Source organism: Pseudomonas sp. PGPPP1 (assembly GCF_002255865.1).
GTDB classification, from domain to species: Bacteria; Pseudomonadota; Gammaproteobacteria; order Pseudomonadales; family Pseudomonadaceae; genus Aquipseudomonas; species Aquipseudomonas cremoris.
In genome coordinates, this window is record NZ_NKIG01000014.1 from 57,498 (window position 1) to 163,038 (window position 105,541).

Annotated in this window: 109 protein-coding genes and 1 pseudogene (1 of these 110 running past the window's edge); 63 read left to right on the top strand and 47 right to left on the bottom strand. The window is 60.8% G+C overall.

The features are described 5' to 3' along the window. Together CFE47_RS16650 and CFE47_RS16655 are read right to left on the bottom strand one after the other, a co-directional pair. Positions 1-614, bottom strand: the 5' end (the start) of a protein-coding gene (locus CFE47_RS16650) for an ABC transporter permease (RefSeq protein WP_286838611.1). The gene continues 1,897 nt to the left of window position 1, outside the view; 614 of the gene's 2,511 nt are visible here — the first part of the coding sequence; the start codon lies at positions 612-614; its stop codon lies off the left edge, out of view. Then, complete coding sequence (locus tag CFE47_RS16655; RefSeq protein ID WP_286838613.1) at positions 614-1,297, bottom strand: ABC transporter ATP-binding protein; 684 nt, start codon at positions 1,295-1,297, stop codon at positions 614-616. The genes CFE47_RS16650 and CFE47_RS16655 overlap by 1 nt, the downstream gene beginning before the upstream one ends. Positions 1,298-1,307: 10 nt before the next feature. On the opposite strand from CFE47_RS16655, the gene CFE47_RS16660 reads away from it, so the two are divergent. From CFE47_RS16660 to CFE47_RS16670, 3 genes are all read left to right on the top strand, one after another. Then, a complete protein-coding gene (locus CFE47_RS16660; protein ID WP_286838615.1) occupies positions 1,308-1,913 on the top strand; it encodes an arylesterase in 606 nt (201 codons plus the stop codon). A gap of 58 nt (positions 1,914-1,971) precedes the next feature. Beyond that, complete coding sequence (locus CFE47_RS16665) at positions 1,972-2,265, top strand: hypothetical protein (protein WP_010211879.1); 294 nt, start codon at positions 1,972-1,974, stop codon at positions 2,263-2,265. A gap of 86 nt (positions 2,266-2,351) precedes the next feature. Beyond that, positions 2,352-3,320: a L,D-transpeptidase family protein gene (locus CFE47_RS16670; RefSeq protein ID WP_286838616.1), complete on the top strand. Its 969-nt coding sequence runs from the start codon at positions 2,352-2,354 to the stop codon at positions 3,318-3,320. A 135-nt stretch (positions 3,321-3,455) separates the two neighbouring features. Here CFE47_RS16670 and oprI read toward each other — a convergent pair whose 3' ends face one another. Further along, positions 3,456-3,707, bottom strand: a complete 252-nt coding sequence (oprI, locus tag CFE47_RS16675) for an outer membrane lipoprotei OprI (RefSeq protein WP_003172710.1) — start codon at positions 3,705-3,707, stop codon at positions 3,456-3,458. Between the two features lie 610 nt (positions 3,708-4,317). On the opposite strand from oprI, the gene CFE47_RS16680 reads away from it, so the two are divergent. Beyond that, positions 4,318-4,599, top strand: coding sequence for a GNAT family N-acetyltransferase (locus CFE47_RS16680; protein ID WP_003189869.1), 282 nt, complete (start codon positions 4,318-4,320; stop codon positions 4,597-4,599). A 68-nt stretch (positions 4,600-4,667) separates the two neighbouring features. Here CFE47_RS16680 and CFE47_RS16685 read toward each other — a convergent pair whose 3' ends face one another. Further along, positions 4,668-5,744 carry a 3-deoxy-7-phosphoheptulonate synthase gene (locus CFE47_RS16685; RefSeq protein WP_185708788.1) on the bottom strand — a complete coding sequence of 359 codons (1,077 nt, stop codon included), beginning with the start codon at positions 5,742-5,744 and terminating at the stop codon, positions 4,668-4,670. Positions 5,745-5,876: 132 nt separating this feature from the next. Then, positions 5,877-6,311, bottom strand: a complete 435-nt coding sequence (locus CFE47_RS16690; protein ID WP_185708789.1) for a PilZ domain-containing protein — start codon at positions 6,309-6,311, stop codon at positions 5,877-5,879. On the opposite strand from CFE47_RS16690, the gene CFE47_RS16695 reads away from it, so the two are divergent. The 5 genes from CFE47_RS16695 (at position 6,310) to cysB (ending at position 10,221) form a co-directional block, all read left to right on the top strand. After that, positions 6,310-6,696 carry a YbbN family protein gene (locus CFE47_RS16695; protein ID WP_286838619.1) on the top strand — a complete coding sequence of 129 codons (387 nt, stop codon included), beginning with the start codon at positions 6,310-6,312 and terminating at the stop codon, positions 6,694-6,696. The two genes, CFE47_RS16690 and CFE47_RS16695, sit on opposite strands and share 2 nt — an antisense overlap. After that, entirely contained in the window at positions 6,693-7,655 is a 963-nt protein-coding gene (locus CFE47_RS16700) for a putative 2-dehydropantoate 2-reductase (protein ID WP_286838621.1), read from the top strand. Before CFE47_RS16695 ends, CFE47_RS16700 begins: the two co-directional genes overlap by 4 nt. A 16-nt stretch (positions 7,656-7,671) precedes the next feature. Then, positions 7,672-8,589: a 5'-nucleotidase gene (locus CFE47_RS16705; RefSeq protein WP_286838623.1), complete on the top strand. Its 918-nt coding sequence runs from the start codon at positions 7,672-7,674 to the stop codon at positions 8,587-8,589. A 52-nt stretch (positions 8,590-8,641) separates the two neighbouring features. Next, entirely contained in the window at positions 8,642-9,142 is a 501-nt protein-coding gene (locus CFE47_RS16710; protein ID WP_185708793.1) for a universal stress protein, read from the top strand. A 104-nt stretch (positions 9,143-9,246) separates the two neighbouring features. Next, positions 9,247-10,221, top strand: coding sequence for an HTH-type transcriptional regulator CysB (cysB, locus tag CFE47_RS16715; RefSeq protein ID WP_003189876.1), 975 nt, complete (start codon positions 9,247-9,249; stop codon positions 10,219-10,221). Between the two features lie 159 nt (positions 10,222-10,380). Here the strand turns inward: cysB and CFE47_RS16720 are convergent, their stop codons facing one another. Then, positions 10,381-10,863 carry a GreA/GreB family elongation factor gene (locus tag CFE47_RS16720; protein ID WP_185708794.1) on the bottom strand — a complete coding sequence of 161 codons (483 nt, stop codon included), beginning with the start codon at positions 10,861-10,863 and terminating at the stop codon, positions 10,381-10,383. Positions 10,864-10,868: 5 nt separating this feature from the next. Then, positions 10,869-11,237, bottom strand: a complete 369-nt coding sequence (locus CFE47_RS16725; protein ID WP_286838626.1) for an alpha-amylase family protein — start codon at positions 11,235-11,237, stop codon at positions 10,869-10,871. Positions 11,238-11,369: 132 nt separating this feature from the next. On the opposite strand from CFE47_RS16725, the gene earP reads away from it, so the two are divergent. Next, entirely contained in the window at positions 11,370-12,503 is a 1,134-nt protein-coding gene (earP, locus tag CFE47_RS16730; RefSeq protein ID WP_286838628.1) for an elongation factor P maturation arginine rhamnosyltransferase EarP, read from the top strand. A gap of 49 nt (positions 12,504-12,552) precedes the next feature. After that, positions 12,553-13,125, top strand: a complete 573-nt coding sequence (locus CFE47_RS16735; RefSeq protein WP_122485907.1) for an elongation factor P — start codon at positions 12,553-12,555, stop codon at positions 13,123-13,125. A 66-nt stretch (positions 13,126-13,191) separates the two neighbouring features. Here CFE47_RS16735 and CFE47_RS16740 read toward each other — a convergent pair whose 3' ends face one another. The 3 genes from CFE47_RS16740 to CFE47_RS16750 all read right to left on the bottom strand — a co-directional run bounded on the left by CFE47_RS16740 (position 13,192) and on the right by CFE47_RS16750 (position 15,360). Beyond that, positions 13,192-13,611 carry an organic hydroperoxide resistance protein gene (locus CFE47_RS16740; protein ID WP_286838631.1) on the bottom strand — a complete coding sequence of 140 codons (420 nt, stop codon included), beginning with the start codon at positions 13,609-13,611 and terminating at the stop codon, positions 13,192-13,194. 265 nt (positions 13,612-13,876) lie between these two features. Continuing rightward, the gene (locus CFE47_RS16745; RefSeq protein WP_286838633.1) at positions 13,877-14,329 is read right to left on the bottom strand and encodes a MarR family winged helix-turn-helix transcriptional regulator; all 453 of its coding nucleotides are present in this window, start codon (positions 14,327-14,329) and stop codon (positions 13,877-13,879) included. Positions 14,330-14,409: 80 nt separating this feature from the next. Then, positions 14,410-15,360, bottom strand: coding sequence for a LysR family transcriptional regulator (locus CFE47_RS16750; RefSeq protein WP_286838635.1), 951 nt, complete (start codon positions 15,358-15,360; stop codon positions 14,410-14,412). Positions 15,361-15,467: 107 nt separating this feature from the next. On the opposite strand from CFE47_RS16750, the gene CFE47_RS16755 reads away from it, so the two are divergent. Then, the gene (locus CFE47_RS16755; RefSeq protein WP_286838637.1) at positions 15,468-16,217 is read left to right on the top strand and encodes a sulfite exporter TauE/SafE family protein; all 750 of its coding nucleotides are present in this window, start codon (positions 15,468-15,470) and stop codon (positions 16,215-16,217) included. On the opposite strand, the gene CFE47_RS16760 is transcribed toward CFE47_RS16755, so the two are convergent. Next, positions 16,207-17,088, bottom strand: coding sequence for a LysR family transcriptional regulator (locus CFE47_RS16760; RefSeq protein ID WP_185708800.1), 882 nt, complete (start codon positions 17,086-17,088; stop codon positions 16,207-16,209). The two genes, CFE47_RS16755 and CFE47_RS16760, sit on opposite strands and share 11 nt — an antisense overlap. Positions 17,089-17,158: 70 nt before the next feature. Here CFE47_RS16760 and CFE47_RS16765 point away from each other — a divergent pair, with 70 nt between their 5' ends. Further along, positions 17,159-17,353 carry a DUF1127 domain-containing protein gene (locus tag CFE47_RS16765; protein ID WP_286838640.1) on the top strand — a complete coding sequence of 65 codons (195 nt, stop codon included), beginning with the start codon at positions 17,159-17,161 and terminating at the stop codon, positions 17,351-17,353. Between the two features lie 44 nt (positions 17,354-17,397). Further along, positions 17,398-18,627: a winged helix-turn-helix domain-containing protein gene (locus tag CFE47_RS16770; protein ID WP_286838642.1), complete on the top strand. Its 1,230-nt coding sequence runs from the start codon at positions 17,398-17,400 to the stop codon at positions 18,625-18,627. A 133-nt stretch (positions 18,628-18,760) separates the two neighbouring features. Here CFE47_RS16770 and CFE47_RS16775 read toward each other — a convergent pair whose 3' ends face one another. Continuing rightward, on the bottom strand, positions 18,761-20,107 hold the full coding sequence (locus CFE47_RS16775; protein WP_286838643.1) for a class II 3-deoxy-7-phosphoheptulonate synthase: 1,347 nt from the start codon (positions 20,105-20,107) through the stop codon (positions 18,761-18,763). A gap of 124 nt (positions 20,108-20,231) precedes the next feature. On the opposite strand from CFE47_RS16775, the gene CFE47_RS16780 reads away from it, so the two are divergent. Further along, positions 20,232-20,987: a spermidine synthase gene (locus CFE47_RS16780; protein WP_286838645.1), complete on the top strand. Its 756-nt coding sequence runs from the start codon at positions 20,232-20,234 to the stop codon at positions 20,985-20,987. A gap of 117 nt (positions 20,988-21,104) precedes the next feature. On the opposite strand, the gene CFE47_RS16785 is transcribed toward CFE47_RS16780, so the two are convergent. Then, entirely contained in the window at positions 21,105-21,896 is a 792-nt protein-coding gene (locus CFE47_RS16785; RefSeq protein WP_286838647.1) for a crotonase/enoyl-CoA hydratase family protein, read from the bottom strand. Between the two features lie 422 nt (positions 21,897-22,318). On the opposite strand from CFE47_RS16785, the gene CFE47_RS16790 reads away from it, so the two are divergent. Then, positions 22,319-23,992 (top strand): DEAD/DEAH box helicase, encoded by a 1,674-nt coding sequence (locus CFE47_RS16790; protein ID WP_010211841.1) that lies wholly within the window; start codon positions 22,319-22,321, stop codon positions 23,990-23,992. A gap of 86 nt (positions 23,993-24,078) precedes the next feature. On the opposite strand, the gene CFE47_RS16795 is transcribed toward CFE47_RS16790, so the two are convergent. After that, positions 24,079-24,846, bottom strand: a complete 768-nt coding sequence (locus CFE47_RS16795) for a DODA-type extradiol aromatic ring-opening family dioxygenase (RefSeq protein WP_286838652.1) — start codon at positions 24,844-24,846, stop codon at positions 24,079-24,081. A gap of 104 nt (positions 24,847-24,950) precedes the next feature. On the opposite strand from CFE47_RS16795, the pseudogene CFE47_RS16800 reads away from it, so the two are divergent. Then, a pseudogene (locus CFE47_RS16800) lies at positions 24,951-25,607 on the top strand (thiopurine S-methyltransferase). A gap of 190 nt (positions 25,608-25,797) precedes the next feature. Here CFE47_RS16800 and htpX read toward each other — a convergent pair. Next, positions 25,798-26,685, bottom strand: coding sequence for a protease HtpX (htpX, locus tag CFE47_RS16805; RefSeq protein WP_185708808.1), 888 nt, complete (start codon positions 26,683-26,685; stop codon positions 25,798-25,800). Positions 26,686-26,989: 304 nt separating this feature from the next. Beyond that, positions 26,990-28,201 (bottom strand): pyridoxal phosphate-dependent aminotransferase, encoded by a 1,212-nt coding sequence (locus CFE47_RS16810; protein ID WP_017734399.1) that lies wholly within the window; start codon positions 28,199-28,201, stop codon positions 26,990-26,992. 202 nt (positions 28,202-28,403) lie between these two features. Here CFE47_RS16810 and msrB point away from each other — a divergent pair, with 202 nt between their 5' ends. The 3 genes from msrB to CFE47_RS16825 all read left to right on the top strand — a co-directional run bounded on the left by msrB (position 28,404) and on the right by CFE47_RS16825 (position 29,984). Next, positions 28,404-28,796, top strand: coding sequence for a peptide-methionine (R)-S-oxide reductase MsrB (gene msrB, locus CFE47_RS16815; RefSeq protein ID WP_185708809.1), 393 nt, complete (start codon positions 28,404-28,406; stop codon positions 28,794-28,796). A gap of 214 nt (positions 28,797-29,010) precedes the next feature. Then, a complete protein-coding gene (locus CFE47_RS16820) occupies positions 29,011-29,496 on the top strand; it encodes a glutathione peroxidase (RefSeq protein ID WP_286838656.1) in 486 nt (161 codons plus the stop codon). Further along, positions 29,493-29,984 (top strand): MarR family winged helix-turn-helix transcriptional regulator, encoded by a 492-nt coding sequence (locus CFE47_RS16825; protein WP_286838658.1) that lies wholly within the window; start codon positions 29,493-29,495, stop codon positions 29,982-29,984. The genes CFE47_RS16820 and CFE47_RS16825 overlap by 4 nt, the downstream gene beginning before the upstream one ends. Here CFE47_RS16825 and CFE47_RS16830 read toward each other — a convergent pair. After that, the gene (locus tag CFE47_RS16830; protein WP_286838784.1) at positions 29,938-32,247 is read right to left on the bottom strand and encodes a hybrid sensor histidine kinase/response regulator; all 2,310 of its coding nucleotides are present in this window, start codon (positions 32,245-32,247) and stop codon (positions 29,938-29,940) included. The two genes, CFE47_RS16825 and CFE47_RS16830, sit on opposite strands and share 47 nt — an antisense overlap. A 164-nt stretch (positions 32,248-32,411) precedes the next feature. Between CFE47_RS16830 and CFE47_RS16835 the strand changes: the two genes are divergently transcribed. Together CFE47_RS16835 and msrC are read left to right on the top strand one after the other, a co-directional pair. Further along, positions 32,412-33,302 (top strand): ATP-binding protein, encoded by an 891-nt coding sequence (locus CFE47_RS16835; protein WP_286838660.1) that lies wholly within the window; start codon positions 32,412-32,414, stop codon positions 33,300-33,302. Continuing rightward, entirely contained in the window at positions 33,299-33,781 is a 483-nt protein-coding gene (msrC, locus tag CFE47_RS16840) for a free L-methionine (R)-S-oxide reductase MsrC (protein ID WP_286838661.1), read from the top strand. Before CFE47_RS16835 ends, msrC begins: the two co-directional genes overlap by 4 nt. A 5-nt stretch (positions 33,782-33,786) precedes the next feature. On the opposite strand, the gene CFE47_RS16845 is transcribed toward msrC, so the two are convergent. The 8 genes from CFE47_RS16845 to CFE47_RS16880 all read right to left on the bottom strand — a co-directional run bounded on the left by CFE47_RS16845 (position 33,787) and on the right by CFE47_RS16880 (position 42,593). Beyond that, positions 33,787-37,443, bottom strand: coding sequence for a transporter substrate-binding domain-containing protein (locus CFE47_RS16845; RefSeq protein ID WP_286838663.1), 3,657 nt, complete (start codon positions 37,441-37,443; stop codon positions 33,787-33,789). Positions 37,444-37,451: 8 nt separating this feature from the next. Further along, positions 37,452-38,078: a response regulator transcription factor gene (locus CFE47_RS16850; protein ID WP_286838665.1), complete on the bottom strand. Its 627-nt coding sequence runs from the start codon at positions 38,076-38,078 to the stop codon at positions 37,452-37,454. 255 nt (positions 38,079-38,333) lie between these two features. Further along, positions 38,334-38,729: a response regulator gene (locus CFE47_RS16855; RefSeq protein ID WP_286838667.1), complete on the bottom strand. Its 396-nt coding sequence runs from the start codon at positions 38,727-38,729 to the stop codon at positions 38,334-38,336. Between the two features lie 165 nt (positions 38,730-38,894). Then, entirely contained in the window at positions 38,895-40,226 is a 1,332-nt protein-coding gene (locus CFE47_RS16860) for a deoxyguanosinetriphosphate triphosphohydrolase (RefSeq protein ID WP_286838669.1), read from the bottom strand. A gap of 71 nt (positions 40,227-40,297) precedes the next feature. Then, positions 40,298-41,461 (bottom strand): EAL domain-containing protein, encoded by a 1,164-nt coding sequence (locus CFE47_RS16865; protein WP_286838671.1) that lies wholly within the window; start codon positions 41,459-41,461, stop codon positions 40,298-40,300. Positions 41,462-41,552: 91 nt separating this feature from the next. Beyond that, a complete protein-coding gene (locus CFE47_RS16870) occupies positions 41,553-41,894 on the bottom strand; it encodes a hypothetical protein (protein ID WP_286838672.1) in 342 nt (113 codons plus the stop codon). Then, the gene (locus tag CFE47_RS16875; RefSeq protein ID WP_033901397.1) at positions 41,891-42,274 is read right to left on the bottom strand and encodes a phage holin family protein; all 384 of its coding nucleotides are present in this window, start codon (positions 42,272-42,274) and stop codon (positions 41,891-41,893) included. The genes CFE47_RS16870 and CFE47_RS16875 overlap by 4 nt, the downstream gene beginning before the upstream one ends. Positions 42,275-42,278: 4 nt before the next feature. Then, on the bottom strand, positions 42,279-42,593 hold the full coding sequence (locus tag CFE47_RS16880) for an ElaB/YgaM/YqjD family protein (RefSeq protein WP_185708820.1): 315 nt from the start codon (positions 42,591-42,593) through the stop codon (positions 42,279-42,281). Between the two features lie 346 nt (positions 42,594-42,939). On the opposite strand from CFE47_RS16880, the gene CFE47_RS16885 reads away from it, so the two are divergent. Further along, positions 42,940-44,148 (top strand): ammonium transporter, encoded by a 1,209-nt coding sequence (locus CFE47_RS16885; RefSeq protein ID WP_286838675.1) that lies wholly within the window; start codon positions 42,940-42,942, stop codon positions 44,146-44,148. On the opposite strand, the gene CFE47_RS16890 is transcribed toward CFE47_RS16885, so the two are convergent. After that, positions 44,135-45,859, bottom strand: a complete 1,725-nt coding sequence (locus tag CFE47_RS16890) for a cation:proton antiporter (protein ID WP_286838677.1) — start codon at positions 45,857-45,859, stop codon at positions 44,135-44,137. The two genes, CFE47_RS16885 and CFE47_RS16890, sit on opposite strands and share 14 nt — an antisense overlap. Positions 45,860-46,046: 187 nt before the next feature. Here CFE47_RS16890 and CFE47_RS16895 point away from each other — a divergent pair, with 187 nt between their 5' ends. The 3 genes from CFE47_RS16895 (at position 46,047) to CFE47_RS16905 (ending at position 47,627) form a co-directional block, all read left to right on the top strand. After that, the gene (locus CFE47_RS16895) at positions 46,047-46,283 is read left to right on the top strand and encodes a glutaredoxin family protein (protein WP_286838679.1); all 237 of its coding nucleotides are present in this window, start codon (positions 46,047-46,049) and stop codon (positions 46,281-46,283) included. A 74-nt stretch (positions 46,284-46,357) separates the two neighbouring features. After that, positions 46,358-46,693 (top strand): hypothetical protein, encoded by a 336-nt coding sequence (locus CFE47_RS16900; protein ID WP_003189932.1) that lies wholly within the window; start codon positions 46,358-46,360, stop codon positions 46,691-46,693. A gap of 43 nt (positions 46,694-46,736) precedes the next feature. Next, complete coding sequence (locus CFE47_RS16905; RefSeq protein WP_286838682.1) at positions 46,737-47,627, top strand: pseudouridine synthase; 891 nt, start codon at positions 46,737-46,739, stop codon at positions 47,625-47,627. Between the two features lie 55 nt (positions 47,628-47,682). Here CFE47_RS16905 and CFE47_RS16910 read toward each other — a convergent pair whose 3' ends face one another. Next, positions 47,683-47,904, bottom strand: a complete 222-nt coding sequence (locus tag CFE47_RS16910; RefSeq protein ID WP_016978480.1) for a YgdI/YgdR family lipoprotein — start codon at positions 47,902-47,904, stop codon at positions 47,683-47,685. 79 nt (positions 47,905-47,983) lie between these two features. After that, positions 47,984-48,586 (bottom strand): molybdenum cofactor guanylyltransferase MobA, encoded by a 603-nt coding sequence (mobA, locus tag CFE47_RS16915; protein ID WP_286838685.1) that lies wholly within the window; start codon positions 48,584-48,586, stop codon positions 47,984-47,986. A 76-nt stretch (positions 48,587-48,662) separates the two neighbouring features. Between mobA and moaB the strand changes: the two genes are divergently transcribed. After that, entirely contained in the window at positions 48,663-49,202 is a 540-nt protein-coding gene (moaB, locus tag CFE47_RS16920; RefSeq protein ID WP_286838688.1) for a molybdenum cofactor biosynthesis protein B, read from the top strand. Beyond that, positions 49,186-50,412 carry a molybdopterin molybdotransferase MoeA gene (locus CFE47_RS16925; protein WP_286838691.1) on the top strand — a complete coding sequence of 409 codons (1,227 nt, stop codon included), beginning with the start codon at positions 49,186-49,188 and terminating at the stop codon, positions 50,410-50,412. The genes moaB and CFE47_RS16925 overlap by 17 nt, the downstream gene beginning before the upstream one ends. Positions 50,413-50,540: 128 nt before the next feature. On the opposite strand, the gene CFE47_RS16930 is transcribed toward CFE47_RS16925, so the two are convergent. Beyond that, on the bottom strand, positions 50,541-50,870 hold the full coding sequence (locus tag CFE47_RS16930; RefSeq protein ID WP_185708828.1) for an EscU/YscU/HrcU family type III secretion system export apparatus switch protein: 330 nt from the start codon (positions 50,868-50,870) through the stop codon (positions 50,541-50,543). Then, positions 50,867-52,444, bottom strand: coding sequence for a flagellar hook-length control protein FliK (fliK, locus tag CFE47_RS16935; RefSeq protein ID WP_286838695.1), 1,578 nt, complete (start codon positions 52,442-52,444; stop codon positions 50,867-50,869). Before fliK ends, CFE47_RS16930 begins: the two co-directional genes overlap by 4 nt. Positions 52,445-52,644: 200 nt before the next feature. On the opposite strand from fliK, the gene ccmA reads away from it, so the two are divergent. The 10 genes from ccmA to CFE47_RS16985 all read left to right on the top strand — a co-directional run bounded on the left by ccmA (position 52,645) and on the right by CFE47_RS16985 (position 59,997). Beyond that, positions 52,645-53,280, top strand: coding sequence for a cytochrome c biogenesis heme-transporting ATPase CcmA (gene ccmA, locus CFE47_RS16940; protein WP_286838697.1), 636 nt, complete (start codon positions 52,645-52,647; stop codon positions 53,278-53,280). Continuing rightward, positions 53,277-53,945 (top strand): heme exporter protein CcmB, encoded by a 669-nt coding sequence (gene ccmB, locus CFE47_RS16945; RefSeq protein WP_017734375.1) that lies wholly within the window; start codon positions 53,277-53,279, stop codon positions 53,943-53,945. The genes ccmA and ccmB overlap by 4 nt, the downstream gene beginning before the upstream one ends. A gap of 81 nt (positions 53,946-54,026) precedes the next feature. Beyond that, positions 54,027-54,782 carry a heme ABC transporter permease gene (locus CFE47_RS16950; protein WP_286838699.1) on the top strand — a complete coding sequence of 252 codons (756 nt, stop codon included), beginning with the start codon at positions 54,027-54,029 and terminating at the stop codon, positions 54,780-54,782. Then, on the top strand, positions 54,779-54,955 hold the full coding sequence (gene ccmD / locus CFE47_RS16955; protein WP_003172771.1) for a heme exporter protein CcmD: 177 nt from the start codon (positions 54,779-54,781) through the stop codon (positions 54,953-54,955). The genes CFE47_RS16950 and ccmD overlap by 4 nt, the downstream gene beginning before the upstream one ends. Next, positions 54,952-55,407 carry a cytochrome c maturation protein CcmE gene (ccmE, locus tag CFE47_RS16960; RefSeq protein WP_105698539.1) on the top strand — a complete coding sequence of 152 codons (456 nt, stop codon included), beginning with the start codon at positions 54,952-54,954 and terminating at the stop codon, positions 55,405-55,407. Before ccmD ends, ccmE begins: the two co-directional genes overlap by 4 nt. 3 nt (positions 55,408-55,410) lie before the next feature. Continuing rightward, entirely contained in the window at positions 55,411-57,399 is a 1,989-nt protein-coding gene (locus tag CFE47_RS16965) for a heme lyase CcmF/NrfE family subunit (protein ID WP_286838702.1), read from the top strand. Then, entirely contained in the window at positions 57,396-57,932 is a 537-nt protein-coding gene (locus CFE47_RS16970) for a DsbE family thiol:disulfide interchange protein (RefSeq protein ID WP_010211784.1), read from the top strand. Before CFE47_RS16965 ends, CFE47_RS16970 begins: the two co-directional genes overlap by 4 nt. After that, positions 57,929-58,402 carry a cytochrome c-type biogenesis protein gene (locus CFE47_RS16975; RefSeq protein ID WP_185708833.1) on the top strand — a complete coding sequence of 158 codons (474 nt, stop codon included), beginning with the start codon at positions 57,929-57,931 and terminating at the stop codon, positions 58,400-58,402. Before CFE47_RS16970 ends, CFE47_RS16975 begins: the two co-directional genes overlap by 4 nt. Further along, positions 58,395-59,585: a c-type cytochrome biogenesis protein CcmI gene (gene ccmI / locus CFE47_RS16980; protein WP_286838705.1), complete on the top strand. Its 1,191-nt coding sequence runs from the start codon at positions 58,395-58,397 to the stop codon at positions 59,583-59,585. The genes CFE47_RS16975 and ccmI overlap by 8 nt, the downstream gene beginning before the upstream one ends. 16 nt (positions 59,586-59,601) lie before the next feature. Next, positions 59,602-59,997: a hypothetical protein gene (locus tag CFE47_RS16985; protein WP_286838707.1), complete on the top strand. Its 396-nt coding sequence runs from the start codon at positions 59,602-59,604 to the stop codon at positions 59,995-59,997. A gap of 29 nt (positions 59,998-60,026) precedes the next feature. Here CFE47_RS16985 and CFE47_RS16990 read toward each other — a convergent pair whose 3' ends face one another. Continuing rightward, positions 60,027-61,010, bottom strand: coding sequence for a hypothetical protein (locus CFE47_RS16990; protein WP_286838709.1), 984 nt, complete (start codon positions 61,008-61,010; stop codon positions 60,027-60,029). 380 nt (positions 61,011-61,390) lie between these two features. Between CFE47_RS16990 and phnC the strand changes: the two genes are divergently transcribed. From phnC to phnP, 13 genes are all read left to right on the top strand, one after another. Then, a complete protein-coding gene (gene phnC / locus CFE47_RS16995) occupies positions 61,391-62,224 on the top strand; it encodes a phosphonate ABC transporter ATP-binding protein (protein WP_185708837.1) in 834 nt (277 codons plus the stop codon). Between the two features lie 32 nt (positions 62,225-62,256). Then, positions 62,257-63,258: a phosphonate ABC transporter substrate-binding protein gene (phnD, locus tag CFE47_RS17000; RefSeq protein WP_286838711.1), complete on the top strand. Its 1,002-nt coding sequence runs from the start codon at positions 62,257-62,259 to the stop codon at positions 63,256-63,258. Between the two features lie 111 nt (positions 63,259-63,369). Next, the gene (gene phnE / locus CFE47_RS17005; RefSeq protein ID WP_286838713.1) at positions 63,370-64,152 is read left to right on the top strand and encodes a phosphonate ABC transporter, permease protein PhnE; all 783 of its coding nucleotides are present in this window, start codon (positions 63,370-63,372) and stop codon (positions 64,150-64,152) included. A gap of 36 nt (positions 64,153-64,188) precedes the next feature. After that, on the top strand, positions 64,189-64,893 hold the full coding sequence (gene phnF, locus CFE47_RS17010) for a phosphonate metabolism transcriptional regulator PhnF (RefSeq protein WP_185708839.1): 705 nt from the start codon (positions 64,189-64,191) through the stop codon (positions 64,891-64,893). Between the two features lie 12 nt (positions 64,894-64,905). Further along, on the top strand, positions 64,906-65,343 hold the full coding sequence (gene phnG, locus CFE47_RS17015; protein WP_185708840.1) for a phosphonate C-P lyase system protein PhnG: 438 nt from the start codon (positions 64,906-64,908) through the stop codon (positions 65,341-65,343). Next, positions 65,343-65,933 carry a phosphonate C-P lyase system protein PhnH gene (gene phnH / locus CFE47_RS17020; RefSeq protein ID WP_286838716.1) on the top strand — a complete coding sequence of 197 codons (591 nt, stop codon included), beginning with the start codon at positions 65,343-65,345 and terminating at the stop codon, positions 65,931-65,933. The genes phnG and phnH overlap by 1 nt, the downstream gene beginning before the upstream one ends. Then, on the top strand, positions 65,933-67,009 hold the full coding sequence (locus CFE47_RS17025) for a carbon-phosphorus lyase complex subunit (protein ID WP_286838717.1): 1,077 nt from the start codon (positions 65,933-65,935) through the stop codon (positions 67,007-67,009). Before phnH ends, CFE47_RS17025 begins: the two co-directional genes overlap by 1 nt. Beyond that, complete coding sequence (locus tag CFE47_RS17030; RefSeq protein WP_286838719.1) at positions 67,002-67,844, top strand: alpha-D-ribose 1-methylphosphonate 5-phosphate C-P-lyase PhnJ; 843 nt, start codon at positions 67,002-67,004, stop codon at positions 67,842-67,844. Before CFE47_RS17025 ends, CFE47_RS17030 begins: the two co-directional genes overlap by 8 nt. Further along, positions 67,805-68,614 (top strand): phosphonate C-P lyase system protein PhnK, encoded by an 810-nt coding sequence (gene phnK, locus CFE47_RS17035; RefSeq protein WP_286838786.1) that lies wholly within the window; start codon positions 67,805-67,807, stop codon positions 68,612-68,614. The genes CFE47_RS17030 and phnK overlap by 40 nt, the downstream gene beginning before the upstream one ends. Beyond that, a complete protein-coding gene (phnL, locus tag CFE47_RS17040; protein ID WP_286838720.1) occupies positions 68,611-69,333 on the top strand; it encodes a phosphonate C-P lyase system protein PhnL in 723 nt (240 codons plus the stop codon). Before phnK ends, phnL begins: the two co-directional genes overlap by 4 nt. Further along, positions 69,323-70,468 (top strand): alpha-D-ribose 1-methylphosphonate 5-triphosphate diphosphatase, encoded by a 1,146-nt coding sequence (locus tag CFE47_RS17045; protein ID WP_286838723.1) that lies wholly within the window; start codon positions 69,323-69,325, stop codon positions 70,466-70,468. The genes phnL and CFE47_RS17045 overlap by 11 nt, the downstream gene beginning before the upstream one ends. Then, positions 70,468-71,040, top strand: a complete 573-nt coding sequence (gene phnN, locus CFE47_RS17050; protein ID WP_286838725.1) for a phosphonate metabolism protein/1,5-bisphosphokinase (PRPP-forming) PhnN — start codon at positions 70,468-70,470, stop codon at positions 71,038-71,040. The genes CFE47_RS17045 and phnN overlap by 1 nt, the downstream gene beginning before the upstream one ends. Continuing rightward, positions 71,031-71,780 (top strand): phosphonate metabolism protein PhnP, encoded by a 750-nt coding sequence (gene phnP, locus CFE47_RS17055; RefSeq protein ID WP_286838727.1) that lies wholly within the window; start codon positions 71,031-71,033, stop codon positions 71,778-71,780. The genes phnN and phnP overlap by 10 nt, the downstream gene beginning before the upstream one ends. A 33-nt stretch (positions 71,781-71,813) precedes the next feature. Here the strand turns inward: phnP and CFE47_RS17060 are convergent, their stop codons facing one another. Beyond that, positions 71,814-72,713, bottom strand: a complete 900-nt coding sequence (locus CFE47_RS17060) for a LysR family transcriptional regulator (RefSeq protein WP_286838729.1) — start codon at positions 72,711-72,713, stop codon at positions 71,814-71,816. A 191-nt stretch (positions 72,714-72,904) separates the two neighbouring features. On the opposite strand from CFE47_RS17060, the gene CFE47_RS17065 reads away from it, so the two are divergent. Further along, positions 72,905-73,093: a type II toxin-antitoxin system HicA family toxin gene (locus CFE47_RS17065; protein WP_286838731.1), complete on the top strand. Its 189-nt coding sequence runs from the start codon at positions 72,905-72,907 to the stop codon at positions 73,091-73,093. Between the two features lie 11 nt (positions 73,094-73,104). After that, complete coding sequence (locus tag CFE47_RS17070; protein ID WP_185708850.1) at positions 73,105-73,509, top strand: type II toxin-antitoxin system HicB family antitoxin; 405 nt, start codon at positions 73,105-73,107, stop codon at positions 73,507-73,509. A gap of 28 nt (positions 73,510-73,537) precedes the next feature. Here CFE47_RS17070 and CFE47_RS17075 read toward each other — a convergent pair whose 3' ends face one another. Further along, the gene (locus tag CFE47_RS17075) at positions 73,538-74,734 is read right to left on the bottom strand and encodes an MFS transporter (RefSeq protein WP_286838735.1); all 1,197 of its coding nucleotides are present in this window, start codon (positions 74,732-74,734) and stop codon (positions 73,538-73,540) included. Positions 74,735-74,912: 178 nt separating this feature from the next. On the opposite strand from CFE47_RS17075, the gene CFE47_RS17080 reads away from it, so the two are divergent. Further along, positions 74,913-75,527: a DUF5666 domain-containing protein gene (locus CFE47_RS17080; RefSeq protein ID WP_185708852.1), complete on the top strand. Its 615-nt coding sequence runs from the start codon at positions 74,913-74,915 to the stop codon at positions 75,525-75,527. 136 nt (positions 75,528-75,663) lie between these two features. On the opposite strand, the gene CFE47_RS17085 is transcribed toward CFE47_RS17080, so the two are convergent. The 8 genes from CFE47_RS17085 to gcl all read right to left on the bottom strand — a co-directional run bounded on the left by CFE47_RS17085 (position 75,664) and on the right by gcl (position 85,059). After that, the gene (locus CFE47_RS17085) at positions 75,664-76,668 is read right to left on the bottom strand and encodes a sulfate ABC transporter substrate-binding protein (protein ID WP_286838737.1); all 1,005 of its coding nucleotides are present in this window, start codon (positions 76,666-76,668) and stop codon (positions 75,664-75,666) included. A 105-nt stretch (positions 76,669-76,773) separates the two neighbouring features. After that, positions 76,774-77,595: an ion transporter gene (locus tag CFE47_RS17090; protein ID WP_286838747.1), complete on the bottom strand. Its 822-nt coding sequence runs from the start codon at positions 77,593-77,595 to the stop codon at positions 76,774-76,776. A 31-nt stretch (positions 77,596-77,626) separates the two neighbouring features. Continuing rightward, positions 77,627-78,502, bottom strand: coding sequence for an urea transporter (locus tag CFE47_RS17095; RefSeq protein ID WP_286838749.1), 876 nt, complete (start codon positions 78,500-78,502; stop codon positions 77,627-77,629). 119 nt (positions 78,503-78,621) lie between these two features. Continuing rightward, entirely contained in the window at positions 78,622-80,037 is a 1,416-nt protein-coding gene (pyk, locus tag CFE47_RS17100) for a pyruvate kinase (protein ID WP_286838751.1), read from the bottom strand. Then, complete coding sequence (locus CFE47_RS17105; protein WP_286838753.1) at positions 80,027-81,307, bottom strand: glycerate kinase type-2 family protein; 1,281 nt, start codon at positions 81,305-81,307, stop codon at positions 80,027-80,029. The genes pyk and CFE47_RS17105 overlap by 11 nt, the downstream gene beginning before the upstream one ends. Before the next feature lie 168 nt (positions 81,308-81,475). Then, on the bottom strand, positions 81,476-82,366 hold the full coding sequence (locus tag CFE47_RS17110) for a 2-hydroxy-3-oxopropionate reductase (protein WP_286838755.1): 891 nt from the start codon (positions 82,364-82,366) through the stop codon (positions 81,476-81,478). 124 nt (positions 82,367-82,490) lie between these two features. Then, positions 82,491-83,273 (bottom strand): hydroxypyruvate isomerase, encoded by a 783-nt coding sequence (gene hyi, locus CFE47_RS17115; protein ID WP_286838757.1) that lies wholly within the window; start codon positions 83,271-83,273, stop codon positions 82,491-82,493. A gap of 10 nt (positions 83,274-83,283) precedes the next feature. Beyond that, entirely contained in the window at positions 83,284-85,059 is a 1,776-nt protein-coding gene (gene gcl, locus CFE47_RS17120) for a glyoxylate carboligase (RefSeq protein WP_185708861.1), read from the bottom strand. Between the two features lie 256 nt (positions 85,060-85,315). Here gcl and CFE47_RS17125 point away from each other — a divergent pair, with 256 nt between their 5' ends. Next, positions 85,316-85,756 (top strand): GlcG/HbpS family heme-binding protein, encoded by a 441-nt coding sequence (locus CFE47_RS17125; protein WP_286838759.1) that lies wholly within the window; start codon positions 85,316-85,318, stop codon positions 85,754-85,756. Between the two features lie 110 nt (positions 85,757-85,866). On the opposite strand, the gene CFE47_RS17130 is transcribed toward CFE47_RS17125, so the two are convergent. Then, positions 85,867-86,325 carry an REP-associated tyrosine transposase gene (locus CFE47_RS17130; protein ID WP_286838761.1) on the bottom strand — a complete coding sequence of 153 codons (459 nt, stop codon included), beginning with the start codon at positions 86,323-86,325 and terminating at the stop codon, positions 85,867-85,869. A gap of 205 nt (positions 86,326-86,530) precedes the next feature. Continuing rightward, positions 86,531-87,136 carry a TetR/AcrR family transcriptional regulator gene (locus CFE47_RS17135; RefSeq protein ID WP_286838763.1) on the bottom strand — a complete coding sequence of 202 codons (606 nt, stop codon included), beginning with the start codon at positions 87,134-87,136 and terminating at the stop codon, positions 86,531-86,533. A 212-nt stretch (positions 87,137-87,348) separates the two neighbouring features. On the opposite strand from CFE47_RS17135, the gene CFE47_RS17140 reads away from it, so the two are divergent. Genes CFE47_RS17140 through CFE47_RS17155 form a run of 4 tightly spaced genes read left to right on the top strand, consistent with a single transcriptional unit; the run spans position 87,349 to position 96,094 of the window. Continuing rightward, positions 87,349-88,473, top strand: coding sequence for an efflux RND transporter periplasmic adaptor subunit (locus CFE47_RS17140; protein WP_185708865.1), 1,125 nt, complete (start codon positions 87,349-87,351; stop codon positions 88,471-88,473). Positions 88,474-88,486: 13 nt separating this feature from the next. Then, positions 88,487-91,549, top strand: coding sequence for an efflux RND transporter permease subunit (locus CFE47_RS17145; protein ID WP_286838765.1), 3,063 nt, complete (start codon positions 88,487-88,489; stop codon positions 91,547-91,549). 4 nt (positions 91,550-91,553) lie between these two features. Further along, positions 91,554-94,679, top strand: a complete 3,126-nt coding sequence (locus tag CFE47_RS17150; protein ID WP_286838768.1) for an efflux RND transporter permease subunit — start codon at positions 91,554-91,556, stop codon at positions 94,677-94,679. Continuing rightward, the gene (locus CFE47_RS17155; protein ID WP_286838771.1) at positions 94,676-96,094 is read left to right on the top strand and encodes an efflux transporter outer membrane subunit; all 1,419 of its coding nucleotides are present in this window, start codon (positions 94,676-94,678) and stop codon (positions 96,092-96,094) included. Before CFE47_RS17150 ends, CFE47_RS17155 begins: the two co-directional genes overlap by 4 nt. A 148-nt stretch (positions 96,095-96,242) precedes the next feature. On the opposite strand, the gene CFE47_RS17160 is transcribed toward CFE47_RS17155, so the two are convergent. Together CFE47_RS17160 and mlaY are read right to left on the bottom strand one after the other, a co-directional pair. Further along, a complete protein-coding gene (locus CFE47_RS17160) occupies positions 96,243-97,031 on the bottom strand; it encodes an MlaA family lipoprotein (protein ID WP_185708869.1) in 789 nt (262 codons plus the stop codon). Then, complete coding sequence (mlaY, locus tag CFE47_RS17165; RefSeq protein ID WP_185708870.1) at positions 97,024-98,322, bottom strand: lipid asymmetry maintenance lipase MlaY; 1,299 nt, start codon at positions 98,320-98,322, stop codon at positions 97,024-97,026. The genes CFE47_RS17160 and mlaY overlap by 8 nt, the downstream gene beginning before the upstream one ends. 236 nt (positions 98,323-98,558) lie before the next feature. Between mlaY and CFE47_RS17170 the strand changes: the two genes are divergently transcribed. Next, positions 98,559-98,927, top strand: a complete 369-nt coding sequence (locus tag CFE47_RS17170; protein WP_286838773.1) for a hypothetical protein — start codon at positions 98,559-98,561, stop codon at positions 98,925-98,927. A gap of 89 nt (positions 98,928-99,016) precedes the next feature. Here the strand turns inward: CFE47_RS17170 and CFE47_RS17175 are convergent, their stop codons facing one another. Then, positions 99,017-100,570, bottom strand: a complete 1,554-nt coding sequence (locus CFE47_RS17175) for a glycoside hydrolase family 17 protein (RefSeq protein WP_286838775.1) — start codon at positions 100,568-100,570, stop codon at positions 99,017-99,019. Positions 100,571-100,902: 332 nt separating this feature from the next. Here CFE47_RS17175 and CFE47_RS17180 point away from each other — a divergent pair, with 332 nt between their 5' ends. The 3 genes from CFE47_RS17180 (at position 100,903) to CFE47_RS17190 (ending at position 103,975) form a co-directional block, all read left to right on the top strand. Beyond that, positions 100,903-101,754, top strand: a complete 852-nt coding sequence (locus CFE47_RS17180) for a glycine betaine ABC transporter substrate-binding protein (protein WP_155583238.1) — start codon at positions 100,903-100,905, stop codon at positions 101,752-101,754. A 254-nt stretch (positions 101,755-102,008) separates the two neighbouring features. Further along, a complete protein-coding gene (locus CFE47_RS17185) occupies positions 102,009-102,320 on the top strand; it encodes a DUF485 domain-containing protein (protein WP_185708874.1) in 312 nt (103 codons plus the stop codon). Then, positions 102,317-103,975 carry a cation acetate symporter gene (locus CFE47_RS17190; protein ID WP_286838778.1) on the top strand — a complete coding sequence of 553 codons (1,659 nt, stop codon included), beginning with the start codon at positions 102,317-102,319 and terminating at the stop codon, positions 103,973-103,975. Before CFE47_RS17185 ends, CFE47_RS17190 begins: the two co-directional genes overlap by 4 nt. 274 nt (positions 103,976-104,249) lie before the next feature. On the opposite strand, the gene gltA is transcribed toward CFE47_RS17190, so the two are convergent. After that, the gene (gene gltA, locus CFE47_RS17195; RefSeq protein ID WP_016979565.1) at positions 104,250-105,539 is read right to left on the bottom strand and encodes a citrate synthase; all 1,290 of its coding nucleotides are present in this window, start codon (positions 105,537-105,539) and stop codon (positions 104,250-104,252) included. Positions 105,540-105,541: the final 2 nt, after the last annotated feature.

Sequence of the window (105,541 nt, forward strand, 5' to 3'; positions counted from 1 at the left end):
ACGACGCCCGTAGCGTCCAGGTCCGCCAGGTTGATCATCACCCGGGGCGTAAGGCTGTAAAAGTTGCCCGCGCGGTCCGGCTCATAAGTGAGGATGCGGGCCAGGCGCAGGGTTTTCATGCCCACGTCGATGCTGTCGCCTACCTTGAGATCCAGTGCCGTCAGCAGCCGTGCCTCTACCCAGGCTTCGCCGGGTTTTGGCCCGCCCCCTGGCGTTTCATCTCCAAAAGGTGCGGCGGAGCTTTTCAGCTCGCCGCGCAGCGGGTACTGCTCGTTGACCGCCTTGATGCTGGAGAGCTGGATGCCGTTATCGGTGGCAATGACGCTGGAGAACTCCACCACGCGGGCGTGATCCAGGCCCAGTTCGGTGCCGGATTTGATTTGCTCGGGCCGGGCAGGCGAGCTGCCTTCGAGCACCAGGTCGGCGGCTAGGAACTCGGTGGCGCGCAACAACATGGCACCGTTGAGGCGTGCCCCGAAGTACCCAATGGCGGTGCTGGCGGCCACCGCCACCAGCAGGGCGAAGAACAGCACGCGCAATTCACCGGCGCGGGCATCGCGCAGCAATTGGCGCATGGCAAGACTGAACAGGCGCAACAGCGGCAAACGTGCCATCAAGGCTCCAGGGGCGCGACCATCAGGCCGGCTTCAAGGCGGATCAGGCGTCGGCAACGATGGGCCAGGCGCTCGTCGTGGGTGACCAGTACCAGGGTCGTGCCGCTCTCTTTATTGAGTTCGAACAGCAGATCGCTGATGCGCTCGCCGGTGTGGCTGTCCAGGTTGCCGGTAGGTTCATCGGCAAATAGCACGTCCGGCTCGGCAGCGAAGGCGCGGGCAATGGCCACCCGTTGTTGTTCGCCACCCGACAGTTGGCGTGGTGAGTGGGTGAGGCGTTTGCCCAGGCCCACGCGTTCCAGCAGGTGCCGGGCGCGTTCGCGGGCGTCTTTGCGACCGTCCAGTTCCAGGGGCAGCATGACGTTTTCCAATGCATTGAGGCTGTCGAGCAGTTGGAATGATTGGAACACGAAGCCTACGTGCTCGGCCCGGATGCGAGCGCGCTGGTCTTCGTCGAGGCTGCTCAAGGCTTGCCCGGCGAGGGTGACTTCGCCGCTGCTGGGCAGATCGAGGCCGGCCAGCAGGCCGAGGAGGGTGGATTTGCCGGAACCGGAGCTGCCGACGATAGCCAGGCTATCGCCCTTGTTCAGTTCCAGGCTCAGTTCGTGCAGGATAGTCAGTTCACCTTCCGCGCTGGGAACCACTTTGCTAAGGTTCCGCGCGGTGAGAATGCTTGCGCCCATGGAGAATCCGATGCGAATGTGGTTTTTGAGTGCTGGCCTGGCCTTGATGTGCATGGCCCAGAACGCAGCGGCGGGTACAGTCCTGATCGTTGGCGATAGTATCAGTGCCGGTTTCGGCCTGGATACCAGCAAAGGATGGGTCGCGCTGCTGGAGCAACGGCTCAAGAGCGAAGGTTTCGACGATAAAGTGGTCAATGCATCCATCAGTGGCGACACCAGTGCCGGAGGCCTGGCGCGGCTACCTGCGGCGCTTGCAGAGCATAAGCCGCAGTTGGTGATCATCGAGCTGGGCGGCAACGATGGCCTGCGTGGACAACCACCGGCGCAATTGCAACAAAATCTTGCTTCGATGATTGATCGCTCCAAGGCGATTGGCGCCAAGGTGCTGTTGCTGGGTATGCAATTGCCGCCCAACTACGGTCCGCGCTATACCAACGCATTTGCCGCGGTCTATGGCTCGCTGGCAGAGGAGAAACAAGTGCCGCTGGTGCCGTTTTTCCTCGAGGGTATTGGCGGTCATCCCGAACTGATGCAAGCGGATGGGCTGCACCCGGCGGTCGGCGCCCAGGGCAAGTTGCTGGAAAATGTCTGGCCGACGCTAAAACCGCTGCTATGACGCTTTTCTACCGGCAGGCTTTCGGCTAAGGTGGCGCCCCCCCGATTTGGAGCCCCTGATGTCGCGTCCTGCCTGGTCCCTGTTTAACTACCAACTGATCGAGCCGGACGAGCAGCTGGATCTGTTCGCCTGCCAGGAAGTGCGGGTGCATCTGGTGGCGCGTCAGTTGGAACTGGGCGGCTCCATCGATCGCACCTTGTGCGGCACCTTATTGCCTGCACAACCGCGGTGGTCGAGGGTCGACCGTTCGATTTTCCAGGACCAGCGCCTGTGCCCCTTGTGCCGGGCGATTCTCGAATCCCAGAAGCGTGGCACCCCGCCGATATGGCCAGAGCTGCGGTTCGAGCTGTAGTGCCCGCTACAAGCTTGCAGCTAGAAGCTTGCTTGACGTATACAATCGTTTTTTACCTACCCGTCGTTCTGCGAAGGATTTTCCGGATGTTGTCGCGCCTTTCCGTCGTCACCTGCTGCCTGTCTCTCGCTGCACTCTGTGCGGCCGGTACTGCATCAGCCTTGCAGTTGCCCTTGCCACCACCAGGTGAAGACATCGTCGGTCAGGTCCAGGTGATCAAGGCCAAGTACGAAGATACCTTTGCCGACCTGGGTACCACCTATGACCTGGGTTACTCCGAGATGGTCGCGGCCAACCCGGGTGTCGATGCCTGGTTGCCGGGGGCGGGTACTGAAATCGTGTTGCCGACGCGGTTTATCCTGCCGCCAGGCCCGCGGGAAGGCATTGTGATCAACCTTGCGGAATACCGGCTCTACTATTACCCCAAGGGCCAGAATGTGGTTTACACCTTCCCGCTGGGGATTGGTCGCGAAGGCTGGGGTTCGCCCATCGCGCATACCAGCATCATCGCGAAGACGCCGAACCCGACCTGGACTCCGCCCGCCTCGATCAAGGCCGAGCACGCCGCCAACGGCGATCCGCTGCCCAACGTGGTGCCCGCAGGCCCGGACAACCCCTTGGGACCGTTCAAGTTCACCCTGGGCACGCCGGGTTACTTGATCCACGGCTCCAACATGAAGTTCGGCATCGGTACGCGCACCAGTCACGGTTGCTTCCGCATGTTCAACAACAACGTGCTGGAAATGGCCAGCATGGTGCCGGTGGGTACGTCGGTGCGCATCATCAACGATGCCTACAAGTTCGGCAGCAGTGGCGGCAAGGTCTACCTTGAAGCGCATACGCCATTGAATGACGATGGCACGCCGTCTGTGGTCGACAAGCACACAGCGGTGATCAACGCTTTGCTCAAGCGTGAAGACCTGGCCAATAACCTGCGAGTGAACTGGGACCAGGTGCGTGATGTAGTGGCGGCGGAGGATGGCTTGCCGACCGAAATCGGCGTGCCCGGCGGTGCTCCTGTCGCCAGCAGTACGCCGATCGATCTGCAGCAGTAAGCCTGCCTCGATCAATAGCCTGTCTCAGCTCTGCGCTGCGGCGGGCTTTTTATTGCCTGGGGGATGGCAGCGAATCGCGGGCAAAAAAAAGCCGACCCATAAATGGATCGGCTTGATAACAATCCCGAGGGATTATTACTTGCGGCTAGCTTTTTCAAGCATACGCAGAGCGCGTTCGTTAGCTTCATCAGCAGTCTGTTGTGCTTTTTGAGCAGCAGCCAGAGCTTCATCAGCTTTACGGTAGGCTTCGTCTGCACGAGCCTGGGAGCGAGCTGCTGCGTCTTCAGTTGCAGTCAGACGAGCTTCGGTTTCTTTGGAGACGCTGCTGCAACCGGTAGCCAGAACTGCGGCCAGAGCCAGAGCAGAGAATTTCAGAACGTTGTTCATCGTGTTCCCCTTCAAGGACTTTCTATTAAATGGCTACTTTCTCAGAGTGAGCTGATAGCCGGCGTACATACTACTCATTACTTGTAGTAAGTAAACTGACGTAGCGCAAGAAGCAAAAAAAATTCTCGTGCCGTATCTATTTTGGCTAGTCTTCTGAAGGTTTGTATAAAAACTGTCCAATTTTTTTCAATCAGGCGAAAAATGGATAGAGGCTGAAAGGGCCAGCCTGCATGTGTCGAGCCCTGCAAGTAGATGAAAAATTATATATCCACGCTGACACTTATGCTCAGCTTGGGTTTGCCACACCCTGCATCTTTTGCGCATGTAGAGGTGACTTTAAGAGCGCCTGTTCGTCTCAAGCTTCAACTGCCGGCAATGTTCAGGCTTTCGATCATCGGTTGATCGAGGCCCTTTCTATATCTACCTGCGGCGGGGATGACGAGCGCGCCTTGAGCAATTGCAGGATTGGTGCCTACTATTCCGTACGTGCAGGTATGAGCGCTAAAGGTTTTCTCGTGGTCGAAACCGGCACGGGGTGGCGTAGATGTTCCTTCGCCGGAAAAACATCGGTAAGGTAGGGGTCAGAAACCAAGACCCGCGAGGAGTAGTGATGAGCGAGGCGTTGTCCATCCACCATGACCAGGCTGGTCATCAGTTCGAGACCAATGTGGACGGTCATCGTGCCTATCTGACCTATATGGACCTCGGTAAACAGACCCTGGATATCTATCGGACTTTCGTGCCAAACGCACTGCGGGGTCGTGGTATTGCGGCGGCATTGACCGAGGAAGCCTTGAAGTTTGCCGAAGAGGCGGGCTACACGGTGATTCCGTCCTGCTCCTATGTCGAACGCTACATGGAGCGCCATCAGCGCCATGCGGCGAAGTTGTAACGCGTCAAACCGCACCATGAAAAACGCCGGGCTTAGCCCGGCGTTTTTGTGTGCGCAATATGGCAGGCTCAGCTGCGTTTGCGCTTGGGCAACACGTCCTTGAGCTTGGCATGCATGCTGCGCAACGTATTTTCGGTTGCAGACCAATCGATGCAGGCATCGGTGATCGACACGCCGTACTGCAAGTCAGCCAAGTCTTTAGGAATCGCCTGGCAACCCCAGTTCAAATGACTCTCGACCATCAAGCCGATGATCGACTGGTTGCCTTCCAGAATCTGGTTAGCGACGTTTTCCATCACCAGCGGTTGCAGGGCCGGGTCCTTGTTGGAGTTGGCGTGGCTGCAGTCCACCATGATGTTCGGCTTGATCTTGGCCTTGGTCAGCGCCTGCTCGCACAGCGCAACGCTGACCGAATCGTAGTTGGGCTTGCCGTTGCCGCCACGCAGCACCACATGGCCGTAGGCATTGCCCTTGGTGGTGACGATGGAGACGCCACCTTCCTGGTTGATACCCAGGAAGCGGTGCGGGCTGGAGACCGATTGCAGCGCATTGATCGCTACGGTCAGGCCGCCGTCGGTGCCGTTCTTAAAGCCCACGGCCGACGACAGGCCGGATGCCATTTCGCGGTGAGTCTGGGATTCGGTGGTACGCGCGCCGATGGCCGACCAACTGATCAGGTCTTGCAGGTATTGCGGGGAGATCGGGTCCAGTGCTTCGGTGGCGGTGGGCAAGCCCATTTCAGCCAGGTCCAGCAGCAGTTGGCGACCGATGTGCAAGCCGTCCTGGATCTTGAACGAGTCGTCCAGGTACGGGTCGTTGATCAAGCCTTTCCAGCCGACGGTGGTGCGCGGTTTTTCGAAATACACGCGCATTACCAGGTACAGGGTGTCCGACACTTCTGCCGCCAGCACCTTGAGGCGCTCGGCATATTCGTGGGCAGCCTTGAGGTCGTGGATCGAGCAAGGCCCGATAACGACGAAGAGGCGGTGATCGGTGCCGTCGAGAATGTCACGGATGACTTCGCGGCCTTTGGTGACGGTCTGCAGGGCAGCGTCGCTCAAAGGGATTTCGCGCTTGAGCTGATCGGGCGTGATCAGGGTCTCGTTGGATTCGACGTTTAGGTCATTGATCGGTAAATCAGCCATCGTGTTACTCGTCAGGGTCACGGGTGCCGGCCGCCAGCGATCCCCGTGCGGCGGAGCACAGCATGATTTGAATGCCGGGGGGGAGGAACCTTAGCGCGTAACACGGGCCCGCGACAATGGGCAAAGCCCGCTTTAATCCAGTGCTGGCGCCACAAAGGCCTCATGGGAGAACTCGACCGCATGGCGCGACACCCACTCGCGGGCCAGGGCTTCGAATTGCTCGGGTGTCGGCTCAGCGTCTTCGTGCTGGCGGCAATAGCGCTCTATCCGGCATGCTTGCTCACCCATTCGCGCGCCGAACAGTGCATGTTCGTCGGTAAACGAGACGCCAATTCGGTAGCCGTGTTCCACCTTGCGGCACCAGGCCACATAACCCGGATAACGGGCGCTGGCACCCAGCGAGGGAATGTTCAGGTCAACCGCCGTACCCTGGCGCCAGGCGCGCGGCCAATGGCAGGCGATACCGCCCAGGCCGACAGTGAGCAGGCGTTGGCGGGGGATGGCAGGGGCGGGACGTTGGATTAACTCGACAGCGACATCATCAGGGTGAGGTAAAAAACGACCCATGTACACGGACTCCGAGCACCGTCCTGTTGACGGCGGTGGCAGCAGTATAGTGAAGGAACTGGAATTGACCGACCTGGATATTGACCAGCAATTGCTGGGATTGCCAGGTATTTCGCTGGTGGTGTTCACCAGTGTCGGCTGTTCCAGTTGCCGCTGGGCACGCCAACAGGTACCCGGCTGGACATTGCCGGTGGACCGAGTGTGCTGGGTGGATGCCGGGCACAATGGCGGCGCGGTCGAACGCTACCAGATCTTTCATTTGCCGGCGTTGTTCGTGGTGTGCGAGGGTCAATTCCTTGGGCAATTACAGACGCGCCTTACACCTGCCGACCTTGCCGAGGCCGTGAAACACGCACTCGCCCGTACACGAGAGGAATTGCCATGACCGCAGTTGCACCCCAGTCGCCACGCATTGGCATCATCGGCACCGGTGCCATCGGTGGTTTCTATGGCTTGATGCTGGCGCGTGCCGGCTTCGACGTACATTTCCTGTTGCGCAGCGAGTACGCAGCGGTCAGCGAGCACGGCTTGCGAGTAAATAGCACGGTGTTCGGGCCCCTGCACCTGCACCCGGTGCAAGCCTATGCCCGCGCTGCCGATATGCCACCGTGCGATTGGTTGCTGGTGGGCACCAAGTCCACGGGCAACCTGGAGCTGGCCCCAACCCTTGCCCAAGTCGCCGCGCCGGACGCCAAAGTGGTGTTGCTGCAAAACGGTCTGGACGTGGAAGACAGCCTGCGTGAACACCTGCCGCCATCGCTGCACCTGCTCGGCGGCCTGTGCTACATCGGCGTGCACCGCTCGGGGCCTGGCGTGGTCGAGCATCAGGCCCTGGGCCGGGTCAACCTGGGGTACCACAGCGGCACGGCGGCCAATGATGAAGACCGACAGAGGGCGATTGTTGAGGCGGGCGCGGCGCTGTTTCATGAGGCCGGTATCGAGTCCCAGGCCATGGCCAACGTGCATCAGGCGCGCTGGCACAAATTGGTGTGGAACGTGCCCTACAATGGCCTTTCCGTGCTATTGGGCACCGGCACCACGGCGATGATGGCGGATGAGTCCAGCCGTGAATTGATCCAGGCGTTGATGGCCGAAGTGGTGCAGGGCGCTCACGCCTGTGGCCATGAAATTCCCGCCAGCTACGCCGAACAGATGTTCGCCATGACCGAAACCATGGACGACTATCTGCCTAGCATGTACCACGATCATATTCACAAACGTCCGCTGGAACTGGCGGCGATTTACGCGCGGCCTTTAGCTGCCGCCAGAGCTGCCGGTTGTGAATTACCGCGAATACAGGCGTTGTACCAGGCCTTGAGTTTTATTGATCGGCATAACCGCTGAGTCGGGGGAGTACACCATGGCAAAGGGATTGGGCGACAAGCTGGTGCTGGCGATTTCTTCGCGCGCGCTGTTCGACCTGAGCGACAGCCACAAGGTTTATCTGGCTCAAGGCGTCGAGGCCTATCGCAAATATCAGATCGAGCATGAGGAAGAATTCCTTGAGCCCGGCGATGCTTTCCCGTTGGTCAAGAAGCTGCTGAGCCTTAACGCCAGCCTTGGTCGGGCGCGGGTCGAAGTGGTGTTGGTGTCTCGCAACAGCGCTGACACGGGCCTGCGGGTGTTCAATTCGATCCAGCATTACGGCCTGGATATTTCCCGCGCCGCTTTTGTTGGGGGGCGTAGTCCCTATCCTTATTTGGCGGCCTTTGGTTGTCATCTGTTTCTTTCGACTCATGCCGAGGATGTACGCAGTGCCCTCGATGCCGGCTTTGCTGCTGCGACGATTTTGTCGGGCGGCGCACGGCGGGCTTCCAGCGAGGAACTGCGGATTGCCTTTGACGGTGACGCGGTGTTGTTTTCCGATGAATCGGAGCGTGTGTATCAGGCGGGTGGGTTGGAAGCGTTCCAGGCCAGCGAGCGCGAGTCGGCACGCCAACCTTTGCACGGCGGTCCTTTCAAGGGGTTCCTGGCGGCGCTCAACTTGCTGCAACGCGAGTTTCCGGACGAGGCCTGCCCGATCCGCACCGCACTGGTCACCGCCCGTTCGGCGCCGTCCCACGAGCGGGTGATTCGCACGTTGCGCGAGTGGGATATTCGCCTGGATGAGTCGTTGTTCCTCGGCGGCCTGGAGAAGTCCGCGTTCCTCGAAGCCTTCGCCGCCGATGTGTTTTTCGATGACCAGGCCGGTCATTGTGAGAAAGCCAGGGAGGTGGTGGCCACCGGGCATGTGCCCCATGGCATCAGTAATGAGGTGAGGGTCAGGTCCGAGAGCTAAGTCGCTGCTAAGCTCATTTCATCTCCGCCATCCTGGCAGTCCAGGAGGTTCTATGATTCGTTCGATGTTGTACGCCACGGATCTCGGTCTGTATGCGCCTTATGTGATGCAGCACGCATTGGCGCTGGCGCGAACGTTCAAGGCGGACTTGTATGTGATCCACGTGGTCGAGCCCATCGGGCTGTTCGCCGAATCGGTGTTACAGAGCTACCTTGATGAGAAGGCGTTAAGTGAATGGCAAACCCAGGGCCTGACTACGGTCATGGCGACGATCGAGCAACGGGTGCTGGACAGCTTTCGTGAGGAATTGGAGGACGGGGAGCAAGACCTGAAATTGATTCGCTCGGTACGGGTGATCCAGGGGGACCCGTGCGAGGTGATACTCGACCAATTGCGCAAACTTTCCGTAGATCTGTTGATCGTAGGCAGTCATAGCCATGCAACGTCGGCGGCTACACCGCTGGGTCGCACCGCTGCGCGGGTGTTGCAGCTGTCTACGGTGCCGGTTTACCTGGTGCCCTCGCTACAGCGCCGACGCAGTGATGACGTGTGATGGATAAAAAACGATAAAAAGTTCTAGATTTATCCGTCGAACCTTTAATATAGTTATATACCGTCGCTGATACCCGTGGCGTCTATCTGCTTTGAGGGACACATATGAAGCTTCAACAACTGCGCTACATCTGGGAAGTGGCGCACCACGACCTCAACGTTTCCGCTACCGCTCAAAGCCTTTACACCTCGCAACCCGGTATCAGCAAGCAGATCCGCCTGCTCGAAGACGAGCTGGGTGTTGAAGTGTTCGCGCGCAGCGGCAAGCACCTGACCCGTGTGACCCCGGCTGGTGAGCGCATCATCACCACCGCTGGCGAGATCCTGCGCAAAGTCGAAAGCATCAAGCAGATCGCCCAGGAATTCTCCAACGAGAAGAAGGGCACCCTGTCGATCGCCACGACCCACACCCAGGCCCGTTATGCATTGCCTCCGGTGATCCGCGATTTCATCAAGCAATACCCGGACGTGGCGCTGCACATGCATCAGGGTTCGCCGATGCAGATCGCCGAGATGGCCGCAGACGGCACCGTGGATTTCGCCATTGCCACCGAGGCCCTGGAGTTGTTCGGCGACCTGGTGATGATGCCGTGCTACCGCTGGAACCGTTGCGTGGTTGTGCCGCAAGGTCACCCATTAGCCAAGCTGCCGAAGCTGACCCTGGAAGCCCTGGCCGAATACCCGATCGTGACTTACGTGTTTGGTTTTACTGGCCGTTCCAAGCTCGACGAAGCGTTCAGCCATCGAGGCCTGACACCGAAAGTGGTGTTTACCGCAGCCGACGCCGACGTGATCAAGACTTACGTGCGCCTGGGCCTTGGCGTGGGGATCGTCGCCAAGATGGCGGTGGACACCAACCTTGATAAAGACCTGGTGGTACTCGACGCCAGCGAGCTGTTCGAGTCCAGCGTGACCAAGATCGGTTTCCGTCGCGGCACGTTCCTGCGTGGCTTCATGTGCGACTTCATCGAGAAATTCGCGCCGCACCTGACCCGTGAAGTCATGGCCAAAGCGATCCAGTGCCACAACAAACAGGAACTGGAAGAACTGTTCGACGGCGTAGAATTGCCTGTCCACTAAGGCTCGTGTAGTGAGCGGGCTTGCCCCGCGCTGGGGGGCGAAGCCGCCCTAAATCCAGGCACCGCGGTGTTTTAGGATTACCGAAGTTATTTGGACTCGGGGCGGCTTCGCCCCCCAGCGCGGGACAAGCCCGCTCACTACAAGTGCGTCAGCAGTGGCTTACTTGGCCTCGGTAACCGTAAATAGTTGCCGAGCGCCTGCCACCAGAATCTCCACCTCATCCCCTTCGAACTTGCCCAGCAAGCCTTTGCCCAAAGGTGAGCGCGGGGTGATGACGGTCACTGGCTGCCCGACCACATCCACTTTCAAACCCGCCGCATCCGGTGCCAGGAACAGCCACTGCTGGCGACCGTTTTCATCCTCCAGGCCCAGTAGCGCGCCGACCTCTATCCCTCGCTGATCATCGTATGCACGCAGTTGCAGGTTCTGGCACAGCGCTAGCGCTTGCTTGATTTCCTCGACGCGCTTGGCTTGGCCGGCGGCGAGGTACGAAGCCTCCAGCCCCAGGGTGTCGTATTTGTTTTCCGCGATGTTTTCTTCGTGGGTCGCGGTTTCGTAGGCGGTCTGCGCGGCGCGTTGGGCGATGTCGAGGTCGACGGTGAGCTTTTCCAGAATCAACTGGTGGACGGCGTGTTTATTCATGGTCATCAATCGCAGAATTGCAGGACATTGGCCCGGGTCTTTTCGTTGGGGGCGTTCTGGTCCTGTTGCAGCCAGAACTGGCACTTTGGGTTGGACTGGTTGCGCGCGTTGCTGCGGGCCTGGTCCAGGGTTTGCTGCTGTTCCTGTTTACGCAGCTTCTCTTGGTATTGCTCGAACAAGCGGTTGGGTGGTTCAGGCGCAACCACCGCAGGCGTGCCCAGTTGCTCAACCGCTTGGGCCACCGGTGCCAGGCTTTGCGGGAACAGATAGCGCGACGCCAGCCAAGTGGTCAGCGCGATGGCGATAAACCCCAGCCACACGCCCAGCGCGATGGCGATACAGAGCTTGAGCAGCGACAACGGACGATCAGACATGGCGGCCTCCTGGCAGGCATTTGCGGCGTGGCGGCGATTGTCGCACAGCCACCGTGCAGAATAATCGCGATCAAGCCTTCTGCATCGGCGCATTTATGCGGACAATCGAGCCTTTGAGTGATGGAGCCCGGAATGAAAGCCCGCTGGGATATTTTTTGCAGCGTCGTCGACAATTACGGCGACATCGGCGTGACCTGGCGTTTGGCTCGCCAATTGGTGGCGGAGCATGGATGTGAAGTGCACTTGTGGGTCGATGACCTGCGCGCCTTCGAGCGTATGTGCCCCGAAATCGATGTGCAGGTGCATCTGCAATGGCAGGAAGGTGTCGAAGTGCGGCACTGGCCGGCCGACTGGGTAAGCGCGCCGGCGGCGGATGTGGTGATCGCCGCCTTCGCGTGCCAGCTGCCGCCCGATTATATGGAAGCCATGGCCGACCGCGAACGCGTGCCGCTGTGGATGAACCTGGATTACCTGAGTGCCGAAGACTGGGTGGTGGGCTGCCACCGCCTGCCATCGGTGAAGTTCAAGGGCGTGCAGAAGTACTTCTTCTTTCCCGGTTTCCGGCCCGGCACGGGCGGCCTGTTGCGGGAGGCGGGGTTGTTGGAACAGCGCAGGGCGTTTCAACAGGATGGGGCTGCGCAGCGACAGTTCCTGCAAACCCTGGGCGTGTTTCCTGACGACGGCGCGCGCTTGATCTCGCTGTTTGCCTACGAAAATGCCGGGCTCGCCGGTTGGTTGGACGTGTTATCGACGGACGGGCGTGCCACTCATCTATTGGTGCCGGAGGGGCGCATCCTCGGTGATGTGGAGCGTTGGCTCGGTGTCGAGGGGTTGATGGCGGGGGACGTCCATCAGCGCGACGCCCTGACTGTGCAGGTGCTGCCATTTGTGCGCCAGGAACAATATGACCGCGTGTTGTGGTGCTGCGACTTCAACGCGGTGCGCGGCGAAGACTCGTTCGTGCGTGCCCAATGGGCTGGGCGGCCGCTGTTGTGGCACATCTATCGCCAGGACGAGGATATCCACCTCGACAAGCTCGATGCATTCCTTGAGTTGTATACGGCGGCCTTGTCGCCAGCCGCCAGAGCAGCGCTGGTCGCGCTTTGGCAAGCCTGGAATACGGACGGCGATATGGCACAAGGGTGGAAAATGCTCCTGGAACACTGGCCAGAGGTGAGCCAGCACGCTGAAAACTGGTGTCTGGAACAGGCCTTGCAGGCCGATCTTGCGACGGCGCTGGTACAGTTTTATGAAAGTTGGATATGATACGCCACCTTGATTTTTGTAAATCCCATCCAAATTTCGGATATATGCAATGAAAACTGGTAAAGAACTGAAACCCGGTACAGTGATCCGTCTCGAAAACGACCCTTGGCTGGTTCAGAAAGCTGAGTTCACCAAGTCTGGTCGTAACAGCGCAATCATGAAGACCAAGCTGAAGAACCTGCTGACCGGTTACAAGACCGAGATCGTTTACAGCGCCGACGACAAACTGGACGACGTGATCCTCGACCGCAAAGAAGCGACCCTGTCCTTCATCAGCGGCGACACCTACACGTTCATGGACACCACCGACTACACCATGTACGAGCTGAACGCTGAAGATATCGAAGCCGTTCTGCCGTTCGTTGAAGAAGGCATGGAAGACGTCTGCGAAGCTATCTTCTTTGAAGATCGCCTGGTTTCCGTAGAGCTGCCGACCACTATCGTGCGTCAGGTTGACTACACCGAAGGTTCGGCTCGTGGCGACACTTCTGGCAAGGTGATGAAGCCTGCCAAGCTGAAAAACGGTACCGAACTGGCCGTTGCAGATTTCATCGAAATCGGCGACCTGATCGAGATCGACACCCGTGAAGGTGGTTCGTACAAAGGCCGCGCCAAGAAGTAATTCTGGCCCCGCCGATACGAAAAAAACCCGACTCTGAGTCGGGTTTTTTTATGCGCGTCTGTTTGATCAGACGGTTACGTGCAGGCGTACATCGACGTTGCCACGGGTGGCGTTGGAGTACGGGCACACCTGGTGAGCGGCGTCGACCAGGCTCTGTGCGTCGTCCTGATCCAGGCCCGGCAGGCTGATGTGCAGGTCGATGTCCAGGCCGAAACCGCCGGGGATTTGACCGATGCCAACGTGGGCAGTGATCGAAGCGTCATCCGGGATCTTGCGTTTGGTCTGGCTGGCCACGAATTTCAGCGCGCCGATAAAGCAGGCCGAGTAGCCAGCGGCGAACAGTTGCTCAGGGTTGGTGGCATGGCCACCAGCGCCACCCAGTTCCTTGGGGGTAGAGAGTTTGACATCGAGGATGTTGTCGCTGGAAACGGCGCGACCATCACGGCCGCCGGTTGCGGTAGCTACTGCTGTGTAGAGAGTTTGCATGGTGTGGTCCTCTTGGGTGTGTAGTGCTAAATGTTTGCGCGCTAAGTAGTTGGTGAGATGAATGTATAGCGCTAATGTTTAGTGCGCAAGATAAATTTACACATTATTTAGCGATGCGCGGTTTCTAATACGCCACAAAACACAATGTGGGAGCTGGCTTACCTGCGATGGCGGTTTCTCAGTCACAGTCTTTGGTGACTGTCACACCGCTATCGCAGGCAAGCCAGCTCCCACATTTGAGATAGTTGCTGGCCGCGCTACTGTGTCAGACGCTTGCTTGCAGGTTACTGCGCAACGCAATCAAATCAGCCTGCAGCTTGCGCAGTTGCTCCAGCTCCAAACCGCTGGCCCCCAGAATGCACTGCGGAATCCCCATGGCCTTATCCTGCAAAGCACGCCCGGCATCCGTCAATTCCACCACCACCACCCGCTCATCCTCACGGCTGCGGGTGCGGCTCAACAGACCTTCAGCCTCCAAACGCTTGAGCAGCGGGGTCAGTGAGCCCGGATCCGTCAGTAGGCGGCTGCTGATTTCACCGACGGTCAACCCGTCCTCTTCCCACAGCACCATCATGGCCAAGTACTGCGGATAGGTCAGGCCAAGGGCCTGCAGCAGCGGTTTGTAGACCTTGGTCATCAACAACGACGTGGAGTGCAGGGCGAAACACAACTGGTTGTCCAGCATCAGGGATTCGCAGGGGGCGGGATTCTTGCTCATGGCGGTACCTCGGGAAAGCGTGTCTGGGCTGGAATCTAGCGGGCAAATGTTTAATGCGCCAGACAATTCTGCCCGGCCAGTCAGGCCAGGCCGCTTTGCAATGCCAGATCCCAGGGCGGTATTGGGCTGAAACGGGATTTCAGGTACTCCAGTAACAACCGACTACGGGCGTTCGGCTGTTGCTCGAGGCGCAGCGCATAGATGCCGGTGGTCTCCGGACTGGGCAGCCCGTCTTCGCAAAACAGTGGCAACAGTTCGCCGCGCACCAGGTATTCACTGGCCAGCCAGGTGGGGAGGTGGGCGATGCCCAGCCCGGCGAGGGCTCCTGACAGCAAGGCTTCGGCATTGTTGGCGCTCATGCGGATGCGTTGCGGACGGTAGGTGGCGCGGCGCCCATCCAACTCGAAGCGCCAGGCGAACATCGGGGCCAGGCCGTCCCAGTCGAGGCCGTCATGCTCACTGAGTTCGCGCGGGTGAGTCGGAGTACCCCGGCTTTTCAGGTAGGCCGGGCTGGCACAGGCGATGCGTACGATGCTGGCCAGAGGGGTGGCGATCAGCCGAGTGTCGACGATATGCCCGGCACGCAGTACCAAGTCGACTTTACCCAGATGCGCGCCCTGCATGTCCACAAAGCTGTCGATCAAGTGCAAGTGCACATCCAGGCCCGGGTACACGTTGAGGAAGTCCGCAATCACCGGCGCCAGGTGGCGCCGGCCAAATGCTGCCGGTGCGTCCACCCGGATCAAGCCTTCCGGCGCATGGCTCAAGGACACGGCTTCGGCACGTGCCAGTTGCAGCTCGCTGACAATCCGTCGTGCGCGTTCGGCAAACGCCAGGCCTGACGGGGTCGGGACTACTGCGTGGGTACTGCGCTGGAACAGCCGGCTGCCCACCGAACCTTCCAGGCTGTCGATCCGCCGTGCTACCGCCGAAGGGGTCAACGGATGGCGACGCGCGGCGGCGGAAAAGCTGCCCGTTTCAAGTACATCGAGAAACAGGCTCAGTTGATCGGTCAGGGTATTGGGGTTCATGGCGCACGCTTATGCGAGATTGGCACAGCCATTGTGCGTTGCTGTGCGTTTCCACGCTATAGCCGACTGCGTAGCATGCAGGTCTTGGGTGAGTGGAGCAGTGAAAAGTGTTGGATTTAGCGTTGTACCTGGTATTGGGTGTGGCCTTGGGCACCGTGGGTGGCCTGTTCGGGATTGGCGGCGGGCTGATCGCGATCCCAGTGCTGGGGGTATTTTTCGGCCTGGACCAGCAGATCGCCCAGGGCACCGCGTTGGTCATGGTGGTGCCTAACGTGATGTTGGCGCTGTGGCGTTATCATCAGCGTAATCACATTTACCTGCGCCACGCACTGCCGCTGGGCGTCATGGGTTTCAGCTTCGCGTGGTTGGGCTCGATCTGGGCGGTGGGCCTGGATGCGGGCTTGATGCGCATCGGTTTTATCGCCTTCCTCATGGCGCTGTCGGCCTACAACCTGTTGCGCATGTTCACCCGTAACGCGCCGCCCACCGCCGAAATGCGCTACTCCTGGCCATGGCTCGGTGTGCTCGGTGCGGCGTCCGGGTCCATGGGCGGTTTGTTTGGCGTGGGCGGCGCGGTGATCGCCACGCCGGTGCTGACCAGCCTGTTCGGTACCACACAAGTGGTTGCCCAAGGTTTGTCCTTGGCGCTGGCACTGCCGAGCACTGGCGTGACGCTCGTGACCTATGCCTGGCACCACGAGGTGGACTGGTTGATCGGCGCGCCCCTCGCGGTGGGCGGCCTGCTCAGTATCAGTTGGGGCGTGAAAGTCGCCCACGCTTTGCCGGAGCGGACCTTGCGCGGCCTGTTCTGCGCGTTCCTGATGGTGTGTGCGGTGATGCTGACGTTTAAAGTTTGAAGCCTTCGACGATGTACTCCGCCAGGCAATCGGTGATTGGCGAAGCAATCCCAAGGTTGCGCAGCAAGCGCAGATTCATCGACGGCAGTGGCGGGAAGCCCTCATCGCGACCGAGTACCCGCAGGTCTGGAGTCACCAGGCTTTCCATGCTGACCATCACTGCCAGGCCCGCGCTCACTACCGCCTGGATCGCCGCTCCGTTGGAGCTGTGATAGGCCAGGCGATAATCGCGCCCAGCCATCTCCAGTGCGGTACGTGCCCACTGGGTGTAGAGGCAGTCTGCGCCGGAAATCGCCAGGGGCAGTGCATCGTGCTCGTCCACGCAGAAGCTCGGCGCGGCGGCCCACACCATGCGCTCGGTGCGCAATAGTTCGCCGATATCATTGCCGGGCTCGCGGCTGATTACGGTCAGCGCCAGGTCGCGTCGCTGCATCAGCACGGTGGAGGCCTCGCAGTGCATTTCGATCTGGATCAGCGGATACGCCTTGGAAAACTGCTTGAGAATCCCCGGCAGGAAACGCATCACGTAGTCGTCCGGCGTGCCGATGCGCACCAGGCCCACCATATGCGGCTCGCGCAGGGTGTTAAACACTTCGCTGTGCAATTTCAGGATGCGTCGCGCATAGCCCAACAACACTTGGCCTTCGGGTGTCAGCCGCACCTGGCGGCCATCACGTTCGAACAGTTTACGCTGCAGTACGTCTTCCTCCAGGCGCTTCATCTGCATGCTCACCGCCGATTGGGTGCGGTTCACCAGTTCGCCAGCGCGGGTGAAACCGCCCTGATCGGCGATGGCGACGAAGGTACGCAGCACTTCAGTGTCGATGCTCGGGAAGCTGGTCAATTGATCAATCTCTGAGATGTATTGCATAAGAAACATTCGTTGGATTGATCTTAAGCGCCGGCACACACTTGTGCCATCCCCACGGGAGGGCGAGAAGATGAAAGGTCAACGTGGTTTTGTATTAGTGGCCAAGCGGCCGTTTTCCAGGGTGCTCAATGCACTGTGCCGCTGGCATGAGCGCCAATTGCTGGTGAATTTGAGCGACGATGCACTCAAGGATATTGGGCTCAATCGGGTCGATGTGGAGCACGAGCGTCGCCTGCCCGTGTGGCAAGACCCCCTGCGAAAGTGACTCGGATGCAGTAGGGTAGACGGCGAGCCCACCCGGAGAATTCCATGCCCGCCGATCTGTCTTTCTCACTCAAGCAAGCTCGACGCATGGCGCTGGCGGCCCAGGGATTTTCCGGGCGCCAGGCGCCGGCACAGATAAAAGCCGCGCACCTTAACCGCTTGATCGAACGCCTAGGTGTGTTGCAGATCGACTCAGTCAATGCGGTGGTGCGCTCCCACTATTTGCCACTGTTTTCCCGCTTGGGCAATTATTCTCCCTTGATGCTTGAACAGGCCGCCTGGAGCCAGGGCCGACGGCGTTCGTTGTTCGAATACTGGGGGCATGAGGCCTCGTTGTTGCCGATGGCGCTGTACCCGCTGATGCGCTGGCGCATGGAGCGAGCCAAGCAAGGGCTGGGGATTTATTCGCAGATGGCGCGCTTTGGGCGTGAGCAGCAGGCCGTGATTGGGCGCGTATTGAAGACTGTCGAGCAGCAAGGCGCTTTGGGGGCGGGAAGCTTGTCCACCCGCGAAGAACGCGCCGGTACGTGGTGGGATTGGAGCGATGAAAAGCACGCGTTGGAATGGTTGTTTGCCGCAGGTTTGGTGACCGTGGCCGGTCGGCGTGGGTTTGAGCGCCTATATGATTTGCCGGAGCGAGTAATCCCCGGCGAGTTTCTGCACGCCTCTCTAGATGAGGCGCAGGCACAGCGCGGTTTACTGCTGCACAGTGCCACTGCATTGGGTGTGGCCGTTGAAAAAGACTTGCGTGATTACTTCCGCCTGGACCCCGCCGACAGCCGCAATCGCTTGGCTGAGCTGGTAGAAGACGGGCAGTTGCTGACCTGCCAGGTCCAGGGTTGGAAGCAACTGGCGTATTGCCTGCCCGAGCCGAAAGTGCCGCGCAAGGTGCCGGCCAGCGCGTTGCTGTCGCCGTTTGATTCGCTGGTCTGGGAGCGCAGCCGCACCGAGCGTCTGTTTGATTTTCGTTACCGGTTGGAGATCTACACCCCGCAAGACAAGCGGGTCTATGGCTACTACGTGCTGCCGTTTTTGCACAACGAACGAATCGCCGCCCGCGTCGACTTGCGCGCCGAACGTGCCAATGGATGTTTGGCGGTGCATGCGGTGCATGAAGAAGAGCCGGGGCTGGATGAGGAGGGGATGGTGGCGTTGGCGTTGAATTTGCGGCAGATGGCGGCTTGGCTGGGGTTGGAGCGGGTGCAGCTTAATTGCCAGAGGGTGAGTGCCGATCGGTTGAGAGGGGCAATGCTTAATTTGGATGTTGATCTCTAGGGCCTCTTCGCGAGCAAGTCGAATCGTCGCACCGCCGCTCCCACCTTTGAACGTATTCACAAATCAAAATGTGGGAGCGGCGGTGCGACGATTCGACTTGCTCGCGAAGGCGTCAGTACAGGCAACTCAAATGTCAGCGTTTAACCTGCTTCAACGTCTCGGCAATCAAAAACGCCAATTCCAGCGACTGGTCAGCATTCATCCGCGGGTCACAGTGCGTGTGATACCGGTCCGACAAGCCATCTTCAGTGATCGGTCGCGCGCCACCGATGCATTCGGTGACATTCTGCCCGGTCATCTCGATATGAATCCCGCCAGCGTAGCTGCCCTCGGCCTGGTGCACCTGGAAGAACTCCTTCACTTCGCCAAGAATCTGCGCAAAGTCGCGAGTCTTGTAGCCGCTGCTGGCCTTGATGGTGTTGCCGTGCATCGGGTCGGAGCTCCATAGCACCTGCTTGCCCTCGCGCTGAACAGCACGAATCAGGCCCGGCAGGTGGTCGCCAACCTTGCCTGCGCCCATGCGCGCGATCAGGTTGAGGCGGCCGGGATCGTTGTCCGGGTTGAGGATGTCGATCAGGCGGATCAGGTCCTCGGGGTTCATGCTCGGGCCGACCTTGACGCCGATCGGGTTGTTCACCCCGCGCAGGAACTCGACATGGGCGCCATCCAACTGGCGGGTACGGTCGCCGATCCACAGCATGTGGGCCGAGCAGTCGTAGTAGTCGTTGGTCAGGCTGTCACGGCGTACAAACGCTTGCTCATAGTTGAGCAGCAGCGCTTCGTGGGCCGTGAAGAAACTGGTTTCGCGCAATTGCGGCGAGCTGTCCATGCCACAGGCGCGCATGAACGCCAGGGTTTCGTCGATGCGGTCGGCCAGTTGGCTGTATTTCTCGGCCAAGGCGGAGTTGGCGATGAAGTCCAGGTTCCATTTGTGCACCTGGTGCAGGTCGGCGAAACCGCCCTGGGCAAAGGCGCGCAACAGGTTCAGGGTGGCGGTGGACTGATGGTAGGACTGCAGCAGGCGGTCCGGGTCCGGTACACGGCTTTTTTCATCGAAGCCAATACCGTTGACGATATCGCCACGGTAGGCGGGCAGGGTGATGCCGTCGATGGTTTCGTCGTTGGCCGAGCGCGGCTTGGCGAACTGACCGGCCATGCGCCCGACTTTCACCACCGGGCAGCCGGCGGCAAACGTCATCACGATGGCCATCTGCAGCAGCACCTTGAAGGTGTCGCGGATTTTGGCGGCGGAGAACTCGGCAAAACTCTCGGCGCAGTCACCGCCCTGCAACAGGAAGGCGCGACCCTGGGTCACTTCGGCGAACTGGCGGCGCAATTCACGCGCTTCCCCGGCAAACACCAGCGGCGGGTAGCTGGCCAGGCTTTGCTCCACGTGCAGCAAATGCGCAGCGTCCGGGTACTGGGGTTGTTGCTGGATCGGCAGGGCGCGCCAGCTGTCGGGGCTCCAGGGTTGGCTCATCATGAACTCGATAGGGTAATGGACGGTTGGGCGCCAATGTTATCAGCAATTAGTGCGTGACCTGCTGCTGCCGGTTGGCCGACAATCGCGGCTTTGCCATACAGCAACCCCGTTAGGAGCAGTGATGACAGAGGAGCGTGTCGAGCGCCTGCTGGCCGAGGTCCACGACGACTTCGGCATGATCCGTGTGCTCGAAGTGGCCGATTACCGGTTTCTCGAATTCGGCGACGCCATTGAGCAGAGCTGCGTGTTTACCGCAGACCCTAGCTGGCTGGAATACGACTACACCCGCGCCATGTTGATTGGTGCGCTGTGCCACGAGCAGCCCGAAAGTGCGCTGTTTCTCGGCCTGGGTGCAGGTACGTTGACCCAGGCGTGCCTCAAGTTTCTGCCGCTGGACGATGTGGAAGCTATTGAGCTGCGCCCAGATGTGCCGCGCCTGGCCATCGAATACCTGGGGTTGGATGACGACCCTCGGCTGTACATCCGCATTGGCGACGCCCTGCAGTTGCTGGACACCGCTGAGTCGGCCGACCTGATTTTCGTCGACCTGTATACGGACGTCGGCCCGGGCGTCGGGCACTTGGCCTGGACCTTTCTTGAAAACTGCCAGAAAAAGCTCAACCCCGGTGGCTGGCTGGTGATCAACCAGTGGGCTACCGACGACGGCAAACCGTTGGGGGCGGCGTTGTTGCGTGGGTTGTACCACCGGCATTACTGGGAGTTGCCGGTGAAGGAGGGCAATGTGATTTTGCTGGTGCCTTCGGAACTGGATCAGAGGCTGGACCTGGAGGGGCTTTCGGCGCGTGCCGAGGCCTTGGCGCCGCGGTTGGGGTATTCGTTGCAGTCGTTGATCAAGGCGATTCGGCCGGCGACCTAGTTACCTGATCTGACGCCATCGCGGGCAAGCCCGCTCCCACAATTGGACCGCATTTTCCCTGTTGAAAGGCATTCCCCTGTGGGAGCGGGCTTGCCCGCGATGGCGTCATCAAGTCGATCAAATACCTTTGAACACTCCGGGCCGCTTCTCGACCATCGCCCGCACTCCTTCCTTGGCGTCCTCGCTGTTCAGCAGTTTATCCACCATCGGCGGCAATGCCGCAGCCGCCACAGTTTCCCCTTCCATTCGCGCCAGCCGTGCCGACATCAATGTGGCCTGCACCCCGAGCGGTGCCTGACGCGCAATACGGTTGGCCAACTCGACGGCGCGGGGCAGGAGGTCTTCGCTGGCCATCACTTCCTGCACCAGGCCCAGGCGCAATGCCTCGTGTGCATCGAACTCATCACCGGTCAGCAACCAGCGCATCGCATTGCCCCAGCCGGCGATCTGATGAAAGCGCAATGTCGCACCGCCAAACGGAAAGATCCCACGCTGTACTTCCATCTGCGCAAAACGCGTATTGCTCGCGCAGAGGTTGATGTCCGCCGCCAGCATCAGCTCGATACCAATGGTCAGGCAGTAACCCTGGGCGGCGATGATCACCGGCTTGCTCACCCGAGGGCCGGCAAACACGCCCCATGGATCGCACCCGCCCAAGGGAGGTTGCCAGCCGCTGGCCATCACGGCACTGACGTTGGCCAGGTCCAAGCCGGCGGTAAAGTGCTCTCCGTGGGCAAATACCACGGCAACACGCGCCTCGTCAGTTCGATCAAATTCGCCATAGGCCAGGCTCAGCTCGTTGAGCAAATCCAGGTCGAAAGCATTGCGCTTGGCCACCCGATCCAAGCCCAACAGCAGGACATGGCCTTGTAACTCACGGCTGACGCGACTGCTGGTGGCTTCATTCATCGGGTGTGCCCTCGGGCGCGGGGAAGGATTTCGGACCAAAGGTCTCAAGGGTTAGGTGAATCGTTTAAGCGTTATGGCCAACAGGGCCGGGCCTTTGAAAAATAGACCTTGCCGCTGCTATCTGCAAAGACTGTGATGCAGCGCGGTTTATCGGTGCTTTCCGATAAAAAAAGCTCCCTTTTTCAGGTATTTCCGGTATAGTGCGCGCCGGCCTTTAACCGGGCCGCGTTTAGGTAGCGCAATTCCCCGAAGTCAGCTTCGGCTGCATGTCCGCACAGCGGACTCTCCCTTGACGAATCTTTTTCATTCATTCGTTTTCGCAAATCCCCGCCGACAAAGCAGCCAGGGCGACTCTTGAGTCTCAACACGGCATGCGCAGCTTTGGAGCATGGGTCTTTGCGGATGCACTTAGAGGCAGACCCATGACCCAGGAAACCGGCGGCTTCGCCGCTTTTAATCTTAACCCGAACATTCTTGCAGCCGTCGCAGCGACCGGCTACGAAGAACCTTCGGCGATTCAGCAGCAATCGATCCCGATCATCATGGCCGGCAAGGACATGATTGGCCAGGCGCAAACCGGTACCGGTAAAACCGCCGCGTTCGCCCTGCCTATCCTGCACTGCATCGATCCTGCCAAGCGCGAACCGCAAGCCCTGATCCTGGCGCCAACCCGTGAGTTGGCGCTGCAAGTAGCAACCGCTTTCGAAACCTACGCCAAGCAAATGCCAGGTGTAACCGTTGTGGCCGTTTACGGCGGCGCGCCTATGGGCCCACAACTGAAAGCAATCCGTAATGGCGCACAAATTGTTGTCGCCACTCCGGGTCGTCTGTGCGACCACCTGCGTCGTGACGAAAAAGTCCTGTCGACCGTGAACCACCTGGTTCTGGACGAAGCTGACGAAATGTTGAAGCTGGGCTTCATGGATGACTTGGAAGTCATCTTCAAGGCACTGCCTCCAACCCGTCAGACCGTACTGTTCTCGGCCACCCTGCCACAGTCGATCCGTGCCATTGCCGAGCGCCACCTGCGTGACCCAGAGCACGTCAAGATCCAGACCAAGACTCAGACCGTTACCGCGATCGAACAGGCTCACCTGTTGGTTCACGCTGACCAGAAGACCTCGGCTGTATTGAGCCTGCTGGAAGTCGAAGACTTCGACGCCCTGATCATGTTCGTGCGCACCAAGCAAGCGACCCTGGACCTGGCCAGTGCCCTGGAAGCCAAAGGCTACAAAGCCGCTGCGCTGAACGGTGACATCGCCCAGAACCAACGTGAGCGCGTGATCGACTCCCTCAAGGATGGCCGTCTGGACATCGTTGTAGCGACCGACGTTGCTGCTCGTGGCCTTGACGTTCCACGTATCACCCACGTGTTCAACGTTGACATGCCTTACGATCCAGAGTCCTACGTTCACCGTATCGGCCGTACCGGCCGTGCCGGTCGCGAAGGTCGTGCACTGTTGCTGGTGACTCCACGTGAGCGCCGCATGCTGCAAGTGATCGAGCGTGTGACCGGTCAGAAAGTTGCCGAAGTCCGTCTGCCGGATGCCCAGGCTGTTCTGGATGCTCGCATCAAGAAACTGACCAACAGCCTGTCGCCACTGGTGGCTGACGCTGAGTCGACCCACGGCGACCTGCTGGACCGCCTGACCGCCGATATCGGCTGCACCCCACGTGCCCTGGCTGCCGCCCTGCTGCGCAAGGCAACCAACGGTCAGGCCCTGACCCTGGCAGCCATCGAGAAAGAACGTCCACTGGTTCCGAACAGCGCGCCACGCGGTGATCGTCCAGAGCGTTCCGGTGACCGTCCAGACCGTGGTGATCGTGAGCGTCGTGCTCCGGTTCCATTGGCTGAAGGCCGTGCTCGTTGCCGTACCGCGCTGGGCGCGCGTGATGGTATCGCTGCCAAGAACCTGCTGGGCGCTATCCTCAATGAGGGTGGCCTGGCACGTGAAGCCATCGGTCGCATCCAGGTTCGTGACAGCTTCTCCCTGGTGGAGCTGCCGGAAGACGGTCTGGAAAAACTGCTGGCCAAGCTGAAAGACACTCGCGTTGCCGGTAAGCAGTTGAAGCTGCGTCGCTACCGCGAAGATTGATCCGCCCTTGGGCTGATTGATCGCACATAAAAAATCCCCGACTGGTTCGGGGATTTTTTTTGCCTGGGTTTCAGGGGGGATGTGTGTCAGCCGAAGCGGTAGATATCCATTCCAAGGGCGCCCATTGTGAAACCTTGGTGCGCTACGCTGAACGCACCGCCGGCGCCACGTGCAAAGTACAACGGCAACAAGTGTTCATCGCTAGGATGACTACGCACGGCATGGGGCGCCTGGCGACGATAGTCATGCAAGGCTGCTTCATCATCAGTCGCCAGTTTATCCACCACCCAATCGCGAAAATCCCGGGCCCAAGGCTCGATGCTCTCGGGGCCTGCGTGCCAGTCCAGCTCACCCAGGTTATGGGTAATGCTGCCGGAACCGATCAGCAACACGCCGTGTTCACGCAAGCTGGCAAGCGCATGCCCGACGCGCGTCTGCAGGGCAGGGCCCATGCGGCTGGGCAACGACACCTGTATCACTGGGATATCCGCTGCCGGGTACATCAGCGACAGCGGCACCCAAGTGCCGTGGTCGAAGGGACGACGTTCGTCGATGCGGGCATCAAGGCCGTCTGCGTGCAGCAACTCGACAATGTTGGCGGCCAATCGCGGGTCGCCAGGTGCCGGGTATTGCACTGCAAACAATTCGCGGGGGAAGCCGCCGAAGTCATGCCAGGTTTCCGGGGCGGCGTTGCCACTGACCAGTAATTCATGGCTTTCCCAGTGCGCCGACACCACCACGATCGCTTTGGGTCGCGGCATTTCGGCCGCCAGGCGTAGCAGCGCCGGGCCACTGGCACCGGGTTGCAGGGCCAGCATGGGCGAGCCGTGGGAGATAAACAGGCTAGGGAGCATAAGTAGGGTCCTGAGCGTTAACATGGGCCCATCTTCAATCAGATCATTGATCTAAATCTAATATAAGTTTTAGCACCATTTGATCGAATTTCCGGGGGTGTTTCATGGAACCCAAGTTTTGGCAGTAGCGCTGGGCGCGTAATCAGATCGGCTTTCACTTGCCTGAGGTCAACCCTTATCTGCAGCGGCACTGGCCGCGGTTGACGCTGGCTGAAGGCGCAAAGGTATTGGTGCCGTTGTGTGGCAAGAGCCTGGACCTGATGTGGCTGGCCAGCCAGGGGAACCGGGTGATGGGCGTGGAGTTGTCGGAGCAGGCTGTCGAGTCGTTTTTCAGTGAGCAGAACCTGACGCCGCGTATGAGCCAGCATGGCGTGTTCAAGGTGTACCGGTCGGATTTGATTGAAGTGTGGTGCGGCGATTTCTTCGCCTTGGACGCCGAAGCACTGGCCGATTGCACGGCACTTTATGACCGTGCTGCATTGATAGCGTTACCGCCGTTGATGCGTGCACGGTACGCCGAGCATCTGAACCGCTTCCTGCGGCCAGGCTGCCAGGGCCTCTTGATCGCCCTTGACTACGACCAGACGCAGAAAGCCGGCCCGCCGTTTGCGGTCACCGATGAGGAAGTTCGCGTGCTGCTGGGTGAGCGGTGGGCCCTGGCAGCGCTGGAAGAGCAGGATATCCTGGGCGAGAGCTGGAAGTTTGTGCAGGACGGCGTCACGCGGCTTGAGGAGCGTGTGTATCAGTTGATCAAGCGCTGACAAGACCATCGCCATCGCGGGCAAGCCCGCTCCCACAGGGGGTAGTGGTGTACTCGATCCCCTCGGGCTAGCACAGATCCACAAGTGGGAGCTGGCTTGCCTGCGATGACGGCTGAAGCCTTTACACAAAAACCACAGGCAAAAAAAAAGGGGCGATCAGATCGCCCCTTTTTTTGCTTCTGACGGGCTATCAGCCCCGACGACGCAGTGCGTCAATGCGCTCTTCCAGCGGCGGGTGGCTCATGAACAGGCGAGCCAAGCCCTGTTTGATCCCGCCGTTGATCCCGAAGGCGGTCAGGCTGTCCGGCATGTGCACCGGCAGGCCTTGCTCCGAGCGCAGGCGTTGCAGTGCACCGATCATTGCGCTGGTACCCGCCAGGCGTGCGCCGGCTTCGTCTGCACGGAACTCGCGTTTGCGCGAGAACCACATCACGATCGCGCTGGCCAGGAAGCCCAGGATCACTTCGGCGAAGATGGTCGCCACGAAGTAGGCGATGCCACGGCCTTCTTCGTTCTTGAAGATCACCTTGTCGACAAAGTTGCCGATGATCCGGGCAAAGAACATCACAAAGGTGTTCACCACGCCCTGTACCAGTGCCAGGGTGACCATGTCGCCATTGGCCACGTGGCCGATCTCGTGCGCCAGTACTGCCTTGACTTCATCGGGCGAAAAACGCTCCAGGAGACCCTGGCTGACGGCAACGAGTGCGTCGTTCTTGTTCCAGCCCGTGGCGAAGGCGTTGGCCTCGTAGGCAGGGAAAATCCCCACTTCGGGCATCTTGATACCGGCTTCCCGAGACAATTGCTCCACGGTTTGCATCAGCCATTGTTCATGGCGGGTGCGTGGTTGGGTAATGATCTGGGTGCTGGTACTCATCTTCGCCATCCACTTGGAGATGAACAGCGAAAACAGCGAGCCGGCAAAACCAAAGACCGCACAGAAAATCAGCAGCTGATTGAGGTTGAGATCAACCCCGTTGGCCGCCATGAACCCGTTGAAGCCGAAAAGGCTCAGGGTGATGCTGGCAATCAGCACGACCGCCAGGTTAGTGGCCAAGAACAGCAGGATGCGCATCATGGTTGTAGAGTTCTCCTCATGCTTAATATGTCGCGTACTGCGGGGTATATAAGGTGCGGCATGGGGTGATTCAACTGAGCGACTATTTCAAACTGTGTCCTACAGCGCGAATGTAGAGCCTTGAAAGGTTTTTCCGACACGCAAAGGACGGGTTGATCAGCACGCGGTTGCGTTGTAGCCCTGTAATTATAGGGGGTAGGTGGGTACGCGGGAGCCAGCAAGGTGAAAGAGTTGGGGGAGGGCAGAGAAGTGTTGCCAGATACTCGCTGTACGACCGATTGTCGGTCGTACAGCGGCACATCCGTTACTGGCGATAGGACTTGAGGAAATTGCCGATGCGACCAATGGCCATATCCAGGTCATCCACACGCGGCAAAGTCACCACGCGGAAGTGATCCGGCCACGGCCAGTTGAACGCAGTGCCCTGGACCACCAGCAGCTTTTCCGACAGCAGCAGGTCGAGCACGAACTTCTCGTCGTTGAAGATCGGGCAGACTTTCGGGTCGATGCGTGGGAAGGCGTAAAGCGCGCCCATGGGTTTCACGCAGCTGACGCCCGGAATGGCGTTAAGCAGCTCCCATGTACGGTTGCGTTGTTCCAGCAGGCGGCCCTGGGGCAAGACCAGGTCGTTGATGCTCTGGTAACCGCCGAGGGCGGTCTGGATCGCGTGTTGGCTCGGCACGTTGGCGCACAGGCGCATGTTGGCCAGCATATCGATGCCTTCGATGTAGCTCTGGGCGTTGTGCTTGGGACCGGAAATGGCGATCCAGCCAGAACGGAAGCCCGCCACGCGGTAGGACTTGGACAGACCGTTGAAGGTCAGACACAGCAGGTCCGGCGCCAGGGATGCGGTGCACACATGCACGGCGTCATCGTAGAGGATCTTGTCGTAGATCTCGTCGGAGAACACCACCAGGTTGTGCTGGCGCGCCAATTCGAGCATGCCCAGCAGCACTTCCTTGGAATAGACCGCGCCAGTGGGGTTGTTCGGGTTGATGATCACCAGCGCCTTTGTGTTTGGGGTGATCTTGGCCTTGATGTCGGCCAGGTCCGGGAACCAGTCGGCGCCTTCGTCACACAGGTAATGCACCGGGTGGCCGCCGGCCAGGGTCACGGCGGCAGTCCACAGCGGGTAGTCCGGCGCCGGTACCAGTACTTCGTCACCGTTGTTGAGCAAGGCTTGCATCGACATCACGATCAGTTCGGAGACGCCGTTGCCCAGGTAGATGTCTTCGATGCCGACACCTTCGACCTGCTTCTGCTGGTAGTACTGCATCACCGCCTTGCGAGCGCTGAACAGGCCCTTGGAGTCACTGTAGCCTTGTGCGGTCGGCAGGTTGCGGATCACGTCCTGGAGGATTTCGTCCGGCGCTTCGAAACCAAAGGGCGCCGGATTGCCGATGTTCAGCTTGAGGATGCGATGGCCTTCCTCTTCCAGGCGCTTGGCGTGCTTGAGCACTGGGCCGCGAATGTCATAGCAGACGTTGGCGAGCTTGTTCGATTTGCTGACCTGCATGGCGATGTGATCCTGAAAATGAACGATCCAGAAGGTAGGGACACTACCGTACTGTGAATCCTGCGCGGCCCGCACCCATAAATACGTTTGAATGCCGGTAGCGCGGGTGCCAGACTGGCGTTTTGAAGAGGCGCAATCATACGTGCCACCTGATCTACGGAAAAGATACAGATCAGGGTTTTTCAGTTGCCGAGGTGTACCGATGGAAAAGTTGCAGAAAACCCTTCAGGAATGGCAGGACATGCTCGACCCGGCGCAGTACCAGGTGTGCCGTCTCAAAGGCACCGAGCGCCCGTTCTCCGGAAAGTACAACGCCACCACTGCCGACGGCGTCTACCACTGTATTTGCTGCAACGAGCCGCTGTTCGACTCCAAGACCAAATTCGATGCTGGCTGCGGCTGGCCCAGCTTTTACGAGCCCATTGCCGACAGTGCGATGATCGAGATCCGTGACGTCAGCCACGGCATGATCCGAACCGAAGTCACCTGCGCCAAGTGCGACGCGCACCTGGGCCATGTGTTCCCGGACGGCCCGCCGCCGACCGGCCTGCGTTACTGCATCAATTCGGTCTGCCTGGACTTCGTACCACGCTAGTTGTAGTGAGCGGGCTTGTCCCGCGCTGGGGGGCGAAGCCGCCCTAAACGATCCGCCGCGTTATAACGGTTAGGCCGCGTTGTTTGGTTTTGGGGCGGCTTTGCCCCCCGCGCGGGACAAGCCCGCTCACTACAAGAGCGCGTTATTAAATTGCGTGCAATTGAATTGAGCGCTATGTTTGTCCTCTTTCCCCCCTTGTTACCGAGGCACTGCCATGAGCAACAACCTGCTGAGCATCCCTTGTACCACCATCAAAGGTGAGCAAAAGACCTTGGCCGACTTTTCCGGCAAGGCCATTCTGGTGGTCAACACGGCCAGCAAGTGCGGTTTCACCCCGCAGTACAAGGGGCTGGAGGCGCTCTGGCAGCAGTACAAGGATCAGGGCCTGGTGGTGCTGGGTTTTCCCTGCAACCAGTTCGGCAAGCAGGAGCCGGGTAACGAAGGCGCGATTTCCGAATTCTGTGAGCTGAACTTCGGTGTCAGCTTCCCGCTGTTCAAGAAGATCGACGTGAACGGCAGCGATGCCCACCCACTGTTTGTGCAGTTGAAAAAACAGGCGCCGGGCCTGCTGGGCTCCAAGGGCATCAAGTGGAATTTCACCAAGTTCCTGATCGGTCGCGACGGTCAAGTCGTCAAGCGCTTCGCCCCGACCACCAAGCCCCAGGACCTGACCCAAGAGATCGAAGCCCTGCTCAAATGACCGACCAGCCCAACATCTCCCTGGCCCTCGACGACCAGCTGTGTTTCAAGCTCTACGCCGCGTCCCGGGCGGTGACCCGTGCGTACAAGCCGATGCTGGACCAACTGGGCCTGACCTACCCGCAATACGTGGTGATGCTGGTGCTCTGGGAGTGGCATGACACGAGCCCGTCGCAACCCACCGTCAAGGCGTTGGGCGAACGCCTGATGCTCGACTCGGGCACATTGACGCCATTGCTTAAACGCCTGGAGCAGCTCGAATGGGTGCGCCGCCGCCGCAGTGCCAAGGATGAGCGGGAAGTGCACCTGAGCCTGAGTGAAGCCGGTGTGCAACTGCGCGACGAGACCCACCGCCTAAAGACCCGTTTGTTGTGCGACAGTGGTATCGACCTGAACCAGGCCGATGCCTTGCGCGCGGGCCTGGATCAGTTGCTCCGGCAGATCAAAGATTTGTCGCCTTCGGCACCCACAGATCCAGCAGCCCGTTAAGTTCTTCGCGACGGAACGGCTTGGCCAGGTAGTCGTTCATTCCCGCCGCCCGGCAACGCTCGCGTTCTTCGGACAGGGCGTTGGCGGTCAGGGCGACGATCGGCAGGTCCGGCCAGCGTCCACTGCGGCGAATCTGCCGACTGGCTTCGTAGCCATCCATCACCGGCATGTTGCAGTCCATCAACACCATGTCGAAAGGTTGTTCCTCAAGTCGTTTGAGCGCCTCGCCACCGTGCGCCGCCACAATCACTTCACACCCCAGCTTGCTGAGCATGCCCTTGGCCACCAGTTGGTTGACGGGATTGTCTTCCACCAACAGGATCCGCGCGCGGTGTGCCAGCGGGGCGGCTTCCATTTGGATCGGGTCGAGGATCAATTGGGCCTCGCTGCGCAAATTGCGTTGCAGAATCTGGTACAGCGCGTTGCGGCTCAGCGGTCGCGCCTGTTGCTGCAACGGCGCCAGTGCCGCCACCTCTTCGCTGGGCATGAAATTGCCATACGCCGTTACCAGCAGGATCGGTGCGGTGATGCTGGGGCGCAGGCTAAACAGGCACTGCGGGCAGTCGGTGATCAATAAGTCTGGCGTTTGCCCACTGACATCTTTGTCGCGCGGGTAACAGCGGGGCGTCAGTCCCCAGTGGGGGAGCAGGGTGGTGAGCAGCTCCGTCAGGCCGCTGTCTGCACTGGTAATGGCGATCACTTCGCCCTGAAGTGGCGTAAGCCGCACGGCGGGCAAGTGAGTCGGTAGCGGCAGATCGGCGCAGAACTGGCTGCCAAAGCCCACCTCAGAGCTGATGCTCAAGCGGCCGTTCATTGCCTCGCACAGGTTATGCGTCAGCGCCAGGCCCAGTCCTGTGCCACCGAACTGGCGGGTGATACCGGCGCCAGCCTGTGTGAACGGCTGGAAGATCTTCACCTGGGCTTCCTGCGCGATGCCGATGCCGGTATCGCACACTTCAATACGGACCCGGCCGTCCGCGCTGCTGAGGCGCACATCCACCCGACCGAAACGCGTGAACTTCAGGGCGTTGGACAACAGGTTGCTGACGATCTGTCGCACTCGGGTCGGGTCACCCAGCACCTGGGCTGGAAATTGCGGGTCGATCAGGCAGGTCAACTCGACACTCGGCGCGGCGTTCTGCGACAGCAGGTTGGCGGTGTCTTCCACTTGTGCGCCCAAGTCGAACGGGATGCGCTCCAGCTCCAGTTGACCAGCATCGAACTTGGACAGATCGAGGATATCGTTGAGCAACTCCACCAGCACCTTGCCCGAATCATGGGCGATGGACAGTTGCTGGCGTTGCTCGGCGTTGAGCGGGCTGTCCAGCGACAGGGCGATCATGCCCAACAGGCCGTTGAGCGGCGTGCGGATTTCATGGCTCATGTTCGCCAGGAACGCCGCCCGCGCCTGAGCCATGGCCAATGCATTTACCTTCGCCGCTTCCAGCTCATCGTTGGACTGGCTCAGGCGCTGGTTACTGGCTTTAAGTTCGAGCGTACGGGCAGAGACGATGTCTTCCAACTGTCCCAGGTACTCGGTCAGCCGGTCTTCGGCGTGACGCCGTTGCTGGATTTCTGTCTCCATGTTTTCGAACTGCTGGTTGGCGACGTTGACCAGTACGCCGATTTCGTCATGCTCGTGCCCGGGAGGGCAGTCCAGGCGCGCCTGTTTGCGATTGCTCAGTTCACGGATCACGCGCACCAAAGGCTGGGTGAGCATGACGTAGAACAGCGCTAGCAGGATGCCGGTCAGCAGCAGGCTGCGGGCGAATCCGTTGAGCAAGGTGATTTCGGCACGGTGCAGGAAGCGGCTGCCAAAGGCGTAGGTGTCCACGTCGAGGCGCAGTACGCCCAGGGATTCATTGGGCATATGGCTCAGGAACAGACGGTCTTCGAACTGCCGGTTGGCACCAAACAGGAAGTCACTGATGGGGCGGTAGGCGCTTTCCTTACGTGGCCGGTCGACATCCGCCAGTACCACGCCATTGTTGTCGATCAACCGTGCGTGAATGATCGCAGGGGAGCGCAACAGGCCAAGGGTCAACTCCTGGGCTAGTTCGGCGTCGATGTTGTAGGCGATGCGTGACGCCGGGTTGTGGCTGATTTCCAGCAGCGAAGCAATTTCACGGTTGATGGATGCGTCTTCGCTGGCATAATCAATGCCGATTTGGATCAGGCTGAGCAAGGTTCCCAAGACGAAACCGACCAGCACAGTCAATCTGGCTTGTTTATAAGACAAGCGGTGGGCGAACTTGATATCCATCGAGTGTTGAGCCACTTCACGTTTCCCTTCGCCCGGCAAGCATAGCTGAACATCCACAGGCTCTGGCTTTCCCGGCATGAATCGTTTTTTTATGCAGCCTTGTGCGGTCTGCCGCAGGGCTGCCAATACGCCATCTTTTGCAAGAACTTGCCAGAGGAATCATCGTGGATAGTCGATTGAATGCCTTTCTTGAACGGGCCGACGCAGTACTCGCACGCCTGGAACCCTTGTTGCCCGCGCCTCGTCAAGCCATCGACTGGGACCACTGCCTGGCTGCCCGTTGGCAGCGAGAAGGCCGTGCCGGCTTCCTGTTGCCGCTTGAAGTGAGCCTGGACATGCGCCTGTCCGACCTGATCGGCGTGGACAAGCAACGTGAGCAACTGGCTCGTAACACGCAGCAATTCCTTGATGGCCTGCCCGCCAACCATGCGCTGCTGTGGGGATCGCGCGGCACCGGTAAGTCGTCGATGGTGCGTGCCCTGCTGGCCCAGCACGCCAAGGCCGGTTTGCGCCTGATCGAAATCGAGCGTGATCACCTGGCCGATTTACCGCGTGTGGTCGAGCAACTGCTCAAGCTGCCGCAACGTTTTGTCTTGTTCTGCGATGACTTGTCGTTTGAAGCGGGCGAAGGCGACTACCGCGTGCTCAAAAGCGTGCTGGATGGCTCGCTGGAGCAGGCCCCGGAAAACGTCTTGCTGTATGCCACCTCCAACCGCCGCCACCTGGTGCCGGAAAACCAAAGCGACAACGACAATTGGAAGCGCGTGGATGGCGAGTTGCATCCCAGCGAAGCGGTGGAAGACAAGATTGCCTTGTCCGACCGTTTTGGTCTGTGGCTGTCGTTCTATCCGTTCACCCAGGAGCACTTCCTGGATGTGGTGGAGCACTGGATCGGTGAACTGGCGAACAAGGCCGGTTTGCAGTGGCAGCGCGATGAAGCCCTCGACATTCTTGCCGTGCGCTGGGCGACCGGGCGTGGCAACCGCAACGGTCGTTGCGCGTATCAATTCGCCCGTTACTGGGTGGGACTCAAATTGCTGGAGCGTCAACCATGATCGACCTACAACACGCCGGCACCGGCCTGGATGGCTATGCCATGCTCTGCGCGCAGCTGGAATCGCTGCTGGCCGACGAGCGCGACTTTATTGCCAACAGCGCGCAGTTCTCTGCGTTTCTGTTCAATCAGTTGGACGACCTGAACTGGGCTGGTTTCTACCTCAACCGCAATGAAGAGCTGGTATTGGGGCCGTTCCAGGGCCAGATCGCCTGCGTGCGCATTCCCTTCGGCCGTGGAGTGTGCGGCGCGGCTGCTGCATCGCGGCAGACCCAGCGGGTCGAAGATGTGCATGCCTTTCCCGGGCATATTGCCTGTGACAGCGCCTCTAACAGTGAACTGGTGGTACCGCTGGTCAAGGATGGCAAACTGGTGGGTGTGCTTGACCTCGATAGCCCGTCACTGGCCCGCTTTACCGCGCAGGACCAGGCGGGCATCGAACAGTTGGCGGCGATTTTCCTGCGCCTGACCAACTGCTGATTCGACTAAGGGGGGGCTAGCTCCCCTTTTTTGTTGTCCAGGTCTTGAAGCTGTACCTGCAGAGCGCGCTCCAGTTCCAGCATGAGTTTTTCCAGTGACTTCACCCCAGCCTCGATCAGAGGCCGGTCCTCGTCGCGGGTACAGGCTTGTTCCAGGGTCTCGCAGTGCGCAGCCAGTGAGCTCGCCTGAACGATACGGGCCGCGCCTTTTATTTTGTGGGCCTGTTCGATGATGTCCTGGGGGGATGCCTGCCTAGCCATCAGCCCGAGCAGTTCCAAGCGATCATGGCGGCTGCTGTTCAACAGTTCTTCCAGCAGGCGTCGGCTCATCTGTGCATCGCCGCCGGTAAGGGCCTCGAAATCGCGGAGGTCCAGAGCCAGGCTGGTAGGTTGCGGGGTGATTTGTCCCAGTTGCTGTTCCAATGCAGTGAGGCTGATGGGCTTGAACAGGCAATCGTTCATGCCTGCTTGTACGCAGCGGAGTTTTTCTTCGGGCTGAGCGTTGGCGGTAAAGCCCAGCACCATGCACGGTGTCAGTTGTTCACGCTGTTCATACTCGCGGATCGAGCGGCTCAATTCGTAGCCATTCATGATGGGCATGTTGCAGTCAGCTATGACCAAGTCGAAGTGTTCGTGACGCCATGCCAGGAACCCCGCCGCGCCGTGGTTGGCCGCAGTGAACTGGTGTCCCAGGTAAGCCAGTTGCTGGCACATCAACAGGCGGTTCGCCGGATGATCGTCCACGACTAACACATTCAATACCGGCGCGGCGACTTGTGCCACGGGCTTGATTTCCTCCACCGCGCGCATGGGTTGCAGTCGGGTCATTTTCAGGCTGATATGCACCTGGGTGCCCACCATTGGCACACTGCTCAAGCTCAATTGCCCGCCCATCATTGCGCACAAGCTACGGCAGATCACCAGCCCCAGGCCGGCACCACTCCTGGCCAAATGCCCGGAGTTATCAGCCTGGGCAAAGGGTTCAAACAGGCGCAACTGGTCATCCCGACTGATGCCTATGCCGGTGTCTTCCACTACCAGTTTCATTTCGATTTGCTGTGCCAGTTCGGTGGGCAATACTTCCACTTTGATTTTTACTTGGCCGCGCTCGGTGAACTTGATCGCGTTGCTGATCAGGTTGGACAACACCTGCTTGAAACGCAGCGGGTCGATCAGCACCTCGGTGTTGTCCAGGTCGGGCTGGAACTCCAGCAGCAAGCTGAGGGTTTTCTGGCGTGCCAGGCCGTCGAAAACACGGACCACCGACGCGATCACCTCCCGCAGGTTGACGCGTTCGGGTGCCAGGCTCAGACGGCCCGACTCAATGCGCGCGATGTCGAGAATGTCGCCGATCAGTTCCAGCAGGTCCTTCGCCGAGCTATAGGCCACCTCGATGGCCGGGCGATCGAGATGACCTTGGTCGGCCCGCTTCAGGGTCAGCTCCAGCATGCCGATCACCGCGTTCATCGGCGTACGGATTTCATGACTCATGGTCGCAAGGAACGTACTCTTGGCTCGGTTGGCTTCGTCGGCGCGCTCCTTGGCGGCGCGAATTTCGTCGAACAACTGGCGTCGTTCACTGATGTCGATCCAGCCACCGATGATGCCTTGGACTTCGCCGATGGAGTCGCGGTACGGCAGGATCCAGTGGTAGATCGTGAGTTTTTTTCCGCGAATATTCAGGGTCCGATCCAGGATCATCGGATTGCCTTCGGCCATCACGCGTTGGTAGTCGGCATGAAGTTTCGCCGCATCCGTTTCCACTACCGCGCTCATCTGGATCGCGCTTTTGCCGATCACCTCTTCGCGTTTCACATTGAAAACTTGCAGGTAGCTGTCGTTGCAGGTCTGCAGCAAGCCTTTGCGATCGCGTACGTAGATGGGGTGTGGCGTTTCATTGACCAGTGCGCGCATGAATTCAAACTGATCATTCAGGGCGCGCTCGGCCATCTTGCGGTGTTTGATCTGGCGGCGCATGTAGGCGTTCCAGGTCAGGGAAATCAGCAGCAGCAACCCGGTACCGATGATGATTTGGGTAATCAGTTGGTGGTAGTTGCGCCAATAACTGTCGGAGGCCGCGGTGTAGCCGCGCCAGCGGCTATTGATCACACCCAGCTCATCGGGGGCGATGCTCAGTAATGCCTTGTCCAAAATCGAGCTGAGTTCGGTGGCTCGACGTGAGGTGGCTAATGAAAAGATGGCGGGCATCGTGCCGACGCTGAAGCTGATTTGAATCTTGTCCAGGAACGTTGGGGAGGAGAGGAAATAGTTGGCGATGACCAATGTATTTACGGCGCCGTCGACGTGCCCTTGTACAAGCAGTTCAGCGGATTTGAAATTGTCGCCTGTTTCTACCAATTGAATAGTCGGAAAATTTTCTCGCAGAAACGTTGTCATGGGGCTGCCTTGCGTGACGGCCAGGCGCTTGCCTTGCATTTCCTTTAGGCTGGTCGGTGCGTGGTTGTCCTTGCGCGTCAACATCACATAGGAGTTTTCCAAGTAGGGACGACTGAAATTCAATCGAGCCTCCCGTTCTGTACTGGGTACGATGGCGCCAATGATGTCTGCCTTCCCGGCGTCGACCTGTTCGATCATCGTCTGAACAACGCGCTCGCGCTGAATCTCGAAGCGTAACCCCGTACGCAGGCGAACCAGTTCCAGCAGGTCGGCGGTGATGCCGCGAAAGTTGCCGTCCGCGTCGAAGAAGGTCAGCGGGGCGAAGGTTTCATTCACGATCACTTTGACCACCGGATGGTCTTTCAGCCAACGCTCCTCGCGTGGGCTCAGTTGCAACTTCTTGTCAGTCAGCAAGATATCGCTGCCAGCACTCCAGCGTTTGGCGATCGTTTCCCGTTCATTGGTGGGTACGGCCGTCAGCACGGCGTCGATGATGCCTATGAGGGTTGTTTGATGCCGGAGCATGGCAAAGCTGAAGCCGTACGCCTCGTGTTTGCCGAAGTTGGCCATTCGAATGTTTTTGAGGTAGCCCTTGTTGATCATGTAGTGAGTGGAAATGGTATCGCCGAGGAACACGTCTGCCTGGTCGAATGCCACGGCATTTAACGCATTTTGATAAGAGGGGTAGGCACGGATGATCGCTTCGGGGTAGAGCTTTTCCACTTCACTCATGGGCAAATAGTGATAGACCAGGGCCAGGCGCATCCCGGCCAGTCCGTCGCTGAGGCTGCGGGTTTCACCTTCACGGGTCACCAGTACGGGCTGGTCTACGGCATACGGCTTGGACAAGGTGAGGTTCTGGTTTTCTGCTTCAAAGCCGTTGGAGGAGCCCAGTAAATCAATTTCCCCCGCCTCAAGGGCATGGATGGCTGCCTCCCTTGAAGGATAGCGCAGTACTTTCACTGGCAATGCCAGAACTTTGGCCAGCAGACCAGCATAGTCGGCGGTAAGGCCCTCATAATCACGACCGCTGGAGGTGAGGTCAAAGGGAGGGTAGTCAGGTGAGGCAGTGCCCAGCACCAATTCGCGCTTGTTTTGCAGCCATTGGCGTTGTGTCTTGTCCAGATGGGTATCCAGTTGGACGGAGCCTGATCGGCTCAATAAGGTGAAATGTTCCGGGCCCGTTTGATGGTTCGCGAGCACGGCAGTGCTAAAGCACAAGCCGGCACTCAATGTAAACAGATAGTCCTTTATACGCCTGGGCATCCGCATTCTCACACTAGCGCGTTTCGTTTTGCCATCTCGATAAGTTCTACCAAGGATTTGGCTTGAAGTTTTTGCATGAGCCTCTTTTTATAAGTGCTGACGGTTTTGTTACTGAGGAACATGCCTTTGGCAATTTCCTTATTGGTGCGACCTTGTGCAAAAAGTTGCAAGACCATTAGTTCCCTGTCGTTGACGCTCTTGAACAGTTCAAGTTCCTGGGCTTCGACGCCGTCGACACCCCCCGCACTCAAGGCCTGGCTGGGGAAGTAGTTGTAGCCGGACAGCACCGCACGAATGGCGCTGAGCAGTTCGCTCAGGTCACCTTCCTTGCACACGTAGCCATCGGCACCCGAGCGCATGCAACGTGTGGCGAACAGGGTCGGGGACTGGGCTGTCAGTATCAGTGTTTTCATCGGCGTATTCATCGCGTTGAAACGGCATAGCACTTCGAGTCCATCCAATTTCGGAATACTGATATCCAGAATGATGAGATCAGGCAGACATTCGCGGACCATTTGTATGGCGTCGCATCCGTTATCCGTTTCACCCACCACTTTGTAGCCTTCGTGTTCTAGCAACATTCGAATCGCAAGCCGTATAACCGGGTGGTCATCAATAATAAAAACTGTGTTCATGATCATATTCCATGCAAGTGCAAATAAAGCGGGCACATTAGCTCAGAAGAAGAGGGGTGAGCATGAAGCTGAGGGGGAGTGGATATAAAACAGGAAATATCCTACATAAAAAAAGGTATAGGCCTACTGGTTGGTAAGGCTTTGGGAAGCGGCATATAAACAATTCGAAGCTGCGCAGGCTTAGGAGTGAGTAAAGGGAATTAACGACATTCCTTCAGGTGATTTTCCTGGCGTGTAACGTTTAAAGTCCTACATTTACGACCTAAGTAACGGCTTGATCAACGCTATAAGTGCATCTTTATTCAAAGGCTTCGATAAATAGCCCAGCAGGGGTAGTTCGCGTTTGAGCGCCTGGAATTCCAGGGTCACCAGCTCTTCGGTAGGCAGTCCGCTGAGAAGGATGGCGTAATTGATAAAGCGCCGGCGGCTGGCAATCTCAATCAATTCGAGACCGGGAAGATCAGGCAGGCATTGATCGCATAGGATGATGTCGAAAGGGGTTTCGGTCTGCGTCATCGAGCGGATCGCCTGTTCCGCATTTTCCGCAGGGGTCAGTTGGTCGAAGCCAAAGCTTCTGAGCAGACATTGGGTGGCCAGCAGTTGAAAGGGATGGTCCTCCACCAATAGGATGCTGAGGGGGTATCTGGGCATAGAGGGTACACAGTGAGTCAAACATCGATGAGGGGCGTGTAGGAGGCATACGCCCGGAACGTGCGTGATTATTCTTCGGCTAGGTGTGCGAATTCGATCAGGCCGCTCTGTTCCCACCGTAGGGAGATTCTTTTCAGGGAACAGGCAGCGTGACAGAGCAGGTAGTTATTGTGGGCTGGAGCGTCCGGTCATTTCTCGCGCCATCTCGGTGGCATAGCTGTCGGTCATCCCGGCGATAAAGTCGATCATGCGCAGGAACGAGGCGTGCAACGGCCATGCGGGGTTCGGTGCGTTATTGCCCAGCAAGTCGAGAATGCGCCGGTTCTTGAACGATGGCGTACGTCCGCCATGCTGCTCCAGGGCCGCCCCGCAGAAGGCGTTCAAGAGGATTTCCAGGGTGGTGTAGGCGCCGATTTCATGTAGCGTCTTGCGCTTGTCCTGGAAGATTTTCTTGCGGGCCATGTCCTTGGCATCCAGCACACAGCGTTTGGCAGGGCCGTGCATGTGCTCCACCAAGTCGCCAGGCAGTGAGCCGGCCAGCAGGGCATCCTGCTGCTCGACAAAGGCCCGGGCTGCGGCGTTGGTCAAGTGCTCGATAGCCTTGCCACGTAGAATCGCCAGCTTGCGCCGCCGAGAGTCCTGGGAGCCGAGCTGTCGATAGGTCTGTGGCAAGTCGTCGCCGACCAGGTCAAGCAGCAGCGACTCTACTTCGGCGTACTCCAAAAGGTCCATTTCCAGGCCATCTTCCAGATCGATCAAGGCGTAGCAGATGTCATCCGCGGCCTCCATCAGATACACCAGCGGATGGCGGGCCCAACGCTGTTCTTCCAGTTGCGGCAGACCAAGTTTGTGGGCGATCTGCTCAAGAATCGGCAGCTCACTCTGGTAGCAGCCGAACTTGTGTTTCTTGTAGCCCAGCGAATCAGCGTGGCGCGCTGTCCAGGGGTATTTCAGGTAAGTGCCCAAGGTGGCGTAGGTCAACCGCGTGCCGCCGTCAAACTGGTGGTACTCCAGCTGGGTCAGCACGCGGAAACCCTGGGCATTGCCTTCGAAGTTGAGGAAGTCATTGCGTTCAGCGGTGCTCATGTCGTCCAGCCAGCCGCGCCCTGCCGCCTGTTGGAACCAGTGGCGAATCGCGTCTTCGCCGGAGTGCCCGAACGGTGGGTTGCCGATGTCATGGGCCAGGCAAGCCGATTGCACCACCATGCCCAGGTCGCTCGGGTCGCACCAGTCGGGCAGGGCGTCGCGCAGGGTTTCACCCACGCGCATGCCGAGGGAGCGGCCCACGCAGCTGACTTCCAGGGAGTGGGTCAGGCGCGTATGGATATGGTCGTTGCTGGACACCGGGTGCACTTGGGTCTTGCGGCCCAGGCGGCGAAACGCGCCGGAGAAAATGATGCGGTCATGGTCTTTGTGAAAGGGGCTGCGGCCCAGTTCTTCCGGGCTGTGCAGGGGCTTTCCAAGGCGTTCGCGGGTAAGCAGGGTGGGCCAATCCAAGGCGAGTACTCTCCGTGCGGTGAATGACCCCCCCAGCTTCCCGGTTCAGCGCGGCCTGGGCAAGCGAAAATCTACAGCCCGGCGGCGTCGATATCGATTAACAGCAAGCGCTGACCGTTATCGAAGAATTGTCCGGCGGTGAGGCAGTACTGATTGCTCGTTGCGTCGCGGTAGGTCGACGACAGGGTCAGGCGTCGCTCTTCCCAGCCCTCGGCGAGCAGGTGATAGAAGTATGGGCGCCATGACCAGTTGTGCCCCAGGTAGCGGCTGTCGGCCTGCCAGGCATCCTGGCGCCACTCGAAGTTGGGGGTCAGTTGGGTGCCATGGGGGTCGCATTGGTAAAACCGCAGCAGCCAGGGAAAGGCCGGCAGTTGGGGTAACTGGCTCAGTGGTGCCTGAGCCTGGGCCCAGGCTTGCAGGATGTTCATCAGCTCGGCCAATTGTTCCCGCAAGTGCATGACTCGCCCTCGCTCCGCCAGTTTTTGCTGGACGTATTCGCCGCGCAGTTCGGCAAAGCGTGGCACGAAAGCGTCGGCGGCGAACCAATCCAGCTGCGCCTGTGCAAACAGATAACCCTGTACATAACGCGAGCCGCACTCCAGGGCAAAGCTCAACTGCGCTTCGGTTTCCACGCCTTCGGCGATGATCCAGCAGCCCGTCTTCTCGGCCATCTGTGCCAGCGCTCGTACCACCTCACTGCTCGGCCCGCCCCGCGCAGCTTCCTGGAACAGGCGCATGTCCAGCTTGAGAATGTCCGGCTGCAACGCCAGCACTCGGTCCAACTGGGAATAACCTGCGCCGAAGTCATCGATGGCGATACGCGCGCCGGCCTCACGGTAACGCGCCACTACATCCGCCAAACGCCGGATATCGCCGCCCAGTTCGGTGATCTCGAACACGATGCGCCGCGGGTCCACCCCGTGGTTGTGAATCTGCTTGAGGCTCGGCAGTGCCTGGCCCGGGCGCAGCCGGTTGATCCAGCGCGGTGAGATGTTCAGGCTCAGGAACCAATCTTCGGGAGCTTCATGCAAGCGGCTCAAGGCGTTGTCGCGAATCTGCCGGTCGAGGCGGCGCAAGGTCACACTTGGGGTCCGTGGGTCGGCGAACAATGGGCCTACAGACTGCAAGCGGCCGTCAGCCTGGCGCAGGCGGCCGAGAGCCTCGACGCCGGCGATACGGCCAGTGGCCGTGTCGATAAACGGCTGGAAGCAGGCGAGCGGTTGCCCGTCGATCACAGGGCCTCCTTAAGAGAGGTGGCGAAAAAAAGGCCCGGCCTCAAAACAAGGGCCGGGCCGATTCTGTTAGCAAGAATGCAGCCAGTCAGGCTCAACTTTTGCGCGACGTACCCTGCATGGCCAATTTGATCAGCGGGATTAGGCCGGCACCGAGCCGTACCAGGCGGGTCAGGCTGCTGATACTGCCGCCCTTGGCGCCCTTGCCGGTAAAAAAGCCCATCAGGGTGACCGCGGCCACGCCCCACAGCGGCGCGTGCTTGATGCCCAGGCTGTCCTGCCAGTTTTGACCCAGGTTGCGCACCTTGGTCAGCGGCACCAGCAGTTGCTGAGACTCGTGGCGGATCTCTTGACGGTGCATTTCCATGCGCAGGCGGATGAGCGCCTTGCGCATTTCCCGCCGTGACGTGTTTTTCGGCATCTCAGTCAGGCTCATGGCAGCAGGCGCTCCCGGTCATTGGCCAGCTCTTCGAGAGTGGCGTGGAACGGCGTGGATTCATCGAATACCGCCGCTTTCAAACGCACTCCGCAAAACGCTGCGGCCAGGGTGTAGAACACGCAGAGGCAAATGATCCCCGTAAGACGGTAGCCGGTGTCCCACACCAGGATCATTACCAAGGTCGACAACCCCACCAGCAGCAACAGCGCAAACACCAGCGCCAGGCCGGCGAACAGCAACAGGCTGACGGTGCGTGCCTTCTGTTCCTGCAGTTCGATGCCAAACAGTTCGACGTGGCTGTGCAGCAAGCCCAGCACGGCTGCGCCCAGACGCCTTGAGGTTGTGCCCGTAGACGAGCCGGTTTCGCCGATAGACATAGGGTTAGCGCCTTGTAGCCAGCAGGCCGATCAAAAAGCCCACGCCGGCGGCGATACCCACCGACTGCCAGGGGTTGGCCTGCACGTAGTCTTCGGTGGCGGTGACGGCCGCTTGGCCGCGTTCGCGCAGGGAGTCTTCGGTCAGTTGCAGGGTTTCACGGGCCTTTAGCAGGCTGTCATGGATCTTGGTCCGCAGCTCGTCGGCCTGGTCCCCGGCCAACACCTTGGTGTCATCCAGCAGTTTTTCGGTGTCACTGACCAGGGTTTGAAAATCCGCCAGCAGTATTTCTTGAGCAGTCTTTGCAGTTCTTCTGGCCATGGTTATCTCCGTGATTGGCTGATCTTTACATTTGTTTTCGAGTCACCGGCATCGGTGAAGGTTCAGTGCAATTGTCTGGTACAGCTTTTGCTTTGCCTTGGTGCGCGTGCCCTGAGGGATGCGCTGAATCCGGGCGGTCGGGCAGGAAGCCTTTAAAAACCTTACCCCAAATAACTGAAATTCGCGGAAAAACCCTATCGGCAACAGCCTTTTGTGTTGATCGCTGCGCTAAAGCGGTTCACGCCCACTGCAGAGGGGTGGGACCGGTGGTGCCAAATTAGTGCGCGAAACCCTGGCTTGAACCGCTTTGGTGCTTTTTGCCTTTATTGCAGGCCTGCCAACCTCCATGGAAAATTTGCAAAGTGCAGTGGACACCCTCGTCCACAGCTCCAATACCCTGTTTATCTTGATCGGTGCGGTCATGGTCCTGGCCATGCACGCCGGTTTCGCGTTCCTGGAAGTCGGCACCGTGCGCCAGAAGAACCAGGTCAACGCACTGTCGAAGATCCTCAGCGACTTCGCCATCTCCACCTTGGCCTATTTCTTTATAGGCTATTGGATCTCCTACGGCGTCAGCTTCATGCAACCGGCGGCAGTGATCAGCGCCGATCATGGCTATGGCCTGGTGAAGTTTTTCTTTCTGCTGACCTTTGCAGCGGCGATCCCGGCGATCATCTCCGGCGGCATCGCCGAGCGTGCACGTTTTGTTCCGCAGTTGTGCGCTACCGCGTTGATCGTAGCGTTTATCTACCCGTTTTTCGAAGGCATGGTGTGGAACGGTAATTTCGGCTTGCAAGCCTGGTTGCTGGCGACGTTCGGCGCCAGCTTCCATGACTTCGCCGGTTCCGTGGTGGTGCACGCCATGGGCGGTTGGCTGGCGCTGGCGGCGGTGCTGTTGCTGGGCCCGCGCAACGGGCGCTACCGCGAAGGGCGGCTGGTAGCGTTTGCGCCGTCGAGCATCCCGTTCCTGGCCTTGGGGTCGTGGATTCTGATTGTCGGCTGGTTTGGTTTTAACGTAATGAGCGCGCAAACCCTGAACGGCGTCAGTGGTCTGGTGGCGGTCAATTCGCTGATGGCGATGGTCGGTGGCACGGTTGCGGCGCTGATCATCGGTCGTAATGACCCTGGCTTCCTGCACAACGGCCCATTGGCCGGGCTGGTTGCGATTTGCGCCGGCTCTGACCTGATGCACCCAGTGGGCGCGCTGGTCACGGGCGCCGTTGCCGGTGCTTTGTTTGTATGGTGCTTTATCGCAGCCCAGGACCGCTGGAAGATCGATGACGTGCTCGGCGTGTGGCCTTTGCACGGCCTGTGCGGCGTGTGGGGCGGCATTGCCTGCGGGATCTTCGGCCAGACCGCGCTGGGCGGCCTGGGCGGCGTCAGCTTGATCAGCCAGTTGATCGGCACAGGCCTGGGCGTGGTAGTGGCGCTGGGCGGCGGCCTGTTGGTGTACGGCGTGATCAAGCGCGTGCACGGGCTTCGCCTGAGCCAGGAGGAGGAGTATTACGGCGCAGACCTGTCGATCCACAAGATCGGCGCGGTCAGTCAGGATTGACCGGCGGCTCTGCCTGTGGGTAAAAACCGTGCAGCAGGCGGTAGCGGTTGTGCCGTACTTCGTCGACGCGCGCCTGCACCTGTTGCTCCGGCAGGCCCAGCAGGACTAGTGCGTGGGAGGCGAGCATCAGGCTCGACTCCAGCAGCTCGGGCACCACTTCGCTGGCGCCCGCCGCTTTCAACTCAGCCAATTGGCTGTCATCGCGGGTACGCACCAGGATCGGCACCTCAGGGTTGATCCTTCGCGCCTCCTTCAACACCACCAGCGCCACATCGGTGTTGTCCACGGCGATCACCACTAACCGCGCGCGCTCAAGGCCGACCGCACTGAGCAGCGCACCGCGACGGCAGTCACCGTAATGCACGCTGCTCTCCTCGGTGGCAGCTTCCTGCACCCGTTCCGGGTCGTCATCCAGTGCGATAAACGCCTGTTGCTCGCGGCGCAGAAAACGCCCGATGGATTGCCCGACACGGCCGTAGCCGCAGATCACTGCGTGCCCCCGCAGTTCGGCGTTGAGTGCGGTGATTTCATCCAGTTGCACCTGCTGATTGGGCTTGCGGTGCAGGCGCAGGGCGATGCCCGGTGCGGCGCGCAGCAGCAACGGTGTGAGCAACATCGAGCAAAAGGTAGCGGCGAGCAGCAAGCCGTTGAACTCGTCCGGGATCAGCCGGCTCTGTTGCATCTGCGCCATCAGCGCAAAGCAGAACTCGCCGCCCTGGGCCAGGGCCAAACCGCTGCGCCAGGCGGTTTCGCTGTCGCTGCCGCGCCACTTGACCAGCGCGGCCACCACGCAGCCTTTGACCAGCATCAAGGTGAGGGTCAGGCCGAGAATCAACAGGCTGTGGCTGACGAACAGTTGCAGGTCGATGAGCATGCCGATGCTGACGAAAAACAGCCCCAGCAGAATGTCGCGAAACGGGCGAATGTCCGCCTCGATCTGATGCCGGTAATGACTTTCTCCCAACAGCATGCCGGCCAGGAAGGCGCCGAGGGCAGGGGACAGTCCCAGCAGGTGTGTGAGCCACGCAGTCAGCAAAACAATCACCAATGCCAGCAGCACAAACAGCTCGGCCGAATGGGATGCCGCCACTTCATGAAACAAGCGCGGCAACAACCAGCGGCTGGCAAACAACAGGCCGACAAACAGCACCACGGTTTTGCCCAGGGTCAGCGGCAGCGCCCAATACCAGGCCTGATCGCCCGTGCCGGCAAATACCGGTACCAGCGTCAGCAGCAACACGGCCACCACATCCTGGAACAGCAGCACGCCAATCGCATTCTGGCCATGGCTGCTGAAAATCTCGCCGAGGCTGGTCAGCTCCTTGCTGACGATGGCGGTGGAGGACAACGCCAGTCCCGCGCCCAGCAGCAAGGCGATGCCTGGCGCCACCCCCAGGATCATCAACAGCACGCCCAGCAGCACCCCGCAGCCCAGCACCTGCAGGCTGCCCAGGCCAAACACCACGCGGCGCAGGGCGAGCATCTTGGTCAGGGAGAACTCCAGACCCAGGGAGAACAGCAGGAACACCACGCCCAGTTCGGCGAGGTCGGGCAATTCTTCGCTGTCATTTACCCAATCGAGGGCGGTGGGCCCCACGGCCAGGCCGACGCACAGGTAGCCGAGCACAGGCGGCAATTGCAGCCGGCGAAACAGCGCAATCACCACCAGGGATGACGCCAGAATGATCAGCAGGTTGGCAAACACACGCATCTCCATTGCAGGGGGCAGACAAAAAGCCGCGAGAATCGCTGAATCAGTTATAGGCCATGGTGATCTGGGTCAGGATTATTGTGGGGCCTGCACGGGGCGAGACTGTTCCTCGCTACAGCCAGCTCCCTCGCCACGGGTTTTCGTTGGGCTTAGAATAATGGCCTACTTTCCATCAGGTCACTTTGTCATGCCTCCTGAATGCCAGTTGTTTACCACTTTGGGCTGCCATTTATGTGAACTCGCCGAGGAAGAAATCATGCCGTTGGTCGAACACGGCTTGTTGGTTGAGTTGGTAGATATCGCCGATTCGGAGGCCCTGTTCGAGGCCTACGGCCTGCGGATCCCGGTGCTTCGCCGGGTCGATACCGGCGCCGAATTGGGCTGGCCGTTCGACACCGAACAAGTGGTGTCCTTCCTGCTCTGACGTTTGCGTGATGGCGGGTTTCCAAATATTACGTTACTGTATGTTTGTACAGCGATTGAATAGAGGGAACGCCCGTGGTGAATGTTGAACAACTCAAAAGCAGCGTCAATCGCATGTCCGCCGATGTCGTGCGCGACGCGGTGAACGAGCTGCGCCTTGATGGCCTGGTCACGGAAGGCAAGACGCCCTTTAACAAAGTGCACTTCAATACCTGCTTTGCGGAGATCGAGGCGCTGTTCCAGCGCGCCGGTTACCACAAGCAGCTGGATGTGGTGGGTTACCAGGGCTTGTTGTACGCGTTGTACGACCCTGGCCGCTGGGAAGCGGTGGACGTGCTGCGCTGGCTCAAGGAATTCACCGAGGCCGCCAGTGCTTCGCCGGTATTGCGGGCGCAATTGGCCAAGGCCTGAACCATGCGGGATAATGCCCGCCGGTTTTCTCCAGGCTTTACGCATGTCCACTTCCGTTTTTATCGCCTCCGAGCATCAAGCCAGCACCTTGTACCTGCCACCAGGCCCGTGGGCGACGGTGCTCGATTGCCTGTGCGATCACTTTCCGGCGATCAGTCGTGAGCATTGGCTGGACCGCGTTGCCCGTGGCCGTGTGCTGGACATCAACGGCAACCCCATCAGCCTCGGCCTGGTCTACAAGGAAGGCCTGTGCATCTATTACTTTCGCGAAGTGCCGAACGAAAAAGTGATTCCGGTGCAGGAAACCATCCTGTATGCCGATGAACACCTGGTGGTCGCCGACAAACCGCATTTCCTGCCCGTGACGCCTGCCGGTGAATACGTGGAGCAAACCCTGTTGCGCCGCCTGATCCGCCGCCTGGACAACCCTGCGCTGGTGCCGTTGCACCGCATCGACCGGCATACGGCGGGGCTGGTGTTGTTCTCGGCCAATCCGGCAAGCCGTTCGGCGTATCAGCAGTTGTTTCCTACGCGCAAGATCGACAAATTCTACGAAGCCATCGCTCCGGCCCTACCGGGCCTGACGTTTCCATTGGTGCACAAAAGTCGCCTGGTGGATGGCGAGCCGTTCTTTCGCATGCAGGAAGGCGCTGGCGCCAGCAACACCGAAACGGCGGTAGAGGTGCGTGAGAAAAAGGGCGAGCTGTGGCGCTATGGCCTGTTCCCGGTGACTGGCAAGAAACACCAGTTGCGGGTGCATATGACGGCGTTGGGGGCGAGTATCTGCAACGACCCGTTTTATCCCGACGTGATCAAGGATGCCGTGGACGACTACGCCAACCCGCTAAAATTGCTGGCCCAGGGCGTGCGCTTCGTCGATCCGGTCAGCGGTGAGGAGCGCAGTTTCCGCAGTGCAATCACGCTCGACTGGTAAACCCCGCAAACGACAAGGCCCGCGCGAGGCAGGCCTTGGTGGCAAACGCTAAGACTTACAGGTCTTTAACGGTGCGGACCTGATCCTTGTTGATACGGGTCTGCTTGCCGTCCAGTTGTTCGAACTCGTAGAAGCCCGAATCCTTGTCGAATTTAGGGGTGTCGACGGCCTGGATTTCGCGACCGTCATTCAGGGTGATCACTGTAGGCGAGGCGCAACCGGCGAGGGTGGCGAGGCCCAGTGCAAGCATGAGAGCGGCGATGGTCCGTTGAGTCATGGTGTTGTCTCCGAAAGAATTCTTTTGAAATGCTGACCTTGTGACGCGCGAGGCGCCGACAAAGTTCCGGGTGCGAGGTTCATTCTGACACGCCCGGCCTGGGGAGTAACAGCTCGGGTGTGTTCAGGTTGGCCAGTCGCGGGTCATCCGCCGAACACGTAAGGCCTACGCTGCCCAGTTGCAGGAAGATCTTGCGCGGGCTGCGCTCGCCAGCGCTCCAGGCCTGTTCCACTGCGTCTCTCAGGGCGGTGGGGAGGATGCAAATCAGCGGCTCCCAGAACTCGCCGTGGCGCACCATCACCGGCAACTGCGGGTTGCGTTGCGCGGTCTTACGCAGCTCGGCCAGCAGTCCGGCATCGATGTTGGGTACATCGCACGGCAGGATCAGCAGGTGCCCATGGCGTGCAGCGGCAAGTCCCGCACGGATACCGGCGAGTGGGCCGGGAAAGTCCGGGCTGTCGTCGCTCACCAGTTGGTCGGCATAAGCGGCGTAGTGCTCATGATTGCGGTTGCACGAAATGATCAGGTCATCCGTGAGTGGCCGGGTTAGACGCTGCAAGTGGGCGATCAGGGGCTCGCCCTGCCAGTGCAGCAGGCCTTTGTCCTGGCCGCCCATGCGTTGGCCGCGACCACCGGCCAGCAGCAGGATTGAACAGGGCTGGGGCGAAGAATCGAAGGGCATGGCGGTTCCGCTGCGGCAGGCAAATAGGGCCCTGTGATATAACACCGGCCTGTTTCTTCGACAACCGGACCGTGCCATGAAAGCCAAGGCTGATGCGCCCTTCGTACCCCTGAATATCGCTGTATTGACCGTCAGCGACACCCGCACCCTGGACACCGATACCTCGGGCCAGGTCTTCGTCGACCGCCTCACCGCTGCCGGCCACAACCTGGCCGAGCGCGTGTTGCTCAAGGACGACCTCTACAAGATTCGCGCCCAAGTCGCCCACTGGATCGCCGAAGACGTGGTGCAGGTGGTGCTGATCACCGGCGGCACCGGCTTCACCGGTCGTGACAGCACGCCGGAAGCCGTGAGTTGCCTGCTGGACAAGCAAGTCGACGGTTTCGGCGAACTGTTCCGCCAGATCTCCGTGGCCGATATCGGCACGTCCACCGTGCAATCCCGCGCCCTGGCTGGCTTGGCGAACGGCACGCTGGTGTGCTGCCTGCCGGGTTCCACCAATGCGGTGCGCACCGGTTGGGACGGCATCCTCGCCGAGCAGTTGGACAACCGCCACCGCCCGTGCAACTTCGTGCCGCACTTGAAACAGGCGCAACCCTGTGAATCCCGTGGGTAAGCCCGGCAAGACCGGTGCGTTGATCCCGGTAGAGCAGGCGTTGCAACAGTTGCTGGACATGGCCGCCGCCGCGCCGATCCGCGATCAGCACGCCTTGCCCTTGGCTGATTGCGATGGCCGCGTGTTGGCGCAAGATTTGGTGTCCACCCTCGACCTGCCGCCCTGGCCTAACAGCGCCATGGACGGTTACGCCCTGCGCGTGGCGGACTGGAGCGGTGAGCCGCTGGTGGTCAGCCAGCGCATCTTCGCCGGGCAGGCGCCGCAGCCCTTGGCCGCCGGTACCTGTGCGCGCATCTTCACCGGTGCGCCGGTCCCCGAAGGCGCCGACTGTGTGGAAATGCAGGAAAACGCCGTGGTCCACGCCGACGAGCGTGTGAGCTTCACCGAGCCATTGCACGTCGACCAGAACATCCGCCCTCAAGGCCAGGAAACCACCGTCGGCGAGTTGGTGCTCACGGCCGGCACGCGCCTGGGCCCGATTGAACTCGGCCTTGCCGCCTCCCTCGGCCACGACCGCCTGGATGTCATACGCCGCCCGCGTGTGGCGGTGCTGTCCACCGGTGACGAGCTGATCGAACCGGGCCTGCCGCTGGGTCCCGGCCAAATCTACAACAGCAACCGTCGCGTGTTGTGCTCCTGGCTTGAACGCATGGGCTGCGAAGTGATCGACGCCGGCATCTTGCCCGATGACCTGGAGCAGACCCGCACTCGCCTGGGGGACCTGGGCAGTGTCGACCTGATCTTGTCTACGGGCGGTGTGTCGGTGGGCGAGGCGGACTTCCTTGGTATTGCCCTGCGCGAAGAAGGCGAGCTGGCGCTGTGGAAACTCGCGATCAAACCCGGCAAGCCGCTGACCTTTGGGCATTTTCGCGGTGTGCCGGTGATCGGCCTGCCGGGCAACCCGGCCTCGACGCTGGTGACCTTTGCGCTGCTGGCGCGGCCCTATCTGCTGCGTCGCCAAGGTGTGACGGACGTCGAGCCGTTGCGTTTCGAAGTGCCGGTGGGGTTCGAATGGCCCAAGCCGGGCAACCGCCGCGAATACCTGCGTGGGCGTATCGAGCAGGGCAAGGCGATCATCTACCGCAACCAAAGCTCCGGCGTGCTGCGCAGTGCAGCGTGGGCGGAAGGGTTTGTGGAGGTGTTGGAAGGCACGACGTTGGGGGTTGGCGACCGAGTCAACTTCATCCCGCTAAATGAGGTATTGAACTAAGCACAAATCCCCTGTGGGAGCTGGCTTGCCTGCGATAGCTTTTTAACAGTCATCCATGTGTTGACTGACACACCGCTATCGCAGGCAAGCCAGCTCCCACATTTGGATTTGTGTTTGGCATGGACTGCTCAGTAATCGTCCCCACGCGCCGTCACGTCCCGCTCCACCGGCCCCGCATCCGGGTCATACCCCACCGGGAATTTGCCCTTCAGTGTCCAGGCAAACGCAATGATCTCCGCCACCGTGCGGTACAGCTCTTCGGGAATGCTGTCCCCCAGTTCCATGCGCGCCAGCAGCTTCACCAACTCGGCATTCTCATAGATCGGCACCTCATTTTCCCGTGCCAGTTTCAGGATCGCCTCGGCCAGCGCGTCGTCGCCCTTGGCCGTTAGCGTGGGCGCTTGCTGGCCGTCGTACTTGAGGGCAATCGCCTGGCGTGGCGGGGTTGGGTTCTTCATGCGGTTTCATCCACCCAGCGTTGCTCCAGTCCGGTTTTTGGCCCGCGTGGCGGGGTGCCGAGGTGGCAGTCGAGGTCGCCGACGTTGATACCCGAGGTCACCAAGCGTTCCCGCAAGTTGCCCAAGTGGCTTTCGATCAGACTCGCGGTGAATGCGCGCGTCGCCCACAGCTGGCTCGACAACTTGCCCTGGCTCAACTGTGCCTGGACCTGCAACGGCCCCAGCGGCTCCATGTCGAAGGCCAGTTCGACGCGCCAGAGCATTTGCTTGGGGTCTTTACGGTCCTTGCGTTCGGGCTGGTCTTTGTCCGGCGCCGGCTCCTCGCGTTGAAACTTGACCTGCAGCGGCACGATGTCTTGCAACGTACGCATGGGGATTTCCAGCTGCCAGGTGGTTTGCAGGCGACCGTCGGCGGTGGTGCTAGTCTGTTCCAGGCTCGACAGCTGGTGGCTTTGCAGGCGCGAGATGGCACCGGCGGCCAGGCGCAGCAGGTTTTCCAGGTCACCTTCGCCCTCGAGTTTCGCCATTAGCCGTTCAGGCAGCGGGAAGCCAGCAGGTGCCTGGCGGGCGCTGACCTGGCCAAGGGTGTTCAACGGGCTGCGCACAAAGTTGGGCAGCACCTGGGCCAGGGTATTGGCGGCCAGGATCGCATTCAGGTTGGTACTGGTGGGTAGGGCGGGCAGCAAGTCGGCGACCAGGCGCAGCAGGGCGCCTTTCATATCCAGCGGCGGAACCCCAGGGTTTTGCCCGGCGAGCAGCTTGGCCTCGAGAAACGCGCCGCTGTTCTGCACCACCTGCGCCAATACCTTGGGGTTGCTGACTTGCGCCAGGTCGGGCAGGGCGGCGAGCAAGCGGTCGGCGGCTGCGCGCAGGTCGGCCGACGTGCTGTCGCCACGTGGCAGGTTTTGCAAGGCGGTGAACACCGCGTCCAGGGAGCCTTGGCGGCTTTGCTGGGTGGCGAGTTGCTGGGTGACGGCCAGTTGATCCTTGAGCCCGCTCAGCGGCACAAAATTCAGGGTTTGCGCGTTTTGCACCACGGCGCTGAGCAAACTGCCCACCCGCAACGGTTGTGGGCTTTCCACGGTCAGGGTTGCGCCCGCCAAGGCGTTGTTGAGCACCGTCACCAACGAGCGGTAGATCGCCGGTTGCGCCGTGCCCTGGGGCAGCATCTGGGTGGTCAGTACCTTGGCCTGCAGCAACGTGCCCACCGGCATCTGGGTGGTGTCGATACGGGTGAGGGCGGCCACATTGGCGCTCAAGGCTTGCTGCAGGGTGAGTGTGAGGTTGCCCGCAGGCGTTTGGCTCACTGCCACATTGCTGCCCAGTGGCAAGGGTTGCGCGCTGCTGGCCTGCACCAACGTCTGACGGCCGCCGTCTAGGGTCAACTTGAGCAACAGCTGAAAGGCTTCACCGCCTTGTTTCAGGGCGATCACTTCGGCGTTCGCGGTTTTCCCCGGCTCGATCAGGCCGATTTGCGGCTCCAGCAGTTTCAGCAATTCACCGGTCGGGGGCAGCGGGGCAGGCCCGGCCGCCGGAGCGGGTGGAAGCGTAGGAAGGTTGATCTCACCGGTCATCGCGCGCGTCGTCTCGAAGGAAATTGCCCTCTTTAGAGTAGGGCATCGCATGTATAATGCCGCCCGTCTGCAAAGAGAGCGCTAAAAACAACACAACTATTTGATCCAGCTCTCTAAAATCGGTCGCCAAAGCCGTTATTGTGCATTTCTCTTTAACGGCCGCTGCACCGTCGACTTGAACCGTAAAGGCCCGCGATCTTTTGACCAGCCCTCTTCTTGAAGCCGTAGCGCTCTCCTGTGAACGCGACCTGCGCCTGCTGTTCGAACACCTCGAACTGCGGCTGGCGGGCGGCGACATGGTGCAGGTCAGCGGCCCCAACGGCAGCGGCAAGACCAGTTTGCTGCGCCTGCTGGCCGGGTTGATGCAGCCGACGGCCGGTGAGGTTCGACTCAACGGCAAGCCGCTGAACGAACAACGTACCGAACTGGCGCGCAACCTGGTGTGGATCGGCCACGCCGCCGGCATCAAGGACGTGCTCACCGCCGAAGAAAACCTCAGCTGGCTCAGCGCCCTGCATCATCCGGCTTCCCGTGACGCCATCTGGCAGGCCCTGGCGGCCGTGGGCCTCAAGGGTTTCGAAGACGTTCCCTGCCACACCCTGTCCGCTGGCCAGCAGCGCCGCGTGGCATTGGCCCGTTTGTATTTGCCGGGCCCGCCGTTGTGGATACTTGATGAGCCGTTCACTGCCCTCGATAAACAAGGCGTCGCCCAGTTGGAAGAGCACCTGGCCCAGCACTGCGAGCGGGGCGGCCTGGTCGTGCTGACCACCCATCACACGCTCAATCGCACGCCCGTCGGCTACCGCGACCTTGATTTAGGCCGGTGGTCAGCATGAGTGTGTTCGCCCTGCTGGTCGCCCGCGAAGCGCGGCTGTTGTGCCGTCGCCCGGCGGAGTTGGCCAACCCGCTGGTGTTCTTCGCCATCGTCATCGCGTTGTTCCCGTTGGCGGTCGGTCCCGAGACTAAACTGTTGCAAACCTTGTCTCCGGGACTGGTGTGGGTCGCCGCACTTTTATCGGTTCTGCTCTCGCTGGACGGGCTGTTTCGCAGTGATTTCGAAGACGGTTCCCTGGAACAGTGGGTCCTTTCGTCGCACCCCCTGCCACTACTGGTACTGGCCAAGGTACTGGCACACTGGGCTTTTTCCGGCTTGGCGCTAGTCTTGCTCTCGCCGCTGCTGGCGATGATGTTGGGCCTGCCCACCGAATGCCTGCCGATCCTGCTGCTGAGCCTGTTGCTCGGTACGCCGGTGCTCAGTTTGTTGGGCGCAGTGGGGGCGGCGTTGACGGTAGGCTTGAAGCGTGGGGGCCTGTTACTGGCCCTGTTGATTCTGCCTTTGTATATCCCGGTATTGATCCTGGGCAGCGGTGCATTGCAAGCCGCGCTCATGGGCATGCCGGCGACCGGTTACCTCTTGTGGCTTGGTAGCCTGACCGCCCTGGCGGTAACCCTGACACCCTTTGCTATAGCGGCCGGCCTGAAGATCAGCGTCGGCGAATAATGAGGTCTGGCCACGCACTGTTGGCCAGTAAAGACCCTAAGCTGCTTGCACTGACAAGCAGCACCCGTGATGGAAACAGCAATGAACTGGACCTGGTTTCACAAGCTCGGCTCGCCCAAATGGTTCTACGGCATCAGTGGCAAACTGCTGCCGTGGTTGAGCGTCGCCGCCGTATTGCTGATCGGCATCGGCCTGGTCTGGGGCCTGGCCTTCGCGCCGCCGGACTACCAGCAAGGCAACAGCTTTCGCATCATCTATATCCACGTGCCCGCCGCGATGCTGGCCCAGTCCTGCTACGTGATGTTGGCCGTGTGCGGCATTGTCGGCCTGGTGTGGAAGATGAAGCTGGCCGACGTGGCCTTGCAATGCGCCGCACCCATCGGGGCGTGGATGACCGCCGTGGCGCTGGTCACGGGTGCCATCTGGGGCAAACCGACCTGGGGTTCGTGGTGGGTGTGGGATGCGCGACTAACGTCCATGTTGATCCTGCTGTTCCTGTACTTCGGTCTGATTGCCCTGGGCAATGCGATCAGTAATCGTGACAGCGCCGCCAAGGCCTGCGCGGTGCTGGCGATTGTTGGCGTGATCAACATCCCGATCATCAAATACTCGGTGGAGTGGTGGAACACCCTGCACCAGGGCGCCACCTTCACCCTCACCGAAAAACCGGCGATGCCCGTGGAAATGTGGGCACCGTTGCTGTTGATGGTGCTGGGGTTCTACTGCTTCTTCGGTGCTGTGCTGTTGATGCGCATGCGCCTTGAAGTGCTCAAGCGTGAAGCCCGCGCCAGTTGGGTCAAGGCCGAAGTGCAAAGCAGCCTGGGAGCGCGCGGATGAGTTTTGCTTCTTTCAGTGATTTTCTCGCCATGGGCCACCATGGCCTGTATGTCTGGACGGCCTACGGCATCTGCCTGGCGGTGCTGGCCCTCAACGTCGCCGCGCCGATCCTGGCCCGCAAGCGTTACCTGCAACAAGAGGCGCGTCGTCTGCGCCGGGAGACCGAAAAGTGAATCCGCTGCGTAGAAAGCGTCTGTTGATCATCCTTGCCATCCTGGCCGGCGTCGGCATTGCCGTGGCCCTGGCCTTGAGCGCCCTGCAGCAGAACATCAACCTGTTCTACACCCCGACCCAGATCGCCAACGGCGAAGCGCCGCTGGACACGCGCATCCGTGCTGGCGGCATGGTGGAGAAGGGCTCGCTCAAACGTTCTTCCGATTCTCTCGACGTGACCTTCGTGGTCACCGACTTCAACAAGGCCGTGACCATCACCTACCGCGGCATTCTCCCGGACCTGTTCCGCGAAGGCCAGGGCATCGTCGCCCTGGGCAAACTCAACGCCGAGGGCGTGGTGGTGGCGGATGAAGTGCTGGCCAAGCACGATGAAAAATACATGCCGCCGGAAGTCACCAAGGCGCTCAAGGACAGCGGCCAGTCCGCGCCAACGCCTGCCAAGGAGGGTTAAGTGATGACGTCCGCACTGTTTATTCCGGAACTGGGTCACTTGGCGATGATCCTCGCCCTGTGTTTTGCCGTCGTGCAAGCCGTGGTGCCGCTGCTCGGTGCCTGGCGCGGTGACCGCCTGTGGATGAGCCTGGCGCAGCCGGCCGCCTGGGGGCAGTTTGCGTTTTTGCTGTTCGCCTTCGGCTGTCTGACCTACGCCTTCATGACCGACGATTTTTCCGTCGCCTATGTGGCCAACAACTCCAACACCGCCTTGCCCTGGTACTACAAGTTCAGCGCCGTGTGGGGCGCTCACGAAGGCTCGCTGCTGCTGTGGGCGTTGATCCTCGGCGGCTGGACCTTCGCGGTGTCGGTGTTCTCGCGCCAATTGCCGCAAGTGATGCTGGCACGGGTGCTGGCGGTGATGGGCATGATCAGCATCGGTTTCTTGCTGTTCCTGATTATGACCTCCAACCCGTTCAGCCGCATCCTGCCGCAGATCCCTGCGAATGGGCATGACCTCAACCCGCTGCTGCAAGACATCGGCCTGATCGTGCACCCGCCGATGCTGTACATGGGCTACGTCGGTTTCTCCGTGGCCTTCGCCTTCGCCATCGCCGCACTGCTCGGCGGGCGTCTTGATGCCGCCTGGGCGCGCTGGTCGCGGCCGTGGACCATCGTTGCCTGGGCCTTCCTCGGTATCGGCATCACCCTCGGTTCGTGGTGGGCCTACTACGAACTCGGCTGGGGCGGCTGGTGGTTCTGGGACCCGGTGGAAAACGCCTCCTTCATGCCTTGGCTGGTGGGCACGGCGCTGATTCACTCGCTGGCCGTCACCGAAAAACGCGGCGTGTTCAAGAGCTGGACCGTATTGCTGGCCATCGCGGCGTTTTCCCTCAGCCTGCTTGGCACCTTCCTCGTGCGTTCGGGCGTATTGACCTCGGTACATGCGTTCGCGTCCGACCCTGCGCGCGGCGTGTTCATCTTGATCTTCCTGCTGTTTGTGGTCGGCGGTTCCTTGACCCTGTTCGCCTTGCGCGCGCCGGTGGTCAAGAGCCAGGTCGGCTTCAACCTGTGGTCGCGGGAAACCCTGTTGCTGGGCAATAACCTGGTACTGGTGGTGGCCGCTTCGATGATTCTGCTCGGCACCCTTTACCCGTTGGTGCTGGATGCCCTGAGCGGCGCCAAGCTGTCGGTAGGCCCGCCGTACTTCAACGCGTTGTTCATCCCGCTGATGGGCCTGCTGATGGTGGTGATGGCAGTCGGTGTTTTGGTGCGCTGGAAAGACACTCCGGTGAAATGGCTGGTGGGCATGCTCATGCCGGTCCTGCTGGGCAGTGTGGCGCTGGCGGTGATCGCCGGTATTGCCTACGGCGATTTCAACTGGGCGGTGCTGGCCACCTTCCTGTTGGCGGCCTGGGTGTTGTTGGCCGGTGCGCGCGATATCGTCGACAAGACGCGCCACAAAGGTTTGATCAAAGGTCTGCCAAGCCTGACCCGCAGCTACTGGGGCATGCAGATCGCCCACATCGGTATCGCCGTGTGCGCGCTGGGCGTGGTGTTGTCCAGCCAAAACAGTGCCGAGCGCGACCTGCGCCTGGCACCGGGCGAGTCCATGGACCTGGCCGGTTACCACTTCATCTTCGAAGGTGCCAAGCACTTCGAAGGGCCTAACTTTACCTCCGACAAAGGCACCGTGCGCGTGGTGCGCAACGGCAAGGAAGTGGCCGTGCTGCACCCGGAAAAACGGCTGTACACCGTGCAAAGCTCGATGATGACCGAAGCCGGCATCGACGCCGGTTTCACCCGCGACCTCTATGTTGCGTTGGGTGAACCGTTGGGCGATGGCGCCTGGGCGGTACGCGTGCATGTGAAGCCGTTTGTGCGCTGGATCTGGTTCGGCGGCTTGCTCACCGGTTTTGGTGGGTTGCTGGCCGCGCTGGATCGGCGGTATCGGGTCAAGGTCAAGAGCCGGGTGCGTGAAGCCCTCGGCCTGCAGGGAGCGGCGGTATGAAGCGTTGGTTGATGGTTGTGCCACTGGCGTTGTTCCTGGTGGTGGCAGTGTTCCTGTATCGCGGCTTGTATCTGGACCCGGCCGAGTTGCCCTCGGCGATGATCGGCAAGCCGTTCCCCGCCTTTAGCCTGCCGACGGTGCAGGGTGACAAGACCCTGACCCAGGCCGACCTGCTGGGCAAGCCGGCGCTGGTCAACGTGTGGGGCACCTGGTGCATCTCCTGCCGCGTCGAGCACCCGGTACTGAACAAACTCGCCGAGAAGGGCGTGGTGATCTACGGCATCAACTACAAGGACGACAACGCCGCCGCCTTGAAGTGGCTGGCAGAGTTCCACAACCCGTACCAGTTGGATATCCGTGATGAAGACGGCAACCTGGGCTTGAACCTTGGCGTCTACGGTGCGCCGGAAACCTTCTTCATCGATGCCAAGGGCGTGATCCGTGACAAGTACGTCGGCGTGATCGACGAAGTGGTGTGGCGTGAGCAACTCGCGGCCAAATACCAGGCGCTGGTCGACGAGGCGAAGCCATGAAGCGTCTGTTAGCCGCCGCTGTATTGGCCCTGGGCTTGGCCGGTGTTGCCCACGCCGCCATCGACACCTACGAATTTGCCAACGATGCCGAACGTGAACGTTTCCGCGACTTGACCAAGGAACTGCGCTGCCCCAAGTGCCAGAACCAGGACATCGCCGATTCCAACGCACCGATTGCCGCCGACCTGCGCAAAGAGATCTTCCGCATGTTGGGGGAGGGCAAGGACAACCAGCAGATCATCGACTTCATGGTCGACCGCTACGGTGATTTTGTGCGCTACAAACCGGCGCTCACCGGCAAGACCGCGCTGCTCTGGTTCGGCCCCGCCGGGCTGCTGCTGGCGGGCGTGGTGGTGATGGCCGTGATCGTGCGCCGTCGCCGCGCCACACCGACCGATGGTTCCGACGCGCTTTCCCCTGAAGAGCGCAAACGCCTCGACCAATTGCTGGACACCAAGACTGATGATTGATTTTTGGCTGGCAGCCGGGTTGCTGCTACTGATTGCCCTGAGTTTCCTGTTGATCCCTGTACTGCGCGTGCGCCGTGCCCAGCGTGAAGAGGACCGCACCGCACTGAACGTGGCGCTGTACCAAGAACGTGTCGCCGAGCTGCAAGTGCAGCAAGACGAAGGCGTGCTCAATGCCACCCAGCTCGACACCGGTCGCGCCGAAGCCGCCCGCGAATTGCTGGCCGACACCGAAGGTGTGGAAAAACCCCGCGAATCGCGTTTGGGCAAGCCGCTGCCGTTGTTCGCCGCGATCCTCGTGCCCGTGCTGGGCGTTGCCCTGTACCTGCATTTCGGGGCCAGCGACAAGGTCGAACTGACCCGCGAATTCTCCCAGCCACCGGTGTCCATGGAAGACATGACCCACCGCCTGGAACGCGCCGCTGCCGCGCAGCCGGACTCCGCCGAAGGCCTGTACTTCCTCGGCCGCGCCTACATGGCCCAGGACCGTTCTGCCGATGCAGCCAAGGTGTTTGAACGCACCGTGGCGTTGGCGGGTCGTCAGCCGGAGCTGCTCGGCCAATGGGCCCAGGCGCAGTACTTTGCCGACAACAAACAGTGGTCGCCCAAGGTGCAGGCCCTGACGGACGAAGCGCTGAAGCTCGACCCGAAGGAAGTCACCAGCTTGGGCCTGTTGGGTATCGCCGCGTTCGAAGGCCAGCGGTATCAGGAGGCCATCGACTACTGGAATCGCCTGTTGGCCCAGTTACCACCGGAAGACGGCTCCCGCGCCGCGTTGCAAGGCGGTATCGACCGCGCTGCCGAAAAGCTCAAGGAGAGCGGTGGCACGGTCGCCCAGGCACCCAAGGCGGTTCTGAAAGTCCGCGTGGATTTGTCGGCCGACGTGAAGGCCAAATCCTTGCCGGGCGACAGCGTGTTCATCTTTGCCCGCGCCGTCGCCGGCCCGCCGGCGCCTCTGGCGGCCAAGCGCGTGACCGTTGCCGACTTGCCGATAACCGTCGAACTGGGCGATGCCGACGCGATGATGCCGCAGTTGAAACTGTCGAACTTCCCCGAAGTCCAACTGGTTGCGCGCATATCCCGGGCCGGTCTTCCGACCGCTGGTGAGTGGATCGGCCGCAGCCAACCCTTGGCCAGCACCACCCCTGCATTGCAGCAGCTGACCATCGACAGTCCGGACCAGTAATTTCGAGGAAACGCCCATGACCGCATTCGCACGCATCACCCTGCTCAGCCTGGTATTGGGCTTGAGCGCTTGTGCGGTCCATCGGCCACCCCCTTCGCCAACCGGCCCGACCATCCCGCCGTCGGGGCCGTCGACCCAGCCCACCACCAAACCGTCTGGCCCTGTAACTCCGCCGCCTAAACCAGTGCCTACCTCGTCGCCGACCTTCGCCCCGCCACCGGGCGCGGCCAGCCACTGGGACGGCACCATGAAGGTCTACGTGCTGGACGACCAGCCCGACACCTTCTACCGCCAGCGCACCTACTACCGCTGGAGCAACGGCTGGAGCCGCTCCATCAGCCCGAACGGCCCGTGGGAAGAAACCAATGTGCAGGGCGTGCCGCCGGGGTTGAGCAAAAAGTACGCGCAATGAAAAAAGGCGACCTTAGGGTCGCCTTTTTTTCAAATGTTCATCAGCTTGGCCGCAATCGCATTCCAACCCGCTGGCTCGTCGATCATCGCCAGGTAGTCATGCCCCGCCACAAACTGCCCCTGGAGCGTGTGCTTGGCCATGATTTCCTTGATGATTCGCGTGGCGGGCCCCAACCCTTTGTGGCCTGTTTGAGCGTCGAGCCCGCGCCTGCGCGCTTGTTGGGTAATTGCCGCGCCGAGCACGGTCGTGCGTTGTTCCAGCGCCTTGATATCCGCGCCTTGGTGGAACAGCGGATTACTAATGGTTGGCATCGTTGCGCTGTCGCCATTCACTTCAAGAAACGCCGCCCATTGCAACTCCATCGCGGCGATCTTGCACAGCACGCCGTATTTATTGCTGATACCCATTCGGGCAAGTTCAAGTTGGACGCTGACCATGATGATCGGTAGGGCCCCAACGAGGCCAATACCCGTAAACGACAGAATCGTCGACGTAGTCGCCAGTGCCGCTTCGGTGCCTCGAAACGCCAATTTTCGCAGCTTCACTTCGATTGCCAGTTGCAGCCACTTGACTGCCATTGCCATTTGCTCGTCACCGGTTGCAAAGGGTGTGTAGGCGCCAAGCAGTTTGGAAAGCTTATGCAGATGCACACCCGTCGAGGCGGCTGCCGACGTGTGCAGGACGGTACCCAGGGGCGTTGGGATCGGCGCGATAGCCGGCCTCACCGCCGCAAGCCCAACCCGGACTCCAGCGACCCCCAACCCCTTCAGCTTGCGGTTGGCAAGCATCCTGTCGGTTTTCGGCGAAGGGCCGCATTTGCCGTTCTGGACAAAGTAAGGGTTCATCTTTAACCCGCTTTTATCGCAGACCTTCATATAACTGCGGGCAAGACCTATCGCCGACATGCTGGCGTGAAATCCAGCCAGGCCGGCCAAGGTGGCGAAGAACATGTCCTCCTTGGTTGCCTCGGTTTGGGCGGTATCCCTTATCTGTTCTTGTGTTGGATTCGGCATGTGCTTGCCTGCATGGGTGAGGGGGTGAACGGACACGAAGGTTGAGTTGCACACAGGCGGGGCGACCGGGGGATGGAAACCCGGTAGGGGTATGCCTGCCTGCGTACAACTCGTTCGGCATAATGCGTAACGGATCAAGAATGGTCCGTAGGAAAAAGTTCTGACGTGTTCGGCAAAATCGCAAGTGCATCTTGCCCAATCAATGCGATGCGCTTGTGGCAGTACACCCAGTACGGGCGCTCGCCAACCTTTCATAAAACCTTCATCCAACCGCCCTCCTGTAGTCATGTGCAAGTCATAGGGCTGACACAGCCCGCGCCTACTGTCGTTTGAACTCAACCGCAGCCATCCCCGGCTGTTCAAACAAGACAGAGAAGCCCATGACTCACGCTATCCATGTCGATCACTTGAACAAGACCTTTGCGAAGAAATCCGCGTTGGTCGACCTCGAACTCACCATTGCCGCCGGCGAGATGGTCGCGCTGATCGGCGCTTCCGGTTCCGGCAAGTCCACGTTGCTGCGCCACTTGGCGGGCCTGGCGTGTTGCGACAAGGGCAACGGTGGCAGCGTCAAGGTGCTGGGCCGGGAGGTGCAGGCCAGTGGCCGCTTGAATGGCAAGGTGCGGCGGCTGCGCGCAGACATTGGCTACATCTTCCAGCAGTTCAACCTGGTCAACCGCCTGAGCGTGCTCGACAACGTGCTGCTCGGTTGCCTGGGCCGCATGCCGCGCTGGCGCGGCAACCTGGGCTTGTTCAATGCAGAAGAGAAGGCGTTCGCCCTGGAATCCCTGGCCCGCGTGGGCCTGGCCGACCTGGCCGCGCAACGTGCATCCACCTTGTCCGGCGGCCAGCAGCAGCGCGTGGCGATTGCCCGGGCGTTGACCCAGCGTGCTGAAGTGATCCTCGCCGACGAACCCATCGCCTCCCTGGACCCGGAGTCGGCGCGCAAGGTCATGGAGATCCTCGCCGACATCAACCGCCGCGACGGCAAGACCGTGGTGGTGACCCTGCATCAAGTCGATTACGCCATGCGCTATTGCCCTCGAGCCGTGGCGCTCAAAGGTGGGCGCATTCATTTCGACGGGCAGGGCAGCGCCATGAGCAGTCACTTCCTCAATGATTTGTACGGTGCCGATGTGGACACCAGCCTGATGTTTTCCGACCAGACCCGTCGTACCGAAGTCACCCCTCGGCTGGCCCTGGCGCGCGCTTGAAACCCTACCCACGACCCACAGGAATCCATTCCATGTTGAACCGTATCGGTCACGTTTTTCTGTCTGCGGTGTTGCTGGCCAGTGTCGCGATGGGCAATGCCCAGGCGGCGGACAAGGCGATCAACTTCGGCATCATGTCCACCGAGTCTTCGCAGAACCTCAAGAGCATCTGGCAGCCGTTTCTGGATGACATGCACAAGAAGACCGGCCTGACTATCAACGCTACGTTCGCCTCCGACTATGCCGGCCTGATCCAGGGCATGCGCTTTAACAAGGTCGATGTGGCCTGGCTCGGCAACAAGGCGGCGATGGAAGCGGTGGACCGCTCCAACGGCGAGATCTTTGCCCAGACCGCTGCAGCCAACGGTGCCGCCGGTTACTGGAGCGTGCTGATCGTGCGCAAGGACAGCCCGATCAACAACGTCGACGACATGCTCAAGAACGCCAAGAACCTGACCTTTGGCAACGGTGACCCGAACTCCACCTCGGGCTACCTGGTGCCCGGTTACTACGTGTTCGCCAAGAACAATGTCGATGCCGCCACCGCGTTCAAACGCACCCTCAACTCTAGCCATGAAGTGAACGCCTTGAGCGTGGCCAAGGGGCAGTTGGACGTCGCGACCTTCAACACCGAAAGCTGGGAACGCCTGGAAGTCACCCAGCCAGACAAGGCCGCCATGCTCAAAGTGATCTGGAAGTCGCCGTTGATCCCTGCCGACCCGATGGTGTGGAGCAAGGCGCTGAGTGACAGCGAGAAAACCAAGATCCGCGATTTCTTCGCCCACTACGGCGACACCGATGAAGAGAAGGCGGTGTTGAAGAACATGCAGCTGGGCAAATTCCTCGCCTCCAACGACGACCAGTTATTGCCGATCCGCCAGTTGGAGCTGTTCAAGCAGCGCACCACCATCAGTGCCGACGACAAGCTGGAAGCGGCGGACAAGGCCAAGAAGCTCGCCGATATCGATGCCGACCTGGCGAAGCTGCAGCAACGCATCTCTGAGCTCGACAAGAAAACGGCAGCAAACGGCTAACCCCTGTGGGAGCTGGCTTGCCTGCGATAGCGGTGTATCAGCTAGCACATTTGTGACTGACAGACCGCCATCGCAGGCAAGCCCGCTCCCACATTCAGATCGAGGACCACCATGACAACTCTGCACGCTGAAGCCGTGGGCAAACGCACCTGGCCGCAATACCTCGGCTGGGGCCTGTTCCTGGTCCTGCTGGCCTGGGCCTGGCACGGCGCGGAAATGAACCCGCTGGCGCTGTACCGCGACTCGGGAAACATGGCGACCTTCGCCGCCGACTTCTTCCCGCCGGACTTCCACGAGTGGCGCTCCTACCTGAAGGAGATGATCGTCACCGTGCAGATCGCCTTGTGGGGCACGGTGTTGGCGATTGTCTGCTCGGTGCCGCTGGGCATCTTGTGCGCCGACAACATCACCCCGTGGTGGGTGCACCAACCGCTGCGCCGCGTGATGGACGCGTTCCGCTCGATCAATGAAATGGTGTTCGCCATGTTGTTTGTGGTCGCCGTCGGCCTCGGTCCATTCGCCGGTGTCCTGGCGTTGTGGATCAGCACCACCGGCGTGCTCGCCAAGCTGTTTGCCGAAGCCGTCGAAGCCATCGACCCAGGCCCCGTTGAGGGCGTGCGCGCCACCGGTGCCAGTGCCTTGCAAGAAGTGATCTACGGCGTGATCCCTCAAGTCATGCCGCTGTGGGTGAGCTATGCGCTGTACCGCTTCGAAGCCAATGTGCGCTCGGCCACGGTGGTGGGCATGGTCGGCGCGGGCGGGATCGGCGTGATGCTGTGGGAAAACATCCGCGCTTTCCAATTCGTCCAGACCTGCGCGGTGCTGCTGGTGATCATCGTGGTGGTGAGTTGTATCGACGTGCTGTCCCAACGCCTGCGCAAGCAGTTCATCTGACGACGGAGGGGTGCCCGCGAGGCGCTTTTTTTAAGCATGCAGTTGTCTAGACAAGAAGAACCGGTGTACCGCGAGCTCGCGGATATCCTGCGCCGTGAACTGGCCAGCTACAGCGCCGGCGAGTTCCTGCCCGGCGAGGTGCACATGGCCGAGCGCTTTGGCGTCAACCGTCACACGTTGCGCCGCGCCATCGATGAGTTGGTGTTCGAAGGCAGCCTGTTGCGCCGCCAAGGCAAGGGCACCCAGGTGCTTGACCGCCCGCTGATCTACCCGATGGGCGCCGAGACGTCCTACAGCCAGTCATTGTCGGCCCAGGGCGTTGGCGTCGAGGCGGTGTTGCTCAAGCGTCGCTACTGCTACGCCAGCCGCGACGAGGCGCTGCAACTGGGCATCGCCGAGATGGCGCCGATGATCGAGCTGCAAACCCTGCGCAAGCTCGACCACCAGCCCGTCAGCCTGATCCGCCATCGCTACTGCGCCAGCCGCGCGCCGTTGCTGGCCGACTACACCGGCGGTTCCTTGCGCCAGTACCTGCGCGAACGTGACTTGCCGCTGACCCGCACCCACAGCCTGATCGGTGCGCGCTTGCCCAATCGTGATGAAGCCGCGCTGCTGATGATGCCTCGGCACTTGCCGGCCCTCACCGTATTCACCCTTTCCCGCGATCGCGATGGCCACCCGGTGGAGCTGGCGCAGTCCACCAGCCGTTCGGATCGCTTCCAGTACCAAGTGGTGACTTGAATGGAGACCCCGATGAATCTGTCCCCGCGTCAGCATTGGATTGGCGTGCTTGCCCGCGCCCAGCTCAGTGAATTGCTACCCCACGAAGCCGCCTTGAAAGACGCCGAGTACCACGTGATCCGCGCCCCGGAAATTGGCATGACCCTGGTGCGCGGCCGCATGGGCGGCGAGGGTGCGGCGTTCAACGTCGGCGAAATGAGCGTGACCCGCTGCGTGGTGCGCCTGGCCGACGGTCGCACCGGCTACAGCTACCTGGCCGGGCGCGACAAGGTCCACGCCGAACTGGCCGCGTTGGCCGATGCCCATCTGCAGGGCAGCCAGCCGAGCCTCTGGCTCAGCGAATTGATCACCACGCTGGCCAATACCCAGGCCACACGCCGCGCGCAAAAAGAAGCCGAGACCGCCGCCACCAAAGTCGAGTTTTTCACGCTTGTGCGAGGAGAAAACTGATGAACGCACACCTGTTGCAACCGGCTTTCGTCGACCCGGTACTGGACGCCCAGCGCGGTTTTCGTGCAGCGCTCAAGGCCTTGGCCGAACCCGGATTGATCCAGCACCTGCCGTCTGCGCCGCGCCTCGACGGGCTGGCGCCAGCCACCTATGCCCTGTGCCTCGCGTTGCTGGATGTGGACACGCCGCTGTGGCTGGCACCGAGTTTCGACACACCGCTGATTCGCGCCAACCTGGCCTTCCACTGCGGCTGCCCACTGACCCTCGCGCGTGAGGACGCGGTATTCGCGTTGCTGGGGGAGGCGGACCTGCTCGACCTCAGCGGCTTCGACCACGGCAATGACCGTTACCCCGACCAGTCCTGCACTTTGCTCGTCCAGCTCACCGACCTGGAAGCCGGTCGCAACCTTTCCTGGTCCGGCCCCGGCATCAAGGCCCAGCGCCGGGTGAACCTGCCGGTGCCGCAAGCCTTCTGGCAAGAGCGCCAGCGCCGTGAAGCCTTCCCCCGTGGCCTGGATGTGTTGTTCAGCGCCGGCCATCACCTGATCGGCCTGCCCCGTAGCAGCCGTGTCGCAGAGGAGCGAACCTGATGTACGTAGCCGTCAAAGGTGGCGAGCAAGCCATCGACAATGCCCACCGCCTGCTGGCGAAAAAACGCCGGGGTGATACCGCCGTTCCTGAACTGAGCGTGACGCAAATCCGCCAGCAACTGCCGTTGGCCGTGGCGCGGGTGATGACCGAAGGCTCGCTGTTCGACGAGGAACTCGCTGCGCTGGCAATCAAGCAAGCGGCGGGGGATTTGGTGGAAGCGATCTTCCTGCTGCGTGCCTACCGCACCACGCTGCCGCGCTTCAGCCCGAGCCTGCCGATTGATACTTCGCAAATGCTGCTGAGCCGGCGCTTGTCGGCCACCTTCAAGGACGTGCCCGGCGGCCAATTGCTCGGCCCGACGTTCGACTACACCCACCGCTTGCTGGATTTCGCGTTGCTCGCCGACGGTGACTACCCCGGTCCGCAGACCACGCCGGATGCGCACATCGACGCCTGCCCGCGGGTGCTCGGTTTGCTAGCCAAAGAAGGCCTGATCAAGACCGAAACCTGCGACAACGCCAACGTCGCCGACATCACCCGCGACCCGCTGGAATACCCCGCCAGCCGTGCCGAGCGCCTGCAAGCCCTGGCCCGTGGCGATGAAGGTTTCCTGTTGGCGCTGGGCTATTCGACCCAACGTGGCTACGGGCGCAACCACCCGTTTGCCGGTGAGATCCGCATTGGCGACGTGGAGGTGTGGATCGATCCCGAAGAGCTGGGCTTCCCCATCTGCCTGGGCAGTATCGAGGTGACCGAGTGCGAGATGGTCAACCAGTTCGTCGGCTCGGCCACCGAGCTTGCGCAGTTCACACGGGGCTACGGCTTGGCGTTCGGGCATGCCGAGCGCAAGGCCATGGGCATGGCGTTGGTGGACCGCTCGCTGCGCGCCGGGGAATACAACGAAGAAATCGTCTCACCGGCCCAGCGCGAGGAATTCGTGCTGGCCCACTGCGACAACGTCGAGGCGGCGGGTTTTGTCTCGCACCTCAAGTTACCGCACTACGTGGACTTCCAGTCCGAGCTGGAGCTGATCCGCAAACTGCGCCAACCGGCCGAGGGCCCGAGCCATGAATGACGCCGCCTACAACTTCGCCTACCTCGACGAACAGACCAAACGCATGATCCGCCGTGCCCTGCTCAAGGCCGTGGCGATCCCCGGTTACCAGGTGCCGTTTGGTGGCCGCGAGATGCCCTTGCCCTACGGCTGGGGCACCGGCGGCATGCAATTGACCGCCGCGATCCTCGGCGCGGATGACGTGCTTAAAGTCATCGACCAGGGCGCCGACGACACCACCAATGCCGTGTCGATCCGCCGCTTTTTTGCGCGCACCGCGGGCATCGCCACCACCGAGGCAACGCCGGAGGCCACAGTCATCCAGACCCGTCACCGCATCCCGGAAACGCCGCTGCAGGCCGACCAGATCATGGTTTACCAGGTGCCGATTCCCGAGCCGCTGCGCTTTATCGAACCCTCGGAAACCGAGACCCGCACCATGCACGCCCTTAACGATTACGGGGTGATGCACGTGAAGCTCTACGAAGACATCGCCACCTTCGGCCACATCGCCACCAGCTACGCCTATCCGGTGATGGTGGACGAGCGCTACGTGATGGACCCGTCGCCGATCCCCAAATTCGACAACCCCAAACTCGACATGAGCCCGGCGCTGATGCTGTTCGGTGCCGGTCGCGAAAAGCGCCTGTACGCGGTGCCGCCGTATACCCAGGTCACCAGCCTCGACTTTGAGGACCACCCCTTCGAAGTGCAGCAGTGGGCGCACAACTGCGCCATTTGCGGCAGCCATGAGTCGTTCCTCGATGAGCTGATTCTGGACGATGCCGGGACCCAGAATTTTGTGTGTTCCGACACGTGGTATTGCGCCCAGCGGGTCAAGGAGAACAACCAGTGAGCCAGCCTTTGCTTCAAGTGCGTGACCTGTCGCTGTTGTACGGCCCGGAGACGGGCTGCCAGGGCGTGAGCTTTGATCTGTACCCCGGCGAAGTGCTGGGGATTGTCGGCGAGTCCGGCTCGGGCAAGTCCACCTTGCTCTCGTTGCTTAGCGGGCGGTTGCCACCCCAGGCGGGCAGCATCGGCTACCGCAGCCAGGACGGCGAATGGCTGGACCTGTACAGCGCCAGTGAAGCCGAACGCCGCACCTTGCTGCGCACCGAATGGGGGTTTGTCGAGCAGAACCCGCGTGATGGTCTGCGCATGGGCGTGTCGGCCGGGGCCAACATCGGCGAGCGGCTGATGGCGCAAGGCGTGCGTAATTACGCGCAGCTGCGCGGTGCCGGCCTGGAGTGGCTGGCCCAGGTGGAAATCGAGCCGCAACGCATCGATGACTTGCCGCGCACGTTCTCTGGCGGCATGCAGCAGCGCCTGCAAATCGCCCGCAACCTGGTCTCCAGCCCGCGCCTGGTGTTCATGGACGAACCCACCGGCGGCCTGGATGTGTCGGTGCAAGCGCGTCTGCTCGACCTGCTGCGTGGCCTGGTGCGTGAGCTGGACCTGGCGGTGGTGATCGTCACCCACGACCTCGCAGTGGCGCGCCTGTTGGCGGATCGCCTGATGGTGATGCGTCGCTCGCGGGTGGTGGAAACCGGGCTCACTGACCAGATCCTCGACGATCCACAGCACCCTTACTCTCAACTGCTGGTGTCTTCGGTATTGCAGCCATGAAAGACGTCTTGATCGAGGTCCGTGACCTCTCGAAAACCTTCACCCTGCACCAGCAAAACGGTGTGGTGCTCAACGTGCTGCGCGGAGTCGAATTCAGCGTGAAGGGCGGTGAATGCCTGGTGCTGCACGGCCAGTCCGGCGCGGGTAAAAGCACCTTGTTGCGCACGCTGTACGGTAACTATCTACCGGCCGGTGGCAGCATCCGGGTGCGGCATGCCGGTGAGTGGCTGGAACTGGTGGGCGCCGAGCCCCGGGACATTTTGCAGGTGCGCCAGCACACCCTCGGATACGTCAGTCAATTCCTGCGGGTGATCCCCCGCGTGGCGTGCCTGGACGTGGTGATGGAGCCGGCCTTGGCCCGTGGCTGGTCGAAGGCCGAAGCCCAGGCGCGTGCCGAACAGTTGCTGACGCGCCTGAATATCCCCCAACGCTTGTGGCAACTGGCGCCCGGTACGTTTTCCGGTGGTGAGCAGCAGCGCGTGAATATCGCCCGGGGGTTCATGGTGGCCTGGTCAGTGATGTTGCTGGACGAACCCACCGCGTCCCTCGACGACAACAACCGCCAGGTGGTGCTGGAACTGATGAACGAAGCCAAGGTGGCTGGCGCTGCGCTGATCGGCATCTTCCACGACCGCGCCGCCCGCGAGGCGGTAGCCGACCGCCATTTCGACATGACCCCGATGCCCGTTGCCCAAGAGGAATACGCCCATGTCCGCTGAACAGATCCTCAGCAATGCCCAACTGGTGACCGCTGATCGCATGTTCCTTGGCACCGTGGTGCTGCGCGACGGCAAGATCGTCGACATCGCCGAAGGCCGCAGCCAGTTGCCCCAGGCTCAGGACCTGGGCGGTGATTATCTGCTGCCGGGCCTGGTGGAATTGCACACCGATAACCTGGAAAAACACATGACCCCACGCCCCGGCGTGGACTGGCCCTCGACCTCGGCGGTGCTCAGCCACGACGCGCAGATCATCGCGGCGGGCATCACCACAGTGTTCGACGCGGTGTCCATCGGCGACGTGAACCCCAAGGGCAACCGCATGAAAAAGCTGCCGGCGATGCTCGATGCCATCGCCTCGGCAGAAAGCGCCGGGCTGACCCGTGCCGAGCACCACCTGCACCTGCGTTGCGAGCTGTGCCACCCGGACACCCTCAGCGTGTTCCGCGACCTGGTGGAAAACCCGCTGGTGCGCCTGGTGTCGGTGATGGACCATTCGCCGGGTCAGCGCCAGTTCGTGCTCGAAGCCAAGTACCGTGAGTACTACATGGGCAAGTACCACCTGAACGACGAAACCATGGACGCGTTCATCGTGCTGCAAAAGGCCAACTCCGAGGCCTACAGCGACCGCTATCGTGCGGCCATCGTCGAGCATTGCCTGGGGCGCGGCTTGTCGGTGGCCAGCCATGACGACGCGACCTTGGCGCACGTGGAAGAGTCGGCACGCTATGGCATGACCATCGCCGAATTCCCCACCACGCTTGAGGCAGCGAAGGGCTGCCAGGCGCTGAACATGAAAGTTCTGATGGGCGCGCCGAACGTGGTGCGCGGTGGGTCGCACTCGGGTAATGTGGCCGCCGCCGGCCTGGCTGCCGAAGGATTGCTGGATATACTTTCCAGTGACTACTACCCGGCCAGCCTGTTGCAGGCGGCTTTCGTGCTGGCCGACCAGCAGGACGGCGGCAACCTGTCGCGCGCGGTCAAGATGATCAGCCTGGCGCCTGCGCAAGCGGCGGGGCTCAATGATCGTGGTGAAATCGCCATCGGCCTGCGCGCCGACCTGGTGCAAGCCCGCAGCCGCGAAGGGCTTCCCGTAGTGCAACAAGTGTGGCGACAAGCGAAGAGGGTGTTTTGATGGCAGGCAGGTTGATCTATCTCATCGGGCCGTCCGGCTCGGGCAAGGACAGCCTGCTGGATGCCGCACGCCCGCGTTTGGCCGAGCGCGGTTGCCGCATTGTGCGCCGCGTCATCACCCGTTCGGCGGAGGCTGTGGGTGAGGCGGCGCAAGGTGTAAGCCCGGAACAGTTTGCGGCGATGGAGGCCGAGGGTCAGTTTGCCCTCAGCTGGCGAGCGAATGGGTTGTGCTATGGCATTCCTCGCGAGATCGACGATTGGTTGGCGGCGGGAGATGACGTGTTGGTCAACGGCTCGCGTGCGCACCTGGCGCGAACCCGCGCGCGCTATCCGACATCGCTGGTGTTGCTGCTGACGGTTGACCAGGCGGTGCTGCGCCAGCGCTTGATCGCGCGGGGGCGTGAGTCGTTGGCGGATATCGAGGAGCGCCTGGCGCGCAATGCGCGCTTCACGGCCGAGCTGATCGCGGGTAATGGCGTGGGGTTGTTTGTGTTGGACAACTCCGGGCCGTTGGCACACACAGTCGAGCGCCTGCTGTGCTGCCTGGACCATGGGCACTCGGCATGCGCCTGACGTTGCTGGGCACTGGCGACGCGCGGCAAGTCCCGGTGTACGGTTGCGAGTGCACGGCCTGCGCCCTGGCACGCAGCGATGAACGCCTGCGGCGCCGACCGTGCAGCGCGTTGATCGAATGCGGCGATCAACGCTGGTTGATCGACAGCGGCTTGCCCGACCTCACCGAACGTTTCCCACCGCGTAGCTTCAACGGGATTTTCCAGACTCACTATCATGCCGATCATGCCCAGGGTTTATTGCACCTGCGTTGGGGGCAGGGGCTCGTGATTCCCGTGCATGGTCCGGCGGACCCAGAGGGGCTGTCCGACCTCTACAAGCACCCCGGCATCCTCGATTTCAGCCAGCCATTCAGCGAGTTCGAGACGCGGCAGTTTGGCGCGTTGAGCGTCACTGCGTTGCCGTTGCAGCATTCCAAGCTGACGTTGGGCTACCTGTTGGAAGGGCAGGGGCGGCGCATCGCCTACCTCACCGACACCGTTGGCCTTCCCCCGGCGACACTGGCATGGCTGCGCCGCGAGCCGCTGGACCTGCTGGTGCTGGATTGTTCGATGCCGCCACAGCCCCAGGCACCGCGCAATCACAATGACCTGACATTGGCGTTGCAGAGCATCGAGGACACGGGGGCGCAGCAGGGGGTACTGACGCATGTGGGGCATACGTTGGATGCGTGGCTGCTGGAGCATCGCGGCGCGTTGCCGGCCCATGTCACCGTGGGGTGGGATGGTCGGGTGCTCTGATGTGGACGGTGCGCCCACTTCCACACGCGAACGTCATGGTTTGGCGGAGGGCGCCTCGCTCAGCAATTGCTCGACATATTCCACAAACGCCCGGGCCTTGGCACTCGCCATCCGTCCCGTCGGCAACACCGCCCAGAGATCCCGGGGCGGCAGTTCCCAGTCAGTCAACACGGCCCTGACTTCACCACTGGCGATTTCCGGGGTGAACATCCATTCGGCGGTCATGGCCAGGCCGTGATGGGCGAGCACGCCAGCGCGTATGCCCTCGGAAGAGGTCACCCGCAGGCGGCCGTGCGCAGTGATGGGTTGTTCGTGAGTGCCTTGCGTGAACGGCCAGCGCATCGTCTCCCCCAGGCTGTAGATCACCGCCTGGTGGTTGAGAATGTCGGCCGGGCTTTGCGGCTCGCCGAAACGTTCGAAATATGCCGGCGTGCCGAAGATTCGGCAGGGGCTTTGCGCGATCCGCCTAGCCGTGAGGCTTGAGTCGCTCAGGTTGCCGATGCGCAGGGCGACGTCGATGCCTTCTTCCACAAGATTGAGCCTGCGGTCGTCGAGGATCACGTCGATGTTCAGGCCGGGGTGTTGTTCAAGGAACGGGCCCAGGTGGGGGATGATGTGCATGCGCGAGAGCGTGACCCCGGCGCTCACACGCAAATTGCCCGACAGCCCGGCGCCAACGCTGCGGGCCACATCGTCGGCGTGGTTGGCCTCATCGATTGCACGCTTGGCACGCTCGAAATAGGCCAGGCCTGCTTCGGTCGGGGTGAGGCCGCGAGTGGAACGCAGCACCAACCGCACCGCCAGGCGGGCTTCCAATTGCGCAATGCTCTTGGAGACGGCCGGTTGGCCAATGCCCAGGCGTTTGGCGGCAGCGGAAAACGAGCCGGTTTCGACCACGTGGACAAAGGTTTCCATGGCGGTGAGGCGGTCCATCGGGTGTTCCTGTCTGGTTTGGCAGCGCTCAAGCCTAAGGCGACGACCTCGATGTGTCATGCGTTTCCAGCAGTGAGGCGATGAGTTTTCAATATCCGGTAAAACAGCCGTCAGTCAGGCTCACGTATTTTGTGCTTGAGTAAAGATAACTCTAGGGTTATTTTTATTCAGGCCAAGCCAAGGAGGCGGCGGTGCAAAGCAGGTTATTGATCAATGAACTGCAAGAGGCAGGTTGGGTGCTGGATCGGGTTACGGGCAGTCATCATATTTTTACCCATCGCTATAACCCCTACACGATTCCGGTGCCCCATCCCAAAAAGGACCTGCCCTTGGGCACCGTCAGAAGCATTCGGAAGCGTGCTGGCTTGTTTGATTTTTAAGGAGAGTATTCATGCAATACCCAATCTGTATCGAATGGGGCGATGACTTCACCGCCACCGGCATTCAGATCCCCGATATTCCAGGCGCAGTCACTGCCGGGGACAGTTTTGAAGAGGCGTACAACGCCGCAGTGGAAGTTGCGCACATCATGCTGCAAGAGATTGCTGCAGAGGGCGGGCCGATTCCGATGCCAACCTCGGTGGCCAATCATCACGCCCACGCGGACTACGCGGGGATGGGCTGGGGGATGTTGGAGCTGGACATCTCGCCCTATCTGGGCAAGACCGAGAAGGTCAATGTGACCTTGCCCGGTTATGTCATCCAGCGAATTGACCGGTATGTGCGGGAGCACAAGGTCAAAAGCCGCTCGTCATTTCTGGCGGATGCGGCGTTGGAGAAGTTGGTGCGTTCGTGAGGCAAGCCAACTTCCACCAATAATGTGTTTACGCGGCTACCGGGGCAGCTTCACGCGAAGCGCTCAAGAAGCGCAACAACGCAACCAGCGGGAATGCACTGCCTACCAACATCACGCCCAGCCAGCCGCCGTGTTCGAACACGCTGCTGGCAATTGCTGAACCGAAGGCCCCGCCGATGAAGATGCTGGTCATGTACAGCGCGTTCAAGCGGCTGCGGCTGTTGGCGTCGAGGGCGTAGATGGCGCGTTGGCCGAGCACCATGTTCATCTGCACGCAGAAGTCCAGGACCACGCCGGTGACGGCCAGGCCGATCACGCTGTACAGCGGGTGTACGAAGGCCGGAAGGAAGCTCAATGCGGCAAACAGCATGGCCAGCAGCGAGGCGCGGTGGGTATGGCCCGCATCGGCCAGGCGACCGGCGATAGGCGCGGCGATAGCGCCCAACGCGCCGACCAGGGCAAACAGCGCGATCTCGCTTTGGCTAAGGCCGTGGTTACGTGCCAGTTCCAGCGGGGCGGCGGTCCAGAACAGGCTGAATGTGGCAAACATGCAGCCTTGGTAGAACGCCCGTTGACGCAGTACCGGCTGGTTGCGCAGCAACGTGCCCAGCGAGCGCAACAGTTGGCCATAGCTGGCGCTGTGATCGGGCTGGCGCTTGGGGATGGTCACCAGCAACACCACGCTGATAAAGGCCATCAACGCAGCGGCGGCCATGAACATCGCACGCCAGCCGAAGTGATCGGCCACCACGCTGGACACGGGCCGCGCGAGCAGGATGCCCAGCAACAGGCCACCCATGATGCTGCCAACCACACGCCCACGGGACTCGGCTGGCGCCAGGTGCGCGGCCAATGGGATGAGGATCTGCACCGACACCGAACTGAAACCGATCAGCAACGACACCAGCAGGAACAGGTTCGGTTGCTCGGTAAACGCCGCCCCCAACAAACTGGCGATGGCCACGACGGTGGTGGTGATCATCAGCTTGCGGTTTTCCAGCAGGTCGCCCAGTGGCACCAGGAAGAACAGGCCCAGGGCGTAGCCGATTTGCGTCAGGGATACGATCAGGCTGGCCATGGCCGGTGTGAGGCCGATGTCCGGGGCGATCAGCTCGATGATCGGTTGCGCATAGTAGATGTTGGCAACGATGGCGCCGCAGCAGAACGCAAACAGCATCACCATCCCGCGGGTCATGGTGCTTGAAGCGTGTGGGGTAGCGTTCATGGTGTTCTCATAAAAGCGAAGGAGGATGGCGTGCGAGAGTAAAGACATCGCCCCGTGCGCAGTAGGCCGCTGGCAGTGATAACACTCATGCCGCAAATTAATGACTGAATCGTTAACTTTCGGGTCGAACGGCAATGATACATTCAGACACAACTGCCGAAACAGGAAATCCACTGTCATGAAGATCACGCTGAACAAGATGCTCCTGGCCTCAACCCTCGCCGCCGCCATGGCCGTTGGCTTGGCCCACGCTGCTGATGCGCCGCGCGTGGGTGTGCGGGGCGCCATTACGGCGATTGATGGCGATGCGATGCACGTCAAGGTCAACAGCGGGGAAGACGTCACCGTGCACCTGACCAAGGACACCCAGGTTCGCGCCGTCACCCTGGCCAAGATTGACGAGATCAAGCCGGGCAGCTACATCGGCTCCGCCGCCATGCCCAATGCCGATGGCACCCTGACCGCGCTGGAAGTGCACGTGTTCCCACCGGCCATGGCCGGTACCGGAGACGGGCACCGCGCGTTCGACTTGAAGGAAGGCAGCAGCATGACCAACGGCACCGTTGGCGACCTGGTGGTGAGTAACGGACGCACGTTGACGGTGAAGTACAAGGGCGGCGAGCAAAAAATCGTGGTGCCGGACGACGTGCCGATCGTGAACCTGGAACCGGGGGATCGCAGCTTGCTCAAGGTGGGGGTGAAGGTGGTGATGTTTGCGGCGAAGGGGGCGGATGGGACGATCACGGCTCAAGCGATTTCAGCCGGTAAGGATGGCGTAACACCACCGATGTAACGACCGAGCCCAGAACCCAATGTGGGAGCTGGCTTGCCTGCGATAGCATCACCTCGGTGTGCCTGAACCACCAAGGTGCCTGCATCGCAGGCAAGCCAGCTCCCACACTGGACTGCATTTTTTCTGCTAGAGCGGCTTACTGGCCGCTGTAGATCTGGTCGAAAACACCACCATCATTGAAGTGGGTTTTCTGCACGGTACGCCAGTCACCAAAGGTCTTCTCGACCGACAGGAACTCGACTTTCGGGAAACGATCGGTGTACTTCGCCAGCACTTTTGGATCACGTGGGCGCAGGTAGTTGTTGGCGGCGATTTCCTGGCCTTCCGGCGACCAGAGGTATTTCAGGTAGTCTTCGGCTGCCACGCGGGTGCCTTTCTTCTCGACCACTTTGTCGACCACCGACACTGGCGGCTCGGCTTCGGCGGACACGCTTGGGTAGATCACTTCGAACTGATCACGGCCGAATTCACGGGCGATCATTTCCGCTTCGTTCTCGAAGGTCACCAGCACGTCGCCGATCTGGTTGGTCATGAAGGTAGTGGTCGCCGCACGGCCACCGGTGTCGAGTACGGGTGCTTGCTTGAACAGCTTGCCGACAAAGGCCTTGGCCTTGTTCTCGTCGCCGCCGTTTTTCAGCACGTAGCCCCAGGCCGACAGGTAGGTGTAGCGGCCGTTACCCGAAGTTTTCGGGTTGGGCACGATCACTTGCACGCCATCCTTGAGCAGGTCCGGCCAGTCTTTCAGGGCTTTGGGGTTGCCTTTGCGCACGATAAATACGGTGGCAGAAGTGAACGGGGCGCTGTTGTTCGGCAGGCGCGTGACCCAGTTGTCCGGCACCAGTTTGCCGTTGTCTACCAGGGCGTTGATGTCGGTGGCCATGTTCATGGTGATCACGTCCGCCGGCAGGCCGTCGATCACCGAGCGCGCTTGTTTGCTGGAACCGCCGAAGGACATCTGCAGGGTCAGCTTGTCGTTCGGGTGCTCGGCTTCCCAGTGCTTCTGGAAGGCGGCGTTGTAGTCCTTGTAGAAGTCGCGCATCACGTCGTAGGAGACGTTGAGCAGTGTGACGGGGGCTGCCTGGACGGCGCCCGCCAGGGCAAGGCCGGCGGCCAGTAGAGAGGCGCTAACGAGTTTTTTCACTGCTCATTCCTTGTTGTTCGAGAAGGTTATTGATTGAGTGGGGGCAATTTGCCATCGACTATAACGGGCAGCGCATAGACGTTTAAAGATTAAAACGCTCTTTGCTTATTCGATTTTCTTGAAAAGATTATTCCCACAGCGTGCACAGAAAGCGGCGTTGGGCTCGTGGCTGTCTTTCTTGCACACCGGGCAGTCGTGTTGCAGCTGTTCTCCGCGCATGGCGTTGGCCAGTTCTGCGGTGAAAATCCCGGTGGGCACGGCGATGATCGAATAACCGGTGATCATCACCAGCGACGAAATCACCTGACCCAGCGGGGTCTTGGGCACGATGTCGCCAAAGCCCACGGTGGTCAGGGTCACGATAGCCCAGTAGATGCCCTTGGGAATGCTGGTAAAGCCATGTTCCGGGCCTTCGATCACGTACATCAGGGTGCCGAATACGGTCACCAGCGTGCACACACTCACCAGGAACACCACGATCTTCTGCTTGCTGCCCCGCAGCGCCGCCATCAAGTAGTTGGCCTGCTTGAGGTACGGCCCTAGCTTGAGCACACGGAAGATCCGCAGCATCCGGATGATCCGAATGATCAGCAGGTACTGCGCGTCGCTGTAATACAGCGCAAGGATACCGGGCACGATGGCCAGCAGATCCACCAGCCCATAAAAGCTGAACGCATAGCGCAACGGCTTGGGCGAGCAATACAGCCGCAACCCATACTCGATGGCGAAGATGATGGTGAAGCCCCACTCGATGTAGGCCAGCACATCGGCGTAGTTGTCGTGCACCTCCTGGATGCTGTCGAGGATCACGATCACAAGGCTGGCGAGGATGATCAGCAGCAGGGTGGAGTCGAAGCGTCGGCCGGCCACGGTGTCGCTCTGGAACACCATTACATACAGCCGTTGACGCCAGTTGTTGCTGTCCATGGAAATCGCCTGAATCGAAGATCGAGCAAGCCTAGGGGGATTCGAAGGGGCTGTCCATGCGGGGTTTGCGCAGCATCCGGCGGGTAGCATGCACCAGCCAGCAAGCGAGGATAAACGGCGCGGTCAGCGCGGGCAGGTGCAGGGCAGCGAAGCCCGGCGTAAGGATGATCGCCAGGCCGATGCCGAGCAGTGGCAACCAGGGTTGGCGACGTGTCTGGCTCAGGGCCAGCGCGGCCAAGGCCGGGTTATAGCTGTGCAGGCCGAGCAGGGCGCTGGTGGGTTCGCCGAGCAGCAGCGCGATCAATACACCCGCGCAGGCCCCGATAAGTGCCCATACGGCAGCGCGCGGGCTGGCCAGCCACAGGCCAACGGCGATCAACACACCGGCCATGGGTTGATCCAGCAGCATGATTTGGGCGATCCCGGTGAAAGGCGCGCTGATGAGCGACAACATGTCCGGTTCGGTCAGGGCAAACGAGCTCGGCGGCACGCTGCCCAGCAGCAGCCAGCCGAGGCCGACAAACGGCGCGGTGTAGGCGGGCAAGTCACCGGGACGGCCGGCGTGTTTCAACCATTGCCGCGTCAGCATCGCCGCCAGGCCACCGCACGCCAGGATCAGCGGTGGCAACAGCGCCGACCAATCGAAATGCTGGCTGATCAACAGGCCCAGCAACACACCGTTGTAGCTATAGAGCCCGGCCTGGCGCTCGGCCTTGGGATAGCCCCGGCGCTGTGCCGTGAGCAAACCCGCAACGCCACCAAGCAGTGCGCCGCCGAACAAGGTCGGGGCGCCCACCAGGATGGCCAGCAGGCACAGCAGGCCGCACAGCGGCTGGCGCTGCAGGAAAATCTGGCTGAAGCCGTTGAGCAGGGCTTCGGCCCAGTCGGGGCAGTTTGGGTTGTGCATTTGGGTAAGTCAGTTAGACCGAGTTGCCCTTATCGCAGGCAAGCCAGCTCCCACACTCGACTGTATTCACACGTCACCATGTGGGAGCGGGCTTGCCCGCGATGAGGCCCTGGCAGACGCTAAATCAACGTCTCGATACGCAGCGAATTGGTCGACCCCGGCTGTCCAAACGGCACCCCCGCAGTTATCACCAACGTATCCCCGCGCTGCGCCATGCCTTGGGCCTGGGCAATTTCCAACGCCGTCGAGCACACCTCATCCACCTGGCGCAGTCGATCGTTCACCACCGAATGCACGCCCCACGCCACGCTCAAGCGCCTGGCGGTAGACAGGTTTGGCGTGAGGTTGAGAATCGGCGCCACTGGCCGTTCCCGCGCCGCGCGAAGGCTGGAGCTGCCGGACTCGCTGTAGTTCACCAGCACCGCCACCGGCAGGATGCTGCTGATACGGCGGATCGCACAGCTGATGGCGTCCGACACCGTGGCATCGGCTTTTGGCCGGCTGACATCCAGTTGCGCCTGGTAGTCCGGGCCGTTTTCCACCTGGCGGATGATCTTGCTCATCATCTGCACGGCTTCCAGCGGGTACTCGCCCGAAGCGGTTTCGGCCGACAACATCACCGCATCCGCGCCTTCGGCCACCGCATTGGCAACATCGGTGACTTCGGCGCGGGTGGGGGCCGGAGAGAAGCGCATCGACTCAAGCATCTGCGTCGCTACCACCACGGGCTTACCCAACTGGCGACAGGTGCTGATGATGTCTTTCTGGATCTGCGGCACGCTCTCGGCCGGCACTTCCACGCCCAGGTCCCCTCTGGCGACCATGATCGCGTCGCTCAGTTCGGCGATTTCCTGCAGGCGCTGCACGGCCGAGGGCTTCTCGATCTTGGCCATCAAAAACGCCCGGTCGCCGATCAGCTCGCGGGCTTCGCGGATGTCTTCCGGGCGCTGCACGAAGGACAACGCCACCCAGTCCACGCCCAGCTCCAGGCCAAAGCTCAAGTCGCGCCGATCCTTGGCGGTCAATGGGCTGAGTTCCAACAGGGCTTGCGGGACGTTCACACCTTTGCGGTCCGACAGTTCGCCGCCGTTGAGCACGGTGGTGTCGATCGCATTAGCGTGCTTGGTGATGACGCGCAGGCGCAGCTTGCCGTCGTCCAGCAGCAGGTCCATGCCGGGTTCCAGCGCTGCGATGATTTCCGGGTGGGGCAGGTTGACCCGGCGTTGATCACCCGGCGTTTCGTCCAGGTCCAGGCGCAAGGCCTGGCCGCGCACCAATTGCACCTTGCCCTCGGCAAAGCGCCCGACGCGCAGCTTCGGCCCTTGCAGGTCCATGAGGATGCCCAGCGGGTAATTGAGCTGGCGTTCCACCTGGCGAATCCACTGATAGCGCTGGGCGTGATCGGCGTGGTCGCCATGGCTAAAATTGAGCCGGAAGATGTTCACCCCAGCTTCCACCAGCTCACGGATGTCATCGATGCCGTCGGTGGCCGGGCCCAGGGTGGCGAGGATCTTGACCTTCTTGTCAGGCGTCATGTGTCGGGTTCCCAAGAATCAGAATGGCGCGGAAGTCGTTGACGTTGGTGCGCGTCGGCTCGGTGACGATCAACCCGTCGAGGGCGGCGAAATAGCCGTAGCCGTTGTTGTTGTCCAACTCATCACTGGCCGACAGGCCGAGGGCTTCGGCGCGCGAGTAGCTGCACGGCGTCATGATCGCGCCGGCGTTGTCTTCCGAGCCGTCGATGCCGTCGGTGTCACCGGCCAGGGCGTACACGCCGGGCAGGCCCTTGAGGCTGTCGGTGAGGCTCAGCAGGAACTCGGCGTTGCGCCCACCACGGCCATTGCCGCGCACGGTGACGGTGGTTTCACCGCCGGACAGGATCACGCACGGCGCCGCCAATGGCTGGCCGTGCTGCACGATTTGGCGGGCGATGCCGGCGTGCACCTTGGCCACGTCCCGCGCTTCGCCTTCCAGGTCGCCGAGGATCAACGGGCTGAACCCGGCCTGACGGACTTTTACCGCCACTGCTTCCAGGGATTGCTGGGGGCGGGCGATCAGTTGGAAGTGGCTGCGGGCGAGCACCGGGTCGCCGGGCTTGACGGTTTCCGAGGCGGGGTTCTGCAACCAGCTACGCACCGAGGCGGGGGCGTCGATGTTGTAACGCTTGAGGATCGCCAGGGCTTGCGCCGAGGTGCTCGGGTCGCCGACGGTGGGGCCGGACGCAATCACCGTGGCCTGGTCGCCCGGCACATCGGAAATCGCGTAGGTGTACACCGTAGCCGGCCACGCGGCCTTGGCCAGTCGCCCGCCTTTGATTGCCGAGAGGTGCTTGCGCACGCAGTTCATCTCGCCAATGGTGGCGCCGGATTTGAGCAAGGCTTTGTTGATGGTCTGTTTGTCGGCCAGGGTGATGCCTTCGGCCGGCAACGCCAGCAGGGCAGAGCCACCGCCGGACAACAGGAAGATCACACGGTCGTCTTCGCCCAGGTTGCTGATCAGCTCCAGCACGCGCTTGGCCACGGCCAAGCCAGCGGCATCGGGCACCGGGTGCGCGGCTTCGACCACTTCGATTTTCTTGCAGGGGGCGCCGTGACCATAGCGGGTAACCACCAGGCCGGTGACTTCACCTTGCCAGCAGTTTTCCACCACCAGCGCCATGGCGGCGGCGGCTTTGCCGGCGCCGATCACGATCACACGGCCACTGCGGTCGGCAGGTAGATAAGGTTCAAGGACTTGCCGGGGGTGGGCGGCGTCGATGGCTGTGGCAAACAGCTCGCGAAGCAGGTGTTGCGGATCGACCGACATAAGCGGGCTCCCGGGGGATTCTTGTTATTAGATGTAAGACTTGGAATGGGGACCCACTGTGGGAGCTGGCTTGCCTGCGATAGCGGTGTGTCAGGCAATGAATGTCTAGCTGAAAGACCGCTATCGCAGGCAAGCCAGCTCCCACACTGGATTGCATTTCAGAGGGTGTTACTTATCGCGGATCGAGAAGTTGGCCATATGTTCCAGGCCCTTGATCAGCGCCGAGTGGTCCCAATTGCCGCCACCAATTGCCGTGCACGTACTGAACACCTGTTGTGTGCCAGCGGTGTTCGGCAGGTTGATCCCCAGCTCCTTGGCACCGGCCAACGCCAGGTTCAAATCCTTCTGGTGCAGGTTGATCCGGAAGCCCGGATCGAAGGTGCCCTTGATCATGCGTTCGCCATGCACTTCCAAAATCTTCGACGAAGCAAAACCACCCATCAGTGCTTCACGCACCTTGGCCGGATCCGCACCGTTCTTGGAGGCGAACAGCAGCGCTTCGGCTACCGCCTGGATGTTCAGCGCAACGATGATCTGGTTGGCCACCTTGGCGGTCTGGCCGTCGCCATTGCCGCCCACCAGGGTGATGTTCTTGCCCATGGCCTGGAACAGCGGCAGGGCGCGTTCGAAGGTCTGCGGCTCGCCACCGATCATGATGCTCAGGCTGCCAGCCTTGGCGCCGACTTCACCGCCGGACACTGGGGCGTCCAGGTACTGGGCGCCGGTCCCGTTGATCTTGGCGGCAAATGCCTTGGTGGCGGTGGGGGAGATCGAACTCATGTCGATCACCACCTTGTTCGGCGACAGGCCAGCGGCCACGCCGTCGGCGCGGAACAGCACATCATCGACCTGCGGGGTGTCGGGCACCATCACGATGATGAACTCGGCTTCCTGGGCCACTTGCTGCGGGCTGGCCAAGGCGATGGCGCCGGCGTCGATCAGCGCTTGTGGGGCCTTGCCGTGGTGCTCGGAGAGGAACAGTTGGTGACCTGCTTTTTGCAGGTTGGCGGCCATGGGTTGGCCCATGATGCCGGTGCCGATAAATCCGATTTTAGCCATGAGAAATTCCTCTTGTTATGTGGGAGCTGGCTTGCCTGCGATGGCATCACCGCAGTGCGACGTGAAGACCGAGGTGTCTGCATCGCAGGCAAGCCAGCTCCCACATTTTTTTGTGTTGTGTCGGTTAGATCGCGTTGTGGGTCTTGAGCCAGCCAAGGCCGGCTTCGGTGGTGGTCAGCGGCTTGTATTCGCAACCCACCCAGCCCTGGTAACCAATGCGGTCCAAGTGTTCGAACAGGAAGCGATAGTTGATCTCACCGGTGCCTGGCTCGTTGCGCCCTGGGTTGTCCGCCAACTGGATGTGGTTGATTTCACCCAGGTGCGCGGCCATGGTGCGGGCCAGGTCGCCTTCCATGATTTGCATGTGATAGATGTCGTACTGCAGGAACAGGTTGGCGCTGCCCACCTGCTCGCGAATCGACAGGGCTTGGGCCGTGTTGTTCAGGTAGAAACCCGGGATGTCGCGGGTGTTGATCATCTCCATCACCAGCTTGATCCCCACCGCTTGCAGCTTGTCGGCGGCGTACTTGAGGTTGGCGACGAAGGTTTTTTCCAGGGTTTCGTCATCCACACCGGCAGGGCGAATACCCGCCAGGCAGTTGATCTGGGTGTTGCCCAGCACTTGGGCGTAGGCGATGGCCAGGTTGACCCCGGCGCGGAACTCCTCGACCCGATCCGGGTGGCATGCCAGGCCGCGTTCGCCCTTGGCCCAGTCACCGGCCGGCAGGTTGAACAGCACTTGGGTCAGGCCGTTGGCGTCGAGGTGTGCCTTGATTTCAGCCGAGCTGAATTCGTAGGGGAACAGGTACTCGACACCTTCGAAGCCCGCCTCGGCGGCCGCTTTGAATCGAGCAAGAAAGTCCTGCTCGGTGAACAGCATGGACAGGTTGGCGGCAAAACGCGGCATAGGGTTCTCCTTAATCGAGCAGGGAAATAGCGGTCGGCGCGTCATTGCCCACCAGTGCCAGATCTTCGAATTCGTTGACGGCGTTGATCTCGGTGCCCATGGAAATATTGGTCACGCGCTCCAGGATGATCTCGACGATCACTGGCACCTTGAACTCTTCGATCATCTCTTGTGCCTTGCGTAAGGCCGGCTGGATCTGGCCCGGTTCAAACACACGCAGTGCCTTGCAACCGAGGCCTTCGGCAACGGCGACGTGGTCGACGCCATAGCCGTTCAGTTCCGGTGCGTTGAGGTTGTCGAAGGACAGCTGCACGCAGTAATCCATCTCGAAACCACGCTGCGCCTGGCGGATCAGCCCCAGGTAGGAGTTGTTCACCACCACGTGGATGTACGGCAGCTTGAACTGCGCGCCCACGGCCAGTTCTTCGATCATGAACTGGAAGTCATAGTCGCCGGACAGTGCCACCACCTTGCGGCTTGGGTCGGCCTTGACCACGCCGAGGGCGGCTGGAATTGTCCAGCCCAGCGGGCCGGCCTGGCCGCAGTTGATCCAATGGCGAGGCTTGTACACGTGCAGGAACTGCGCGCCGGCAATCTGCGACAGGCCGATGGTGCTGACGTAGCAGGTGTCTTTGCCGAACACTTGGTTCATCTCTTCGTAGACGCGTTGCGGCTTGACCGGCACGTTGTCGAAGTGAGTCTTGCGGTGCAAGGTGGCCTTGCGCTGCTGGCAGTCGTTCAACCAGGCGCTGCGGTCCTTGAGCTTGCCGGCGGCTTTCCACTCGCGGGCGACCTCGATGAACATCGTCAGTGCGGAACCGGCGTCGGACACGATGCCCAGGTCCGGGGTGAATACGCGACCGATTTGCGTCGGCTCGATGTCGACGTGAATGAACTTGCGGCCTTCGGTGTACACCTCAACCGAACCGGTGTGACGGTTGGCCCAACGGTTACCGATACCCAGCACCACGTCCGACTTGAGCATCGTCGCGTTGCCGTAGCGATGGGAGGTTTGCAGGCCAACCATGCCGACCATCTGCGGGTGATCGTCGGGGATCGTGCCCCAGCCCATCAGGGTCGGGATCACTGGAATGCCGGTCAATTCAGCGAACTCCACCAGCAGCTCGCTGGCGTCGGCGTTGATCACGCCGCCGCCGCTGACCAGCAATGGGCGCTCAGCCTGGTCGAGCAGGGCCAGGGCTTTCTCCACCTGCACGCGGGTCGCCAATGGCTTGGCCAGGGGCAGCGGCTGGTAGGCATCGATGTCGAATTCGATCTCGGCCATCTGCACGTCGAACGGCAGGTCGATCAGCACTGGGCCTGGGCGGCCGGAGCGCATTTCGTAGAAGGCTTTCTGGAACGCGTACGGCACTTGGCCGGGTTCCAGGACAGTGGTTGCCCACTTGGTCACCGGCTTGACAATGCTGGTGATGTCCACGGCCTGGAAGTCTTCCTTGTGCATACGTGCACGCGGGGCCTGGCCAGTGATGCACAGGATCGGAATCGAGTCCGCCGAGGCGCTGTACAGGCCGGTGACCATGTCGGTGCCCGCCGGGCCCGAAGTACCGATGCACACGCCGATGTTGCCGGCCTTGGTGCGGGTGTAACCCTCGGCCATGTGGGAGGCGCCTTCAACGTGGCGAGCAAGGACGTGATCGATGCCACCCACCTTCTGCAAGGCCGAGTACAGCGGGTTGATCGCGGCGCCTGGGATACCGAAGGCGGTGTCCACGCCTTCACGGCGCATCACCAGGACTGCGGCTTCGATTGCTCTCATTTTGCTCATGGTTTTGGTGCCTCTTGCGTTTTGTAATTGTATACAAGTGGTGTCTGGACAAAGTGTATTCACGGCGAGCTGCGCAGGTCAATTCATTTTATTGGCAGGCCTTTGCGTTCGTCGGAAGGCATTTTTTCGACGTATGGAAGGTTTGTGCGAAAATATTGTATACAAAAACAAATATCATTGTGTTCTATTTGTTTGATCGAGCATCTGATCTTTCAGGTCTCCACCCGTTTTTCCATAACAAGATAAGGACGGCACCATGAGCGCTTTAACCTTGAAAATTGCCACCCAACTGGCCAGCCAGGCCCTCACCGCAGGGCGCACCATTTCGGCGGCGCCGCTGACCATTGCGGTGCTCGACAGCGGCGGCCATCTCGTCACCCTGCAACGGGAAGACGGCGCCAGCCTGTTGCGCCCGCAGATCGCCATCGGCAAGGCCTGGGGCGCGATTGCGCTGGGCAAGGGCTCACGTTTGCTGGCACTGGACGCGCAGCAACGCCCGGCATTTATCGCGGCGTTGAACAGCCTGGGGCAGGGCAGCGTGGTGCCGGCACCGGGTGGGGTGTTGATTCGGAATCAGGATGGGGTGGTGCTGGGGGCGATCGGGATCAGCGGGGATACGTCGGATATTGACGAGCAGTGTGCGATCACGGCGATAGAGGGGGTGGGGTTGTTGGCGGATGCGGGGGTTTCGGCTTGATTGTAATGTGACTCCTAGGGCCTCTTCGCGAGCAAGCCCGCTCCCACAGTTTGAAATGCATTCCCCTGTGGGAGCGGGCTTGCCCGCGATGCAGGCGACTCGGTTCCAAATCAAAGCCAAATGGCATCCCACAGTGGATAGTCGCCGTATTTTTTCACCAGCCCAGCTCTCAAGGGATTAGCCACGATGTACCTCGCGATCCCTTCAAGGCTTTCCTCCCGACGCACCGCATGGTCGTGAAAACCGGGTTGCCAGAGTCGACCTTGGCGTCCAGCGGCTGCATTCACCACACGAGTACTTTTGGATTTCACTTGTCGCATCAAATCAGCAAGTGAGCCTTTTTCCAGCGATACAAGCCAATGGAAATGATCAGGCATGACGACCCAGGCCAACGAAGTCGCCAGGCCTTGGTATTGGGCGTTTCTGAATTGTTGAACGACCAATCGGCCAAGCTTGAAGTCTTGAAAAACTGGTTCGCGATCAAGGGTGTTGGTCGTCAGTAAATAGATGCGGTTGGATTCGTCATAGCGACCGATACGCAAGCGCTTTGAAGCGGGGAGATCAGGCATTCCATGGCCTCTCTTCAATAGGGGTTCTGAGAGGCTAGATCTGGAGAAGGGAAATCGATGGACGGCCTTTTGGCAGGATGTGTCTGGATGGGCGCTATCGCGGGCAAGCCCGCTCCCACAGGGGGCTCGCAGTGTTCTTACATTTTGTGTGCGACGCAGAACAGTGTGGGAGCTGGCTTGCCTGCGATAGCGGCACCTCGGTCTCTCAGTCCGGCTCACACCCCTTCAACACCAACCGAATAATCGTCTGCGCCGCCGCTTCATAATCCGCTTCATCCAGCTTGGCCTTCCCGGTCACTGCCGAAATCTGCCAGTCAAAATCCGCATACGTCTGCGTCGCCGCCCAGATGCTGAACATCAAGTGGTTGGGGTCAATGGCCGCGATCAGGCCGCGATCTACCCAGTTCTGGATGCACGTGATGTTGTGCTTGGCCTGGGCGTTGAGTTGCTCGACCTGGTCAGCGCTGAGGTGCGGGGCGCCGTGCATGATTTCGCTGGCAAAGACCTTGGAGGCGAACGGCAGGTCGCGGGAAATGCGGATTTTTGAGCGGATGTAATTGCTCAGCACTTCCTTGGGCTCGCCCTCCGGGTTGAACGGCGTGGAAGCGGCCAGGATCGGCTCGATAATGCTTTCGAGCACCTCGCGGTAGAGGTTGTCCTTGGACTTGAAGTAGTAATAGACGTTGGGCTTGGGCAGCCCGGCCTTGGCGGCGATGTCGCTGGTTTTGGTCGCGGCGAAGCCCTTGTCGGCAAACTCCTCGCTCGCCGCCCGCAGGATTTTTTCTTTATTACGCTCGCGAATGCTGCTCATAAACCTGGAATTTCCTTGCCAAGACTGGCGGTTGCGCATGGTAGCACCGGCGCTGCGCAGCGCTCAAGAATCGTGCCGCAGCCCGTGTACCACGGGCGTTACACAGACATTGTCTGTCTTGAGGCTGAACGCATTCAAGGTAGTACAGGCAGGCGTCGGGCAGGCTGCTAGAGTTCAGGTCAACCTAGTATTGGGCTTTCGAGTGAGAAACCGTGGAGAAACGCAAACGACGTACGTTCGCCTGGATCATCGGCGCCGTGCTGGTGGTGTTGGTGATTGCCCTGGGCCTGCATTTTTTGGGCGGCGCGCCCAAAGCCAAACCGCCGTCTCCCGGTGAGCCGGTCGCTGTGGTGCCGGTGGTGTTGCAGGACGTGCCGGTCTATATCGACGCCCTTGGCACCGTGACGCCAACCCGCAGTGTCACCGTGGTCAGCCAGGTCGATGGCATCCTCAGCAGCGTCGAATTCAAGGAAGGCCAGCACGTCAGTAAGGGCCAGGTGATCGCCCGTATCGACGACCGCGCGCTCAAGGCGCAACTGGCGGTGGCCAAAGGCACCTTGGCCCATGACCAGGCGGTACTCGCCAACGCCCAGCGCGACCTTGCCCGCTACCGTGATCTGGTCAAGGCCGGCTCCACCAGTCAACAAACCCTCGACACCCAGGCCTCCCTGGTCCAGCAGCAACAAGGCACCGTGGCCGCTGACCAAGGCAATGTGCAGAACCTTGAAGTGCAACTGAGCTACTGCACCATCACCTCGCCGGTGGATGGCGTGGTCGGTTTGCGCCAAGTCGACCCGGGAAACTACGTCACCACCACCAGCACCACTGGCATCGTGGTGATCACCCAGATGAACCCGGCCACCGTGGTGTTTGCCGTGCCCGAGGATGACCTTGGCGCGATCAACCAGGCACTGGCCCGTGGCAGCGTCACGGTGCTGGCGTACGACCGCAATAAAAAGTCCCTGCTGGCCACGGGCAACCTGCTGGCCCTGGATAACCAGGTGGACACCAGCACCGGTACGATCAAGGTCAAGGCGCAGTTCGATGACTCGGGCAATGCGCTGTTTCCCAACCAATTCGTCAACGCACGCTTGAAAGCCGACACCTTGAGCCAGGTGGCCGTGGTGCCCACCCGTGCGATCCAGCACGGCAGCAAGGGCGACTTCGTGTTTGTGGTCAACGGCAACAAGGCCAGCCTGCGCAACGTGAAGACGGGCGCGTCGATGGGCGATGTTTCGGCGATCCTCGACAACGGCGTCAAGCCGGGCGAGCAAGTGGTGACCGAAGGGGCCGACAAACTGGACGATGGATCGCCCGTGAAGGTCGTCGCCCAGTGAGGAGTCGTCGAACATGAACATTTCGCGGCCCTTTATCGAACGTCCTGTTGCTACCACCCTGATGATGGTCGCGGTGCTGTTGCTTGGCCTGTTGGGCTATCACTTGCTGTCGGTGTCGGCGTTGCCCGAAGTCGACTACCCGACCATCCAGGTCTTCACCCAATACCCTGGCGCCAGCCCGGACGTGGTCAGTTCCTCGATCACTGCACCGCTGGAGCGCCAGCTCGGCGAAATGCCGGGGCTCAAGTCGATGAACTCCACCAGTTCCGATGGCGCCTCGGTGGTCACGTTGCAATTTGACCTGTCGTTGTCGCTGGACGTGGCCGAGCAGGAGGTGCAGGCGGCGATCAACGCGGCGGGCACTTTCCTGCCGGCGAACTTGCCGTACCCGCCGGTGTACAGCAAGGTCAATCCGGCGGATGCGCCTGTACTGACCCTGTCGCTGAGCTCCGACGTGCTGCCGCTGACCAAGGTCGAAGACCTGGCCGACACGCGCCTGGCGCAGAAGATCTCGCAGATCACCGGTGTCGGCCTGGTGACCATCAGTGGCGGCCAACGCCCGGCAGTGCGGGTCGAGGCCAACACCTCGGCGCTGAACAGCCTGGGGCTGTCGCTGGATGATTTGCGCACCTCGCTGGGCAACGCCAACGTCAACCAGGCCAAGGGCAATATCGATGGCAAGTTCCAGGCGTATTCCATCGGTGCCAACGACCAGTTGCAGTCGGCCGAGGAATACCGCGACCTGGTGATCGCCTACAAGAACGGCGCGCCGATTCGCCTGTCGCAGATCGCCAGTTCCACCCAAGGCCCGGAGAACCCACGCCAGGCTGCATGGACGGACGACACGCCGTCCATCGTGCTGAATATCCAGCGTCAACCTGGCGCCAACGTGATCCAGGTGGTCGACCGGGTGCAACAACTGCTGCCCAAATTGCGTGCCAGCTTGCCGGGTACCCTGAAGGTCGCGGTGCTGACCGACCGCACCCAGACCATCCGCGCCTCAGTGACCGATGTGCAGTACGAACTGGGCCTGGCGATCCTGTTGGTCGTCATCGTGATCTTCATTTTCCTGCGCAATATCCCGGCGACTATCATTCCCGCCGTCACCATCCCGCTGACGTTGATTGGCACGTTGGCAGTGGCCTACGCGCTGGGCTTTTCCCTCAACAACCTGACGCTGATGGCGTTGACCATCGCCATCGGGTTCGTGGTGGATGACGCCATCGTGATGATCGAAAACATCACCCGTTACCTGGAGGCCGGCGACACGCCGTTACAGGCGGCGCTCAAAGGCGCGGAGCAGATAGGCTTCACCATCATTTCGCTGTCCATCGCGCTGATCGCGGTGATGATCCCGTTGTTGTTCATGGGCGATGTGGTCGGGCGGTTGTTCCGGGAGTTCGCCATGACGGTGGCGGTGACCATTGTGATTTCGGCGGTGATTTCGCTGACGCTGACGCCGATGATGTGCGCGCGCATGCTCAAGTCTAAACATGAAGAGCGCCGACCAGATTTCTTCGACCGTATCAACCGCCATTACGTCCGCGGTCTGGACTGGGTATTGGCACACCGCACCCTCACGCTGATCTCGGTGGTGCTTACCGCCGCGCTGACCTTGTTCACGTTGGTGATCATGCCCAAGGGCTTTTTCCCCGACCAGGACACCGGCCTGATCCAGGGTATCTCCCAGGCTTCACCAACCATCTCGTTCCAGCAGATGCAGGTGGAGCAACAACGCCTGGCCGCGCGCATCCTCAAGGACCCGGCGGTGCAGAGCCTGTCGTCGTTCGTCTGGATCGACCAGACCAACCCCACCATCAACCAAGGCAACCTGCTGATCAATCTCAAGCCACGCGGCGAACGTGACAGCAGCACCGCTGTGATCCGCCGCCTCGCGGATGCCAACGCCGACGACGCCGGCATCCGCCTGTACCTGCACTCGGTGCAGGACCTGACCCTGGACGCCACGGTGTCCACCACCAGCTACCGCCTGGGCCTGCAAGCCACCGACCCGGATGAGCTGGAGCAATGGACCACCAAACTGCTGGCGGCGATCAAGCAAGACCCGATGTTCACCGACGTGCAAAGCCAGGCCATGCAGTTCGGCAACCAGATCAAACTGACCTTCGACCGCGCCACCGCTTCACGCCTGGGCATTACCCCACAGGCCATCGACGACGTGCTGTACGACGCCTTCGGCCAGCGCCAGGTGTCGACCATCTACACCCAGCTCAACCAGTACCACGTGGTGATCGCCACCGACCATCCGCCGCGCAACCTGCCGGATTTGCTCACGGGTTTGTACGTGGATATTCCCGGCGGCGGGGTGGCGCCGTTGTCGAGCATGGCGACCATGGAAGTGGTGCGTGCGCCGGTCACCATCAACCGCCTGGGGCAATTCCCCTACGCCGATGTGTCGTTCAACCTGGCACCCGGGCAGACGTTGGGCGCTGCGGTCACGCGCCTGCAGGACATCGAGGCCAAGGTTGGCTTGCCGCTGTCGGTACAGGCCAACCTTGAAGGCGCGGCGGCCACATTCCAGGCGTCGCTGTCCAACCAGGTGTTCCTGGTATTGGCGGCGATCGTGGTGGTGTACCTGATGCTGGGGATTCTGTATGAGAGCTTCGTGCACCCGGTGACGATCCTCTCGACCCTGCTGTCGGCAGCGCTCGGCGCGTTGCTGGCGCTGCTGATCACCGGCACGCAATTCGACATCATCGGCTTGATCGGCATCGTGCTGCTGATCGGCATCGTCATGAAGAACGGCATCATGATGGTCGACTTCGCCCTGGAGCTGCTGCGTGAGCAAGGCTTGAGCCCGGTGGACGCGATTCGCCAGGCGGCGGAGCTGCGCTTCCGGCCGATCCTGATGACCAGCATGGCTTCGCTGTTTGGTGCGGTGCCGTTGGCACTGGGCACCGGTATCGGTTCGGAGCTGCGCCACCCGCTGGGCATCGCAATCATCGGCGGGCTGTTGCTGAGCCAGTTGCTCACGTTGTTTTCCACACCGGTGATCTTCCTCGCCATGCACAACCTGGGTGAGCGTTTCAGCCGTCGCCAAGCGGCCGTGGAATGATGCGATGAACCTGAGTGCGCCGTTTATCCATCGCCCGATTGCCACCACGTTGCTGGCAGCGGGACTCGCCTTGTTTGGCATATTGGCCTTCAACTTGCTGCCGGTAGCGCCACTGCCGGAAGTGGACTTCCCGACTATCAGCGTCAGCGCTTCCTTACCCGGCGCCGACCCAACCACCGTCGCCAGTTCAGTGGCCACGCCGCTGGAGCGCCAGTTCGGGCAGATCGCCGGGGTCACGCAGATGACTTCCGCCAGCAGCTTGGGCTCGACCCGCATCACCCTGCAGTTTGACCTCAGCCGCGACATCGACGGCGCGGCGCGGGATGTACAGGCGGCTATCAACGCGGCGCGCAGCAACTTGCCCAGCGACCTGTCCGGCAACCCGACCTACCGCAAGGTCAACCCGGCCGATTCGCCGATCCTGATCATCAGCCTGACCTCCGACAGCGCCACGCCGGGGCAGATGTATGACGCCGCCTCGACCGTGCTGGAGCAGCGCCTGTTGCAGACCACTGGCGTCGGCGATGTGACGGTGGGCGGCGGTGCGCTGCCGGCGGTGCGTATCGAACTCAACCCGGACCGGCTCAACCAATACGGCGTTAGCCTGGAGCAAGTGCGCCAGGTGATCAGCGCATCCAACGCCAACCTGCCCAAGGGCAATGTGGCAGTGGGTGACCGTTCCTATGGCATCGGCGCCAATGACCAGTTACTTGACCCCAACGATTACGGTCCGTTGGTGGTCAAGGAGAAGAACGGCGACCTGATTCGCATCGCCGACCTCGGCTATGTGCGTGAAGACGTGCAGGACCTGCGCAACTTCGGCCTGTCCAATGGCAAGCCGGCGGTGCTGTTGGTGGTGTTCAAGCAGCCGGGCGCCAACGTGATCGACACGGTGGATGCAGTGAAGGCTTCGTTGCCGTTTCTGCAAAGTTCGATCCCGGCTTCGATCAAGCTCGACCTGCTGATGGACCGCACCACCACCATCCGCGCGTCGCTGCATGACGTAGAAGTGACGTTGCTGGCGTCGATCCTGCTGGTGACCCTGGTGACGTTCGGTTTCTTCCGTGATTGGCGCAGCACCCTGGTGCCGGCAATTGTGGTGCCGTTGTCGTTGCTCGGTACGTTTGGCGCGATGTATTTCCTCGGCTATAGCCTGAATAACCTGTCGCTGATGGCGCTGACCATTTCCACCGGTTTTGTGGTGGATGACGCCATCGTCGTGGTGGAAAACATCATGCGCCACCTGGAGAAAGGCGAAAGCCGGGTGCAAGCGGCGCTGGCCGGCACCAAGGAAGTCGGGTTCACCGTGCTGACCATCAGCGTGTCGTTGGTGGCGGTGTTTATTCCGCTGTTGTTGATGGGCGGGATCGTCGGGCGACTGTTTCGCGAGTTCTCGGTGTCGTTGTCGGTGGCCATCGTGATCTCGATGGTGATCTCGTTGACGGTCACGCCGATGCTTGCCAGCGTATTGCTGCGCGCGCCCAAGGATATTAGCGAGGGTAACGAGCATCCGGACTCGCGCTTTCATCGTTTCTACGACCGCACCTTGGGCTGGGTGATCGACCACTCGATCCTGATGGGTTTTGTGACGGTGCTGGTAATTGCGCTCGCGGGCGTGCTGTACGTGTTGGTGCCCAAGGGCTTCTTTCCCCAGGAAGACACCGGGCGCTTGCAGGGCAGTATCCTGGCGGCGCAGAGCATTTCCTACGGGGCGATGCAGAAGGACTTCACCGCGATCAACCACAAGGTCATGCAAAACCCCAACGTGGAAACGGCGGCGGGGTTTGTCGGTGGTGGTGGCGGTGGCGGCGGGGCGGTCAACAGTGCGCAGATGTTCGTGTTGCTCAAGCCCATCGACCAACGCAAGGACAGCGCCACCGAGGTGATCGGCCAGATCCGCCGCACCCTCGGCGACTTGCCGGGCACCAAGCTGTTTTTGCAGGCGGCCCAGGACATCACCGTGGGCGGGCGGCAAAGCGGCGCGCAGTATCAGTACACGCTGACCGCCGACGACCAGCAGTCCCTGGATGAATGGGTGCCCAAGGTGGTGGCGGTGCTGCACAAGCTGCCGCAACTGACGGACCTGAATACCGACCAGCAGGACAACAGCCTGCTGGCCAATGTGCAGGTCAACCGCGACACGGCGGCGCGGCTCGGCGTGGGCATGACGGCGGTGGACCAGACGCTGTACGACGCGTTCGGCCAGCGCCAGGTTTCGACCCTCTACCGCGCCGCCAACCAGTACCACGTGGTGATGGAAATCGCGCCCGAATACTGGGCCGATGCGTCAGCGCTCAAAGGTATTTATGTGCCCACCGGCAGCCAGGCGGTGTCGAGCAAAGGCAGCACCGCCGCGCCAAACCTGGCCAGCCCGGCGGCCTTGGTACCGCTGTCTGCGCTGGCAGATAACGCGGTCGCGCGCACGGCCATTTCCATCAGTCACCAAGGCACTTTTCCGGCGGTGACGGTCTCGTTCAACCTGGCGCCTGGCACCTCGATCGGCCAGGCCACGGCGTTGGTGGACGATGCAGTAAAACAGCTGCGCATGCCCGCCAGCATCACCGGGCAGTTTGCCGGGACGGCCCAGGTGTTCCAGTCCTCGGTGGCCAGCGAGCCGTTGCTGATTGTCGCGGCGCTGCTCTCGGTGTACGTCGTGCTGGGCATCCTCTACGAGAACCTGATGCATCCGCTGACGATCCTCTCCACGCTGCCCTCGGCAGGTGTCGGGGCGTTGATCGCCTTGCTGCTGACCGGCACCGAGCTGTCGATCATCGCGCTGGTGGGGGTGATCCTGTTGATCGGCATCGTGAAGAAGAACGCGATCATGATGATCGACTTCGCCATCACCGAACGGCGCGAGTTTGGCCTGACCGCCAAGGAAGCGATTCGCCGCGCCTGCCTGATCCGCTTCCGGCCGATCATGATGACCACCTTGGCGGCGATCCTTGGCGCACTGCCGCTGGTGCTCGGCACCGGCTATGGCTCTGAACTGCGTCGCCCCTTGGGCATCTCGATTATTGGCGGGTTGTTGCTCAGCCAGGTGCTGACGCTTTACACCACCCCGGTGATTTACCTCTGGCTCGACCGGGCGTCCCAACGCCTGGGGCGGCACAAGGAAGCAAGGTCATGAAACTCAGATACAGCGTGCTGGTGGTTAGCCTGATGCTCGGCGGCTGCATGGTCGGGCCGGATTACCAGAAACCGGCCATGGCGTTGCCGCAGTCGTTCAAGGAGGGCGCGCAGTGGCAGCGCGCGGTGTCCAATCCCCAGGGCGCGTTGGACAGCCAATGGTGGCTGGCGTATCAGGACCCGGTGTTGAACGATTTGGTGGCGCGATCGGCCAAGGCCAACCAGTCGATCATTGCGGCGGAGGCCGCCTATCGGCTGGCCCAGGCACAGGTCGCATCGAGCCGAGCCGGGCTGTGGCCGACGGTGGGCGTGGGATTGTCGGGATCGCGAGGCGAGGGCGGTGACGGCACGACCTCCAGCACCACCACCACCTCCGCCGGCGTAAAAAACACGGTGAGCGCCACGCTCACCGCCAGTTGGGAACCGGACCTTTGGGGCCAGGTACGTCGGGGCATCGAGTCGAGCCAGGCCACGGCGCAGCAGTCCGATGCGTTGCTGGCCGGCGTGCGTTTGTCCATCAGTTCCAGCGTGGCCAGTAACTACCTGGCGTTGCGCCAGATGGATATCGATGTTCGTTTGTTGCAGCAGCAACAGACCATCAACCAGCAGTTGCTGGAGATGATCCAGGCCCAATTCACCCAAGGCGTCGCGACGAATGACCAACTGCTGGTGGCCCAGGACCAGCTGACCACGTCAATTGCCGACCTGCAAACCTCGCAGCGTGACCGTGAACAGTATGAGCACGCCCTGGCGGTGCTGGTGGGCATGGCGCCCAGCGAGTTCAGCGTGGCGCCGCGCAATGATTTCAGCTTCGTCGTACCCCGGCCACCGTTGACCTTGCCGTCGACGTTGCTGCAACGGCGACCGGATGTGGTAGCCGCCGAGCGCTCGGCGGCGGCGGCCAACGCAAAGATCGGCGTAGCGGAGGCCGCGTTTTTCCCGACGTTGGACCTCACGGCTTCGCTGGGCTATCGCGGCAGCGCGTTGGGTGGGTTGTTCTCCCTGCCCAACCGCATCTGGACGTTGGGCCCAGCGTTGGCGGAGACGATCTTTGATGGCGGCGCGCGTGAAGCGGCGGTCAAGCAGGCCGAGGCCAGTTATGACCAGATCGCCGCCAACTATCGCGGCACCGTGCTTAGCGCTTTACAGAACGTTGAGGACAACCTGTCGGCGATCAATCATCTGCAGACCCAGGCCGGTGCCTTCCAACAGGTGTTTGCGCGTAACCAGCAGTTGTTCGGCAGCCAGGAGGCACAGCTGCGTGCGGGTACGGTAAGCCGCGAGGCGGTACTGACTCAGCAGTTGGTGTTGTTGCAGGCCGAGCAGAATCTGCGGGATACCCAAGGGCAGTTGAGCCAGGGCAGTGTGGCGTTGATCCAGAGTTTGGGGGGAGGGTGGCAGACGACTGGGAAATAACTGATGCACCCTATCCAAATGTGGGAGCGGGCTTGCTCGCGAATGCTGAGTTTCAGTCATACATCTGTGACTGAAACACCGTAATTCGCGAGCAAGCCCGCTCCCACATTTGAACTGCGGTTACCCGCGAGATTGCCTCACCTTTGAACTACTCGGCGATCTGCAACTTGCGCGATTCGGTATAGATGTACCGCACCTTTTCATACTCGAACGGTGAGTTCATCTGCCCGTAACGGAAGCTGGTCTGGTAGCGCTTGTCGACCGCGCGCAGGGCCCAGATTTCCGGGTGGTTGGAGCTGACTTCGGACACGTTGAGGAAGTTGATCTCGGTTTCCGCGCCGTAGTCGACGATCAGGCCAGTGGTGTCGCGCAGGTTCGACGGGCCGAAGATCGGCAGTACCAGGTACGCGCCGCCGGGTACGCCGTAGAAGCCCAGGGTTTGGCCGAAGTCTTCGCTTTGACGCGGCAGGCCCATGGCCGTGGCCGGGTCCCACAGGCCGGCGATGCCGATGGTGGTGTTGAGCAGCAGGCGCCCGGTGGTTTCCAGGGAACGATGGCCCTTGAGTTGCAGCAGGCTGTTCAACAGGTTGGGCACGTCGCCCAGGTTGTTGAAGAAGTTGCTGACGCCGGTGCGCAGGAAGCTTGGGGTTACGTAGGTGTAGCCGTTGACCACGGGCAGGAACACCCATTGGTCGAAGCGGTAGTTGAAGTGGTACACCCGACGGTTCCACGACTCCAGCGGGTCATAGACGTTAAGGGCGGTGAGCGACGAACGCTCGAACTCGCGCTGGTCCAGGCCGGGGTTGAACTTGAGCTTGGACAGCGGCTCCTTGAAGCCATCGGAGTCGACCTTGATCGGCTCGTGTGCCTTGCTGTTGTCGGCATTGGCCACGCCCGCGCACATCAAGGCGGCGAGCAGCAGAAGATATTTAGCCACGGAAGAACTCCAGCATGGCGTCGGCGTTGACGCGGTAATTGAGGTTGCCGCAGTGGCCGCCCAGCGGGTAGACGGTCAAGCGATCGCCGAAGGTTTTACGCAGGAAGCCGAGGTCGCCTGGGCCGAGGATCACGTCGTCAGCGTTGTGCATGACCGCGATTTTCGGGCTGTTGTGCAGGTAGTCCTTGAGGGCGTACAGGCTGACCTGGTCAACCAGTTGCAGCAGGCTGCCGCCATCGGAGCGGGCGCGCCACATCGGGATCACCTGCTCGGTGAGGTAGCAGTCGAAGTCGCATTGCAGCGCACGCTTGAGGAACGGCGTGAGGCTGGTGCCTTCGGTGATCGGGTATTTGGGCGGGATGATCAGGCCGCGACGGTTGATCAGGTCCGAGGTAAAGGCAATGTCAGCCGCCGAGAAGCGGAACGAGGTGCCGATCAGCATCGCCATCTGTTCGTTGGTCAGGTGCTGCTTGGACTGCTGGAAGTCGTAGAGCAGGGCATCGTTAAGGTCGATGTAGCCTTTTTGCTGGAAGTAGCGGGTCAGCTTGTTCAGCACCAGCTCATAAAAGGTGGTGGTGTTGTTGATGCCCTTGACCTCGGTCTGCACCAGCTTGTCGAGGTTGGTGATCGAGGTGTAGAGGTTGACCGGCGGGTTCAGCAACAGCACTTTCTTGAAGTTGAAGCTGCGGCGGGTTTCGTCCAGTTTGGCCACGAACGCTGCGTCCAGGCCGCCCAGGCTGTAGCCAGTGAGGTAGAAGTCGGTCACCGGCAACGAGGCGTTTTGCGCGCGCACGGCTTGCATTACGCGGTACATGTCCTCGGCGTCTTCCTGGGTGATCCCCGGGGTGGCGAAGCGCGAAGCGGCGCTGATGAAGTCGAAGCTGGTGGGCGACGACAATTGCACCACGTGGTAACCAGCCTGGTAGTACAGCTTTTTCAGGTATTCGTTGAGGCTGCTGTCATACCGCGCACCGGTGCCTGCGATCAGGAAGATCAGCGGCGCAGCGCGGTCTTGCTTGGCGATGCGGTAGGTGAGCTTCTTCACCGCCCAGAAGTTGTCCGGCAGGCTGAATTCGCGCTCGGGGCGCATGTTCAGGGTGTAGTCGGACTGGTTGATCTCGTCATCACGCGGCAATTTGGGCCGCAGGTCGGGCGGGGTGGTCGCGATGGTCGCTTCAAACGGGTTGGTCAAAGGGTAGCCATAGCTGGCTTGGTCGATATCGACCGCCAGTGCTGACGCACTCAGAAAAAGGCTGCCCAGCAGGGCAGCACAGCGTAAGGAACGGAGCATGACTTAATCCCTAAGAGGAAACGTGCTTAATGAAGTTCGCAGGCTATGACCACCGCGTTGTCACCGAAGTGCCAGCACTCGGCACGAAAAGTCGGAAAATAACGTCGGAATCGGGGTAATAGTAGCCAGACGATACACTTTGCCACGCTTTGGTGAACACTAATTGTGTGTATGCGCCTTGCTAACGGTTGCCAGGGCATTAAGCTGAGCGCCGTTTTTGCCTATTGGAGTCCCCCATGTCCCGTCGTTTGCCATTGATTTTGCTGCTTATTGCCCTGCCGCTGTGGCTGGCCGCCAGTTATGGCGCGCGTTATGGCTTTATGGAGGATGGCAGTTGGGTGGGGATCTGCGCCGATGAAGCCGGTCGCTGGGAATGCCAGTTGCGTTCGAACCTGGGCTTGATGATTCACTTCAAGGTGCTGGGCTGGGCCGCGCTGATCACCTCGGTGCTGGCGTTTTTTGTGCCGGGGCGAGTGGGCTGGGGGTTGGCAGTACTGGGGATGGTGTTCGGGTTGCCGGCGCTCGCGTTGTACAACACGACCTTTGCGGTGTTTGCGGTGGTGGTGGCGGGGTTGCGGTTGGTCAGGAAGCCTCGGGGCGTCTGACAGGACCTCATCGCAGGCAAGCCAGCTCCCACCTTTGATCGGGTTCACACGGTCAAAATGTGGGAGCTGGCTTGCTTGCGATAGCGGTGTTAAGCCTTGCGCACCCTCAAGCAACGCCACAAAGCCCCGACCATCAGCACGCTGACCACCGCCCAGCCCCAAGCCTGCTGGTTCATCAGACCTTCACGGTACAATTGCGGCGCAACGCCGGCACCGATGATAAAGGCCAGCAGGGCAATTTCACGACGTGGGCCTGTAACTGGGCGAACGAGATAAACCAAGGCGGGCAGTAACAGCGCCGCGCTTGGGAAACTGCGGTAACGCGGGTCAAACACCAGCGCAAGCATCATCACCGCCCCTGCAAACCCGGCAATCGCCACCAGCCAGCCTGCACGTTGTTCCAGCCAGTTGAACGTACGTTCACGCCAGCCCTCGCGAGCGCTCAAGGCCAGCGCAGCGTGGGCCAGCACCAGCAGGTTCAGCACGACCAGCAAGCCGGCCCACACCCACTCATCATTGAAGCGCGCCGTGACGCGGGTCAGTTCCGACCAAGTGCCGATGGAGCAGGCGGCCACCGCGCCCAGCAGCGGCAGGAGCATCGCGGCCCGTGTGCTGCGAACGCGCCCACCCAATGCCAAGGTGCCCAGCAGGATGATCCCGCCCACCCCAAGCCACAGCGGCCAGTACGGCACGTTGGTCACCGGCCCGGCGAGGATGCCCTTGTCCTGGCGGTCTGCATCGAACAGGCCCCAGTAACCCCCCACCGCACCTTCGCTGGCACGCTTCCAGGGTTGGTCAAAGGCTTCGATTAGGTTGTAGTGCCAGCCATTGGCTTCGGCCATGGCCACGAAGCCGCGCATGAACTTGGCTTCGTTGACCCGGCTCGGCACTGCGGTTTCACGCTGGCGGCCTTCGCTGGGCCAGCCGGTTTCGCCGATCAGCACATCCTTGGGCGCGAACTTGTTGCCGAAAGTCTGGCGTACATCGCCCACATGCTTGAGGGCCTGGTCGATGCCGGACGGGTCATCTTCCCAATACGGCAGCAGGTGAATGGTGAGGAAGTCCACCGCTGGGGCGATTTCCGGGTGCTGCAGCCAGAACTCCCACACGTCGGCGTAGGTCACTGGTTGCTTGATATGGCTTTTGACGGTGTGGATCAGCGCCACCAACTGTTTGGCGGTGACTTCCTTGCGCAGCAAGGCTTCGTTGCCAACGATCGCTGCAGTGACCACATCCGGGTTGGCATTGGCCGCGGCGATCAGTTCGTCGATTTCCTTTTTGGTCGCCACCGGATCACTGCTGACCCAGGCGCCGGCCATCACCTTCAAGCCATGCTTGCGTGCCATGTCCGGCAGGGCTTCCAGGCCGGTCATGGAATAGGTGCGGATGCATTCAAAGCGGGTAGCCAGCAGCGCCAGGTCGGCGTCCATGCGCTCTGGGCGCAGCGTGAACGGCTGGTCGAAAGGAGATTGGTCTTTATCGAAGGGCGTGTAGGACGCACATTGCATTTTGTGACTGGCGCTGGCTACATCCGGTAACACCACGGGACGGCCGAGGCCATACCAGTAACCGACCAGGGCCAGCAGGCCAAGGATCAAGGCGAAGAAATAGGGCAGGGCAGGGAAGCGGGCGGTCGCAGGCATGGTCGACTTATCTGGGGGAGCAAAGGCGCGCATCTTACCCGGATTTGGCCCATCCCAGTGGGGCTGCATAATTTTGACATGCAAAGTTCGGGCGGGATTTTGACGTCAAGTCCTACAAAACGTCCTGCTGGCTATGTGATGTCGTTTCTTGCTTGCATGAGGTCGCTGACAGAGCAGGTCGAAGCCTGCGCCGGGTTGATGATCAAGGCGTCAGCACTCCACTGATGTCGCAGCAGCCGGATCGAGGCGCGTGAAGGGGGCGCGGTGCACCACATAACAACAGGTTGACGTCGCTCGGCATCCGTCGGGCGCAGCACTTTCGGGGAAGTACTATGAAGATGCGACGACTCTTGGGCGCAGCTGCCACTCTGGTAGTTGCGATGGGCTCCACACTGGCCAGCGCCGACAGCAAAACCCTGAGCATCGGCTATGTAGACGGCTGGTCCGACAGCGTGGCTACCACCCACGTGGCCGCTGAGGTGATCAAGGAAAAGCTCGGTTATGACGTGAAACTGCAAGCCGTCGCCACCGGGATCATGTGGCAGGGCGTAGCCACCGGCAAGCTCGACGCCATGCTCTCCGCCTGGCTGCCCGTGACCCACGGCGAATACTGGGCCAAGAACAAGGACAAAGTGGTCGACTACGGCCCTAACTTCAAGGATGCGAAGATCGGCCTGATCGTGCCGGAGTACGTGAAAGCCAAGTCCATCGAAGACCTCAAGACCGACACCACCTTCAAGAACAAGATCGTCGGCATCGACGCCGGCTCAGGCGTGATGCTCAAGACCGACGAAGCCATCAAGGCCTACGGTCTGGACTACAAGCTGCAAGCCAGCTCCGGCGCAGCGATGATCGCCGAACTGACCCGTGCCGAAGACAAACAGGAATCCATTGCGGTCACCGGTTGGGTGCCACATTGGATGTTCGCCAAGTGGAAACTGCGTTTCCTCGACGATCCAAAAGGGATTTATGGTGCTGCTGAAACCGTCAACAGCATCGGCAGCAAGGGCCTGGAGAAGAAAGCGCCAGAAGTCGCGGCCTTCCTGAAGAAATTCCAGTGGGCCTCCAAGGACGAAATCGGCGAAGTCATGCTGGCGATCCAAGAGGGCGCCAAGCCTGATGCAGCGGCCAAGGATTGGGTGGCCAAGCACCCTGAGCGCGTCGCTGAATGGACCGCTAAGTAACCAATACCCTGTAAATGTGGGAGCGGGCTTGCCCGCGATAGCGGTGAATCTGTCACTCATCTGATGACTGGTACACCACTATCGCGGGCAAGCCCGCTCTCACATTGATTTCACCCTCCGTAAATCTTCCTGTGTTCTCACAACCCCTCGCTACACTCGATCTAAGACTAAGGTCGTCTGGAACCTCTACGGCAGCCGCATACAGTGGATACGTTCCAAAATAATAAAAAAGCTGTGCTGCGAGGATAAAAACAATGAACGACAGCATTTACCTCTCGATTCAAAACAGCCCGCGTTTCAAGGAGCTGGTAAGGAAAAGGGAACGGTTCGCCTGGATTCTCTCGGCGATCATGCTAGGGCTTTACTCCGCTTTCATCCTGTTGATCGCCTACGGGCCACAAATACTGGGCGCCAAGCTCAGCCCAGGTTCTTCGATTACCTGGGGCATTCCCCTGGGCGTCGGGCTGATTGTGTCTGCCTTTGTCCTGACCGGTATTTATGTCCGCCGGGCCAACGGCGAATTTGACGACCTGAACGCTGCGATTCTCAAGGAGGCTGCGCAATGATCGGTCGTCTACTGGCAATACTCGGCGCATCGTTCTTTGCTCCGGCCCTTTGGGCTGCGGATGCCTTGACCGGTGAAGTGCACAAACAACCCCTGAACGTGTCGGCCATCGTGATGTTTGTCGCGTTTGTCGGCGCCACCCTGTGCATCACTTACTGGGCGTCCAAACGCAATAAATCGGCGGCCGACTACTATGCGGCCGGCGGCAAGATCACCGGTTTCCAGAACGGTCTGGCGATTGCCGGTGACTACATGTCGGCGGCGTCCTTCCTGGGGATTTCCGCACTGGTGTACACCTCCGGTTATGACGGCCTGATCTACTCGATCGGCTTCCTGGTGGGCTGGCCGATCATTCTGTTCCTGATCGCCGAGCGCCTGCGTAACCTGGGCAAGTACACCTTTGCCGACGTGGCGTCCTATCGCCTGGGCCAGACCCAGATCCGCAGCCTGTCGGCATGCGGCTCGCTGGTGGTGGTGGCGTTTTACCTGATCGCGCAAATGGTCGGTGCCGGCAAGTTGATCCAACTGCTGTTCGGCCTGGACTACCACGTTGCGGTGATCCTGGTAGGCATCCTGATGGTGCTGTATGTGCTGTTCGGCGGCATGCTGGCGACCACCTGGGTACAGATCATCAAGGCGGTGTTGCTGTTGTCCGGTGCCTCGTTCATGGCGCTGATGGTGATGAAGCACGTCAACTTCGACTTCAACATGCTGTTCTCCGAGGCGATCAAGGTTCACCCTAAAGGTGAGGCGATCATGAGCCCCGGCGGTCTGGTGAAGGACCCGATCTCGGCATTCTCGCTGGGCTTGGCGTTGATGTTCGGTACTGCTGGCCTGCCGCACATCCTGATGCGCTTCTTCACCGTGAGTGACGCTAAAGAAGCTCGCAAAAGCGTGTTCTACGCCACCGGTTTCATCGGTTACTTCTACATCCTGACCTTTATCATCGGCTTCGGCGCGATCCTGCTGGTCAGCACCAACCCGGCGTTCAAAGATGCGGCAGGCGCCTTGCTCGGTGGCAACAACATGGCGGCGGTGCACCTGGCCAACGCTGTGGGTGGCAGTATCTTCCTGGGCTTCATCTCGGCCGTGGCGTTCGCCACTATCCTTGCAGTGGTTGCCGGCCTGACCCTGGCCGGTGCTTCGGCGGTGTCCCATGACCTTTACGCCAGCGTGATCAAGAAAGGCAAGGCCAACGAGAAAGATGAGATTCGCGTGTCGAAGATCACCACCGTAGCCTTGGGTGTATTGGCAATCGGCCTGGGTATCCTGTTCGAAAGCCAGAACATCGCGTTCATGGTGGGCCTGGCGTTCTCGATCGCTGCCAGCTGTAACTTCCCGGTGCTGCTGCTTTCCATGTACTGGAAAAACCTCACCACCCGTGGCGCCATGATCGGCGGCTGGCTGGGCTTGATCAGTGCCGTTGGCCTGATGATTCTTGGCCCGACCATCTGGGTCTCGATCCTGCACCATGAAAAAGCCATCTTCCCTTACGAGTACCCGGCGCTGTTCTCGATGATCATCGCGTTCGTCGGCATCTGGTTCTTCTCCATCACCGACAAATCGGCGGCGGCAGAGAAAGAACGTGCGCTGTACTTCCCGCAGTTTGTGCGTTCGCAGACTGGCCTGGGGGCGAGTGGGGCGGTTAATCACTAAGGTTGTAGCCTGATAAGAAAATGCCCCGGTCGAAAGGCCGGGGCATTTTTTTGTCTGGGGTTCTGTGTTGCTGCTTATATTGCTTTCGCGAGCAAGTCGAATCGTCGCACCGCCGCTCCCACATTTGACCGCATTTTCATATTGAAACTCGGTCAAGTGTGGGAGCGGGCTTGCTCGCGAAGGCGTCAGATCAGACAAAACAGTTTCTCAATACCTGCACAAATAAAAACGGCCTCCACTAAGGGAGGCCGTTTTCAGTGCAACTAAGCAATGCTTACTTGCGATCTTCCAGCTTGGTGATGTCACGCGACTCGTAGCCGGTGTACAGCTGGCGCGGGCGGCCAATCTTGTACGGGCTGGAGAGCATTTCTTTCCAGTGGGAGATCCAGCCCACGGTCCGCGCCAGGGCGAAGATCACGGTGAACATGCTGGTTGGAATGCCGATCGCCTTGAGGATGATCCCCGAGTAGAAGTCGACGTTCGGGTACAGCGAGCGTTCGATGAAGTACGGGTCGGTCAGGGCGATCTCTTCCAGGCGCATGGCCAGTTCGAGTTGCGGATCGTTCTTGATGCCCAGTTCCTTCAACACTTCGTCGCAGGTCTGCTTCATGACGGTGGCGCGTGGGTCGCGGTTCTTGTAGACCCGGTGACCGAAGCCCATCAACTTGAACGGATCGTTCTTGTCCTTGGCCTTGGCGATGAACTTGTCGATGTTGGAGACATCGCCGATTTCATCGAGCATGGTCAATACGGCTTCGTTCGCACCGCCGTGGGCAGGGCCCCACAGTGCGGCGATGCCGGCGGCGATACAGGCGAACGGGTTGGCACCCGACGAGCCTGCCAGGCGCACGGTAGAGGTCGATGCGTTTTGTTCGTGGTCGGCGTGGAGGATAAAGATCCGGTCCATTGCCTTGGCAAGCGTCGGGCTGATCGGTTTGATCTCGCACGGCGTGTTGAACATCATGTGCAGGAAGTTTTCTGCGTACGTCAGGTCGTTACGCGGGTACATCATGGGTTGGCCCATGGAGTACTTGTAAACCATTGCGGCCAGGGTCGGCATCTTGGCAACCAGGCGGATCGCGGAGATTTCGCGATGCTGCGGGTTATTGATGTCGAGGGAATCGTGATAGAAGGCCGACAGGGCGCCGACCACACCGCACATGACGGCCATCGGGTGGGCGTCGCGACGGAAGCCGTTGAAGAACGTCTTCAACTGCTCGTGAACCATGGTGTGGTTCTTTACGGTGCTGACGAACTGGGCTTTCTGCTCGGCTGTTGGCAATTCGCCATTTAGCAGCAGGTAGCAGGTTTCCAGGTAGTCCGATTTCTCGGCCAGTTGCTCGATCGGGTAACCGCGATGCAGCAAAATGCCATTATCACCATCGATATAGGTGATCTTCGACTCGCAAGAGGCGGTCGACATGAAGCCTGGGTCGAATGTGAAACGGCCCGTGGCCGTCAGGCCCCGTACGTCGATAACATCGGGACCAACGGTGCCGGTTAAAATGGGCAGCTCGACGGGGGCTGCGCCCTCGATGATCAACTGCGCTTTTTTGTCAGCCATGT

What these genes read in the sequence shown, in the direction of transcription:
- CFE47_RS17190 (WP_286838778.1), top strand. Translation starts at nt 102,317, where the DNA reads ATGATCGGTCGTCTACTGGCAATACTCGGCGCATCGTTCTTTGCTCCG.
- CFE47_RS16735 (WP_122485907.1), top strand. Translation starts at nt 12,553, where the DNA reads ATGAAAACTGGTAAAGAACTGAAACCCGGTACAGTGATCCGTCTCGAA.
- CFE47_RS16845 (WP_286838663.1), bottom strand. Translation starts at nt 37,443, where the DNA reads ATGCCCAGGCGTATAAAGGACTATCTGTTTACATTGAGTGCCGGCTTG.
- moaB (WP_286838688.1), top strand. Translation starts at nt 48,663, where the DNA reads ATGAAAGCCAAGGCTGATGCGCCCTTCGTACCCCTGAATATCGCTGTA.
- CFE47_RS16725 (WP_286838626.1), bottom strand. Translation starts at nt 11,237, where the DNA reads ATGTCTGATCGTCCGTTGTCGCTGCTCAAGCTCTGTATCGCCATCGCG.
- CFE47_RS17090 (WP_286838747.1), bottom strand. Translation starts at nt 77,595, where the DNA reads ATGGACAGCAACAACTGGCGTCAACGGCTGTATGTAATGGTGTTCCAG.
- CFE47_RS16990 (WP_286838709.1), bottom strand. Translation starts at nt 61,010, where the DNA reads ATGCCGAATCCAACACAAGAACAGATAAGGGATACCGCCCAAACCGAG.
- CFE47_RS16825 (WP_286838658.1), top strand. Translation starts at nt 29,493, where the DNA reads ATGACCGACCAGCCCAACATCTCCCTGGCCCTCGACGACCAGCTGTGT.
- CFE47_RS17150 (WP_286838768.1), top strand. Translation starts at nt 91,554, where the DNA reads ATGAACCTGAGTGCGCCGTTTATCCATCGCCCGATTGCCACCACGTTG.
- phnL (WP_286838720.1), top strand. Translation starts at nt 68,611, where the DNA reads ATGAAAGACGTCTTGATCGAGGTCCGTGACCTCTCGAAAACCTTCACC.
- CFE47_RS17170 (WP_286838773.1), top strand. Translation starts at nt 98,559, where the DNA reads ATGTCCCGTCGTTTGCCATTGATTTTGCTGCTTATTGCCCTGCCGCTG.
- phnG (WP_185708840.1), top strand. Translation starts at nt 64,906, where the DNA reads ATGAATCTGTCCCCGCGTCAGCATTGGATTGGCGTGCTTGCCCGCGCC.
- CFE47_RS16690 (WP_185708789.1), bottom strand. Translation starts at nt 6,311, where the DNA reads ATGGGTCGTTTTTTACCTCACCCTGATGATGTCGCTGTCGAGTTAATC.
- CFE47_RS17110 (WP_286838755.1), bottom strand. Translation starts at nt 82,366, where the DNA reads ATGGCTAAAATCGGATTTATCGGCACCGGCATCATGGGCCAACCCATG.
- CFE47_RS16970 (WP_010211784.1), top strand. Translation starts at nt 57,396, where the DNA reads ATGAAGCGTTGGTTGATGGTTGTGCCACTGGCGTTGTTCCTGGTGGTG.
- fliK (WP_286838695.1), bottom strand. Translation starts at nt 52,444, where the DNA reads ATGACCGGTGAGATCAACCTTCCTACGCTTCCACCCGCTCCGGCGGCC.
- CFE47_RS17070 (WP_185708850.1), top strand. Translation starts at nt 73,105, where the DNA reads ATGCAATACCCAATCTGTATCGAATGGGGCGATGACTTCACCGCCACC.
- CFE47_RS16830 (WP_286838784.1), bottom strand. Translation starts at nt 32,247, where the DNA reads ATGGATATCAAGTTCGCCCACCGCTTGTCTTATAAACAAGCCAGATTG.
- CFE47_RS17025 (WP_286838717.1), top strand. Translation starts at nt 65,933, where the DNA reads ATGTACGTAGCCGTCAAAGGTGGCGAGCAAGCCATCGACAATGCCCAC.
- CFE47_RS17130 (WP_286838761.1), bottom strand. Translation starts at nt 86,325, where the DNA reads ATGCCTGATCTCCCCGCTTCAAAGCGCTTGCGTATCGGTCGCTATGAC.
- CFE47_RS16685 (WP_185708788.1), bottom strand. Translation starts at nt 5,744, where the DNA reads ATGGCTGATTTACCGATCAATGACCTAAACGTCGAATCCAACGAGACC.
- CFE47_RS16910 (WP_016978480.1), bottom strand. Translation starts at nt 47,904, where the DNA reads ATGACTCAACGGACCATCGCCGCTCTCATGCTTGCACTGGGCCTCGCC.
- gltA (WP_016979565.1), bottom strand. Translation starts at nt 105,539, where the DNA reads ATGGCTGACAAAAAAGCGCAGTTGATCATCGAGGGCGCAGCCCCCGTC.
- CFE47_RS16965 (WP_286838702.1), top strand. Translation starts at nt 55,411, where the DNA reads ATGACGTCCGCACTGTTTATTCCGGAACTGGGTCACTTGGCGATGATC.
- CFE47_RS16905 (WP_286838682.1), top strand. Translation starts at nt 46,737, where the DNA reads ATGTCCACTTCCGTTTTTATCGCCTCCGAGCATCAAGCCAGCACCTTG.
- CFE47_RS16665 (WP_010211879.1), top strand. Translation starts at nt 1,972, where the DNA reads ATGTCGCGTCCTGCCTGGTCCCTGTTTAACTACCAACTGATCGAGCCG.
- CFE47_RS17095 (WP_286838749.1), bottom strand. Translation starts at nt 78,502, where the DNA reads ATGCACAACCCAAACTGCCCCGACTGGGCCGAAGCCCTGCTCAACGGC.
- CFE47_RS16760 (WP_185708800.1), bottom strand. Translation starts at nt 17,088, where the DNA reads ATGCAATACATCTCAGAGATTGATCAATTGACCAGCTTCCCGAGCATC.
- phnN (WP_286838725.1), top strand. Translation starts at nt 70,468, where the DNA reads ATGGCAGGCAGGTTGATCTATCTCATCGGGCCGTCCGGCTCGGGCAAG.
- CFE47_RS16795 (WP_286838652.1), bottom strand. Translation starts at nt 24,846, where the DNA reads ATGCTCCCTAGCCTGTTTATCTCCCACGGCTCGCCCATGCTGGCCCTG.
- phnC (WP_185708837.1), top strand. Translation starts at nt 61,391, where the DNA reads ATGACTCACGCTATCCATGTCGATCACTTGAACAAGACCTTTGCGAAG.
- CFE47_RS16930 (WP_185708828.1), bottom strand. Translation starts at nt 50,870, where the DNA reads ATGAAGAACCCAACCCCGCCACGCCAGGCGATTGCCCTCAAGTACGAC.
- gcl (WP_185708861.1), bottom strand. Translation starts at nt 85,059, where the DNA reads ATGAGCAAAATGAGAGCAATCGAAGCCGCAGTCCTGGTGATGCGCCGT.
- phnH (WP_286838716.1), top strand. Translation starts at nt 65,343, where the DNA reads ATGAACGCACACCTGTTGCAACCGGCTTTCGTCGACCCGGTACTGGAC.
- mobA (WP_286838685.1), bottom strand. Translation starts at nt 48,586, where the DNA reads ATGCCCTTCGATTCTTCGCCCCAGCCCTGTTCAATCCTGCTGCTGGCC.
- CFE47_RS16890 (WP_286838677.1), bottom strand. Translation starts at nt 45,859, where the DNA reads ATGCGTGTGTTTGCCAACCTGCTGATCATTCTGGCGTCATCCCTGGTG.
- CFE47_RS16750 (WP_286838635.1), bottom strand. Translation starts at nt 15,360, where the DNA reads ATGAACCCCAATACCCTGACCGATCAACTGAGCCTGTTTCTCGATGTA.
- CFE47_RS16975 (WP_185708833.1), top strand. Translation starts at nt 57,929, where the DNA reads ATGAAGCGTCTGTTAGCCGCCGCTGTATTGGCCCTGGGCTTGGCCGGT.
- phnD (WP_286838711.1), top strand. Translation starts at nt 62,257, where the DNA reads ATGTTGAACCGTATCGGTCACGTTTTTCTGTCTGCGGTGTTGCTGGCC.
- CFE47_RS16870 (WP_286838672.1), bottom strand. Translation starts at nt 41,894, where the DNA reads ATGAGCCTGACTGAGATGCCGAAAAACACGTCACGGCGGGAAATGCGC.
- CFE47_RS16785 (WP_286838647.1), bottom strand. Translation starts at nt 21,896, where the DNA reads ATGAATGAAGCCACCAGCAGTCGCGTCAGCCGTGAGTTACAAGGCCAT.
- CFE47_RS16895 (WP_286838679.1), top strand. Translation starts at nt 46,047, where the DNA reads ATGCCTCCTGAATGCCAGTTGTTTACCACTTTGGGCTGCCATTTATGT.
- msrC (WP_286838661.1), top strand. Translation starts at nt 33,299, where the DNA reads ATGATCGACCTACAACACGCCGGCACCGGCCTGGATGGCTATGCCATG.
- phnF (WP_185708839.1), top strand. Translation starts at nt 64,189, where the DNA reads ATGCAGTTGTCTAGACAAGAAGAACCGGTGTACCGCGAGCTCGCGGAT.
- CFE47_RS16820 (WP_286838656.1), top strand. Translation starts at nt 29,011, where the DNA reads ATGAGCAACAACCTGCTGAGCATCCCTTGTACCACCATCAAAGGTGAG.
- CFE47_RS16775 (WP_286838643.1), bottom strand. Translation starts at nt 20,107, where the DNA reads ATGAGCCAACCCTGGAGCCCCGACAGCTGGCGCGCCCTGCCGATCCAG.
- earP (WP_286838628.1), top strand. Translation starts at nt 11,370, where the DNA reads ATGAAAGCCCGCTGGGATATTTTTTGCAGCGTCGTCGACAATTACGGC.
- CFE47_RS16950 (WP_286838699.1), top strand. Translation starts at nt 54,027, where the DNA reads ATGAACTGGACCTGGTTTCACAAGCTCGGCTCGCCCAAATGGTTCTAC.
- pyk (WP_286838751.1), bottom strand. Translation starts at nt 80,037, where the DNA reads ATGACGCCTGACAAGAAGGTCAAGATCCTCGCCACCCTGGGCCCGGCC.
- CFE47_RS16885 (WP_286838675.1), top strand. Translation starts at nt 42,940, where the DNA reads ATGGAAAATTTGCAAAGTGCAGTGGACACCCTCGTCCACAGCTCCAAT.
- msrB (WP_185708809.1), top strand. Translation starts at nt 28,404, where the DNA reads ATGGAAAAGTTGCAGAAAACCCTTCAGGAATGGCAGGACATGCTCGAC.
- ccmI (WP_286838705.1), top strand. Translation starts at nt 58,395, where the DNA reads ATGATTGATTTTTGGCTGGCAGCCGGGTTGCTGCTACTGATTGCCCTG.
- CFE47_RS16680 (WP_003189869.1), top strand. Translation starts at nt 4,318, where the DNA reads ATGAGCGAGGCGTTGTCCATCCACCATGACCAGGCTGGTCATCAGTTC.
- CFE47_RS16660 (WP_286838615.1), top strand. Translation starts at nt 1,308, where the DNA reads ATGCGAATGTGGTTTTTGAGTGCTGGCCTGGCCTTGATGTGCATGGCC.
- CFE47_RS16700 (WP_286838621.1), top strand. Translation starts at nt 6,693, where the DNA reads ATGACCGCAGTTGCACCCCAGTCGCCACGCATTGGCATCATCGGCACC.
- cysB (WP_003189876.1), top strand. Translation starts at nt 9,247, where the DNA reads ATGAAGCTTCAACAACTGCGCTACATCTGGGAAGTGGCGCACCACGAC.
- hyi (WP_286838757.1), bottom strand. Translation starts at nt 83,273, where the DNA reads ATGCCGCGTTTTGCCGCCAACCTGTCCATGCTGTTCACCGAGCAGGAC.
- CFE47_RS17075 (WP_286838735.1), bottom strand. Translation starts at nt 74,734, where the DNA reads ATGAACGCTACCCCACACGCTTCAAGCACCATGACCCGCGGGATGGTG.
- CFE47_RS16655 (WP_286838613.1), bottom strand. Translation starts at nt 1,297, where the DNA reads ATGGGCGCAAGCATTCTCACCGCGCGGAACCTTAGCAAAGTGGTTCCC.
- CFE47_RS17105 (WP_286838753.1), bottom strand. Translation starts at nt 81,307, where the DNA reads ATGTCGGTCGATCCGCAACACCTGCTTCGCGAGCTGTTTGCCACAGCC.
- phnE (WP_286838713.1), top strand. Translation starts at nt 63,370, where the DNA reads ATGACAACTCTGCACGCTGAAGCCGTGGGCAAACGCACCTGGCCGCAA.
- ccmD (WP_003172771.1), top strand. Translation starts at nt 54,779, where the DNA reads ATGAGTTTTGCTTCTTTCAGTGATTTTCTCGCCATGGGCCACCATGGC.
- CFE47_RS17155 (WP_286838771.1), top strand. Translation starts at nt 94,676, where the DNA reads ATGAAACTCAGATACAGCGTGCTGGTGGTTAGCCTGATGCTCGGCGGC.
- CFE47_RS17060 (WP_286838729.1), bottom strand. Translation starts at nt 72,713, where the DNA reads ATGGACCGCCTCACCGCCATGGAAACCTTTGTCCACGTGGTCGAAACC.
- mlaY (WP_185708870.1), bottom strand. Translation starts at nt 98,322, where the DNA reads ATGCTCCGTTCCTTACGCTGTGCTGCCCTGCTGGGCAGCCTTTTTCTG.
- CFE47_RS16770 (WP_286838642.1), top strand. Translation starts at nt 17,398, where the DNA reads ATGCCCGCCGATCTGTCTTTCTCACTCAAGCAAGCTCGACGCATGGCG.
- CFE47_RS16850 (WP_286838665.1), bottom strand. Translation starts at nt 38,078, where the DNA reads ATGAACACAGTTTTTATTATTGATGACCACCCGGTTATACGGCTTGCG.
- htpX (WP_185708808.1), bottom strand. Translation starts at nt 26,685, where the DNA reads ATGATGCGCATCCTGCTGTTCTTGGCCACTAACCTGGCGGTCGTGCTG.
- CFE47_RS16810 (WP_017734399.1), bottom strand. Translation starts at nt 28,201, where the DNA reads ATGCAGGTCAGCAAATCGAACAAGCTCGCCAACGTCTGCTATGACATT.
- CFE47_RS17145 (WP_286838765.1), top strand. Translation starts at nt 88,487, where the DNA reads ATGAACATTTCGCGGCCCTTTATCGAACGTCCTGTTGCTACCACCCTG.
- CFE47_RS17185 (WP_185708874.1), top strand. Translation starts at nt 102,009, where the DNA reads ATGAACGACAGCATTTACCTCTCGATTCAAAACAGCCCGCGTTTCAAG.
- CFE47_RS17175 (WP_286838775.1), bottom strand. Translation starts at nt 100,570, where the DNA reads ATGCCTGCGACCGCCCGCTTCCCTGCCCTGCCCTATTTCTTCGCCTTG.
- CFE47_RS16705 (WP_286838623.1), top strand. Translation starts at nt 7,672, where the DNA reads ATGGCAAAGGGATTGGGCGACAAGCTGGTGCTGGCGATTTCTTCGCGC.
- CFE47_RS17030 (WP_286838719.1), top strand. Translation starts at nt 67,002, where the DNA reads ATGAATGACGCCGCCTACAACTTCGCCTACCTCGACGAACAGACCAAA.
- CFE47_RS16720 (WP_185708794.1), bottom strand. Translation starts at nt 10,863, where the DNA reads ATGAATAAACACGCCGTCCACCAGTTGATTCTGGAAAAGCTCACCGTC.
- CFE47_RS16780 (WP_286838645.1), top strand. Translation starts at nt 20,232, where the DNA reads ATGACAGAGGAGCGTGTCGAGCGCCTGCTGGCCGAGGTCCACGACGAC.
- CFE47_RS16740 (WP_286838631.1), bottom strand. Translation starts at nt 13,611, where the DNA reads ATGCAAACTCTCTACACAGCAGTAGCTACCGCAACCGGCGGCCGTGAT.
- CFE47_RS16745 (WP_286838633.1), bottom strand. Translation starts at nt 14,329, where the DNA reads ATGAGCAAGAATCCCGCCCCCTGCGAATCCCTGATGCTGGACAACCAG.
- CFE47_RS16790 (WP_010211841.1), top strand. Translation starts at nt 22,319, where the DNA reads ATGACCCAGGAAACCGGCGGCTTCGCCGCTTTTAATCTTAACCCGAAC.
- CFE47_RS16985 (WP_286838707.1), top strand. Translation starts at nt 59,602, where the DNA reads ATGACCGCATTCGCACGCATCACCCTGCTCAGCCTGGTATTGGGCTTG.
- CFE47_RS16670 (WP_286838616.1), top strand. Translation starts at nt 2,352, where the DNA reads ATGTTGTCGCGCCTTTCCGTCGTCACCTGCTGCCTGTCTCTCGCTGCA.
- phnP (WP_286838727.1), top strand. Translation starts at nt 71,031, where the DNA reads ATGCGCCTGACGTTGCTGGGCACTGGCGACGCGCGGCAAGTCCCGGTG.
- ccmB (WP_017734375.1), top strand. Translation starts at nt 53,277, where the DNA reads ATGAGTGTGTTCGCCCTGCTGGTCGCCCGCGAAGCGCGGCTGTTGTGC.
- CFE47_RS17080 (WP_185708852.1), top strand. Translation starts at nt 74,913, where the DNA reads ATGAAGATCACGCTGAACAAGATGCTCCTGGCCTCAACCCTCGCCGCC.
- CFE47_RS17135 (WP_286838763.1), bottom strand. Translation starts at nt 87,136, where the DNA reads ATGAGCAGCATTCGCGAGCGTAATAAAGAAAAAATCCTGCGGGCGGCG.
- CFE47_RS17045 (WP_286838723.1), top strand. Translation starts at nt 69,323, where the DNA reads ATGTCCGCTGAACAGATCCTCAGCAATGCCCAACTGGTGACCGCTGAT.
- CFE47_RS17180 (WP_155583238.1), top strand. Translation starts at nt 100,903, where the DNA reads ATGAAGATGCGACGACTCTTGGGCGCAGCTGCCACTCTGGTAGTTGCG.
- CFE47_RS16765 (WP_286838640.1), top strand. Translation starts at nt 17,159, where the DNA reads ATGAAAGGTCAACGTGGTTTTGTATTAGTGGCCAAGCGGCCGTTTTCC.
- oprI (WP_003172710.1), bottom strand. Translation starts at nt 3,707, where the DNA reads ATGAACAACGTTCTGAAATTCTCTGCTCTGGCTCTGGCCGCAGTTCTG.
- CFE47_RS16875 (WP_033901397.1), bottom strand. Translation starts at nt 42,274, where the DNA reads ATGTCTATCGGCGAAACCGGCTCGTCTACGGGCACAACCTCAAGGCGT.
- CFE47_RS16880 (WP_185708820.1), bottom strand. Translation starts at nt 42,593, where the DNA reads ATGGCCAGAAGAACTGCAAAGACTGCTCAAGAAATACTGCTGGCGGAT.
- CFE47_RS16710 (WP_185708793.1), top strand. Translation starts at nt 8,642, where the DNA reads ATGATTCGTTCGATGTTGTACGCCACGGATCTCGGTCTGTATGCGCCT.
- CFE47_RS16855 (WP_286838667.1), bottom strand. Translation starts at nt 38,729, where the DNA reads ATGCCCAGATACCCCCTCAGCATCCTATTGGTGGAGGACCATCCCTTT.
- CFE47_RS16695 (WP_286838619.1), top strand. Translation starts at nt 6,310, where the DNA reads ATGTACACGGACTCCGAGCACCGTCCTGTTGACGGCGGTGGCAGCAGT.
- CFE47_RS17125 (WP_286838759.1), top strand. Translation starts at nt 85,316, where the DNA reads ATGAGCGCTTTAACCTTGAAAATTGCCACCCAACTGGCCAGCCAGGCC.